This is a genomic window from Sphingomonas sp. DC5200-1 (genome assembly GCF_049897245.1).
Lineage (GTDB): Bacteria > Pseudomonadota > Alphaproteobacteria > Sphingomonadales > Sphingomonadaceae > Sphingomonas > Sphingomonas aquatilis.
Map to the genome: position 1 here is coordinate 335653 of NZ_JAFCVW010000003.1, position 113875 is coordinate 449527.

The window sequence follows — 113875 nt, forward strand, 5'->3', positions numbered from 1 at the left end:
GCTTCGCGTTCCGCCTGTCGTTCCTCAACAAGTGTGACGAGAACGAACGGCCGCTGGTGGCGGAATATTACCAGCGCGTCTTCGGCAAGGACCTGCCGGAGAGCGTGGTGGGGAAGGCTTGATCGGCCGGGTGGGCTAACCTACTTGGTCCACCCACTGGAGATACACGATGGCAGAGGCCGACCCGCAGAAGACGTTCAACGTCCACGAGGCGAAGACGCAGTTTTCGAAGCTGGTCGACCGCGCCCATGCTGGCGAGGAGATCATCGTCGCCAAGGCCGGCGTTCCTTACGCGAAATTGGTGCCGATCGAACCCGTTGCGAAGCGCAGGCGGCAACCGGGGCGGTGGAAAGACCTGAAGCTTTCGTATGACGACATCATGGCGCCGTGTTTTACGCCGGCGGAACTCGACGAGATCGAGAACGCCAGTGTCTTCCCGCCCCTCACCTGATGCGGCTGCTCCTCGATACCCACGCCCTGCTTTGGTGGTGGCTCGCCGATCCGGCTCTGCCGCCGCGTGCCGCGGCCGCAATCGAGGATGGGGATAACCTCGTCTTCGTCAGCGCCGCAACCGCTTGGGAGATTGCGACCAAGGTACGGAAAGGACAGCTGGCGGCGATGCGTGATCGGCTTGAGCGTTTCGAAGAAGACGTCGTTGCGGATGGATTTCACACCTTGCCCGTCACGATGATCCACGGGCTGAAGGGTGGGGTGCTGCATGGCGCACATAAGGATCCTTTCGATCGCATATTGGCGGCGCAAGCGTTGTTGGAGAATATGGTGCTGGTGACGTGCGATCGCGAGATGGCGGCGTTCGGATGCGAGACCCTGTGGTAATGGCCAACGAAACCCCTCTCGACCAGTTCAAGGCGGTCCTGTCCGGCACGGCGCGGGCGATTGCGGAGGAGCCGGAGGTGGAGCTCGCCTTCACAGCCGATGCGCCGTCACAATCGGGCAAACATATCAAGATTCCGATGCCCGCGCGCGCGCTGCCGGCGGAGCAGGTGGCGGAGGCGCGTGGCTTCGCCGATGGGTTCGCGCTGCGGCTGAAGCACCACGACAGCGCAATGCACCTGCGCCACGCCCCCGCCGAGGCGGTGGCGCGCGCGGTGTTCGACGCGGTCGAGGGTGCGCGCGTCGAGGCGCTGGGCAGCCGCGGCTATGCGGGCATCGCCGACAATCTGGGCCATGCGCTCGACGTGCGGCTGCGCGCCGATCCGATCACCCGCGCCCGCACGCGCGAAGAGGTGCCGCTGTCGACCGCGCTGTCGCTGATGGTGCGCGAGGCGCTGACCGGCCAGCAGGCGCCCGCCGCCGCGGCGCCCGGCCTGGCGCTGGTGCGCGACTGGATCGAGCAGCGCACCGATCTGTCCGGCCTCGCGCTCGCGCTTGATGACCAGCGCGCCTTCCAGTCCCTCGCGATGAAGATGCTCGCCGAGCTGGAGCTGATCGAGGGCGAGGTGAAACCCGAGGAAGCGGACGACGGCGGGTCGGAGGACGAGGGCACCGACGACCAGCAGCAGGACGAGGGTGAGGACAGCGAGGACGAAGACGCCGGCCAGGGCGAAGGCCAGGTCGACGCGCGCGGCGAACAGCAGCAGTCGGACAGCGACGATAGCGAGGGCGAAGAGTTCGGCGAGGACTCGATGGACGACCTCGACGGCGAGGCGGGCGAGGATGGCGACGACGGCACGCAGCCCGTCCGCCCCAACCGGCCGAGCGGCGATTACATGCCGCAGTTCGACTACAAGCCGTGGACGACGCAGTTCGACGAGGTGATCGCGGCGACCGATTTGTGCGACGCCGACGAACTGGCGCGGCTGCGCGGTTACCTCGATCAGCAACTGGCGCACCTGCAATCGGCGGTGTCGAAGCTCGCCAACCGGTTGCAGCGCCGGTTGATGGCGCAGCAGTCGCGCAGCTGGGACTTCGATCAGGACGAGGGCATGCTGGACGCCGCGCGGCTCGCCCGCGTCGTCGTCAACCCGACGCAATCGCTGAGCTACAAGATCGAGCGCGAGACCGATTTCCGCGACACGGTCGTCACGCTGCTGATCGACAATTCGGGCTCGATGCGCGGCCGCCCGATCGGCATCGCTGCGATCAGTGCGGACATCCTTGCCCGCACGCTGGAGCGCTGCGGCGTGAAGACCGAGATCTTGGGCTTCACCACCCGCGCCTGGAAGGGCGGGCAGAGCCGCGAGACGTGGCTTGCCGCCGGGCGCCCGCCGCAGCCGGGCCGCCTCAACGACATCCGCCACATCGTCTACAAGAAGGCCGACGAGCCGTGGCGGCGCGCGCGCAACAACCTCGGCCTGATGATGCGCGAGGGGCTGCTGAAGGAAAATATCGACGGCGAGGCGCTGCTGTGGGCGCACAACCGCCTGATCGCGCGGCCCGAGGATCGCCGCATCCTGATGGTCATCAGCGACGGCGCGCCGGTCGACGATTCGACGCTCTCGGTCAATTCGGGCAGCTACCTCGAACGGCACCTCCGCCAGGTGATCGGCTGGATCGAAGGCAAGAGTCCGGTCGAACTCGTCGCCATCGGCATCGGGCACGACGTCACGCGCTATTACGCACGCGCCGTCACGATCATGGATGCCGAGCAGCTGGGCGGCACGATCATCGAACAGCTCGCGGCGCTCTTCGATACGCCGTGATGGTGGCCGGGGGGACGACATTTCCACGATGGATCGAGCGCGGTGCGGCCGCCGCGCTCGTGATCCTAGCGGGGCTGACGGCGGTGCCGTCGCTGATGCTGGCTTTCGTCGGCCTGTTCGCCTTCGACGCGCCGGACGCGACGGCGCACGTCCTGCCCTATGTGATGGCCATGCTGTGTTTCTCGGCACCGCTGCTCGTCGCGACAGGCGGCATCCTCGCGCTGTCGAGCGTGGTCGTCCCGGACTGGCGGCGAACCGCATCCGGCGTCGCTTGTCTGGCGTTTCCGGTCGGTGTGCTGCTGTGGTCCGGGACGCTGTTTCGACACTAACGGTATGACGGACGGTCAGCCCGGCTGGCGCCAATGGACGGTGTGGCTGTAAACGCCGGCCGTCGGCTGGCCCTGCGCGTCCGTGGCGGGCTGGAAGTGTGCGTGGCGGGACAGGCGCTGGCAGGTGCCGGTGTCGAGGTCGGGGAAGCCGCTGCTCTGGTCGATTCGGCAGCCGGTGACGCGGCCCTGCGCGTCGACGGCGAGCGTTACGGCGACATCGCCTTGCTCGCCCATGCGCATCGCGGCGGGGGGATAGTCCATGGTGCCAAGCCACGATGCCGGGTCTTCCGCCGGCTGTGGTGGGCGGGCGTGGTGGCGGGCAAGGGCCGGTTGGGCGCAGGCGACGGCGATCAGGGCGGCAGGCACTATCCGGTTACGCATGATCGATCCTCGTCTGGCGCGGCGGATGGGGACGCACGCGTACCGCCGACGGCGCCCAAGCCGTAGCCACCCCGGCTTACGATTGGCTGACGGTTTGGAGGATGGGGACGCCATCGGCACGGTGCGATTTCGGGTGGCTCATGCTCCGGCGATTGCCCATAGTCGGCTCCAGGGGGCGGACGATCCCCGCGGGAGACGGCGGCATGCGCAAATGGCTGATCGGCGGCGGTGTGATCCTCGCCCTGGCACTCGCCGGCTTTTTCGGCATCGCGCCGGTATTGATCGACCGGTCGATGAACCGCGTCATACCCGTGCCGATCCGCGTCACACCGCAGGCCCGCGCGCTGCACCGCACGCTCGCCATTGCCGACATGCACGCCGATACCTTGCTGTGGCGCCGCGACCTGCTCGATCGCGCCTCGCGCGGTCAGGTCGATCTGCCGCGGTTGCAGGCGGGCAATGTCGCGCTTCAGGTGTTCTCGTCGGTCACCAAGACGCCCAAGCACCAGAATTACGACGCCAACGGCGCCGACACCGACAATATCGCCCTGCTGGCGATCGCGCAGATGCAGCCGCCGCGCACCTGGGGGTCGCTGCTGCAACGCTCGCTATGGCATGCGGAAAAGCTGGACCGCGCCGCTGCGGCATCGGGGGGACAGCTGCGCTTGGTGCGGACACCCGCCGACGTCGACCGCCTGCTCGCCGATCGCAAGGCGTGGACGCAATGCTATGGCGACCATTGCCTCACCGCCCCGCCGGTCGGGGCGATGCTGTCGATCGAGGGGTTGCAGGACCTCGAAGGGCGGCTCGACAATCTCGATCGCCTGTATGCGGCGGGCTTTCGCATGGCGGGGATGGCGCATTTCTTCGACAATGACGTCGCGGGATCGATGCACGGTATCGCCAAGGGCGGCCTGACGCCGTTCGGCCGACAGGTGATCGCGGCCATGGAAGCGAAGGGCATGATCGTCGACGTCGCGCATGCCAGCCACGCCGCCGTCGCCGACATCCTGCGCGTCGCCAAGCGCCCCGTCGTCTCCAGCCATGGCGGCGTGCAGGCGACCTGCCGCGTCAACCGCAACCTGACCGATGCGGAGATCAAGGGCATCGCCGCGACCGGCGGGGTCGTCGGCATCGGCTATTGGGACGCGGCGGTCTGCGCAACCGATCCCGCCGCCGTCGCCCGCGCCATCGCGCACGTCCGCGACCTCGTCGGCGTCGACCACGTCGGCCTCGGCTCCGATTTCGACGGCGCGGTGACGACCGGGTTCGACACCAGCCAGCTCGTCGGGATCACGCAGGCACTGCTCGATCGCGGCTTCACGCCGGATGATATCGCCAAGGTGATGGGTGGCAACGTGCTGCGGCTCCTGCGAAACGGTCTTGCGCCCGCTCTTGCTCCGGGGGCGCCACGGTCCTAGGGCGCGCATGACATGGAGCGGCTGGACGGCGGCTCGACGGTGCCGCCGCATCTGGCAGGGGGGATCGTCGCGCTCGGCAATTTCGATGGCTTTCACCTCGGGCACCAGGCGGTGGTCGGGCAGGCGGTCGCGCGGGCCCGGGCCGAGGGGCGGCCGGCGCTGGTCGCGACCTTCGATCCGCACCCCGTCCGCCACTTCCGCCCCGACACGCCGCCCTTTCGCCTGACCACGCTCGACCAGCGCGAACGCCTGTTCGCCGCGGCGGGGGTGGATGCGATGGTCGTCTTCGCCTTCGACGCGGCCCTCGCGGCCTTGTCCGCGGAGGCCTTTGCCGAACGGCTGGCGGCGCGGTTGCAGGTGGCGGGCGTCGTCACCGGCGAGGATTTCACCTTCGGCCAGGGTAAGCGTGGCGACGTCGCGATGCTGGCCGCGCTCGGCACGGCGCACGGCTTTACCGCGGAAACGGTCGGTGCCGTGACGCTGGACGGGGAGACGGTGTCGTCCAGCCGCATCCGCGCGTTGCTGCGCGCCGGCGATCCGCGCGGGGCCGCACGCCTGCTCACCCGCCCGTTCGCGATCGAAGGCACCGTGCAGCACGGCGACAAGCTGGGCCGGACGATCGGCTATCCCACCGCCAATCTCGACATGGGCAAATATCTCCGCCCCGCCTACGGCATCTATGCCGTCACCGCGCGATTGCCCGGCGGACGACGGGTGCAGGGCGCCGCCAATCTCGGCATCCGCCCGACCTTCGATCCGCCCAAGGAATTGCTCGAACCCTATTTCTTCGACTTTTCCGGCGACCTGTACGACCAGACCATCGAGGTCGCGCTGATCGACTATATCCGGCCCGAAGCGAAGTTCGACAGCCTCGACGCGCTCACCGCCCAGATGGAGGCGGATTGTGCCGAGGCGCGGGCGCGGCTCTCCGCTGGGGCCCGAGCATTGTGAATGACACGTTCACACCTTGCCGCTAAGCCGTAACGACCTATGAGCGACACGCCCGACACTGCCAAAGATTGGCGCGACACCGTCTTCCTGCCGAAGACCGACTTTCCGATGAAGGCGGGCCTCGCCGCGAAGGAGCCCGCGATCCTGGAGCGCTGGGCGCGGATCGGCGTGTACGATCGCCTGCGCGAACAGCGTAAGGGCCGGGATTTGTTCGTTCTTCACGACGGCCCGCCCTATGCCAACGGCGACATCCACATGGGCCACGCGATGAACAAGGTGCTGAAGGACATCATCGTCCGCAGCCAGTCGCTGATGGGCAAGGATGCCCCCTATGTGCCCGGCTGGGACTGCCACGGCCTGCCGATCGAATGGAAGGTCGAAGAGGCGTATCGCGCCAAGAAGCAGAATAAGGATGAGGTGCCGGTCGCGCAGTTCCGCGCCGAATGCCGCGCCTATGCCGATCGATGGGTGGGTGTGCAGCGCGACCAGTTCCAGCGCCTCGGCGTGATGGGCGACTGGGCCGACCCCTATCTCACGATGAATTACGACGCCGAGGCGACGATCGTCGGCGAGTTGCTGAAATTCGCCGAAAGCGGCCAGCTGTACCGCGGCGCCAAGCCCGTCATGTGGTCGCCGGTCGAAAAGACCGCGCTGGCCGAAGCCGAAGTCGAATATGAGGACATCGTCTCGACGCAGATCGACGTCGGGTTCGAGATCGACCATGCGCCCGAAGCCGACATCCTGGTCGGCGTGACCGCGGTCATCTGGACGACGACGCCGTGGACGATTCCCGTCAACCAGGCGCTCGCCTATAATCCGGCGCTCGATTACATCCTCTTCGGCTGCGGCGGCCGGCGTTTCCTCGTCGAGGAAAACCTGATGGGTGCGTTCATGAAGCGCACCGGCCTGAAGATGGAAGAATTCATCGCGCTGGTGAAGGGCGCGGTGCTGGAAGGCGCGACGGCGAAGCATCCGATGCATGGCCTCGGCGGCTTCTTCGCCAAGCCGCGGCCGTTCCTGGCGGGCGAGTTCGTCACCCGCGACGCCGGCACCGGCCTCGTCCACATGGCGCCCGATCATGGCGAGGACGACTTCCTGCTGTGCAAGGCGCATGGGATCGACCCCGTGTTCGCGGTGGATGGCGCGGGCATGTACCGGCCGGACTGGGCGTGGCTCGGCGGGCAGGGCAGCGTCATCAACAAGAAGTTCACCAGCGCCGAAGGCCCGATCTGTTCGGACCTGCGTGCGGCGGGTGCCCTGCTGTCGGCGAGCGACGATTTCGCGCACAGCTACCCGCATTCGTGGCGGTCGAAGGCGAAGGTGATCTTCCGCGCGACGCCGCAATGGTTCATCCCGATGGACCGCGCGATCCTGAACGATGGCGAAGGCCGCGCCAGCAACGGCGCGACGCTGCGCGAAACCGCGCTGGATGCGATCGAGCATACGCGCTGGGTGCCCGAACGCAGCCGCAACCGCATCCGGTCGATGGTGGAGGGGCGCCCGGACTGGGTGATCAGCCGCCAGCGCGCCTGGGGCGTGCCGATCGCGCTCTACGTCAACCGCGCGACCGGGGAGTATTTGAACGACGCTGCGGTCAACGCGCGCATCGTCGCCGCCTTCCGCGACGGCGGTGCGGATGCGTGGTTCACCGCGGACCACCAGACGCTGCTCGGCGCCGATTATGACCTCGCCGACTTCGAACCGCAGAACGACATCCTCGACGTGTGGTTCGACAGCGGCTCAACCCACGTCTTCACCGTCGAGGCGCGTTACGGCGCCGACGTGCGCGCCAACCTGTACCTCGAAGGCAGCGACCAGCATCGCGGCTGGTTCCAGTCGTCGCTGCTCGAGAGCTGCGGCACGCGCGGCCGTGCGCCCTATGACGCGGTGCTGACCCACGGCTTCGCGCTCGACGGGCAGGGGCGCAAGATGTCGAAGAGCCTCGGCAACGTCGTCGACCCGCTGAAGGTGATTGGCGAAAGCGGCGCGGACATCCTGCGCATGTGGGTCGCTTCGACCGACTATTTCGACGACGTGCGCATCGGCAAGGAAGTGCTGGGCACGGCATCCGACGGCTATCGCAAGCTGCGCAACACCTTCCGCTATTTGCTCGGCGCGCTCGACGGCTTCACCGAAGCGGAGCGCGTGCCGGTCGAGGCGATGCCGGAGCTGGAGCGCTACGTCCTCACGCTGCTCGGCCAGCTCGACATGGACCTGCGCGAGGCGGCGGAGGCGTATGAGCTCAACCGCTACCTGCGCCGCCTGACCGACTTCGCGAACGAGGACCTGTCGGCCTTCTTCTTCGATATCCGCAAGGATTCGCTCTATTGCGATGCGGCGACCGATCCCAAGCGTCGCGCCTATCGCACCGTATTGGACGTGCTGTTCCACGCGCTGGTCCGCTACGCCGCGCCGATCCTGTGCTTTACCGCAGAGGAAGTGTGGCAGGCGCGCTTCCCGAGCGAGGACGGATCGGTGCATTTCCTCGAATGGCCCGAGCTGCCCGCGCTGCCCGGTGACGAGCCGCTCGGCACCGACTGGGCCGACGTCCGCTCCCTGCGTGCGAGCGTCACCGAGGCGATCGAGCCGCTGCGCCGCGAGAAGAAGGTGAAGTCGAGCCTGGAAGCGGAAGTGACCGTGCCCGAGATGCCGCTCGACGCGGCGGCGCTCGCCGAGACGTTCATCGTCGCACGGGTGAGTGAGGGCGACGAGGTGACGGTAACGCGCACCGACTATCACAAATGCGGCCGCTGTTGGCGCCACCTGCCCGACGTCGCGGTGGATGGCGATCTGTGCGCGCGGTGCGAGAGCGTCGTCGGTCATGCGTAACCTGCCCGTCTCCGGCCTGGTCACCGCCGCGCTGCTGTTCGTCGCCGATCAGGCAACGAAGTTCGCGATCACCGACGTGCTGCAGCTCAACGATCTGACCGCCGAACGCTACGTCACGCCGTTCTTCAACCTGCGTTTCGTCGCCAACCACGGCATTTCGCTGGGGCTGCTCCACGCCGATACCAACACGATGCGCTGGGCGCTCGTCGCGATGACCGGCGCAATCGCCATTGCCGTGGCGATCTGGATGACGCGCGAGCCGGCGCGGCCCGACCGCATCGCCTTGGGCGCGATCCTGGGCGGCGCGCTGGGCAATATCGTCGACCGCGTGCGCTTCGGTTACGTCGTCGACTTCGCCGATCTGCACTTCGGCGATTGGCGGCCCTTCCTCGTCTTCAACGTCGCGGATGCCGCGATCACCCTCGGCGTGCTGGTGCTGCTTGTCCGCGCGCTCCTGATGCGCGACAAGCGCGACATTCCCTCGGAGAATCCCCATGCGTAAGTCAGTTCCGATTCTCGCCGGCCTCGCCTGCGTCGTTCTCCTCTCGGGCTGCGGCAAGCGCGGCTACGACCGTGCGCGTCCCGACGAATTCGCCGTCGCGCGCCAGGCGCCGCTGGTGATCCCGCCCGATTTCGCGCTGGTCCCGCCGCAGCCGGGCGCCGCCCGCCCGCAGGACAATCAGGCGACCGCGCAGACGCTCGACGCGCTGTTCGGCGGCAACACGGCCCGCAGCGCCGCGGAGAATGGCGTCGTCAACCAGGCCGGCGGCGACGCGGCGGATGCTGGCATCCGCTCCGAGGTTGGCGATCCGCAGACCAACGTCGTCGACAAGGGCGCGACGACGCGCGACATCGTGGCCGCCCCCGAAGGCGACGGCCAGGACGCGCGCGCGGCGGCGACCAAGAAGTAACGCTTCCCCCGAGTCCGGGACACGCTGCCCGACAGTCGATAGGATCGACGGTCGGGTAAGTCGTTTGAAGGGCGGCCGGAGTCGCCGATGCCGTACTACATCTGATCATTCCGCTATGGAGCGGGACGGCCTTAGATCGGTCCGTCATGGCAAGCCGCAGCGAAGCCATCCAGAGCCGGACCAAGACGCCCTGGATCGCCGCGCTTCGCTCGCGATGACGGCTCAGGTTCGGCTAGGTGCTGCCCCGCTGCGGAGCGGTAGCCATCAGCCATAGGCTCTTTCCCACGATCGCCTTTGGAAACGATGAACCCCGAACGTTTCCGTTAAGGTGTTCATCTTGTCTGTGGTGCCGCCGCGGAGGCAGCAGCGCTCGCCCGGTCAGGCACGCGCTCGAAACGCCGCGAGCCCCCGGTCGAGGTCGGCGATCAGATCGTCCGGGTCTTCCAGACCGATCTGCAGGCGGACCAGCGGCCCGGCATAGTCCCGTGGCGCCGCGGTGCGGATGCGCGCCGGATCCGCGGGGATGGCGAGGCTTTCGAACCCGCCCCAGCTATAGCCGATGCCGAAATGGTCGAGCGCGTCGATCAGTGCGGCCCGCGCCGCCTCGTTGCCGCCGTTGAGCACGAAGGAAAACAGCCCGCTCGATCCCTTGAAGTCGCGCACCCAATATTCGTGGCCGGGGCAGGACGGCAGGGCAGGGTGGAGCACCTGCGCAACCTCTGGCCGGGTCGATAGCCATTGCGCGATGGCCAGCGCGCTCTTCTGATGCTGGGCGAGCCGGACCGCCATGGTGCGCAGGCCGCGGCTGCCGAGCCAGGTATCGTCGGGCGACGTCACCTGCCCCAATTGATAACTGACGTCGCGCAGCGCCGCATAATGGCCGGGCGCGGCGGTTACCGACCCCAGCATCACGTCGCTATGCCCGACGACGTACTTCGTCGCGGCGAGGATAGTGAGGTCGATGCCCTTCTCGATCGCCGGGAAGAACAGCGGCGTCGCCCAGGTGTTGTCGAGCATCGTCGTCAGCCCGTGGCGCTTGGCGACGGCGACGATCGCGGGCAGGTCCTGCACCTCGAAGGTCAGGCTGCCCGGGCTTTCGAGGAAGATCGCCTTGGTGGCGGGGCCGATCAGCTGTTCGATCCCCGCGCCGATCAGCGGATCGTAGAAGCGGGTGGTGACGCCGAACCGCTTCAACAGCTGCATCGCCTGTCCCCGCGTCGGGTCATAGGCGCTGTCGACCAGCAGCAGTTCGTCGCCCGGCGACAGGACGGACAGCAACGCCGCGGCGATCGCCGCGACGCCAGAGGGGTAGAGGAACGTCGCCTCCGCCCCCGGCTCCAGGCTCGTCAGCGCATCGGCGAGGCTCCATTGCGTCGGCGTACCGCGGCGGCCGTAATAGAGGCGGTGGTGCGTGTCGCCGTGCCCGTTGGCGCGCAGATCGGCGATGTTGTCGTAGAGGATGGTCGAGGCCCGCCAGACCGGCGGATTGACGATCCCTGCGGTCCATTCGGGGCGGCGGCCCGCCTGGACGACGCGCGTGGCATCGCCCAGGCGAGCTTCCGGGGAGGTTTCGTCGTCGGAGTTACGCGTCAACGGCTTCCTTGGCTCCCATGGCCTTGGGCGTCGAGCGATCCGCTCCCCATTCCGACCAGCTGCCGTCGTACAGCGCCGAATCCTTGCCCAGCAAGTGCAGACCGAATGCCAGCGTGGATGCGGTGATGCCCGAACCGCAGGTCAGCGTAATGGGTTTGTCCAGGTCGACGCCCGCACCCTCGAACGCGGCCCGCAGCGCGTCACCCTGTTTCCAGGTGCCATCGGCGTTGAAGATGCCGGTGTACGGCAGGTTCTTTGATCCGGGGATATGGCCGGCGTGCGTCGCGGGGCGTGGATCGGGTTCCTCGCCGGTGAACCGCGCCGCCGATCGGGCGTCGAGCACCTGTTCGGCCCGGCTGTCGACGTTCGCCTTCATCTGGTCGAGGTCGCGCACGTTCTTCCTGTCGGCCCAGACGGTGAAGTGGCGGTGGCGCAGCTGTTCCTTGCCGCTCGCCGTCTCACGCCCCTCGGCCTGCCATTTGGCGAGGCCGCCGTCGAGGATCGCGACATCATGGGCGCCGAACGTGCGCAACATCCACCATGCGCGCGCTGCGGTATGCCAGGGGGAATTGTCGTAGAGGACGATGCGGCTGCCATCGCCCAGCCCCAGGCTCTGCATGCGGCTGGCGAACTTTTCGGCGGAGGGCAGCATCATCGGCAGATTGCTGTCGGTATCGCGCAGCTCGCCGAGACTCATGAATACGGCGCCGGGGATGTGCGCTGCTTCATATTCCGCTGCCGCATCGCGACCCAGCGCGGCGTCCACATAAGTGGCATCGACGATCCGCAGGTCGCTTGCGCCCATCTCTGCGGCCAGCCATTCGGTCGTCACCAACGCGTCCATCACACTCTCTCCATTCACGTTTGCACGTTCACGTTCGGGCTACGCTGGGGAGGAGTGCCCGGATGTCTCAATAACCGGATTCGCCTGCAGTGTCGAGGCTCTGTAAGAAAGTTTTAGCGTGGGCGCGTGTTTCATTACGAGATTGCGCGCTTTGCTTCTTCCATGTCGCGTACGGCATGCGCAGCCGCTGGTTGTCGCCAAGCTTGCCTTCGTGCCGCGCGAGGAAGTCCCAGTAGAGGGCGTTATACGGGCAGGCATCCTCGCCCACCCGCTTCTTCACGTCGTAGCGGCACTGCCCGCAATAATCGCTCATCCGGTCGATATACGCGCCGGACGAGATATACGGCTTCGATCCCAGCAGACCACCGTCGCCGAACTGGCTCATGCCGAGCGTGTTGGGCAGCTCGACCCACTCATAGGCGTCGATATAGACTTCCAGATACCAGCGATGCACCTCGGCCGGATCGGCGCCGATCAACAGCGCGAAATTGCCGGTCACCATCAGCCGCTGGATGTGATGCGCGTGCGCGGTCTCCAGCGTCTGCCCGATCGCTTCCTGCAGACAGTGCATGTCGGTGTCGCCGGTCCAATACCAGCCGGGCAGCTTGCGCTTATGGTTCAGGAAATTGCGGGTCACATAGTCGGGCCCCTCGCGCCAATAGATGCCGCGCATATATTCGCGCCAGCCGATGATCTGACGGATATAGCCCTCGACGGAGTTGAGCGGCGCACGGCCGGCGCGATATTCCGCTTCGGCGCGGCGGCACAGGTCGAGCGGATCGAGCAGGCCCGAATTGATGTAGGGCGACAGGATCGAGTGCCACAGATAGCGCTCGCCGGTCAGCATCGCGTCCTCGTAATCGCCGAACTGCGGCAGTGCCTTGGCCATGAAATAGGCAGCCTGTTTCTCGGCATCCTTGGCGGTGACGGCATAGGCGAAGCCGTCGAGCGTGCCGGGGTGGTCGGCAAAGCGCTCCGCCACCAGCGCCAGCACGTCCTTGGTGATCGCGTCGGGTTTGAAGACATGCGGCTGCGGAATGAACAGGTCCGCCTTGGCGGGCTTGCGATTCTCCTTGTCGAAGTTCCAGCGATCGCCGACGGGTTTCTTGCCGTCCATCAGCAGCCGGGTCTTGCGACGCATGTCGCGATAGAAGAACTCCATGGTCAGCTGCTTGCGGTCACTGGCCCAGGCGTCGAATTCGGCATGCGTGGCGACGAAGCGGTCGTCGGGGCGGATATCGACGGGGATGCCGAAGATCGTTTCCCAACTCTCCAGCATCGCCGCGACGCGCCATTCGCCGGCCTCAGTCACGACGATCCGGTCGGGCGCGTGCCGCTCCACCGCGCGCGCGATTTCGCCGGTGAAGCTGCCCGAATTGTCGGGGTCGTCGAGCTTGACGTAATCGACCGTCCATCCGGCCTTTTCGAGCGCCTTGGCATGGTGGCGCATGGCGGACAGGATATAGGCGATCTTCTGCTTGTGATGGCGGACGTAGGTCGTCTCGTCGCCGACCTCCATCATCAGCACGATCGTGTCATCCGGGTCGGCATCGCGGAGCGCGGACAGCGTGGGCGTCAACTGGTCGCCCAATACGGGAACAAGCGTTTTCATCCGGCCTCGCGTCTCCTACATGGGCCGCCATGACCCCGATGCATCTTGGCCAGACCAGCCAGCTGCCCGCTTCTCCCGAAGAAGCGGTGCTCGATTATGTTCCCAATCCGCGTCTTGGTACGACCTATCTCGTCCGGTTTGCGGTGCCCGAATTCACGTCACTGTGCCCGGTGACGGGGCAGCCCGACTTCGCGCACCTCGTCCTGGACTATGTGCCGGGCGACACGATCGTCGAATCGAAGTCACTAAAGCTGTTCCTCGGCAGCTTCCGCAACCATGCGGCCTTTCACGAGGATTGCACCGTCGGCATCGGCCAGCGGCTGTTCGACGAGATGAAGCCGCAGTGGCTGCGGATCGGCGGCTATTGGTATCCCCGTGGCGGCATTCCCATCGACGTTTTCTGGCAGTCGAGCGCGCCGCCGGCCGACCTGTGGCTGCCCGATCAGGGCGTTGCGTCCTATCGCGGGCGAGGTTGATCGAGATCAGCATCATTGCCAGGTTGCACTGCAACATGAGTGCAACCTTTCGGCCGATCGGCTGTTCATCCTTCGGCAAGGTTGCGGCTCTGCCCGTAATGTTGCGCCAGCGAAGGATGAGGTATGGTGACCACGGCAGCACAGGGTGACGCGATCCGGCATCTGGCCTTGATCGGGAACTTCCTGCCGCGCCAATGTGGTCTGGCGACGTTCACGACCGACGTGTGGCAGGCGATGCGTGATCGCTTCCCCGATGTGCAGGTCGACGTTTATGCGATGGACGATCATCCGGGCCGGTACGCCTATCCGCCGGCGGTGACGGGAACGATCCCGCAGCACGATCTGTCCGCCTATCTGTCGACGGCGCGCACGATTGAGGCAAGCGGCGCGCAGGCGATCTGGGTGCAGCACGAATATGGCATCTATGGCGGACCGGCCGGTGAGCATCTGCTCAGCCTACTCGATCGCACGACTTTGCCGGTCATCGTAACCCTGCACACGGTCCTGGAAAAGCCGAACGCCGACGAGCGTCGCGTGCTGGAAGGCCTGTTGCATCGCGCTGCCAAGATCGTGGTGATGGCCGAGCGCGGTCGCGACATCCTGCGCCGCGTCTATGGCGCAAATCCGCGTCAGATCGCGATGATCCCGCACGGCGTGCCCGACCGCGCGTTCGTCGATCCCGAGACGTTGAAGCCGCGCTTCGGCTGGCAGGGACGCGATGTCGTGCTGACCTTCGGCCTGCTCGCGCCCGGCAAGGGCATCGAGACGATCATCGAGGCACTGCCCGCGATCGCGGAGCGGCATCCCAATCTGCTCTATGCGGTGCTGGGCGCCACCCACCCCAATCTCGTTGCGCATGAAGGCGAGGCCTATCGCGATCGGCTGAAGGCGCTTGCCGATAAGCTGGGCGTCGGCGACAATGTCGCGTTCATCGACGGCTTCGTCGAGCATGACGAACTGCTCGACTATCTGCAGGCCGCCGACATCTATGCGACGCCCTATCTCAACCCCGCGCAGATCACGAGCGGGACACTGTCGTACGCGGTCGGCGTGGGCAAGGCGGTCGTTTCGACGCCCTACGTCCATGCGACGGAGATTCTGGCGGATGGCCATGGCGTGCTGGTCGACTTCCGCGACGTCGCCGCCTTCGCGCGCGAGATCGATCGCCTGCTGTCGAGCAAGCGGGACCGGACGCGTCTGGCGCAGCGCGCCTATGATCGCGGCCGCACGATGATCTGGCCCCGGCTCGCCGAATCGGCGCTGCACGAGCTGGAGGTCGCCGTCGCCTCGCGCCCGCGCCGGCTCGCCCAGTCGGCGCCGCATGGCCTGCGCGCGCTCGAGCCCAATTTCGCGGCGGTCGAGCGGATGAGCGATGCGACCGGCATGCTCCAGCATTCGATCTATTCGGTGCCCGATCGCCGCCATGGCTATTGCATCGACGATAACGCCCGCGCGCTGATGCTGATGAGCGCGATGGACGACCTCGATCCCGTCGCGCGGGACAAATGGACGACGATCTACGCCTCGTTCATCCAATACGCCTGGAATCCGGAGGCGCGGCGGTTCCGCAACTTCATGAACTTCGACCGGACGTGGTGCGAGGACGTGGGGTCGGAGGATTCGAACGGCCGCGCGATCTGGGCGCTTGGCGTTACCGCGCGGGACGGCAAGGACGCCAAGCACCGCGACTGGGCGCGGACGATGTTCGATCGCACCGCCAGCCTGGCCCTGGAACTGGGGTCGCTGCGCGCGCAATCGTTCGCGATGCTGGGTGCCGCAGCGATGCTGGAGACGTCGCCGGGGCATGAGCTCGCGCGGTCGATCCTTCAACGCTTCCCGGACGATCACCTTGCCCTGCTGGCGGCAGCACGCCGGCCGGAATGGCGCTGGTTCGAGATCGTGCTGGCCTATGACAACGCGCGGCTGCCGCAGGCGCTGGTCGTTGCCGGTCAGGCACTGGGTCGACAGGACCTGATCGATTGCGGGCTGGAGACGCTCGACTGGATCGTCGCCAAGCAGACGTCGCCGGAGGGGCGCTTTCGCGCGGTGGGCACGGAGAGCTTCCATCGCCCCTATGCCGATCCGTTGCAGTTCGATCAGCAGCCGCTGGAGGCGCAGGCGACGGTGGACGCGTGTCTGGCCGCCTGGCGGGCCACGGGCGACGCGCGCTGGGTTGCCGAGGCGGAGCGGGCGTATGGCTGGTATCTGGGCCACAACGACCTCGACCTGCCATTGGCGACGGCAGCGGACGGCGGCTGTTTCGATGGCCTGATGCCGACCGGGCTCAATCGCAATCAGGGTGCGGAGTCGATCCTGGCGCTGCAGCTGGCAAGTTGTGCGATTTCGGGGCTTTCAAAGGCGACCCAAGGCGTGGCAGGGACATCGCGCGCCGTCGCCTGATACGATCGGGTGACGACGTCATAACGACCGGTCGACGAGGGTTCTGAAGCGCGATGGATCTGTTCAATCACGGGTTGCGGCTGCATGCCGATCCGTCCCGCGTCGTCGTCCGCCCGTTCCACATCGCGTGGGGCGGGAAGGGCGGCGCACCCAACCGGACCGAACGCCTGGTCGGCGAAGTGCTTGCGATGTCGACGGAAGAAGCACGCGATCAGCTCGAGGCCGTGCTGAAGGATTTCGAGGCGCGCCACTGGCAGACCCGGCGTGTCTTCATGACGCGCTACGACGAAATCGAGGAGCTGCTTGGCCTCGACGGCACCGAGATCAGCGACGAAAAGCGCCAGCTGATCGGCGCCTATTTCTGCCACGAATACAGCTATGCCGCCGCGGCGCTGATGAACCCCAGCGCGGTGCCGCATTTCGATCAGTCGGGCATGCCCGAAGGATCGATGCGCATCCTGATGAGCTTGCGCTCGGTCGGCGAGGGGCACATTTCGTCCGTCGCGTTCCGTGAAGGCATCATCTCGAACGGCCACGAACTGGAACTGGCGCCGGAGCCGCCCTTTGCCACCGCCACCGACGTGATCGGCGGCGAGGAAGAAATGCCGGCGGGGCCGGTCACGGTCTGGCGCCATCGCGATTCGACGCTGTCGGGCACGGTAATCTTCCCGATCACACAGGCGCAGTCCAAGGGGTTGGAAGATCTGCGCATCAGCCACTTCCAGCATGACGACGGCAGCTTCGAATGGATCGGCACCTACACCGCCTATAACGGGTCGGTGATCCAGTCGGAGCTGATGCGCACGCGCGATTTCCGCAGCTTCGACCTCGTGCCGATGTCCGGTTCTGCGGCGCGGAACAAGGGCATGGGCCTGTTCCCGCGCAAGGTCGGCGATCAGTATATGATGATCGGCCGGCAGGACGGCGAGAATCTGTTCCTGCTGAAATCGGACAGCTTGGAGCATTGGGACGAGGGCGAGAAGATTCTGACCCCCGTCTTTCCGTGGGAGTTGGTGCAGATCGGCAATTGCGGTCCGCCCATCGAGCTGGACGAAGGCTGGCTGCTGCTGACCCATGGCGTCGGCGCGATGCGCAAATATTCGATCGGCGCGGCGCTGCTGGACAAGAACGATCCGTCGAAGGTGCTGGGCCGCACGCGCGAACCCATCCTCGCCGCGAAGGATCAGGATCGCGAGGGCTATGTCCCGAACGTCGTCTACAGCTGCGGCGCGATCCGCCACGGCGACACGCTGTTCCTGCCCTATGGGATCGCCGACAGTTCGGTGGGCTTTGCGTTCGTGGCGATCAAGGACCTGCTCGCCGCGATGGTGTGAGGGGGGCGAGTTTTGGCACTGTCACCGTCGTCCCGGCCCAGCTTGGATAGAGTCTCTCAGCGTGGCGGCGGTGCGCCGTCATCGCCTTAGAGCCGGATGCCAATGACCTAGAACCGTTCGTGCCGAGCTTGTCGAAGCACAAGTGCCCGCAAGTGCCGACCTCGCTTGTGGCACCCCGCCCTTCGACAGGCTCAGGGCGAACGGAGAAGGGGGATTAACGCCATGTCATCACGCTCTAGCGCGCGTCGCGGGTGTCGCGCGTGGCGGGGATCTGCGACAATTTGGTCAGCAGCAACGGAATGTCATCGGTGATGAACGTGTCGGTCGGAACGGGCATGCTACGACGCAGCGTACGGCCAACGGTGCTGAACCGATCGCGATGCTGCTGTGCTGACGATGTCACGACTGACCCCAAATGACGCATACGGCAAACCCGGCGATCGCCGGCCGGGGGGGGGGATGGCTGGGCGATCACCGGGTTCTGAGGGCATAACGGCGTGCATCGGTAAGGGTTCCCGACGCGACGAACGGTTCGTCGCTTTTTGGGATCAGGGCTGCGTTACCGATCGGCGTGTCAGGCGATAGAGGCCCGCGACCAAGGCCAGGAAGGCGATCGTGCCGCCGATCAGCGCGATCGTGTCGAACCCCGCCGGCGCGACCGCCAGTGGTGCGTCGGACCCGGTGACATAGACGATGACGGCGAAGGCGACGCCCCATAGGCTTTCGCCGACGATCATGCCGGTCGCGGTGAGCACGCCCATGCGCTTGGCGAATTCGACGTCGGGCGTGCGGTCCGCCCAGCGGTCGTACACCGCGCCGATCACCGCGCCGAGCACGACCGGCAGCGTCACCGCCATCGGCAGATAGACACCGAGGCCGACGCCGAGCGGCGGCAGGCGGAGCTTGCCGGTGCGGCCCAGCGTTTCGTCGAGGGCGATCACGCCGACGCCGATGAGGGCACCGTAACCGATCATCGCCCAATTGAGGTTGCCGCCGAGCACGCCCTTCGCCAGCGCGGAGATCAGCGCGGCCTGCGGCGCCGCCAGCGCATTGGGGCCGGCGCCCGGCGCGCCCTGGAACCCCAGCGTCGTGGCGAGCAGTTCGAGCACGGGCGGTACGACGAGGCTGCCGAAGATGACGCCGAAGATCAGCGCGACCTGCTGCTTCCAGGGCGTTGCGCCGACCAGTTGGCCGGTCTTGAGGTCCTGGAGGTTGTCGTTGGAGATGGTCGCGACGCCGAAGACGATGCCGGTGACGATCAGCGCATAGGCGACGAGCGCCTGCGTCGTGTCCGCGCCCGCGCCGCGCCCGAACAGGCTGACCAGCATCAGCGAGGCGGCGAGGACGGAGAGGATGCCGATCCCCGACACCGGGCTGTTCGACGCGCCGATCAGGCCCGCCATATAGCCGCACACCGCCGCGATCACGAGGCCAAGGACGAGTACGAACACCAAGGCGCCGGCGATCAGCACGACCGCCGATCCCGCCAGCGGCCCCCCTGCGATCACCGACCAGAGCAGGCCCGCGATCGGCACCAAAGTCGCAAGGCTGACGATTGCGACGATACCGATCGGCAGATCGCGCTCGCCCAGCGCCAGCGTCGCGCCGCTACGCTTGGCTGCGCTGGCCGCGATCGACGAGCGGATGCCCGCGATCACCGGCCCGATGATCTTGAGCAAGGTCCACATCGCCGCGACGCCGATGACGCCTGCGCCCAGGAAGCGCACGTCGGTGCGGAACACGCCGCCGACCCAAGCCTCCAGGCCGACGCCCGCCGCGGCAGGCGACAGGCCGGTGAGGATCGGCAGGGCGACCCACCAGCCGATGACGACGCCGGCAAACATCGCGAGGCCGACCGACAGGCCGACGAGATGCCCGGCACCGATCAGCGCGAACGACAGGCCGCCCGAGATCGCGGTCGCGCCGCTGCCGACGCGGAAGAACTGCGCCGCCTCTGCAACGACCAGCTTCGTCTGGGTGAGCAGCGCGAATCCGGCCGAGACGATCGCGTTGACGACGATGAGCCTTAGGCCCTTGCCGCTTTCCGCTTCGCCCGCGCGGCTGCCGGCGCCGACCATGAGCACTTCGGCAGCGGCGCGGCCTTCGGGATAGGGCAGGTCGGTATCGACCACGAGCGCGCGGCGCAGCGGCACCGAGAACATGACGCCGAGGATGCCGCCGGTCATCGTGATCCCGGCGGTGAGCAGATAGGGGAACCCCTGCCACCAGCCGATCATGACGAGGCCGGGAAGCACGAAGATGATCGCCGCCAATGTCCCCGCTGCCGACGCGACCGTCTGGACGATGTTGTTTTCGAGGATCGTCGCGCCGGGCAGATAGCGCAGGATCGCCATCGAGATGACCGCAGCGGGGATCGACGTTGCGAAGGTGAGGCCGACCTTCAGCCCGAGGTACACGTTCGCCGCGGTGAACAGCAAGGTGATGAGCCCGCCGAGCAGGATGCCGCGAACGGTGAGTTCGGCGACGGGCGTCGTGCGGTCGGACCGGGAAGAGGGGGCGGTGGCCATGGATCGGGGCGCTCGTCGGCAAAGGGAGGTGTCGCGTGGTTCTGCACCTCGCATGGCGGATCGGCAATGGCGGGTGTCCCTGCGACATAAGCTTGCGCTATCTCGACAGCGGACGCTGCTTTCCGCTAGGCGGCGGCCATGAACACGAACACACCCTTGCGCGTCGCCTTGTCCGGTCTCGGTACGGTCGGCGGCGGCGTCATCCGTCTGCTCGATGCGAACCGTGACCTCATCACCCGCCGCGCGGGCCGCGGGATCGAGGTGGTGGCGGTGTCCGCCCGCGATCGCAGCAAGGACCGTGGGATCGACCTGACCCGCTTCGACTGGGTGGACGACACGCGCGAATTGGCGTCGCACCCGCAGGCGGATGTGGTGGTGGAGCTGGTCGGCGGCTCCGACGGCCCGGCGCTGACGCTCGCCCGCTCGACGCTGGCGGCGGGCAAGGGCTTCGTCACCGCCAACAAGGCGATGCTGGCGCACCACGGCCTGGAACTGGCCAGCGCGGCGGAGGCGGCGGGCGTGCCGCTGAAGTTCGAGGCGGCGGTCGCGGGCGGCATCCCGGTCATCAAGGGCTTGCGCGAAGGGGCCGCTGCTAATGCGATCGGCCGGGTGTACGGCATCCTCAACGGCACCTGCAATTTCATCCTGTCCAAGATGGAAGCCGAGGGTCGCGATTTCGCCGAGGTGCTCGCCGAGGCGCAGGCGCTGGGCTATGCCGAGGCAGACCCGAGCTTCGATATCGACGGCGTCGACGCGGCCCACAAATTGTCGATCCTGGCGAGCATCGCCTTCGGCACGCGGCCGGCGTTCGCGGACGTGGCGGCGACGGGCGTGCGCCACGTCATCGCGGCGGATATCGCGGAGGCGGCGGCGCTGGGGTATAAGGTGCGGCTGGTCGGCGTCGCCGAATCCGGCGCGAACGGCCTGTTCCAGCGCGTCCACCCGCATCTGGTGCCGATCGACCATCCGCTTGCCCATGTCACCGGGTCGCTCAACGCGGTGGTGGCGGAAGGCAATTTCGTCGGCCGGCTGTTCTTCCAGGGCGCCGGTGCGGGCGAGGGGCCGACCGCGAGCGCGGTGGTCGCTGACCTGATCGATATTGCGCGCGGCGAGTTCGGTCCGCCCTATGCGATGCCCGCCGCCTCGCTGACCGCCGAGCCCAAGGCGGATAGCGGCGAACGCCGTGCCCGCGCCTATCTGCGCTTCACCGTCGAGGACAAGGTGGGCGTGCTCGCCGAGATCGCCGCGGCGATGCGCGATGCCGGCGTGTCGATCGAAAGCCTAATCCAGCGCGGCGTCGCCGCCGACGGCAGCGTCATCGTCGCGATCGTGACGCACGAAGGGCCGGAACGCAGCGTCGCGCATGCGCTGGAGAAACTGCGCGGATCGCAGAGCCTTGCCGGCCAGCCGCTATGGATGCCGATCCTGGGGTGACGGAGGGAGGGTTACGGCTTGACCGTCACCGTGCCCGTGGGCGGCGGGTCGTCGAGCGGGATGGCGATGCGGCCGCGTTTGTCGGGCTTCCTGGCGAAGGCGGATTTGAGCGCCTTGGCCGCGGCGATCGCCATCGGCACGATCGGCGGGCCGAAGCCCACTGTGCAACCGCCCTGGCGTGCCGCGCACGGCGTTCCCTGCAACTCCAGCGCGCGGACGCTCGACAGTTCGGGGTTGGCGCCGCGGCCGGGGGCGGGGTCGCGCTCGTCGGGCAGGGGCAGGCGATTGCCGGTGTCGCCATTGCCGCAGACGACGATCGTACCCTTGTCGTCGGGCTGGCCACATTGCTTGGCGAGGATCGAGAAGCGCTGCGGCGTGGCGGCCGGCTGTGAGGCGGTGGCCGGCTGCGTCGCGGCCGCGGCCTGCAGAGCGAAGGCGAGCAGGATCATGGCGCCAGCGGCCGGTCGGTGGTGCCGGTCAGGCCGTTGCGACTGCTCATCGTGACGCCGGCCATGCCGCCGCCGACCTTGAAGGGCGAGAGTTCTTCGACCGGATTGGTGCGGTGGAGCAGGCGGTCGCGTTCGACGATGACCGCTTCGTAGCGCGGATCGCCGGCATCGTGGACGATCAGCGGCACGCGGAAGCGGTCGGCGCGGCGGCGGCCGCAGACGGTGATGTCGGTCGTGTTGGGATCGGCGACGCAGCGTTCGCCGGCGATCACGTCGCGCGATCGCCCGATCAGCCCCTGCGCATCGTCTCCCGCCTGTACGGCCAGCAGCATCATCCAGATCATGCATCCCCCCTCATGCGGGCAGGGCCTATCGTCGCGGGTCGATCGCGTTCGGTCAATCGTCTCCGGTCAATCATCCCCGAGCAATCTTCTCCGGTCAGTCGTCGAAGTCGGTCTTGAAGATCGTGCGGCCGCGGCTGGTGCAGAATTTGTCGCCGACCACCTGACATTTCGTGCCGTCATTGGCGAAGGCGCGGTCCTTCGAATTGCGGGCGAGCGGATCGGGTTCATAGGGAACGCGATAATCCTCCTGCCGTGGCGGTGGCGTACACGCGCCGCTGATGCAACCGAGTGTCGGTTTGGAGGGCGTCAGCTTGAACCCCGCGACGGTGTCGTTGGCGGCGGACGGGATCAGCAACAGCAGCGCGAACATGGGACGGGCACTCCCGAACGGCTTTGGTGGGAACGAATGTTGGCCGAAACGGCGCGACGATCAAGCGCTAACCGGGGCGACCTGCAGGCGCCGAATTTCGATCGCAGGGCAGCGGTCCATCACGACCTGCAATCCGGCGGCCTCGGCACGGGCGGCGGCGGCCTCGTCGATCACGCCCAATTGCATCCACACCGCCTTCGCGCCGATCGCGATCGCCTGATCGACGATTGGGCCGACCGCGTCGGAGCGGCGGAAGATATCGACGATGTCGATCGGGTCGCCCAATTGGTCGAGGTCGCGGAAGACGAATTCGCCGTGCAGGTGCTCGCCGGTGATCTGTGGATTGACCGGGATGACGCGATAGCCGTGGGTCTGGAGCGTCGCCATGACGCGGTACGACGGGCGATCGGGCCGATCGGACGCACCGACCAGCGCGATGGTGCGGGCGGTTTCGAGCAGCGTCTTGATCGCGGCATCGTCGGTGAGGGGCATCGGTGCGTCTCCGGCTGGGTGGGAGCTATACCGTTGCCGGGGGCGGTGGTTCCTTGGGGGCGGGTCGGAGGTGTTGGCGTTCCGTAGCTTTCTTCCCGTCACCCCGGACTTGATCCGGGGTCCCGCTGATCGGCGCGTTTGAAGAAGAAGCGGGACCCCGGCTCAGGGCCGGGGTGACGGATGTGTGGTGGGGTGACGGGGGCGGGGGCGTCAGTGCGTGGCGAGCCACTCCGCGACGCGGGCGGCGATGGGGGCGAAGATCGTGTCGTTTGGGTCCGCGGCGGGCGGGCGGCCGGCGTCGGAGGCGGTGCGGATGTCGATTGCCAGCGGCACGCGGCCGAGAAAGGGCAGGCCGAGCCGCTGGGCGGTGGCTTCGGCGCCGCCCTGGCCGAAGGGATCGGAGATTGCGCCGCAATGCGGGCAGGCATAGCCCGCCATATTCTCGACGAGGCCGATCACCGGCACGCCGGCCTTGTCGAACAGGTCGATCGCGCGGGTGGCGTCGATCAGCGCGAGGTCCTGCGGGGTGGAGACGATCACGGCCCCGGCGGGCTTATGCTTCTGGACCATCGTCAGCTGTACGTCGCCGGTGCCGGGCGGCAGATCGAGCACGAGCGTGTCGGTCGCGCCCCAGTCCGCCTCCACCAGCTGCGTCAGCGCGCCCGCGACCATCGGCCCGCGCCAGGCGAGCGCGCGGCCGTCCTCGACCAATTGCCCCATCGACAGCATCGGCACGCCATAGGGCGTGGGGACGGGATCGAGCACCTTGTCCTTCGCGGTCGGGCGCTGGCCCTCGGCGGCCATCAGCCGCGGCTGCGACGGGCCGTAGATGTCGGCATCGACCAGCCCGACGCGGCGGCCGCTCTGCTTCAGGGCGATGGCGAGGTTGGCGGCGAGCGTCGACTTGCCGACGCCGCCCTTGCCGCTTGCGACCGCGATCAGCCGGCGCGCCACGCGCTCGGCGGTGACGACGAGGCGGACCTCGCCGGCCCAGCTGCGTTCGGCGGCGGCGCTGACCTCCGCCTCCAGCGCCGCGCGCGCGCTCGCCGACAGGCCAGTGGCGTCGAGGACGATGCCGGCGCGGTCGCCTTCGAAGCGCAAGGTGGCGCGGCTGCCGGCGGCGGCGCGGACGGCGGCGATCGTAACGTCTTGTGTCATGGGCGCGCAGATAGGGGCCCGGCTGCGGCTTGGCACTGTTTTTCCGCAAACACCCTCCTATAACAGTGGGCATGACGATCCTGCCGGGCAACACCAATCGCCCTCCCATTCTCGCCGCCGAACCGCCGAAGAGCCCGTGGGGATCGGGCGATGACGATCAGGGCGGTGGCCCGCGCAACCCCTGGGCGCTGCCGCCGGGCGGTCGCAAGCCCGCCAACAAGCCGACGGCGCTCGACGAATTCCTGAAGAAGGCGCGCGGCGGTGGCGGCGGCGGCAATGGCGGCGGCGGCGGCTTCGGCGGCCTGCCCGTGTCGCCCAATCCGCGCGCGCTGTGGCTGATCGGGGCGGGGATCATCCTGCTCGTCTGGATCCTCTACACCTCGATCCACCCGATCGCGCCGCAGGAACGCGGCGTGGTGACGTACCTCGGCCGCTATTCGGGGACGCTCGATCCCGGCATCGCGATGACGATGCCGGCGCCGATCGCGCGCGTGGTGAAGGTGGACGTGCAGAATATCCGCATCGAGAATTTCCCCGAGACCGGCTCGGAAAACCTGATGCTGACGCGCGACCAGAACATCATCGACCTCGCCTATGCGGTGCGCTGGAAGATCGCCAATCCGCAGGATTACGTGTTCCAGATCGACAAGCCGCGCGAGACGGTGCGCGCGACGGCGGAAAGCGTGATGCGCGAAGTGGTCGCCAACCAGACGCTCGACGCGGCGCTCGGGCCGGGCCGCGCGCAGATGGAGAACCAGGCGCAGGAGCGGATGCAGAAGGTGCTGGACGATTACAAGTCGGGCATCGTCGTGGTCGGCGTCGGCATCAAGCAGGCTGATCCGCCCGCGCGCGTCAACGATGCGTTCAAGGACGTGACCGCCGCGCAGCAGGATGCGCAGGGCGTGCGCAACCAGGCGCAATCCTATGCCAAGCAGGTGATCGCGCGCGCCGAGGGCGAGGCGTCGCAGTTCGACAAGGTGTACGAGCAATATAAGCTCGCCCCCGCCGTCACCCGTCGCCGCATGTATTACGAGACCATGGAGGCCGTGCTGGCCAAGTCCGACAAGACGATCGTCGAGCCGTCGAACGTCGTGCCCTATCTGCAGTCGCAGGGCGCGCGCCGCCTGCCCGACAGCGTGCCCGCGGCACCGGCGGCGGTGACGCCGACCCAGCCCGTCACCACGACGGGAGGCGGCCAGTGAAGGGGCTCTGGCGGCACCCGATCGCGCTCGGCATGGCGGCGCTGATCCTCGTCATCCTGCTCGCCGCGACGATCGTGATCGTGCCCGAGACGCAGCAGGTGGTGATCCTGCGCTTCGAGCAGCCGGTGCGCACGGTGAATGCGTGGAAGCCGAACGAACAGTTCGGGCGGACGGGCGCGGGCCCGATCCTGCGCATTCCGTTCGTCGACCGGCTGGTTTGGCTGAACAAGCGCGTGCTGGACGTCGATTACGACAACCAGCAGGTGCTCTCGTCCGACCAGCTGCGGCTCGAGGTGGATGCCTATGCGCGCTTCCGCATCATCAATCCGCTGAAGGCGGTGAACGCGACCGGCAGCACGTCGCAGACCGAAAGTGCGATCACCGACGCGCTGCGGCCGCTGCTCGGCAGCTCGATCCGCAACGAGCTCGGCAACCAGCCGTTCGCGACATTGCTCAGCCCCGAGCGCGACCAGGTGATGGACAATATCCAGGCGCGCCTGCAGCGGCTCGCCAGCCAATATGGCGTGCAGATCGTCGACGTGCGGATCAAGCATGCCGACCTGCCCGATGGCAGCCCGCTCGACCGTGCGCTCGCGCGGATGGCGACGGCGCGCCAGCAGCAGGCGATCACGATCCGCGCACAGGGGCAGAAGGACGCGCAGATCATCCGCGGCGAAGCCGATGCGCAGGCCGCGCGCATCTATGCCGAAAGCTTCACCAAGGACGCCGACTTCTACGACTTCTACCGCGCCATGCAGTCGTATCGCCACACGTTCGGGGCAGACGGCGGCCCGGCGCCCAGCGGGTCGACGAACATCATCCTGTCGCCGAACAACAGCTACTTGCGCGAGTTCGAAGGGCGTGGTCGGTAACGGGGAGGCCAGCGGGGCGTTGATTGTCGGCGCCCCGCTCCCCAGCTGAACAGTCCCAGCTTTCGGGGCCGTGAACATTCAAGCGGCGTTCAGGCGTTCGGAGCCAGTACGGCCCCGCTCCGGGACGCCATTCAAGAAGAGGATTTCCCCCTAGTGCGCTACGCCTACGCCATCACCAGTGCGCTTCTCCTCGGCGGTGCGACCGCCACGCTCGCGCTGCAGCCGAGCGTCGCCCAGCAGGCCCAGAACGAACCGGGTGCCATCCAGGCGAGCGTGCCGCGCTCGGGCGCGCCGATGAGCTTTGCCGACATGGTCGCCAAGCTCCAGCCGGCGGTCGTCAACATCTCGACCAAGCAGACGATCGTGCAGCGCCAGCAGGCGAACCCGTTCTCAGGGACTCCGTTCGGCGACCTGTTCGGCGGCATGGGCATGGGCGGGCAGGGCGCGCCGGTGAAGCGCGAGGGCGCCTCGCTCGGCTCGGGCTTCTTGATCTCGCCCGACGGCTATGTCGTGACCAACAACCACGTCATCGCGCCGGGCGCGCAGGGCGCGACGGTCAATTCGATCACCGTCACGCTGAACAACAACAAGGAATATACCGCCAAGGTCATCGGCAAGGACCAGGATTCGGACCTGGCGCTGCTCAAGATCGACGCGACCAACCTGCCCTATGTGAAGTGGGGCGACAGCAGCAAGGCGCGCGTCGGCGACTGGGTGCTGGCGATCGGCGAGCCCTTCGGCCTGGGTGGCACGGTGACCGCGGGTATCATCTCGGCGATCAACCGCGTGACCGGGCAGGGCGGTGCGTACGACCGCTTCATCCAGACCGACGCCTCGATTAACCAGGGCAATTCGGGCGGCCCGATGTTCGACCTCAACGGCAATGTGATCGGCGTCAATTCGCAGATCTTCAGCCAGTCGGGCGGCAACATCGGCATCGGCTTCGCGATCCCCGCGGCGACCGCCAAGCCGATCATCGAGACGTTCATGAAGGGCGGCAAGATCACGCGCGGCTATATCGGCGTGACGATCGGCGGCGCAGTGGACGACGATGCGGCGGCAGCGCTGGGCATTCCCAAGGGCCAGGGCGAGCTGATCGCCGGGGTCGAGCCGACGGGGCCGTCGGCGAAGGCGGGCCTGCGCTCGGGCGACGTGGTGACGCGGATCAACGGCCAGGACGTCAATCCGAACCAGACGCTGACCTACCTTGTGTCGAACCTGCAGCCGGGCACGACCGCGCGTTTCGATATCCTGCGCGGCGGCAAGCCGATGACGATCAACATCGCCGTCGCGACGCGTCCGTCGAACGAGCAGTTGCAGGCGCGCGCCAACGGCGGCGAGGATTCCGGCGGCTTCGGGCCGAACGGTGGTCAGGGTGACGACGACGGGTCCGATGACGGCACGACGCAAGGAACGACGGCTCCGCTCGGTCTGAACGTCCAGCCTCTGACGCCGGGCATCGCCCGCGCGATTGGCGTAGATCCGACGGTGCAGGGCGTCGTCATCGCGACGGTCGACGCAAGCAGCGACGCCGCCGGCAAGCTGAAGCGTGGCGATGTCATCCAGGGCATCAATGGCAACCCGGTGCGCACCGCGGCGGACGTCGCGCGGATCGTCGCGCAGGCGAAGGCGGCGGGCCGTCCGCAGGTGTTGCTGCTGGTGCAGCGTGGCCGGGGCGCGCCGGGCTTCATCCCGCTCAAGGTGAAGTGATCGCGACCGGTACGACATTACGCCGTCACCCCGGGTCGAGCCTGGGGTGACGGGAAAAAGGGTCGCTGCTCTTTCGGGGCTGCGGCCCTTTTCCTTTGGCCGCCCGCCGCGCTACGTCTGCCGCCGGGAACAAGCAGGAGCGCGAGGCATGGCGGACGGGATCTTCATCGGGGCCGGCGAAGGCGAGGGCGGCAAGCCGCAGATGCTCGACCTCAAGCGTGCCAACCGCCACGGTCTGATCGCGGGGGCGACCGGCACCGGTAAGACGGTGACCGTGCAGGGGATCATCGAAGGCTTCAGCACGATCGGCGTGCCGAGCTTCGTCGCCGACGTGAAGGGCGACCTGTCCGGCCTTGCGATGGCGGGATCGCCGACTGCCAAGACGCACGCCGCCTTCGCCGCGCGTGCCGCGGAGATCGGCGAGAGCGACTGGGCCTATGCCGACACGCCCGTGCAATTCTGGGACCTGTATGGCGAACAGGGCCATCCGATCCGTACCACCGTCAGCGAGATGGGGCCGCTGTTGCTCAGCCGGCTGCTCGACCTCAACGAGGTGCAGGAGGGCGTGATGACGATCGCCTTCCACGTCGCCGACAAGGAAGGGCTGCTGCTGCTCGACCTCGACGATTTGCAGGCGATGCTGGCGCATTGCGCGGAGCGGGCGGACGAGCTGACGACGACCTACGGCAACGTCTCGAAGCAGTCGATCGGCGCGATCCAGCGATCGCTGCTCCAGCTGCGCACGCAGGGGGGCGAGCATTTCTTCGGCGAGCCGGCGCTGGAGATGGACGATTTCCTCCGCACCGACGACAAGGGGCGGGGCATCGTCAACATACTCGCTGCCGACAAATTGATGGCGGCGCCGAAGCTCTACAGCACGTTCCTGTTGTGGCTGATGAGCGAATTGTTCGAGCATCTGCCCGAGGTGGGCGACCCCGATAAGCCCAAGCTCGTCTTCTTCTTCGACGAGGCGCATCTGCTGTTTGACGATGCGCCCAAGGCGCTGCTCGACAAGATCGAGCAGGTCGTGCGGCTGATCCGGTCGAAGGGCGTCGGCATCTATTTTATCACGCAGAATCCGATCGACGTTCCCGATACGGTGGCGGGGCAGCTGGGCAATCGCGTGCAGCATGCGTTGCGCGCCTTCACGCCGCGTGACCAGGCGGCGGTGCGCAGTGCCGCCGAGACGTTCCGCGCCAATCCCGGCGTCGATGTGGCGACCGCAATCACCGCGTTGAAGGTCGGCGAGGCCTTGGTGTCGCTGCTCCAGCCCGATGGGTCGCCGTCGCCGGTCGAACGCACGCTGATCAAGCCGCCCGCCAGCCGCGTCGGCCCGGTGACCCCGCAGGAGCGCGGCGTGATGATTCAGACCGACGCGATCGGCGACAAATACGATACGGCGGTGGATCGCGAATCGGCCGAGGAAATCCTCGCCGCCAAGACGCAGGAGGCGGCGGCGTCCGCAGCGGCGGCACGGGCTGCGGACGACGCGGAAAAGGCGGCGGCGGTGCAGGCCAAGCAGGACGCGCAGGCGGCCAAGGAAGCGGCGCGGGCCGCGGCGGCGCAGGCGAAGGCCGAGGCGCAGGCGCAGCGCGCGGCGGAGCGCGAGGCGGCCAATTCACCTTGGGCGAAGGCGGTGACCTCTGCGACGCGCGCGGCGAGTTCGTCGATCGGGCGGCAGGTGGCCAACGAGATCGGCAAGCAGGTGTTCGGCACGGGATCGCGGCGGTCGTCGTCGTCCGGTGGTCTGGTGGGAACGGTCCTGCGCAGCGTGCTGGGGAATTTGATGCGGCGGTGACGGGGGGCTCCGGTCGCCCCATCCAAGCCGTCACCCCGGACTTGGTCCGGGGTCCACCGGGCCGCGGGGGCGTGGTTTGAACCTCTGAACGTCCCCCTCGCCGCGGAGTGGACCCCGGACCGAGTCCGGGGTGACGCGGTGTTTGTGGGCGGTGGCGGCCCGTTGCGGGCTGTCGGTCTGGTGTGGGCGGTGTTGGGGGAGGTTTGCCCCGCGTCGTCACCTCGGACTTGATCCGGGGTCCCGCTACCTCCGCCGGTTGAAGAAGCGGGACCCCGGCTCAAGGCCGGGGTGACGGTGTGTTTTGGGCGAGCGGTGCTTTGCAAGCCGCCCCGCGACTTCTCCTCTTCGCGCGCCTATATCCCGGCCATGCATCTGCGCGCGCCTGCCATCGTTCTCGCCGTTCGGGCGCATGGCGAGCATGGGGCGGTGGTGCGGGCGTTGACGCGCGACGATGGCGTGCAGCCGGGCTATGTCCGGGGCGGGCGGTCACGGCAGATGCGGCCGATCCTGCAACCGGCCAATGCGATCCAGGGGGAATGGCGGGCGCGGACGGGGGAGCAATTGCCGGCGCTGACCATCGAACCGCTGCATAGTCGCGCCGCTTTGCACGGCGAGCCGCTCGCGGCGGCGGCGCTCGCCTGGGTGACGGCGCTGACCGCGGCGGCCTTGCCCGAGGCGCAGCCCTATCCGCACCTGTACGATGGCTTGGGCGCGGTGCTCGATGCGGTGGAGGCGGCGCCGTCCGCGCGCGGCTGGGCGGGCGTGCTGGTGCGGTACGAGCTGCTGCTGCTCGCCGAGCTGGGGTTCGGGCTGGATCTCGGCCGGTGCGTGGTGACGGGCGGCGACGCGGATCTGGCCTATGTCTCGCCACGCAGCGGGGGGGCGGTGTCGCGCGGTGCGGCCTATGGCTATGAGGAGAAATTGTTCGCATTGCCGGCGTTTCTGCATGCGGGCGGGGCGGCGGAGTGGGCGGATATCTTTGCCGGGCTGGCGATCACCGGCCATTTCCTCAGCCGCGATGTGCTGACCGATCGACACGCCGATCCGCTCGCGGCCCGCGCGCGGCTGGTCGCCATGCTGAAAAGGGCCGTTGCGTGAGCAAGGCCCGCGCGGCTAGGCAGCGGCCATGGCAATGATCGCTCTCCTCGCCGGTGACGGCATCGGTCCCGAAGTCGTCGCACAGGCGCGCCGCGTGCTCGACGCGCTCGATCTCGACCTCACCTATGAAGAGGCGCTGGTCGGCGGCGTCGCCTATCATCAGGCGGGCCATCCGCTGCCGGAGGCGACGCTGGACGTGGCGCGGCGCGCGGACGCGTTGCTGTTCGGTGCGGTCGGCGATCCGACGTGCGACAGCCTCGAACGCGGCCTGCGGCCCGAACAGGCGATCCTGGGCCTGCGCAAGCACCTGGGCCTGTTTTCCAACCTGCGGCCCGCGACGCTGTTCGAAGGGTTGGAGGATGCGAGCGCGCTGAAGCCGGAGGTCGCGAAGGCGATCGACCTGCTGATCGTGCGCGAGCTGAACGGCGACGTCTATTTCGGCGAGAAGGGCCGGCGCGCGGGCATGGATGGCGTGCGCGAAGGCTATGACATCATGTCGTACGACGAGACCGAAGTGCGCCGCATCGCGCATGTCGGCTTCCAGGCGGCGGCGAAGCGGCGTGGGCAATTGTGTTCGGTCGACAAGGCGAACGTCCTCGAAACCTCGCAATTGTGGCGCGACGTGGTGATCGAGGTGTCGGCCGAATACCCCGACGTGCAGCTCACCCACATGTACGTCGACAATGCCGCGATGCAGCTGGTGCGCAATCCGGGGCAGTTCGACGTGATCGTCACCGGCAATCTGTTCGGCGACATCCTGTCGGATCAGGCGTCGATGTGCGCAGGGTCGATCGGCATGCTGCCCTCGGCCAGCCTGGATGACGCGGGCAAGGGGCTGTACGAGCCGATCCACGGCTCGGCGCCCGATATCGCGGGGCAGGGCAAGGCCAATCCGTGCGCAGCGATCCTGTCGGCGGCGATGATGCTGCGCCATTCGCTCAGCGAACCCGCCGCGGCGGACCGGATCGAGGCGGCGGTGGCGCGGGCGATCCGTGACGGCGCGCGTACCGCGGACCTGGGCGGCACGATGAGCACCGCCGCGATGGGCGACGCGGTCCTCGCCGCACTGTAAGCCACGCGCATGAGCACGCTCCTCGAGATCGCGGTCGTCATCCCGACCTTCAACGAGCGCGCCAACGTGCCGACGCTGATCGCGCGGCTGGACCAGGCGCTGGCCGGTCGGCGGTGGGAAGCGATCTTCGTCGACGACGACAGCCCGGACGGCACCGCCGACGTGGCGCGCGAGCTGGCGCGGATCGATTCGCGCGTGCGGGTGATCCACCGTATCGGCCGGCGCGGCCTGTCGTCGGCGTGTATCGAGGGGATGTGCGCGACGGCGGCGCCGGTGGTCGCGGTGATCGACGGCGATTTGCAGCATGACGAAACGCTGCTGCCCAAGATGCTCGACCTGTTGCAGGCGGACGAGGCGCTCGACGTGGTGGTCGGATCGCGCTTCGTCGATGGCGGCGGCACGGGCGACTGGGATCGCGATCGCGTCGCCAAGTCGGCCTTTGCGACCAAGCTGTCGCGCCGGGTGCTGAAGGGCGACCTCAGCGATCCGATGAGCGGGTTCTTCGCGATCCGCACCGCGGTGGTACGCGAACTGGTGCCCGACCTGTCCGCGATCGGTTTCAAGATCCTGCTCGACCTGATGACGACGAGCACGCGGCCGCTCAACTTCGCCGAGCTGCCCTATACGTTCCGGGTGCGGACGGAGGGCGAATCGAAGCTCGATCACGTCGTCGCCATGGAATATCTGATCGCGCTGTACGACCGGATGTTCGGCCGGTTCGTGCCGGTGCGCTTCGCGATGTTTTCGGGCATCGGCGTGCTGGGCGTCGGCGTGCATATGAGCGTGCTCGGCGTCGCCATGCTGGCCGGCGCCGACTTCCTGTTCGCGCAGATCCTGGGCGCGGTGGCGGCGATGACCTTCAACTTCGCGCTTAACAATGCGCTGACCTATCGCGACCGGCGGTTGAAGGGATTCCGCCAGCTGCTCGACGGCTGGGTGTCGTTCTGCGTCGTCTGTTCGGTGGGGCTGGTGGCGAATGTGGGCATCGCCGCCTTCGTCCATGATTTCCGCAACGGCGGCGCGGCGGCGTCGGCGCTGATCGGCATCTTGGTGGGCGCGGTGTGGAATTACGCGCTGTCGTCGAAGTTCGTCTGGGGCCGCTATTAGATCCAGCTCTTCAGCCACATCCAGCCGTGGAACGAGTCCGCCCCCTTGAGCGGCGTCGCAGCGAGGATGGGGTAGAAGTGAACGAATAGCACCGCGGCGGCGGCGAGAAAGGCTTCGTCCCAATAGCGCAGGCGCGCGCGCCAATGGTCGAAGGCGGCGGCGATGGCGACGCACAGCCAGATGCTCGATAGATAATAATAATAGAAGAAGCCCAACGACTTGGGGATCAGCGCCCACATCGCGACGCTGGCGATCCACAGCAGCGCGACGCCGCCGGCACGAACGTTGCCGCGCACCCAGGCGTACAGGCAGGCGAGGCCGGCGATCAGCCCGCCCCACATCACCACGGGATTGCCGAGCAGCAGGATGCCGCGCTGCGCGCCGTCGACGGGTTCGTACAGATACCAGACCGGCCGCCAGTCGAACGCCCAGGTCCACCAGGCGGACTGATAGGGGTGGGGCGGTAACACCTGCGTCTGGCGCGCGTACATGTCGAGCTGGAAGGGAAGCAGCGTCGATAGCGTGAGCGGTTGCGTCCGGTAGAGGAAGGCCGGCCAGAAGGTGAGCGCGTAGGTGAGCGCAGCGACCACGCCGAGCGCGGCGAGGGCTGCGAGCGGGTGGAGGCGCGGTTGCGTGCGGTGCGCAAGCAGGAAGGCGAGGCCTGCAAAGCCGATATAGGGCAGCGCGGTCCATTTCGTGCCCAGTGCGAGGCCTAACAGTACCGCGCCCGCGATCCAGCGCCGCCAGGCCTGCCCTTGCCTCTGTGCCTGCATCGCCCAGAGCAGGGTCGCGACGCCGGTGACGACGAAGGCGGCCATATAGCCGTCAAGCATCGCGGTGCGCGCCTGCACGAAGACGGTGAAATTGAGGATGGCCAGCGTCGCACCGATGCCGGCGGTGCGGACGCGGCCGAACAGCACATACAGGATCGCGAAGACGCCGACGACCACCGCGGTCGCCGCCAGCGTCGAACCTATCCGCCAGCCGAGCGGATCGTCGCCGAACAGCGCCATGCCGGCGGCGATCAGCGTTTTGCCGAGCAGCGGGTGTTCGATGTTCACCGGTCCGCCGAGGTCGCGCAGCATGCGCGCGGCGGGGACGTAATGCACCTCGTCGAACACCAACGTGTGCGGCGTGGTGAGCCGCCAGCTGAACAGCAGTTGCGCGATCAGGCCGAGGCCGAGCGCGGCGGGCAGGGGGCGGTGGAACAGGCGCACGGGGGGCTTGTCGGGGCAAGCGGGCGGGTTGGCAAGCGGGTGCTGTCCGTGTCGACCCGTCTCCCCCGGACGTGTTCCGGGGTCCACTTCGCGGCGAGGGGGACGCTAGGACAGATCGACAGTCATTCACGCCGAGATAAGAAGAAATGAATCGAAGACGGTTCGCGCGGAGGCGCGGAGGACGCAGAGGTGTCGCGTTTGCCGCGCGAGCGGCCTGTCTATCTCGGTCGAGTTCCAGGCGCAGCGTTGCCACGCGCGTGACATCTCTGCGTGCTCCGCGCCTCCGCGCGAACAAAACTCTTTTTCTTCATGTCTGTCCGCTCGTCGGGAAATCCATCACGACGGTGAATGTCGATATGGCCTAGCGGCCCCGGTTGTCCCCTTGTGGCCCGGTGGACCCCGGACTCGTTCCGGCGTGACGGGGTGGGCGGGGCGGCCGTCTCGCGCAACCGTACCCTGCCCTTGCACCCCCCGTCCGTGTCCGGCAAAGCGGGCGGCATGAAGCGCAAGGCAGGTCAGGACCGTTCGATCACCGCCAACTGGCGCCCCGCGACGCTGGCCGTCCGTGGCGGCACGGCCCGCAGCGAATATGGCGAGACGAGCGAGGCGCTGTTCCTCACCTCTGGCTATACGTACGACAAGGCGGGTGACGCCGCGGCGCGGTTCGCGGGCGAGCAGGAGGGGATGACCTATTCCCGTCTGCAGAACCCGACGGTCGAGATGCTGGAACAGCGGATCGCGCTGCTGGAGGGTGCCGAGGCGTGCCGGACGATGGCATCGGGCATGGCGGCGATGACCGCGGTGCTGCTGTGCCAATTGCAGGCGGGCGATCATCTGGTCGGCGGGCGCGCGGCGTTCGGATCGTGCCGCTGGCTGACCGATACGTTGCTGCCCAAGTTCGGCATCCAGACCACCATCGTCGACGCGCGCGATCCGCAGCAATTCCTCGACGCGGTGCGGCCCGAGACGAAGGTGTTCTTCTTCGAAACCCCGGCCAATCCGACGATGGACGTGGTCGACATCCGCGCCGTCTGCGCGATCGCCCGCGAGCGCGGCATCACGACGGTGGTCGACAATGCCTTCGCCACGCCCGCGTTGCAGCGGCCGATGGACATGGGTGCGGACGTCACCGCCTATTCCGCGACCAAGATGATGGACGGGCAGGGCCGCGTGCTCGCCGGCGCGGTGTGCGGGACCGAGGATTTCATCACCAACACGCTGCTGCCCTTCACGCGCAACACCGGCCCGACGCTGTCGGCGTTCAACGCCTGGGTGGTGTTGAAGGGGCTGGAGACGCTGGACCTGCGCATCACGCGCCAGGCAGAGAGCGCGCTGACCGTTGGCCGCTTCCTGGAAGCCCGCGTGCCGAAGATCCTGCACCCGGGCCTGCCGAGCCATCCGCAGCACGCGCTCGCGATGAGCCAGATGCGCGCGACCGGCCCGATTTTCGCGTTCGAGGTCGCCGATCGCACCCAGGCGCACGGGCTGCTCGACGCGCTGGCGCTGATCGACATCTCCAACAACATCGGCGATTCGCGCTCGCTGATGACGCACCCGGCCTCGACCACGCACGCCGGCGTGTCGGCGGAGACGCGTGCCGAGATGGGCGTGACGGAGGGCATGCTGCGGCTGAACGTCGGCCTCGAAGACCCGCAGGACCTGATCGACGACCTCGACCAGGCGTTGCGCGCGGTCGGGCTGTAGGGCGCGCATGAAGCAGTTGTTCCCCCATGCCGCGACCACCGATGGCGTGACCGTGCGCGTCGCGGTCAGCTATCTGCCCGAACAGTCGGAGCCGCAGCGCGGGCGTTGGTTCTGGGCCTATCACATCCGGATCGAGAATGAGTCGGACCGCACGATCCAGCTGCTGACGCGCCACTGGATCATCACCGACGGCCGCGGCGCGCGCCATTCGGTGGAGGGCGAGGGCGTCGTCGGCGAACAGCCGGTGATCGCGCCGGGGGGAAGCTTCGACTACGTGTCGGGTTGCCCGCTGCAAACGCCGAGCGGCGCGATGCAGGGGAGTTACCGGCTGATCGACGAGGCCGGGCAGGCGTTCGACGCGTCGATCCCCAGGTTCGCGCTGCTGGCGCCGGCGGTCGAGACGTGAGGGGTGGAGATCATGACCCTCACCCTTCCGCGCCTTCGGCGCTCCCTCCCGCATCGGGTCGGACATGCCCCCGGCATGTCCTGCGCAGCGCGGGGCGCTGCGCACCCGATGCGCCCGTCGGGAGAGGGAAGGGGCCCGCGACGCGCAGCGGCGTGGGAAGGGTGAGGGCGGCCCGATGAAGCGCACCCACCTTCCCCTCAACGGCCTGCGCGTGCTGGATGCGGCGGCGCGGCACCTGAGCTTCACGCGCGCGGCGGACGAGCTGGCGGTGACGCCGGCTGCCGTCGGCCAGCAGATCCGTGCGCTGGAGGATACGCTGGGCGTCGTGCTGTTCCGCCGCACGACGCGCGGACTGGAGCTAACGCCGGAGGCGGAGGCGGGGCTGCCGGCGCTGCGTGACGGCTTCCTGCAGTTCGAGGAAGCGGTGCGCGCGATGCAGGCGGGGCAATCGTCCAAGTCGCTGACCATCGCCGCGCCGCGCGACCTGACCGAGAAATGGCTGATGCCGCGCCTTGCCGAGGTGGCGCAGGCGGATGCGGAGCTGCGCTTCGTGCTGCTCGCTGCCGACGACACCGGCGATTTCACCGAGGCGAACCTCGACCTGGCGATCCGCTGGGGCGAGGGGCCGGGCGAGCATGAGGGCGAGGCGCTCGAGTCGGAGGGCATGGTGACGGTGGCGGCGCCGGGCGGCGGGGATACGGCGATCGGCTGGCCGGGCGCGCCGGGCGGCGACGGTGCCGCGTTGGTGAAGGTCGCCGATGCAGGGCTGGCGATCGATGCGGCGGTGGCGGGACTGGGGCGTGCGACGGTGCCCGAACTGCTGGCGGCGCGGGCGATCGCGGCGGGGCAATTGGTGACGATCGGCGAGGCGCAACCGTCGCGTATGGGCTATTGGCTGGTCGCACCGCTGCCGCAGTGGCGGCAGGCGAAGGTGAAGGCGCTGGTCGACGCGCTGACGGCGTGACGCCGACGCTGCATAGCGCGCGGCTGACGCTCAGGCCGCGCGTGACGGACGATGCCGAGGCGTTGTTCCCGACCATGGCAGATGCCGAGGCGATGCGCTGGTGGTCCCATCCGCCATTCACGCAGGTCAGGGATTTGCGCGCCCATTTTGCCGAGGCACATCCCGACTGGCGGGCCTGGGCGGTGACGTGGCGCGATGACGATCGGGCGATCGGCTTCGTAGCGGCAGGCCAGCACCGGACTGGCGTGTCGGAGATCGGCTATCTGTTCGACCGCGCCACATGGGGACAGGGTGTCGCGCGCGAGGCAATGACCGCGCTGCTGACGCACCTGTTCGCCGAAGGGCAGCGGCGGGTGTTTGCCGATATCGACCCCGACAATACGCCGTCGATCGGCCTCGTCGAGCGGCTGGGTTTCGCATTGGAGGGGCGCCTGCGTGCCGAGTGGGAGACGCATATCGGCGTGCGCGATACGCTGATCTACGGCCTGCTCAGGGACGAGTGGCGGGCGTAGCGACCAGCGCCAGCGCGCGCGACACCAACGCGACGAAGGCGGCATCGTCGACGCCTGCGTCCGGGCGGTGCCAGTCGCCGACCACCGCATACCAGCGCCCGTCCCGTGCCTGTGCCAGCAGGTTGAGCGTGATCACCCCCGGCTCCGATCCGCCCTTGAACCCGACATAGCGGAAGCGCGCCGCTGTGGCGGGATCGATGCCTGGGTTGATGCGCATGATGGCGCGTACCACCGGCCCCGCATCGCGCAGGTGCGCGAGCAGGCGCGCCATGTCCTTCGGGCTGGCGAACCACTCGACGCTATCGTTGGCGATCGGACCCGAAGAGAACATCAGCGGGTCGATGCGTTGGGTCGCCATCGCGGAGGCCTGCGCGGCGAGGAGGGCGCGGCGGTCGGCGGCGTCGGCGCCCTTCCATGCGGCGATGCGCGTAGGATCGGCCTTGATCGCGAAGGCCTCGCGCGTCGTCAGCACCGGGCCGGTGGCGCCGAAGCGCGCGGCCATGGCGTCGACCTCATTGCGGCCCAGCACGCCGATCAACGTGTCGGCGGCGGTGTTATCACTGATCGAGATCATCAACGTCGCGAGCGTCTGGAGCGTTACCGGCGTCGCCGCAGGCCAGGCTTGCAGGATGCCGGAGGGGAGGGACGGCGCGGCGACCGGCACGACCTCGTCCCAGCGATGCTTGCCCGTCGCAACCTGCCGCGCGGTTTCGGCGAGCACCCACAATTTGAACGCGGAGCCGAGCGGGGCGGGCTGGGCGTCGCGGATCGCCAGCACGGGCGTCGGCGTCGCGCCGTCCAGTGCGTAGATGCCGAGCCGTGTCGTGCCGGGCAGCGCCGACAGGTCCCTTTCGATCGTCGCGGCGCTGTCGTCACTGCGGGCCGTGCCCGTAATGCGCAGCCCCGTGATCGCGTGGGGCGCGGCGGGATCGATCGCGATCAGCATCGTCGCGGTGCCGCGTTCGTAGCCGACCACCAGTTGCGCGGCATAGCGACCTTTCGGGGTCAGCGTCGCGATCCGCTGCGGGGCCCCCAGCGAGTCGCGCAATTGCGCGGTGAGCGCCTGCCACTGGCCCAGTGGTACGGCCTGACGAAAGGCGGGGGCGAACAATGTGTCGTATCCCGGACCGCCGTTCAGCACGGGCAGCAGCGCCTCCGCCTGCGCGCGCACTGCCGGATCGGCATCAGCCGCGACGGGGCGCGCGACGGGGGCCACGGCGGGCGGCGGCGTCTGGGCGCTCGCCGTGATGGGCGCGAGGCAGCCCAGCGCCAGCGCGGCGATCAGTTTTTGAGCTTCCAGCCTTTTCGCAAGAGCACGTAGCATGTCACCCCCAGCACGACGTCCACCGCCAATATCGCGATGCTGCCGACCATGATGGGCGAATCGGCGGTGCCGAGGAAGCCGTATCGGAAGCCCGAAATGATATAGAAGAAGGGGTTGGCATGGCTGAACGCGCGGAACGCGGGGGCCAGGCGATCGACCGAGTAGAAGGTGCCCGACAGCAGCGACAGCGGCGCGATCACGAAATTGGTGACTGCGGCGGCATGATCGAACTTCTCCGCCCAGATCGAGGTCAGCACGCCAAGGAACGACAGGAAGGCCGCGCCGAGGAAGCCGAACCACAGGATGGCGAGCGGGTGCGCCGGCGTCACATGGACGCCCGGATACAGCGCCATCGCGCACCAGCAGATAAAGCCGACGAGGAACGCGCGCGTCATCGCACCGCCGACGAGCGCCGCGAGCAGCTCCGCGGTCGATAGTGGCGGTTGCAAATAATCGACGATCGTCCCCTGGATCTTGCCGACTAGCAGCGAAAAGCTGGCATTGGCGAAGGCGGGGCCCATCATGCCCTGGCTGATGATGAGGCCGGGCGCGATGAAATCGGCGAAGGGGACAATGGTGCCGCCGACCTGGACCGGACTTTTCGCGCCGGTCGCAATGGTAAAGACGATCAGGAACAGCAGGGTCGTGATCGCCGGCGCCCACACCGTCTGGAGCTGCACCTTGAAGAACCGGCGCACCTCCTTCACATAGAGGGTCTTCAGGCCGCCCCAATTCACGTTCCGGATCACCGGCACGCCGGGTGCGGACCGGATCGCCGATTGGATTTCGCCGATTGGGGGCTGGCTGCTCATGAGCGAAGCGGGTAATCGCCTGCGCAGCCGCCCGCAACCCGGCTGTGAGAATATAGGGAAGTACGAATGTCCTGGACCGACGAGCGGATCGACACGCTCAAGACGATGTGGGAAGCGGGCCAGACCGCCAGCCAGATCGCCGAGGCGCTGGGTGGCGTCAGCCGCAACGCCGTGATCGGCAAGGCGCATCGCCTGGGGTTGCAGTCGCGCCCGTCGCCGGTGAAGCCGAACGAGCCCGTTGCGGCCCCTGCACCGGTGGCAGCCGCGCCCGAGCCCGAACCCGTCGTCGCGGCGCCGCCCGCTCCGCCGCCACCCGCGCCGAAGCCGACGCCGGCGCCCGAGCCGGTGGTCGCCGCCGCGGATGTGCGCGACGACGAAGACGAGGATGACGACGACACCGATGCCGTCGTCGCCGCGCCGCGTCGCGAGCCGCAGCCGATCCTTCGGTCGGTCGGCCCCGGCGGCTTCGTGCGCCAGTCGCCCGGCGAGCAGCAGCCCCCTGCCACGCCCGCGCCGCCGCGCCGGCTGGTGCCGGCCAAGCCTTCGCCCGAGATCGCGGGCAAGACGACGCTGCTCGACCTCAACGACCGCATCTGCAAGTGGCCGCTGGGCCATCCGGGCGAACCGGATTTCCACTTCTGCGGCGAGAAGGTGAACCCCGGTTTCCCTTATTGCGTCGAACATTGCGGCCATGCCTATCAGGCGCAGCTGCCGCGCCGTGATCGCCGCCCGCCCCCGCCGATGCCGTTCGGCGGCCCGCGCGTCCGCTGAGGCCAAGCCTCAGCGACGCGGCCAAAGGGCCGCCCGGCCGGCGCGGCCAAAAGCCGCGTCCGACGTCATGGGCTTCGCCCATGACGGGCTCGGTAGAGAAAAGGCCGCTACCCGCTCGGGGATGCGGCCTTTTTCTTTGCCTGCGCGCTTGAGCGTCGGACGAAGCTGCGTTGGATTTGCCGTCTTCCCAGCGAATTGGTATCGTTCGGGAGGTCGTGCGCCAGGAAACGCGAAAGGCCCAGCCTGCGCCGAAGTGACGGCTCTGGACAGGTGGATCAAAGGCCGGAGGGCCGGGGCGGTTCAACCCAATGCGCCCTAGTGGGGAGTACCGCGGCAAAGTCCTCCCTCGCGTCAGCGGGGGAGGGGGACCGCCCGCGCAGCGGGCGGTGGAGGGGGCGTTTCCAAGCACGCCACCCTCGCGGTGGTGAGGCTGCATGCCACCCGTTCAGCCCGCGCCGCGGCGAAGCCGCGTCGTCAGTCGTCTCCGCTGGCGCGGCACGCTGGCTGGGCATGGGCGAGTCTTGAGCCATGCGTGGCATGGCTCAGGCCGCCCTGCGCGTTAGAAGCGGAACGCTGCCGTTGCGCGCAGCGAATGCCAGCGGAACTGCGTGTCCGAGCGGCGAAAGTCCGTCGTTGTCCCGCCCAGCACGAACGGGTTCGTCGTCGGCGCGGCACCTTGCGTCACCCGCACGCGCGCATCGTCGTCGCGATACTGGTGATAGGTGTATTCCATGCCGATCGAGAAGTTCTTGCCGAGCTTCTGTTCGATACCACCGCCGCCGACGATGCCCCACTGGTTGCGCTTGCCGAACTGGCTGAAGGCATTGGCGGTGTTGGTCGTCGTGAATTCGCGATCGATCCGCGCATAGCCCGGTCCGAACGTGCCGTAGAACAGCGTCGTGCCCGGTGCGTAGCCGACGCGGCCGCGAATGCTCGCTTCCCAATCCAGCTTGCGGGTCATGACGTAATTGGCGGGCGTCGTCGAAAAGGCGCTGACGCTGTCGGTGATCTCGCTCTTGCCGAATTCGCCGACCGCACCGATCACGATATTGCCGCGCTGCGAGTCCATGCCGATCCGCCCGTAGTAGGACCAGCCGTCGCGATCGTTGGCACAGCCGCCGGGCGTGGGCGTCGCACCGCGCGCGCGGCCGTTGCAGAAGCCGGGCGAGAAGGCGTTGGCGCCCGCCGCGGTCGACACCGTATCGCCGAAGCTGCCGTTCGACCCGCGATCGAACAGGATGCGCGAGCCGACGTCGTTCGGCTGGACGTCATAGCCGCCGGCAGCACCGATATAGATGCCGCTGAATGGCGTATCGTCGGTCATCTCCTGCGCCTGCGCGGCGGTGGTGAAGGATGCCGCGGCAAGCGCGCCGGCGACCAGAATAGAACGCATATGTTTCTCCCGACAGACGTGACAGTCGGGCAAGGAACGTCCGCTCCGACGGAAAATATGCGTCAGATCAACCAAATCGCGGTAGTGTGGCTTTTGTGCATCAGCTTAGAAATATTCGAGCAACATGCGTCGCTCGCGCAATACTGGCATCGCCTGCGATGTTCCCTTATGGTTCCGCCTGATGGCCCAGGATTTGTTCGCTTCGTCCGCTACCCCCGCCAACAGCTATGACGCTTCGTCGATCGAGGTGCTCGAGGGGCTGGAGCCGGTTCGCCGCCGCCCCGGCATGTATGTCGGCGGTACGGACGAACGTGCGTTGCACCACCTCGCCGCCGAAGTGCTCGACAATGCGATGGACGAGGCGGTCGCGGGCCATGCGACGCGGATCGAGGTGACGCTGGAGCCCGGCAATCGGCTGACGATCGTCGACAATGGTCGCGGCATTCCCGTCGACCCGCATCCCAAGTTTCCCGACAAGAGCGCGCTGGAGGTGATCCTGTCGACGCTGCATTCGGGCGGCAAGTTCGCCGGCAAGGCCTATGCGACCAGCGGCGGCCTGCACGGTGTCGGCGTCTCGGTGGTCAACGCGCTGTCGAGCGACACGGTGGTCGAGGTGGCGCGTGACCGCCAGCTGTACCGCCAGCGCTTCAGCCGCGGGCAGACGCTGGGGCCGCTGGAACATGTCGGTGCAGCGCCCAATCGCCGCGGCACCTCGGTCGCGTTCACGCCGGATGTCGAGATTTTCGGGCCCGAGCTCGGCTTCAAGCCCAAGCGGCTGCACCAGCTCGTCCGCTCCAAGGCGTATCTGTTCGCGGGCGTCGAAATCCGCTGGCATTGCGCGCCCGAACTGGTCGAGGGCAGCGATACGCCGGCCGAGGCGGTGTTCCAATTCCCGGGCGGTCTCGCCGATCATCTGCGCGAACAGATCGGCGGTCGCGAATGCGCGACGGCCGATTTCTTTGCGGGGCGGCAGGACTTTCCAGGCGAGGCGGGGCGCGTCGAATGGGCGGTCGCCTGGCCGCTGTGGAGCGACGGCAGCTACAGCTGGTATTGCAACACGATCCCGACGCCCGACGGCGGCACGCACGAACAGGGCCTGCGCCAGGCGCTGGTCCGGGGTTTGCGCGCATTCGGCGAGCTGGTGAACCAGAAGAAGGCCAAGGATATCACCGCCGACGACGTGATGGTCGGCAGCGAGCTGATGCTCAGCGTCTTCATCCGCGATCCGCAATTCCAGAGCCAGACGAAGGATCGGCTGACGTCGCCGGAGGCGGCCGGCCTCGTCGAAAAGGCGGTGCGCGACCATTTCGACCATTGGCTCGGCCACAATATGGAGCGGGGCAAGGCGCTGCTCGGCTATGTCCTCGACCGGATGGACGAGCGCCTGCGCCGCAAGGCGGAGCGCGAGGTCAAGCGCAAGACCGCGACCAGCGCACGCAAATTGCGCCTGCCCGGCAAACTGACCGACTGCGCCGCCGACTCGCCGGAAGGCACCGAGCTGTTCATCGTCGAAGGCGACTCGGCCGGCGGCTCGGCCAAACAGGCGCGTGATCGCAAGACGCAGGCGATCCTGCCGATCCGCGGCAAGATCCTGAACGTTGCCAGCGCGACGAGTGCGAAGATCGTCGCGAACCAGGAAATCGCCGATCTGATCCAGGCGCTTGGCTGCGGCACGCGCAAGGACTGCGACGCCAGCCAGCTGCGCTACGAACGCATCGTCATCATGACCGACGCCGACGTCGACGGGGCGCATATCGCGACGCTGTTGATGACGTTCTTCTTTCAGGAAATGCCGGATCTTGTGCGACGTGGGCATTTGTATCTCGCGCAGCCGCCGCTCTATCGCCTGACCGTCGGCGCCAAGTCTTTGTATGCCCGGGATGACGCCCATCGCGCCGAGCTGGAGCGCACCGCGTTCAGGGGCAAGAAGGTCGATGTCGCGCGCTTCAAAGGTCTCGGCGAAATGAACCCCGGCCAGCTGCGCGAAACGACGATGGACCCCAACACGCGCAGCCTGATCCGCGTGACGCTGCCGCAGGAGTATGAAGAACGCGCAGGGGTGAAGGACTTGGTCGACCGGTTGATGGGCAACAACCCGGCACACCGCTTTGCGTTCATTCAGGAAAATGCGGCGCGGATGGACGAAGAGGCGATCGATGCGTGAAATATCTTTGCTGGACGACACCTAACGGCAAGGATAGCGTTGTCTTCGGTACGAGATAGGGAGACACGCCATGATTGCAGTCGCTGTCCTTCTTCAGATTGCACAGATGCCATCCGTTCCGACGCCCGCGCCGGATCCCGACATTATCGTCAGTGGTAAGACGACTGCGGAGGCCAAGCGTATTCTCGAGGCGTGCATTGCGGACCGCTGTACGCCAGACAAGGAGATCAAGGCGTCATTGGTCTATGCAACGCGACAGATGTTGGACGGCGATTACCCTGCAGCACGGCAGACGTTGCTCACGGCGCGTCATCGCAACGCGGCATTCGACAAGACCTATCCCATGCAAGTGTCCGATCTTCATCGCGCGCTGAATCGCTTGTCGACGCTCGATGGTTGGCGCGACTCTGCGCGTCTTTCAGCCGTGGATGCCACTGACGCACTGCGTGCAGGCCTCCCCTCGGGTGACCCCACCATTCTAAGCCAGCGCCTGTTCAGCGCCAGCCAGCTCGCCCGCGAGGGTCGGATCATCGGAGCGACGCAAATCTACAACGATGTGGCCGACAAGGCCCGTCAGCGTGGGCAATATGCGGTTGAGGCTCAGGCGCTGTTCGACGGCGCGGTTCTCTATGCGACCCTTGCCAGCCTTGACCCGGTGTATCGCAATTCCGCGCAGGAATGGGCTGATCGTATTACGCACCGGACTGAGCCCGAATTCGTCGAGATGCGCAGCGGATTGTCGCTGCTCCGTACCAAACTGGCCGCGCTGGCGGCGAAGCCTCAAGATCGGGCTGCCATCTATTCGGCTGCCCAACCGGCCGACGGCAACGCTGCGATCCTGCTCGACGAGCCGAAACTTCAAGTACTTCCAGACGACCAGCAACTCGCGGGTGGAATGGCGCGTGAAGGCGTGCCCGAGTGGGCCGACGTGGGTTTCTGGGTGCGGCCAGACGGGTCAGTTGCCGATCTTGCCGTCGTTCGTCAGTCGCAAGCCCGGCCGGGTTCGTGGCTCGGCGAAAAGTTGAAGGCCGTTAGCGGCCGGCGATACGCGCCGTTGCAAGGCTCCGTCGGGACGCGGGGCCTTTATCGTGTCGAGCGCTATTCGTTGGTTCATGTGGTGCAGTCGACGATCGGTACGCACATGCCGGTGCGCGCGCGGATAGGAGAAATTGATACGATGGACATGACGCCTTTGTATCGATCGTGATCCTGCGAAGGCCGCTGGCGTGGTTGACCCGCCGGGCTGGCTCCTCGTATGACTGACAAGGGCGGCCACCACAGGCCGCCCTTTCTCGTTGAAGAGAAGAGGAGACCTTCCGTGACCATTACGCCGCTCATGCCCGTTTACCCACGGTGCGGGGTGCGTCCGGTTCGAGGGGAGGGGTGCTATCTGATCTCCGAAAATGGCGATCGCTATCTGGATATGGCGGCGGGGATCGCGGTCAATGCGCTGGGGCATGGCCACCCGCATCTGGTGAAGGCGATCGCCGAGCAGGCGGCGACGCTGATGCATGTCAGCAACCTTTACGGCAGCCCCCAGGGCGAGGCGCTGGCGGAGCGGATCGTCGCGCACAGCTTTGCCGATACGGTGTTCTTCACCAATTCGGGCACCGAGGCCGTCGAGTGCGCGATCAAGACCGCGCGGCGCTATCACTTTGCCAACGGCAATCCGCAGCGGCACACGATCATCACCTTCAACAACGCCTTCCACGGGCGGACGATGGGGGCGATTTCGGCGACCAATCAGCCCAAGATGCGTGATGGCTTCGAGCCGCTGCTGCCGGGCTTCGCCTATGCGCCGTTCAACGACCTGGAGGCGGCGCTCGCGCTGGTCGACGAGAACACCGCCGGCTTCATGGTCGAAACGATTCAGGGCGAGGGCGGCGTGTCGGTGAGCACGCCCGAATTCATCCAGGGCCTGCGCAAGGCGTGCGACGAACACGGCCTGCTGCTGATCCTGGACGAGGTACAGTGCGGCTATGGCCGTACCGGTAAGATGTGGGCCTATGAGCATTACGGCATCGAGCCCGATATCATGTCGGTCGCCAAGGGTATCGGCGGCGGCTTCCCGCTCGGCGCGTGCCTCGCCACCGAAGAGGCGGCGAAGGGCATGGTGATCGGCACGCACGGGTCGACCTATGGCGGCAATCCGCTCGCCATGGCGGCGGGGCAGGCGGTGCTCGACGTGATGCTGGAGGACGGTTTCCTCGAAAACGTCACGGTGATGGGCGAGCGGCTACGCGGCGCGCTGGAGCAGATGATCCCCAATTACGATCATGTGTTCGAGGGTGTGCGGGGCAAGGGGCTGATGCTCGGCCTGAAGCTGAAAGCTGGGGTGGAGCCGCGCGAGTTCGTCGCGCATGCCCGCGACAATCACAACCTGCTGCTGGTTGCGGCGGGCGAGAATGTCGTGCGCATGCTGCCGCCGCTGGTGATCGAGGATGCGCATGTCGCCGAGTGCATCGACAAGCTGAGCGCGGCGGCGCGCGTGTTCGCACCGGCGAGCGACGATTGATGATTCCTCCCCCGTCAGGGGGAGGTGGCACCGCGCATGCGGTGACGGAGGGGGAGGACGGCGGGGGCTGCGTCTGGGGAAGCGCCCCCTCCACCACGGCCTGACGGCCGCGGTCCCCCTCCCCCGCTGCGCGAGGGAGGACTTTTCACATGCGTCATTTCCTGAATCTCACCGATGCCGGCGCCGATGGCGTCGCCGCGATGCTCGACGATGCGATGAGCCGCAAGGCGGCGCGGGCCGGCTGGCCGAAGGGGCGCGTCGATGCCGACGCACCGCTCGCCGGTCATGTGCTGGCGATGATCTTCGAAAAGAATTCGACGCGTACCCGGGTCAGCTTCGACATGGCGATCCGCCAGCTGGGGGGCACGTCGATCGTAATGGATGCCGGCAGCATGCAGCTCGGCCGCGGTGAGAGCATCGCGGATACGGCGCGCGTGCTGTCGGGCTATGTCGACGCGATCATGATCCGCACCGACGATCATGCCAAGGTCGAGGATATGGCGCGCCATGCCAGCGTGCCGGTGATCAACGGCCTGACCGACGCGTCGCACCCGTGCCAGATCATGGCCGACCTGCAGACGATCCTGGAGGACGGCAAGGCGCTGCCCGGGTTGAAGGTGGCGTGGCTGGGCGATGGCAACAACGTGCTTGCCTCGATCATGGAGGCGGCGGGGCTGATGCAGTTCGACGTCGTCGCGGCCTGTCCGCAGGGCTATCAGCCCAGCGAAGCGGACGTCGCGCTGGGCAAGGGCCGCGCACGCGTCGTCGGCACGGCGGCCGAGGCGGTCGAGGGCGCGGACGTGATCGTCACCGATACCTGGATCTCGATGGGCCAGGCGCATGCCGACACGAAGCTCGCCGCGATGATGCCGTTCCAGGTCGACGAGGCGCTGATGGCGCGCGCCAAGCCCGACGCGCGCTTCCTCCACTGCCTGCCCGCGCACCGCGGCGAGGAAGTGGTCGATGCGGTGATCGACGGGCCGCAGTCGCTGATCTGGCGCGAGGCGGAAAACCGGCTGCACGCGCAAAAGGCGGTGCTGCGCTGGGTGTTCGGGCAGATCGGCTGAGGTCTCCGGGGGCGGTTCCGCCGCGCGCCGTGCCGCCCCGCACCTCGACAAAACGGCTCCCGAGGCGCACGATGTGCCTCAAGTAACGGAGCCTATTCATGTCCCTAGACGAGACGTTTGCCACCGACTGGGCCGCTGCGGGCGAAGCGGGGCTGGACGATACGATCGCATTGCGCCGCGCGATCCATGCCGAGCCGGAGGTCGGGCTGCACTGCCCGCTGACCACCGCGAAGATCAAGGCGGCGCTCGTCGGTCTGCCGCTGGAGATCCACGACAGCACGTCCACCACCGGATTCATCGCGATCCTGAAGGGGCAGGCGGGCGATAATGGCCGCACCGTGCTGCTGCGCGGCGATATGGACGCGCTGCCGATGCAGGAGGAGACGGGGCTGCCGTTCGCCAGCACCATCCCCGGCCGCATGCACGCCTGCGGGCACGATTCGCACACCGCGATGCTGGTCGGCGCGGCCAAGGCGCTGTGTGCGCGCCGCGAGAGCCTGCCGGGCACGATCGTCTTCATGTTCCAGCCGGGCGAGGAGGGCTATCACGGCGCCCGCTTCATGATCGACGACGGGCTGCTCGCCATCGCCAAGCCCGATGCGGCGTTCGCGCTGCACATCACGCCCAATGCACCCGCAGGCGTCGTCGTGACGCGCGGCGGGCCGATCATGGCGTCCGCGGACACGATCCACGCGACGATCCGTGGTGCCGGCGGCCATGCCGCGATGCCGCACGACTGCATCGATCCGATCCCCGTCGCCTGCGAGATCGTCACCGCGCTCCAGACCTTCATTGCGCGACGTATACCCGTCACCGACCCGGCCGTGCTGTCGGTGACGAAGATCGAGGCCGGGTCGGCGCACAATATCGTGCCGGGCGAGGTGACGATGCTCGGTACGCTGCGCACGCTGTCGGAGGGCACGCGGGCAACGATGCAGGCGGCGTTCCAGCGGATTGCCGAGCATATCGCCGCCGCGCATGGCGCGACCGCGGAGACGCGGATCGAGGCGGGCTATCCGGTGACGGTCAACGACCCGCGCGGTGCAGCGCTGATCGAGGGCGTCGCGGGCACGCTCGGCCAGCCGTTCGCGACGATGCCGCAGCCGATGATGGGCGCGGAGGACTTTTCGTACGTGCTGCGCGAGACGCCCGGCGCCTTCGCCTTCATCGGCGTCGCGCCGGTGGGCAGCGATCCTGCGACCAATCCGCCGCTGCACAATACGCGGATGACGATCGAAGAATCGGTGATGGCGAAGGGCGTGGCGATGCACTGCGCGATCGCGACTCGGTTCCTGGAGAATGGGTTCGATTGAGCGGGGGGCAGGCAGGCCCTTAGCCTTAACCCGTCACCCCGGGCTCGACCCGGGGTCCCGCTTCTTTCCGGCCGTGGCGAAAAGCGGGACCCCGGGTCGAGCCCGGGGTGACGAGGTGGGTGTGGCCCCCCCTTATGCGATCACTTCTTGATCAGGCCGATCTCGACCAGCCGCTCGTGCAGGTAATCGTGCGCAGTGATCGGCGTGGGGTAGCGGTTCGGCCGGTCTGCGGTGATCGTCTGCGGTAGCGTCTCGATCAGGAAATCGGGCGCGGGGTGCAGGAAGAAGGGCATCGAATAGCGCGAATGGCCACGGCGTTCGACCGGCGGGTTGACGACGCGGTGCGTGGTCGAGGGCAGGACGTGGTTGGTCAGGCGCTGCAGCATGTCGCCGACGTTGACGACCATCGCGCCTTCAGGCGGCTTGATCGCCAGCCAGTCGCCGGTGTTCTTGTCGAGCAGTTCGAGGCCCGCTTCCTCGGCGCCGAGCAGCAGGGTGATGAGGTTGATGTCCTCATGTGCGCCGGCGCGCACGCCCTCCGCATCGGCGGGGATGGGGGGATAGTGGAGCAGGCGCAGCACGCTGTTGCCGTCCTTCACCGCCGGATCGAACCAGTCGGGGGCAAGGCCCAGATGGCGTGCGATCGCGGAGAGCAGCTTGTCGCCGGCGCGGTCGAAGGCGGTGAAGAGTTCGAGGAACGTGTCCTTGAACCCCTCGGGCCGCGCCGGCCAGATGTTGGGCGCCATGCTGTCGGCGTAGCGATGCCCCGCCGGCAGGTCGCGACCGATGTGCCAGAATTCCTTGAGGTCGACGTGCTTGGCGTCCTTGGCGATCTCCGTCTTGAACGGGGTATAGCCGCGCGCGCCGCCACCGCCCGCGACGAAATAGTCGCGCTTTTCCGCCTCGGGCAGCGCGAACAACGCCTCGGTTTCGGACCAGGCACGGTCGATCAGGTCCTGCGGGATGCCGTGGTCGGCGACGATCGCGAAGCCGAATCGTTCGAACGATTCGCCGAACGCCTTGGCGAAGCCGTCGGGGTCGCGCGCCTGGTCGGCGAGGTTGAGCGTCGGAACCTGTGCGTCCAGCGCGGTTGGGGTGTCGAGCATAAGGGCCATCCGTTTGATCAGGCGAGCGATATAGGACGCCGCGCCGACCGCGTCACGCCCGCATGTCATGCGCCTGTCATGGTGCGTGACATGCGGGGATCGACGGCGATCGCACGGTCATGATGAACGGCCGCGTAACCTCATATCATCGGCTCGGCGCGCGCGTCAGCCGGTTGATCGCGGGAGCCATGCCCTATGGGTTGTGGATGCGCATCGATTGCAGGCAGAGACTGCGCGTCTGGGGCGCGGTGGGGCTGCGAATCACGACGATTGGATTACGGCCGGACCCGGTCCCCCGGGTTGCGGCGCATCGCACTGGGGTCTGATGAACAGCTTCGTTTCCATGAGCGCTCGACTCGGTAACCGCATCCGTTCGCTGTTCGTCGCACGCGACGTCCTGTTTCACGATGGCAACGCACTGCGCCGCGTCAGCCTGACCGGCCGTCGTCAGGCGACGCTCGCCGCCGCGGCGACGCTGACTTTGGGGTTTTCGGGCTATGGCGCGGCGCAGGCTGCGCAGCTGGTCGTCGCCCCCGCGCATGATACGCGCGTTGCGGGCATGGAGCACCGGCTCGACGCGATGCAGGCCCGCGTGTCGCACATCCGTGACGTCGCCCGCCTGCATGCCGAGCGGATCGAGCAGCGCCAGGCGCTGATCACCGCGGCGCTGACCGGCAAGGGCGACGAGGCCGAACTGGCGCTCGCGACGCTCGCGATCGATCCCACCGCCGATCGCCTCGCCGCCGATGTCGTCAAGCCGCTGGTGAAGGTGGAAGGGCGCCAGGCCCAGCTCGCCGACGCCGCGCAGAAGGTGGTGGACCAGCGCCTCGCCAAGGCGAATGCGACGCTCAAGACGCTCGGTGTCGCCAGCCGCGTGAATGCCAAGGCGATGGGCGGCCCGATGCTGGAGGCCAATGGCGCGGAAGCGCAGGCGGACCTGAAGGCCGATGCGCAGTTCCGCACGCTGTTCCAGAGCTGGAAGAAGCTCGACACGCTGCAGCAAGGGGCGATCGCCATTCCGTCGGTGCAGCCGGTGCAGCACCTGCAGTTCACCAGCAACTTCGGCATCCGCTCCGACCCGTTCCGCGGCACCGCGGCGATGCATGCGGGCGTCGACATCCCCGGTCCGGTCGGCACGCCGATCTATGCCACCGCCGACGGCATCGTCGATCACGCCGGCCGCCAGGGCGGTTACGGCAATCTGATCGAGATCAACCACGGCAAGGGCATTGCGACCCGCTACGGCCACCTGTCGAAGATCCTCGTCGCCGATGGCGCGCGCGTGACGCGCGGCCAGCTGATCGCGCTGATGGGGTCGACCGGCCGTTCGACCGGCCCGCACCTGCATTATGAAGTCCGTATCGACGGCCATGCGGTGAACCCGGTGCCGTTCCTGACCACCGCCGATTACCTGCTCGCCGCGCAGGACCGTGCGGTCCATGCGATCCCGGTGTCGACCGACGGTCCTGCCGCGCAGGATTGATCCACCCGAGTTCGTCATCCCGGCGAACGCCGGGATCCATGGACGCACGGCGGCGGGCGGCTCGTGCGCCACGTCAACCATCAAAACCATGGATCCCGGCGTTCGCCGGGATGACGAGACGGGGCGGGGGCAGCGGCGGTCGCCTACCAGCCCCCCCCATCCATCATGTCGTCCCTCGAACGGATGATGACGCAGGGGTGAAGGGCTAACCGGTTGCCCCACTCGCCCGCCGCGCCTATCTCGGCGGCATGACCCAGCCCGACATCGCCCTCACCCCCGCTGCCGCCGCGCGCGTCGCGGCGATTGCGGGCAAGCAGAACAAGCCTGCCATCCTGCGCCTGTCGGTCGATGGCGGCGGCTGTTCGGGATTTCAGTACAAGTTCGGCTTCGCCGACGCGCCCGAGGGGGACGACACGATCGCGGAGACGGATGGCGTCCGCCTGGTCGTCGACAGCATCAGCCTGGACCTCGTGCGCGGCTGTCAGGTCGATTACGTCGAATCGCTGGGCGGTGCGGCGTTCCGCGTCGACAACCCCAATGCGGCGTCGGGTTGCGGCTGCGGCTCCAGCTTCGCGGTCTGACGGCGGTGAAGCTCGTCACCTATAACGTCAACGGCATCAAGGCGCGGTTGCCGCGGCTGATCGAGTATCTGACCGAACAGCAGCCCGACGTCGTCTGCTTGCAAGAGTTGAAGACCACCGACGATACCTTCCCGATCGCCGATATCGAGGCGGCGGGCTATGGCGCGGTGTGGCACGGGCAGAAGGGGTTCAATGGCGTCGCCGTGCTCGCCAAGGGGCAGACCCCGATCGAAACGCAGCGCGGCCTCGACGGCGAACCGGAAGACGAGCACAGCCGTTACCTGGAATGCGCCGTCGATGGCCTGATCGTCGCGTCGATCTATCTGCCCAACGGCAATCCGCAGCCGGGACCCAAGTTCGACTATAAATTGCGCTGGATGGACCGGCTCGCCAGCCGCGCGCGCGGGCTGCTGGAGGCCGAGGTGCCGACGGTATTGATGGGCGATTACAACGTGATCCCCAATGACGACGACACCTTCTCGGTCCGTGCGATGGCGAACGACGCGCTGATGCAGCCCGAAAGCCGCGCCGCCTACCGCCGATTGCTGGCGCAGGGGTGGACCGATGCGTTGCGCACGCGCCAGCCCAAGGGCGGGGTGTGGACCTTCTGGGACTATCAGGCCGGGGCCTGGCAGCGCGACGCGGGGTTTCGAATCGATCACCTGCTGCTGAGCCCGCAGGCGGCGGACCGGTTGCAGGACGCTGGCGTCGACAAGGACTATCGCGGCCGCGAAAAGGCGAGCGATCACGCACCTACCTGGGTGCGACTGTCGTGAAGCGCAGCGCGGCGGCGCTGCTCGCGCTCGCCGTCGCGACGCCGGCCGCTGCACAGGACCGCGAATTCTGTCCGGAGCGACCGGGCCTCGAAACGCAGGCCTGTATCGTCGATCGCGGGCGCGTGACCATCGAATCGAGCCTGATCGACTGGACACGCGATCGGCAGAGCGACAGCGTGACCGATACGATCCTGGTCGGCGACACGCTGGTCCGCGTCGGCGTGACCGATCGGCTGGAGGTGCGCGCAGGCTGGCAGCCGTTCGGCCATGAGCGGACGCGCGATGCCGCGACCGGCGAGATCGACCGGGCGAATCGCGTCGGTGACGCGGTGATCGGGCTGAAGGCGTCGCTGCTGCATCCCGACGGCAAGGGCCTGTCGATCGCGATCCTGCCGTCTGTGACGCTGCCGGTCGGACGTCAGCCGATCGGCGCCGGCCGCGCGCAGCCGAGCCTGCTGCTGCCGCTGTCGTACGACGTGTCCGACACGGTCGAGATCGCCGTCACGCCGGCGATCCGGGCATTGGCGAACGAGGACGCGGGCGGCCAGCACGTGCGCTATGGCGCCGCGGCGGGCGTGACGGTGAAGCTCAGCGAGGCGGTGTCGGTCGGCGCGGATGCGTCGCTCGCGCGCGATCAGGACCCGCGCGATCACACGACGCGCGCACGCGCCGCGATGACGCTGGCGTGGCAGCCGAAGGACGATTGGCAGCTCGACACGTCGGCGATCGCCGGGCTCAATCGCGACACGCCGGACGTGCAGCTGATCGCGGGCGTGGCGCGGCGATTCTGAAATTGATTGACGCCCTGCAATCGTAGCTTCGCTGCGTCGCCCCGGACGTGATCCGGGTTCCCGCTATCGTCGATCGCACAAGAAGCGGGATCCCGGCTCAAGGCCGGGATGACGGGGGAAGCGACCTACCCACGCCCCGACCAAGCGCCTATACCCCGGTCCGATAACGACAAAGGGGAAGACATGAGCCTGTTCCGCCGCAAGACGATCCAGCCACAGCCGCCGGGCCAACAGCTCGCGCGCACGCTGGGCTGGCCGCATCTGGTGGCGCTGGGCGTCGGCGCGATCGTCGGCACCGGCATCCTGACGCTGATCGGCGTCGGCGCGGATCGGGCGGGGCCGGCGGTGATCCTGTCGTTCGTCGTCGCCGGCGCGATCTGCGCCTGCGCGGCGCTCTGCTATGCGGAGATGGCGACGATGATCCCCGCGTCGGGGTCGGCCTATACGTATAGCTATGCGGTGCTGGGCGAGGTGATCGCCTGGGTCGTCGGCTGGAGCCTGATCCTCGAATATTCGCTGGTGGTCTCGACCGTCGCGGTCGGCTGGTCGGGCTATGCGGTGGGGTTCCTGAAAGGGCTCGGCATCGTCGTGCCCAATGCGCTCGCCAATGGGCCGGGCCTCGGCGGCGTCGTCAACCTGCCGGCGGTGGGGATCATTGCGGTGGTCGCCGGGCTGCTGATGCTCGGCACGCGGGAAAGCGCGCGGATCAACACCGCGCTGGTCGTGCTGAAGATCGTGACGCTGGCGCTGTTCGTCGCGGTGGCGCTGCCGCACTTCGACGTGGCCAACCTGCACCCGTTCGCCCCATTCGGCTACGGCAGCCCGGAGCATGCCAACGGCGTGAAATATGGCGTGATGGGCGCCGCGGCGATCATCTTCTTCGCCTTCTACGGCTTCGACGCCATTTCGACCGCGGCAGAGGAGGCGAAGAACCCCGAGCGCGATCTGGCGATCGGCATCGTCGGATCGATGATCGCCTGCACCGCCATCTATATGATCGTCGCCGCCGTGGCGGTGGGGGCACTCAGCTACACGCGCTTCGGCTCCAGCCCGGAACCGCTGGCGCTGATCCTGCGGGAGATCGATCAGGCCGGTATCGCGACGATCGTCGCGGCGGCGGCGGCGGTCGCGCTGCCGACGGTGTTGCTCGCCTTCCTGTACGGGCAGAGCCGCATCTTCCTGGTCATGGCGCGCGACGGCTTCCTGCCGCAGAGCCTGGCAAAGGTATCGAAGCGCGGAACGCCCGCGCGCATCACTGCGATGACCGCGGTGTTCGTCGCCGCGATCGCCGGCCTAGCGCCGCTCGACGTCATCGCCAGCCTCGCCAATGCGGGTACGCTGTGCGCCTTCGTTGCGGTCGCCGCCTGCGTTCTGGTGCTCCGCCGCCGCGACCCCGCCGCGCGCCGGCCGTTTCGCACGCCGCTCGCCTGGATCGTCGCGCCGCTCGCGATCCTCGGCTGCTGCTATCTGTTCACCAGCCTGCAGGTGGTGACGCAGATCGCCTTCCTCGGCTGGAACGCCTTCGGCCTGCTCGTCTACTTCCTCTATGCGCGCGGTCGGGCGCAGATCGCGTGAGCGGCTGGCATATCGGCATCATCGGCGGGTCGGGACTGTACGACGTCGCCGGGATCGAGGATGGCCGCTGGGTCGAGGTGGCGACGCCTTGGGGGCCGCCCTCCGATGCGATCTTCACCGGGCGCGTCGGCGCGGCGCGCGTGTCGTTCCTGCCGCGCCATGGCCGCGGGCATCGGATCAGCCCCGACGCCCTCAACGCCCGCGCCAATATCGATGCGCTGAAGCGGCTGGGCGTCACCGACGTGCTGGCGGTGTCGTCGGTCGGCTCGCTGGTGGAGGAGCGGCCGCCGGGCAGCTTTACGATCGTCGACCAGTTCATCGACCGGACGAAGGGGCGCGTGTCGAGCTTCTTCGGCACCGGGTGCGTCGCGCATGTCTCGATGGCCGATCCGGTCTGTCCGCGACTGTCGGCGCTGGTCGCGGACGCGGCGGGGGCGGGCGTGGATCGCGGCGGCACCTATCTGGCAATGGAGGGGCCGCAATTTTCGACGCGGGCGGAAAGCCTGCTCTACCGGCAATGGGGCTGCCATGTGATCGGCATGACCGCGATGCCCGAGGCCAAGCTCGCCCGCGAGGCGGAGCTGCCCTATGCGCTGGTCGGCATGGTGACGGATTACGATTGCTGGCGCGAGGACGAGGCGGCGGTCGATGTGACGCAGGTGCTGGCGCAGCTGTCGGCCAATGCGGCGAAGGCGCGCAGCATGGTGCTGGCGTTGCTGCGCGGGCTGCCGGCCGAGCGGGCGGCGTCGCCGATCGATACATGTCTGGATGCGGCGATCATCACCGCGAAGAGCGCGCGCGATCCGGCGCTGGTCGCGAAGCTGGACGCGGTGGCGGGGCGGGCGCTCGCCTAACCCACCGCGTCACCCCGGACTTGGTCCGGGGTCCACTCTGCGGCGAGGGGGCGGGCTGGAGCCTCTTGCCGCCCCCCTTGCGGCCCAGTGGACCCCGGACCGAGTCCGGGGTGACGCAGTGGGTGGGGCGATTCACTCGCACAACAAAAAAGGGGAGGGGCCTTGCGGCGCCTCCCCTTTCCTATTCCGGGAAACGATCCCCCTTACGCGGCCAGCTTGCGCAGCACGTACTGGAGGATGCCGCCGTTGAGGAAATATTCCAGCTCGTTGACGGTATCGATGCGGCAACGCGTCTCGAACGTCTCGGTGCTGCCGTCGGCGCGCTTCAGCGTCACTTCGACGGTCTGACGCGGGCGCAGGTCGGCGACGCCGGTGATGGTGAACGTCTCGGTGCCGTCCAGCTTCAGCGTCTGGCGGGTGACGCCGTCGGCGAACTGGAGGGGGAGGACGCCCATGCCGACCAGGTTCGAACGGTGGATACGCTCGAAGCTTTCGGTGATGACCGCGCGGACGCCGAGCAGGTTGGTGCCCTTCGCCGCCCAGTCGCGCGACGAGCCGGTGCCATATTCCTTGCCCGCGACGACGACGAGCGGCGTGCCGTCCGCTTTGTGACGCATCGCGGCGTCGTAGATCGGCATCACTTCGCCGTCATACTGGGTCATGCCGCCTTCGACGCCCGGCACCATTTCGTTCTTGATGCGGATGTTGGCAAAGGTGCCGCGGACCATGACATGGTCGTTGCCGCGGCGCGCGCCGTAGCTGTTGAAGTCCTTGCGCGCGACCTGACGCTCGGTCAGCCACTGGCCGGCCGGGCTGTCCGCCTTGATCGAACCCGCCGGGCTGATGTGGTCGGTGGTGATCGAATCGCCCAGGATCGCGAGCGGCTTCGCCTCGATGATGTCGTGAACCGGCTTCGGGGTCATTTCCATGCCCTCGAAATACGGCGGGTTGGCGACATAGGTCGACGCCGCCGGCCAGGCGTAGGTGGCCGAGCCGGTCACGTCGATCTCACGCCACTTGGCGTCACCGGCATAGACGTTGCCATAGCGGCTGCGGAACATCTCGTCGTCGATGTTCGCCGCCATCGTGTCGGCGACTTCCTGGTTGGTCGGCCACACGTCCTTCAGGAACACGTCCTGGCCGTCCTTGCCCTTGCCGAGCGGGGTTTCGACCATGTCCTCGGTCACGGTGCCCTTCAGCGCGTAAGCGACGACGAGCGGCGGCGAGGCGAGGAAGTTGGCACGCACGTCGGGCGAAACGCGGCCTTCGAAGTTGCGGTTGCCCGACAGGACCGAGGCGGCGACGAGGTCGTTCTCGTTGATCGCGGTCGAGATCGGACCCGGCAGCGGACCCGAGTTGCCGATGCAGGTGGTGCAGCCGTAACCGACGAGGTTGAAGCCGATCGCATCAAGGTCCGCGGTGAGGCCGGCCTTGTTGAGGTAGTCGGTGACGACCTGCGAACCGGGGGCGAGCGACGTCTTGACCCAGGGCTTGGGCTTCAGGCCCAGCGCATTCGCCTTGCGGGCGACGAGGCCGGCAGCGACCAGCACCGACGGGTTCGAGGTGTTGGTGCAGCTGGTGATCGCCGCGATCACGACGTCGCCGTCGCCGATGTCATGGCCGCGCTCGGCGACGTCGACCCGCTTCGGGCTGGTCTTGCTGTACAGCTTGGTCAGGTCGCCGTTGAACACGTCGTCGACATTGCCGAGGCTGACGCGGTCCTGCGGGCGCTTCGGGCCGGCGAGGCTGGCGGTGACGGTGCCCATGTCCAGCTCCAGCGTGTCGGTGAACACGGGGTCGGCGGCATCGTCGTGGCGCCAGAAGCCGTTCGCCTTGGCATAGGCTTCGGTCAGCGCGATCGTTTCTTCGGGGCGCGCGGTGAGGCGCATGTATTCGATCGTCTTGTCGTCGATCGGGAAGAAACCACACGTTGCGCCATATTCTGGCGCCATGTTGGCGATCGTCGCGCGGTCGGCGAGCGTCATCGACGACAGGCCCGGGCCGTAGAACTCCACGAAGCGGCCGACGACGCCCTTGGCGCGCAGCATCTGCGTGACGGTGAGCACGAGGTCGGTGGCGGTGATGCCTTCCTTCAGCGCGCCGGTCAGCTTGAAGCCGACGACTTCGGGGATCAGCATCGACACCGGCTGGCCGAGCATCGCCGCTTCCGCTTCGATGCCGCCGACGCCCCAGCCGAGCACGCCCAGGCCGTTGACCATCGTGGTGTGGCTGTCGGTGCCGACGAGCGTGTCCGGGTAGGCGATCGCCGCCGAACCGCTGGCATGATCGCCCATTTCGGTCGATGACCAGATCGCCTGGCTGACATATTCCAGGTTCACCTGGTGGCAGATGCCGGTGCCCGGCGGCACGACCTGGAAGTTGTCGAGCGCTTTGGAGCCCCACTTCAGGAATTCGTAGCGCTCGCCGTTGCGCTGGTATTCGAGGTCGACGTTATCCTCGAACGCCTGCGGCGTGCCGAATTCGTCGACCATGACCGAATGGTCGATGACGAGGTGGACGGGGACCTGCGGGTTGATCTTGGCTGCGTCGCCGCCGAGCTTGGTGATTGCATCGCGCATCGCGGCGAGGTCGACCACGCACGGCACGCCGGTGAAGTCCTGCATCAGCACGCGCGCGGGGCGATACTGGATCTCGCGGTCCGAGCGGCGCTCGTTCTGCCAGTCGACGATCGCCTTCACGTCCTCTTCGGTGACGGTCTTGCCGTCTTCGAAGCGGAGCATGTTCTCGAGCAGCACCTTCATCGAGAAGGGCAGGCGGCTGATGTCGCCGTACTTTTCCGCCGCCTTCGCAAGGCTGTAGTAATCGTAGGTCTTGCCCGCGACGTCGAGCGTCGTGCGGGTTTTCAGGCTGTCCTGGCCGATGGCGGTCATTATGGTCCCTTCAATTTGGCTCGAGGGCGCTCGGGGAGGCGGCGGGAAAGCCGCGCGGGCGCGCGATGAGCGCTGCGAAAGCGTATGTCGCCGCGGCCTTAGCAAGGGGTTTACGGTTGGGGAAGCGCCTATGCTGCGCGTGCGTTCGCTTGGCGGCTCAGGTCGCGGGTGCGGGGAGGATCGCCTGTCCCGTCGCCAGCGTCTTGCCGCGGGTGATGATGACGCGGTCGCCGACCTTCGCCTGCGCGAACAGCAATTTGGCGAAGGCGACGGGAACGCCGATGCAGCCATGCGTCGCATAGCCCCATTCGACCTTCGAACCGTGGATCGCGACGCCATCGCCGGTCAGGCGCAGCGTGTACGGCATCGGCGCATTGTCATAGGTGCGCGAGACGTGCGTCGCGTCCTTCATCAGGATCGGAAAGGTGCCGAGCGGCGTCGGCTTTTCGTCGGCGCCGTACAGGATGGCGGCGGCGCCGATCTCATAGCCGTCGCGGAAGACGGAGAGTGTCTGCGCGGCGAGATCGACCGTTATGATCAGCGGACCATCTGGCACGCCCTTGGTATCCCAGGCGTAATCGCCGAACTTGATCGGGCCGATATCGAGGATGCGCTTGACCTGCATGTTCTCCGGCGCGGGCGTGGGCGTGGAGAGGGCGGCCGGCGTCGGCTTGGCGGTGGCTGCGGCGGGCGTGGTGACATGGGTCGCGGCCTGGGGCGAGGGGAGGACAGCGTGGCGCTCGGTGGGTGCCTTGGGCGGTGTCGGCCCCGCGACCGATGCGGTGCCATGCGGCGCCACTGCGGCAATCGCAGCGATTGCGATGACGGCGCCGGCAAGGATCAGTCTGGCCGCAATGGCCTGGCGACGGGCAACCACGATGCGTGTTCCGGAAACGGTGTACGGAACGGCGAGGATGGGCGCGTTTCGCGGGCAATGCGAGTCGGCAAATCGCGGTGTGCCGTGGCGGTACGGAGCGGGGGCCCGTCAACCTTCCGGTAATCCCCGCGCGAACGGAAGCAGGAACCCAGAAACAGGAACATTGTCCGGCCCTATCCGGTTGAGTGGAAAGACCAAAAGGAGCGATGCCGTGTCCCATATCCCCAATTCCGCGATGAAGCATGCCGGCCCCGTCCATCACGACCCCGCGCCGGAGGCCCGGTCTGGCAAGCCGAATCAGGCGGGAAACAGCCAGGGGCTCGGCCTGCCGGCATGGCTGGCGATCGGCGGCACGCTCGTCGTCGGGGCGGCCGCAGCGCTCGCCGTGCCGTTGCTGCGCGGCCGCGCGACCCCGGTCCCCAAGCGGCGCGGCAAGCGCGCGACGGTACGCAAGGCGGCATCGGGCGCTAAACATCGCAAGGCGGCCGTAAAATAGACCCAGATTGGCGGAAGCGCTGGTGATGCGCGCCAGCCGTGCTAGACCCGCCCTGGGCATGGGACGACGATGAAGGCGCGCGACGACACCGGGCGGAACGGATCGAACGGTATCGCCGCGTCGCTGCGCGATGGCGGTGCCGTCCGCACGCGTGCCACGGCGAGCCCAGCGCCCGATCCGGCCGCGGCATTCGATCGCCTGTCGCGTCGCCATCGCGAATGCCTGCGCGGGGTACGCGCGCTCAAGGGTTCCAAGGAGATCGCCGAGGAGCTCGGCATCGAAAAATCGACCGTCGACAGCTATCTGACCGAGGCCGTGAAGCTGCTTGGCGCACGTAATCGGCGCGATGCGGCGCTGCGCTGGGCGGCGTATGAAGATCAGGCTGCTGAGCCAAGCGTCGAATTTGCAACGATTATTTCCGAAGCTGGGGACCCCGATAAAATCGGGGGTCATTCTGCGCGGCTATCCCCGCTCGCTGCCGATCCGCCACTGCCGGTGGTGCCGGACGAGACCATCGTCATGGCAGCGGACAGCGGCGGCGCCCGGCCTTTCAGGTCATCGGCGTTCCCGATCCGGCTGCCCTTCCGGCGGAAAGGACAACGAGGCAACGACCTGACGGTCGGGGATCGGTTGATCTGGATACAGGCCATCGCATTCGGCACCATCGTCGGTTTCGGCATGTTGATGAGCGGCCTCCAGGCACTGACCCATTTGATCGAGGCGCTGACCCGCAACCTTTCCTGATCGTCAGCGAAAGCGCCCCGCACGGGGTGGAAAGGGTCGCCATCATGTCGTCAATCATCGCATCGCGCACCGCTCCGGTCGCTGCGTCGTCTGTGGATACCAAGGCCGCGGCCGATGCCGTCGCACAGCTGCTCTGGAAGCTCGAGACGCAGCTCGACGAGGCTTTCTCGACCGGCGGCGAACTGCTCGCGGCGCTGCCCCGCGCCCGCCACGCCGCCAACCTGCCGGCGATCGCCGGGCAGCAGGCGTTCGAAGTGCTGGGCCAGGCGATCATGGCGATCGGCGCCGCCCGCGGCCACACCGTCGCGGGCCATCGCGTCATCGAAAAGATCGGTAAGCAGATCGGGTATGAAACGAGCTTCGGCGACGAACGTCCGAAGCCCGAATTCGCCCCGACAGGTGCCGACGTCAGTCATCTGCGCGTCGCTGCCTGAGGTGTCATGGCTTGACCGTCGAACTGCTCCTTTGACAGGTCAGGCCATGACACACATCCTCGTCTTCAACCTGGTCCTGCTGGCGACATGCGGTTACGCGCTGTTCGCCGGCGGCGCACCCGAACGATGGACGGCGATCCTGTTCGTCACAGGGGCTCTGGCCACGTTCGCGGTGCCGGATTTCTATCCGTCGGGCCCCTATCATCAGGTCGAGCCGATCCTGCTCGCGATCGACGTCGCGATCCTGCTCGGCCTGCTGGGGGTGGCGCTGCGCGCGGACCGCTATTGGCCGCTGTACGTCAGCGCGCTCCATCTGATCACGCTGGCGATCCATGGCGTGAAGGCCATTCAGCCGTCGCTGGTGCCGTGGATGTACGCGGGCGCGAGCGGCAAGATCGCCTATCCCATGCTGCTGATGCTGGCGATCGGCGCGCTGCGCCACCGCCAGCGCAAGGCCCAGTTCGGGAGCGACCGCGACTGGTCGCCCCTGCGCCAACCGGACATCCCTTCATCATGACTGCCGACATACGGTTGCTGCGCTGGCCCGAACGCGATCGCGAAGAATACGAACGGCTGGTGTCGGCGCTGGAGCGCGTGCGGGCGTCCGCCGCGCGCAGCCGGGGCGAGATCGTCGCCCCCGTGCCCGCCGGCCCCGAAGAGCCGAGCGATGCCGATCGCGCGCGCACGCTGCTGGCCCAGCGCCGTCAGCGCGACGCCATGGCGGGCGACCTGATCGAGCTGTTCGGCGAGCCGGGGTGGGATATCCTGCTGACGCTGTTCGTCGCCTATGAAGAGGCGCGGCCGGTGACGGGCGAGTCGCTCCGCCTCCTGCTGTCGCTACGCCCGGCGGTGCTGGCCCGCTGGCTGGACCTGCTGTCCCGACGCGCGCTGATCCGCGGTGCCGTGCATAAGACGGGCCCACTCGATCCGGCGAGTCCACTGGCGTTGACCGACGACGGGCTGGCGCTGGTGCTGCGCTGCATCGGCGGCGCGTGATGGCAAGGGCGCTGCGGGCCGGCGCGTCAGTGCGTCGGGCCGACCAGCCGCTCCGCCTCCTCGCGCATCATCTCGACGCCCTGGCAGACGTGGAGTCCCGCGACCGTCATGTCGAGATCGTCGGCCAGCCGCATCAGCTCTTCGCCGAGCGCCACCGCGCGGTGCAGCAGCTCGCCGCGGATGCGGCGTTGCTTCTGGTCCTCAGGCGTCATCATCGCCTTGATCTCTAACCACCCCCCGCGTCCGCGCAAGCGGGTAGCGGAGCAAAAAACCGGGGCAGCACGTTTGTCCCATACCATCCAGACGTCATGACAGGAGAGGCGCAATGGCGGACGACACCCATCCCACCGACGATGCCGCGAAGACCGGCGGTAACCCGATGCACGACGCCGCGCAGCGTGCGAGCGACACGATGCGCGGCGCGAGCGAGGCGATGCGCGGCGCCTTCACCGACCATGTGATGGATCCCGCCCGCCGCGCCGGCGAGGCGATGCGCGCATCCGGCCAGAAGGTGGCAGACGGCAGCGCGGCGCTAGGCCTCAAGATCATCGAGCAGGCCGAACGCAATTCGCACGATGCGTTCGAGGCGATGCGCGAGGCGGCACAGGCCCGCGACGTTACCGACGTGCTGCGCATCCAGGGCAATTACCTGCGCCGGCAGGGCGAACGCTCGATGGAGCAGGCGCGCGAGATCGGCGAGATGATCCTGCGCTTCGGCCGCGACGCGGTGACGCCGCCCAAATCGGGCGACTGACGCGCGCGAGGGGCGGGTGGCGAGGGGCCGCCCGTTCCTCAGCCGAACGGCGTCGCGCGTGCCAGCATCAGCAGGTCGTGCGCGACGCCGTCGCTCGCCCGGACGTGACCGGCAAGCCGCGCCTCCTGCGTGAAGCCCAGCCGCTCGAACAGTGCCACCGATGCTGCGGCATCGGGCGTCATCGTCGCGGTCAGCTTGGCGAGACCATGCGCGTGCGCGATGGCGAGCAACGCCTGCAACAGGTCGCTGCCCAGACCCTGGCCACGCCGGTCGGGGGCCACGAGCAGCCGGATTTCGCCGACATGCCCGCTCCATCCCAAGGGATCGCGGATCAGCGCCGCGGTGGCGACGATGCGGCCGTCGTCCTCGGCGACGAGGCTGTCGATCCAGCCTTCGCCGACCGCCTGCTGCCAGGCCTCGATCACCCGCGGATGGCGCAGGTCGCGGCCGGAAAACAGCAGGTCATGTTCGGGCAGCGTCGCGGTGAAGGCGAGGACGGCGTCGTCGTCGGTCGGCCGGAACCGGCGGATGGTGTGGCTCATGATCGCTCCTGGCCCGTCTGCTACCGTACGTGTGGGGCCGGTACATCGGCAGTCGCCCGGCCGGCGTCAACCCGCGGCAAAGCTCAGTCCCGGCGCGGCGCGCCACTGGGGGAGACGGGTTGCGGACCGTCGGGCGTCACCTCCAGCGACGAATCGCCGCCCAGCACCCGGTAGAGCGTCGCGCGATTGTTCGCCGCGGTCAGCTGCGTGCCGATCAGCGCGCGCTGCGCCGAATAATAGCTGCGCTGCGCGTCGAGGCTGGACAGGAAGGTATCGAGCCCCCCCTGATAGCGCGCATTGACCAGCCGCAGCGTATCGGCGGCGGCATCGCGGAAATTCGCCTGCGCGCGCAACTGGTCGGCGATCGTCCCCTGACGGGCGAGTGCGTCGGCGACCTCCTGGAACGCGGTCTGGATCGTCTTTTCATACGTCGCGAGCGCGGCGTCGCGCTGTGCCTCGGTATAGCGGACGTTGGCGCGGCCGGCGCCGGCCTGGAAGATCGGATAGCTGACCGACGGCGCCACCGAATAGTTGAACGCCCCGCCGGTGAAGAGCGTCGAGAGCGCGTTGCTGGCGAAGCCGACCAGCCCGGTCAGCGAGATGCGCGGGAACAGCGCCGCGCGCGCCGCGCCGATCTGCGCATTGGAGCTTTGCAGCGTATATTCCGCCTGCACGACGTCGGGCCGGCGCAGCAGGATGCCGCTGTCGAGCCCCGCGGGCAGGCTGGCGATCGTCGGCGCGGCGACGTCGATCGACTCGGGCAGCAGCGCGGGATCGATCGGCGCCCCCACCAGCAGTTGCAGCGCGTTGACGTCCTGCGCGACCAGCGTCTTCTGCTCGGCAAGGTCGGCGTTCGCGGTTTCGAGGATCTGCTCCGCCTGCCGCAGGTCGGTTCGGGCGCTTATCCCGCCCTCCAGCCGCGCGCGGGTGAGGCGTACGCTGACCGCGGCGCTCTTCGCGGTATCCTCCGCGACCTTCAGCAGGCTGCGGTCGGCGGCGTAGGTCAGCCAGCCGCTTGCGACCTCGCCCACCAGCGTCAGCCGCGTCGCGCGGGCGCCGGCTTCGGTGGCGAAATAGCGGTCGAGCGCGGCGCGCGACAGCGAGCGCAGGCGGCCGAACAGGTCGATCTCGAACGCCGTCGTACCGATCTGCGCGGAGAAGGCGCTGTTGCCGCCGCCAGTGTTGAGGACCGCGCCCGTCCCCGTGCCGTTGCCCGTATCGACGCCCGTGCCGGTGCCCGTTCCGCCCATACCAGTACCGCCGGTGCCCGTTCCACCCGTTCCCGTGCCGCCGGTGCCCGTCCCGGTGTTGCCGGTGTTCGCGATGCCGCGCGTGCCATTGCCGCCATCCGAATAGGTGTAGCGGCCGGTGGCGTTGATTGCGGGGAACAGATTGGCACGTTGGATGCCATATTGCGCGCGCGCCGCGGCGATATTGGCGGCGGCGACGCGCAGGTCGCGGTTGTTGGCGAGCGCCTGGTCGATCAGCCGTTGCAGCCGCGCGTCCTTGAACACGTCGCGATAGGTGATCGCCGGCAGCCGTGCCTCGCTCTGGCGAAGGTAGGCGTCGCCCACCGGCCACGACGCCGGCACCGGCGTGTCGGGGCGGACGTATTTCGGCTCCATCGAGCAGCCGGCCAGCATCGTGGCGCCGAGCGCGATGGCGAGGATCGAACGGGTCATCGCGCAGGCTCCGGATCGGCGGCAGGCGGCATCGGCGGGGCAGGGGGCGTGTCGTCGTGATGGCTCTGGTGCCCGGTCGGCTTGCCCCTGAGCTTGGCAAGACCATCGCGCACGCCGCGGCGCACGAGGACGAAGAACAGCGGGATGTAGAAGATCGCCAGGAAGGTCGCCGACAGCATGCCGCCGATCACCGCCGTGCCGATCGCGATGCGGCTGTTCGCGCCCGCACCGGTCGAAATCGCCAGCGGCAACACGCCGAAGATGAAGGCGAAGCTGGTCATCAGGATCGGCCGCAGACGGATCTTGGCGGCCTCCAGTGCCGCGTCGATGACGCGCGCGCCCTTGCGTTCGGCCTGTTCGGCGAATTCGATCATCAGGATGGCGTTCTTCGCGGCGAGGCCCATCGTCGTCAGCAGGCCGATCTGCAGATAGACGTCGTTGGTGAGGCCGCGCAGCGTCACGAAGGCGATCGCGCCGATCAGCCCCAGCGGGATGATCATCAGCACCGCGAACGGGATCGACCAGCTTTCGTACAGCGCCGCCAGACACAGGAAGACGACCAGGATCGACAGGCCGTACAGCAACGGCGCCTGACCCGACGACAGTCGTTCCTGATAGCTGAGGCCCGACCAGGCGATCGACGTGCCGGGGATCTGTGCCGCAAGCTCGCTGATCCGCGCCATGGCATCGCCCGAGCTGACACCCGGCGCGCCCGACCCCGAGAATTCGAACGAGGATATGCCATTGAAGCGCGACAGCGTGGTGGGGGCGGTCGACCAGCCGGTGGTTGCGAAGGACGAGAAGGGCACCATCTGGCCGTTCGATCCGCGCACGAACCATTGTTTCAGATCGTCCGGCGCGGCGCGATAGGGCGCGTCGCCCTGCACATAGACGCGCTTCACACGACCGCGGTCGATGAAATCGTTGACATACTGGCCACCCCAGGCGGTGGTCAGCGTGTTGTTCGCCGCGCTCTGCGTCAGGCCCAAGGCCGCCAGCTTCTGCTGGTCCATGTCGATACGCAGCGTCGCGATGTCGGGCAGTTCGGTCAGGCGCACCGATGCGAGCTTCGGATCGGCATTGGCCATCGCCAGCAATTTGTCGCGCGCGGCGCCGAACTGTTCCTGCGTCAGGCCGCCGGTGTTCTGCAGCTCCATCGTGAAGCCGTCCGACGAGCCGAGGCCGCGGATCGCCGGCGGCACCAGCGCGAAGACCTGCGCGTCGCGAAGCCCGCGGAACGCGCCGGATGCGCGCTGCGTGATCGCATCGGCGGTATTCTCCTTGCCGCTCCGGTCCTTCCAGTCGACAAAATTGAGGAAGCCCTGTCCGGTATTCTGGCCGCTGACGCCGCCGCCACCGCCGCCCGCGACGGTGAACAGGACGGACGTGTTCTTTGGCTCATACTGCGCGAAATAGTTTTCGACCTGCCGCTGCACCTGCTGCGTCCGGGCGATCGTCGCACCGGGGGGCAGGCGGAACTGTACGATCGCCGCGCCCTGATCCTCGGTCGGCAGGAAGCCGGTGGGCAGGCGCAGGAACAGTATCGCGAGCAGCGCGACGACGCCGACGTAGATCAGCAGGAACAGCCACTTGCGATCCACCACCGTCTGCACGGCACCGGTGTAGCGCGTCACCGTCTTTTCGAACGTGCGGTTGAACCAATTGCCCGCGGCCTCGCCCCATTCGGCAACCTTGCCGAGATGCTTCTTGATGCCCTTGCTCTCCCGCTCCTCCTGCGACTTCTGCTTCAGCAGCGAGGCGGTGAGCGCGGGGCTGAGGATCAGCGCGACCAGCACCGACAGCACCATCGCCGACACGATGGTGAGCGAGAACTGGCGATAGATGACGCCGGTCGATCCGCCGAAGAACGCCATCGGCAGGAACACCGCCGACAGCACGAGCGCGATGGCGATCAGCGCGACGCTGATCTCGTTCATCGACTCGATCGTCGCCTGACGCGGCGTCATCTCCGGGTCTTCTTCCATCAACCGCTCGACGTTCTCGACAACGACGATCGCGTCGTCGACGAGCAGGCCGATGGCGAGGACGAGACCGAACAGCGTCATCGTGTTGATCGAGAAGCCGGCGAAGTGGAAGATTGCGAAGGTGCCGAGCAGCACCACCGGCACCGCGATGGCGGGCACCAGCGTCGCGCGCCAGCTTTGCAGGAACACGAACATCACGATGACGACCAGCACGATCGCCTCGAGCAGCGTCTTCACCACTTCATCGATCGACAGCTTGATGAACGCGGTCGTGTCGTTGGCGTAGGCGACCTTCAGGCCCGGCGGGAAGCTTTTGGCGACGCGCGCGACCTCGGCCTTCACCAGCTCGGCGGTCTTCAATGCGTCGGCGCCCGGTGCCAGCAGCACCGCGATGCCCGCGCCGGGGTGCCGGTTGATGCGGCTGAAGGCGGCATAGCTTTCCGCGCCCAGCTCGATCCGGGCGACGTCGGACAGGCGCACGGTCGCGCCCGAGGGAAGCGTCTTGACGATGATCTGGCGGAACTGCTCGGGCGTTTGCAGGCGCGACTGTGCGGTGACGGTCGCGTTCAGCATTTGCTCCGGACTGGACGGCACGCCGCCCACCTCGCCCGCCGCGACTTCGGTATTCTGGTTCTGGATCGCGGTGGTGATGTCCGACGGGATCAGCTGGTAGCTGGCGAGGCGTGCCGGGTTCAGCCAGATGCGCATCGCATATTGCGATCCGAACACGTTGACGTCGCCCACACCCTGCACGCGGCCCAGCGGGTCTTGCAGGTTGGAAACGAGATAGTCGCTGACGTCCTGGTTCGTCTTCTGATCGGTTTCGTCATAGACGCCGACGATCAGCAGGTTGTCCGGGTTCGACTTGCGGACGACGAGGCCCTGCTGCTGCACCTGTTGCGGCAGGCGCGCGACGCCCTGCTGCACCTGGTTTTGCACCTGCACCTGCGCGATGTCGGGATCGGTGCCCTTTTCGAACGTCGCGGTGATCGACACCGAGCCGCGGCTGGACGACGAGGAGCTGAAATACAGCAGGCCGTCGATGCCGGTCAGCTGCTGTTCGATGACCTGCGTCACCGAATTCTGCAGCGTCTGTGCGTTCGCGCCGGGGAAGGTCGCGCGGATCGACACCTGCGGCGGCGCCACGTCGGGATATTGCGCGATCGGCAGGCTCAGGATCGCGCCGACGCCCGCCAGCATCACGATGATGGCGAGCACCCAGGCGAAGATCGGGCGGTCGATGAAGATGCGGGAGATCATGCGATCGTGCAGCCCGAAAATTTATTGTGAAGCCGTTCGCCCTGAGCCTGTCGAAGGGCGGGGCAACCCAGGGGAGCGCTCGCATGTGGCAATCCGCCCTTCGACAGGCTCAGGGCGAGCGGGGACGGGGCGGGCATCCGGCTCAACCCGCCTTGCCCTGACCGGAACCCTGCTTGCCGTCGCCTTTGCCCTCACCCTGTTTCGGCGGCGCGACCACCTGCGCACTGTTCGCCGGCACTGCCTTCACCTGCGCGCCGGGGCGCAAATTGTTGAGGCCCTGCGTGATGACCTTGTCGCCGGGGTTCAGCCCCTGGGTCACCACCCAATACTGCCCCTGCGTGCGGGCGGCGGTGACGCGGCGGCTGACGACCTTGTTGTTCGCGCCGAGGATCATCACGCTCGCATTGCCCTTGGCATCGCGCGACAGAGCGGGTTCGGGCACCAGGAAGGCGCGCTCGTTGATCGCCTGCGCGAAGCGCGCCCGCACGAACATGCCCGGCAGCAGCAGTCCCTGCGAATTGGGGAAGCGCGCGCGCATCGTGACGGTGCCGGTTTCCTGATTGACCAGCGCCTCGGCGAATTCGACCGTGCCGGTATAGCCGTAATCGCTGCCGTCCTCGAGCAGCAGCTTCACCTCGGCCCGGGTCGGCGCGACGCCGCCCTGCATCAGTTTGCGGCGCAGCGACAGCAGGTCCGCGGCGGATTGCTGGATATCGACGAAGATCGGGTCGAGCCGCTGGATCTGCGCCAGGGGATCGGTCTGGCTCGCCGAAACGAGCGCACCGACGGTGAACAGCGACCGGCCGATCCGGCCGCTGATCGGCGCGGGCACGGTCGTGAATTGCAGATTCACGCGCGCGGTATCCAGCGCCGCCCGCGTCTGCGCGACGGAGGCTGTCGCCTGCCGGGCGGAGGCGATGGCGTTGGTATATTCCTGCTTCGACACCGCCTCGATCGCGGCGAGCGGCTTGTAGCGATCCGCCTGGATCGTCAGCGCTTCCTGATTGGCCCGCGCGCTGGCGAGGTTCGCCTGCGCCTGGTTGACGGCGGCGCGATACAGGCGCGGATCGATTTCGTAGAGCGGCTGGCCACGACGGACCAGCGAGCCTTCGGTAAAGAAGCGGCGGCGGATGACGCCGTTCACCTGCGGACGGACGTCGGAGCTTTCATAGGCGCTGGTCCGGCCCGGCAGTTCGGTGACCATCGCGGCACTGGTCGGCTGCATCACGACATAACCGACCGTGGTCGGCCCGCGATTCGCGCCGCGGCCGCCGGCCTTTTCCTTGTCATGCGTACCACCGCCACAGGCGGTCAGGGTGAGGGCGAGGGCGACAGTGGCTGCCCCGGCAAAGTGCCGTCGGCGACGAATCGATGCTGTGGTCAAGTATGTCACCCGCTAATCTCGGCTCGCGCAGCCGCGACCTGCGCGTCAATGCGCGGCGCGGCGGTTGGTTGCTCGTCGCGATGCAAAGACGGCGATCGACGGGGAAATGCAAGTCAAGTTGACCGTTATTAATGTCGCAAATTGTCGCAGTGCGGAAAAGGAGTGCCATGACGGAGACATGCGACAAGGTGCGGCTGGACGCCGACAAGGCGGCTGCCGCGGCGGCGGCGGTGGACGAGGTGCGCGACGGCATGCTCGTTGGCCTGGGCACCGGATCTACCGCGACCCACGCCATCCACCGGCTCGCCGAACGCATCGCGCAGGGCGGGCTGACGATCCGGGCCGTGGCGACGTCGCGCGCCAGCGATACGCTTGGCCGCAGCCTCGGCATCGCGATGCTCGACTTTGCGGACGTGCCACGCGTCGACCTGACGATCGACGGTGCCGACGCGATCGATGACCGATTGTATGCGGTAAAGGGCGCGGGCGGGGCGATGCTGCGCGAGAAGGTGGTGGCCGCCGCGTCGGACCGGATGGTGGTGATCGCTGACGGATCGAAGCATCGCCCGCGCATCGGCGGGGTGCCGGTGCCGGTCGAAATTCTGCCCTTCGCCCGTGCGTCGGTGCTGGCCGCTTTGGGGGACGGCGCAACGCTGCGCCTGCGCGAGGGCGACCCCTATGTCACCGACAACGGCAATTGGATCGCGGACTGCCGCCTCGACCTTGCCGATCCTCTTGCCACCGCAGCGTGGCTCGATGCCTTGCCCGGCGCGCTTGGCCACGGGCTGTTCCTGCGCGAGGTGGATGGCGCCTATATCGCGCGGGGCGGCGTCGTTTCGCGACTGGAACGGGACGCGCCCTCCCGTTAAAGGCTGCCCTCGACCGCAACGGATCGGGCGTGCAGGCGTTCGATGCAGCGTAAGAGCAAGGGCCCTATTCCATGACCGATACGACGACTGCGCTCCACGAGGACGGATCGCTGGAACGCCTGACGATCGACACGATCCGCACGCTGTCGATGGACGCGGTGCAAAAAGCCAATTCCGGCCACCCCGGCACGCCGATGGCGCTGGCGCCGGTCGGCTATACGCTCTGGTCACAATTCCTGCGCTACGATCCGTCGAAGCCCGACTGGCCCAACCGCGACCGCTTCGTGCTGTCCGTCGGCCATGCGTCGATGCTGCTGTACAGCCTGATCCACCTCGCCGGCATCGAAGAGATCGACGCGGACGGTAACAAGACCGGCCGTCCCGCGCTTAGCCTCGACGATCTGAAGGGCTTCCGCCAGCTCGCCTCGCGCACACCGGGCCACCCCGAATATCGCCACACCACGGGCGTCGAGACGACGACCGGCCCGCTGGGCGCGGGGTGCTCCAATTCCGTCGGCATGGCGATCGCGGAGCGGTGGCTCGCGGCACGCTACAACCAGGGCGGCTTCACGCTGTTCGACCATGACGTCTACACGCTGTGCGGCGACGGCGACATGATGGAAGGCGTCGCGGCCGAGGCGGCGAGCCTTGCCGGCCACCTCAAGCTCAGCAACCTGTGCTGGATCTACGACAGCAACCACATCTCGATCGAGGGCGGCACCGATCTCGCGTTCGACGAAGACGTCGGCAAGCGGTTCGAGGCCTATGGCTGGAACGTCATCCACATCGACGATGCCAACGACACCAAGGCTTTCGCCGCTGCGATCGAGACGTTCAAGGCGACGAACGACAAGCCCACCTTCATCGTCGTCCATTCGGTCATCGGCTGGGGCAGCCCCAAGGCGGGCAGCGAGAAGGCGCACGGCGAGCCGCTCGGCGAGGATAACATCCGCGCGACGAAGAAGGCCTATGGCTGGCCCGAGGACAAGAGCTTCTACATCCCCGATGGCGTCGCCGAACACTTCCATGATGCGATCGCCGACCGCGGCACGAAGCTGCGCGAGGAATGGGACGCGAATTTCGCCAAGTATCGCGAGGCGCAGCCCGATCTCGCCGCCGAGCTCGACCTGATGCTCAAGGATACGCTGCCTGAGGGCTGGGACGCCGACGTTCCCGAATTCCCGGCCGACGAAAAGGGGCTCGCGACCCGCGATTCGGGTGGCAAGGTGCTCAATGCGCTCGCCGCGAAGGTGCCGTGGCTGATCGGCGGCTCCGCCGATCTCGCGCCGTCGACCAAGACCGACATCAAGGGCAAGGCCTCGTTTGAAGCGTCGAACTATGGCGGCCAGAACTTCCACTTCGGCGTGCGCGAACATGGCATGGGCGGTGTGGTCAACGGCATGGCGCTGTCGCACCTGCGCAGCTACGGTTCGACCTTCCTCGTCTTCGCCGATTACATGCGCGCGCCGATCCGCCTGTCGGCGATCATGGAACTGGCCGCGGTCTGGGTGTTCACCCACGATTCGATCGGCGTCGGCGAGGACGGCCCGACGCACCAGCCAATCGAGCATCTCGCCACGCTGCGCGCGATCCCCGGCCTCGACACGATCCGCCCCGGTGACGCCAACGAGGTCGGTTATGCGTGGCGCGCCGCGCTGGAGGACGCCAGCCGCCCGACCGCACTGATCTTCTCGCGGCAGGCGATGCCGACGCTCGATCGGTCGAAATACGCCTCGGCCGAGGGCGTGATGAAGGGCGGCTATGTCCTCGCCGATTGCGACGGCACGCCCGACGTGATCCTGATCGCCACGGGCAGCGAGTTGCACCTCGTCGTCGAGGCGCACGAAAAGTTGACCGCCGATGGCGTGAAGAGCCGCGTCGTCTCGCTGCCGAGCTGGTATCGCTACGAACTTCAGTCGGACGACTATAAGGAAAGCGTGCTGCCCAAGGGCGTCACCGCGCGCCTCGCGGTCGAGCAGGCGGGCGAGATCGGCTGGCATCGCTTCGTCGGTCTGGAAGGCCGCACGATCACCATGTCGACGTTCGGTGCCTCCGCCCCCATATCCAAGCTGCAGGATAAATACGGCTTCACCGTCGACAATGTCGTCAAGGTGGCGCGCGAGATGCTGGAGACCAAGTGATGAGCAAGCTGAGCGACCTTTCCGCCGCGGGCACCGCGGTGTGGCTCGACTTCGTCGATCGCAAGTTCCTCGAAGCCAAGGGCCTCGAAAAGCTGGTGAACGAGGACGGCCTGACCGGCGTCACCTCCAACCCGTCGATCTTCGAAAAGGCGATGGGCCATGGCGACGCCTATGATGCGACGCTCGCTGCCTTCGACAAGGCGAACCCCGGCGCGGCGACGATCGACCGTTACGAGCATCTCGCGATCCAGGACATCAAGGCTGCGGCCGAGACATTGCAGCCGGTCTACGACCGCCTCGACGGCAAGGACGGCTATGTCAGCCTGGAAGTGTCGCCGTACATCGCCGATGACACCGATGCGACGATCGCCGAGGCCGAAAAGCTGTGGAACGCAGTCGGCCACAAGAACCTGATGATCAAGATCCCCGGCACGGTCGCGGGCGCGCCGGCGATCAGCGCGACGATCGCCAAGGGCATCAACGTCAACGTGACTCTGCTGTTCGCGCTCGACGCCTACATCCGCGTGGCCGAAGCCTATGCCACCGGTCTCGAGGAGCGCGTCCGCCAGGGCCAGCCGATCGACCATATCGCCAGTGTCGCCAGCTTCTTCGTCAGCCGTATCGATACGGTCATCGACAAGGAAATCGACCGTCGCGTCGCCGAGGGCGATCCCGAAGCAGAGACGCTGAAGGGCCTGCGCGGCAAGGTCGCCATCGCCAACGCCAAGATGGCCTATCAATGGTTCCTCGACTTCGAACAGTCGGACCGCTGGCAGGCGCTCGCCGCCAAGGGCGCGCAGCCGCAGCGGCTGCTGTGGGCGTCGACCGGCGTGAAGGATAAGGCGTATCCGGACACGCTCTACGTCGACACGCTGATCGGCCGCGATACGGTGAACACCATGCCGCCCGCGACGATGGATGCCTTCCGCGAACGCGGCACCGTCGCCGAGACGCTGACACAGGACGTCGACGGCGCGCGCAAGGTGCTCGCCGATGCAGAACGTCTGGGGCTGAACCTGACGGGCGTCACCGACACGCTGGTGCTGGAAGGCGTCGCGTCCTTCGCCAAGGCGTTCGACGACCTGCTGGGTTCGATCGCCGCGAAGCAGCCGGCGGAGGCGTAACGATCGGGGGCGGCAATCAACCTCCGCCCCACATCCTCCGTCACCCCGGACTCGTTCCGGGGTCCACCGGGCCGCGGGGGAACGGCAGGAGGCTCGTGCCGCCCCCCTCGCCGCCGAGTGGACCCCGGACCAAGTCCGGGGTGACGCTGTATTGAGGCGGCTGAAAAGCTTTCCTCACGACCCGGTGGGCCGCGCCCTGCACCAAATCGAACCGGCCCCGCAACAACTCGGCCTGCTCCGGGTTCTACCCTTCGACATCCAACCATCCGTAAGGCAGCAGATATGAAGATCGGACTGATCGGCCTCGGCCGTATGGGCGGCAACATCGCGCGACGGCTGATGAAGGCGGGCCATCAGGTCGTCGTCTACGACCGCAGCGCAGAGGCGGTGGAGAAGCTCGCAGGCGAGGGTGCGATCGGCGCCAGTTCACTCGACGACGTCCGCGGCAAGCTCGATACGCCCGCCATCTGGTGGGTCATGCTCCCCGCCGGCGGCCCGACCGAGGATACGATCGCCGCGATCGGCGAGGGCGCGAACGCCGGCGACGTCGTCATCGATGGCGGCAACACCTTCTACAAGGACGACATCCGCCGCGCGAAGGGGCTGGCGGACAAGGGCGTCCATTATGTCGACGTCGGCACCTCGGGCGGTGTCTGGGGACTCGAGCGCGGCTATTGCATGATGATCGGCGGCGACGATGACACCGTCACGATGCTCGATCCAATTTTCGACGCGCTCGCCCCCGGCCTCGGCACGATCGAGCGTACGCCGGGCCGCATCGCGGGTCAGGCCGATCCGCGCGCCGAAAAGGGCTATATCCATGCCGGGCCCGCAGGCGCCGGGCACTTCGTCAAGATGGTCCACAACGGCATCGAATATGGCCTGATGCAGGCCTATGCCGAGGGCTTCGACATCCTGAAGTCGAAGAACAGCGACAAGCTGCCCGAGGACGAGCGCTTCGACCTCAACATGACCGACATCGCCGAGGTCTGGCGCCGCGGCAGCGTCATCTCGTCGTGGCTGCTCGACCTGACGGCCATCGCGCTGGCCAAGGACGGCGAGCTGAACGGCTTCTCCGGCAGCGTCGCCGATTCGGGCGAGGGCCAGTGGACGATCGACGCCGCGATGGAGGAAAAGGTGCCCGCCAACGTGCTCACCGCCTCGCTTTTCGCGCGATACCGCAGCCGCATTGAACATACCTATGGCGACAAAGTCCTCTCCGCGATGCGCTTTGGCTTCGGCGGGCACGTCGAGATGCCGCAGTGAGCGATGGCGTAAAGCCCATCGCCCTCGTCGTGTCCGACATCGACGGCACGCTGGTCGACAAGCAGAAGAAACTAACCGCCGCGACCACCGCGGCGGTCTCGCGCTTGGAAGCGGCGGGGGTCGGATTCACCGTCATCAGCGCGCGGCCGATCTCCGGCATCCTGCCGATCGTCGAGACGCTGGGGCTCGACGGGCCGATGGCGGCGTTCAACGGCGGCATCCTGTTCAAGCGCGATGGCACGATCACCGAGCATCACGTCATCGACGAGGGCGTCGCAAAGGGCGTGATGGCCATCGCGGCGGACAGCCCGGTCGACCTGTGGGTCTTTGCCGACGACCGCTGGTACGCCTCGACCGACCAGGGTGAGCATGTGGAACACGAGCGGCTGGCGTCGAACCAGGACCCGATCGTCACCGACGATTTCGGCGATCTGCTGGCCCGCGCCGACAAGATCACCTTCGTCAGCGACGACGCGCCGATGCTCAGCGATCTCGCGGACCGCTGCAAGGCGGCCCATGGCGAGGATGCGACGATCGTGCAGAGCCAGGTCTATTACCTCGACGTGACCGCGCTGGCGGCCAACAAGGGCGACGGCCTGATCGCGCTGGCCGCCGCGTTCGATCAGCCGCTGGATGCGATCGCCGCACTTGGCGACCAGTTCAACGACGTGCCGATGCTGGAGCGCGCCGGCCTGTCGATCGCGATGGGCAACGCCCCCGATCCGGTGAAGGCGCGTGCCGATCACGTCACCACCGCCAACGACGCCGATGGCGTCGCTCATGCCATCGACACCATCATCCTTCCCCGTACCGGAGCTACCGAATGAAACAGCTGATTGCCTTCGACCTTGACGGAACGCTGGCCGAGAGCAAGCAGCCCTTGCAGGAACCGATGGGTGAAGCGCTCGCCGACCTGCTCGGCGTGGCGCATGTCGCGGTCATTTCGGGCGGCGACTGGCCGCAGTTCCAGAAGCAGGTGGCGAGCCGCCTGCCGGCGCGCGCCGACCTGTCCAAGCTGTGGCTGATGCCGACGACGGGCACCAAATTGTACGTCCACCGCGATGGCGCATGGCAGACGGTCTATGCCGAGCTGTTTGACGATGCGACCAAGGCGAAAATCCTGAAGGCGTTCGACGAGTCGCTGGAGGCGACGGGATTCGTCCCCGAAAAGACCTGGGGCGAGCGCATCGAGGATCGGGGCAGCCAGATCACCTTCTCCGCACTCGGCCAGGAAGCGCCCGTCGATGAGAAAGAGCATTGGGACCCCAAGTTCGAGAAGCGCAAGGTCATCCAGGCCGACCTGAAGCAGCGCCTGCCGGGCCTGTCGATCAACATGGGCGGCGCGACCTCGATCGACATCACGCAGGAAGGCGTCGACAAGGCGTACGGCCTGAAGAAGCTGCGCGACGAGAGCGGCATTCCGCTCGATGCGATGATGTTCATCGGCGACGCGATCTTCCCCGGCGGCAACGATTATCCGGCGAAGGAACTGGGGCTCGACACGGTGCGCGTCCGCGATCCTGACGAAACGATCTCGGTCGTGACCACGATCGTCGCCTGCCAGAAGTAACTTAACCGCGGGGTGCGGCGAGCCCGGTCAGTCCGGGCGCCGCACCCGTTCGGTCAGGACGATCTCGCCCTCGACCTCAATCTCTTCGTCATCCGACAGGTCGGATGTATCGGGCATCTCGAACTCGGCGCTCCAGTCGTAGATTTTCGCGAGGCCGCCATCGATCCAGACGCGCACCGCGCCGCTGGTGATCTCTCCCCCCATCGCACCGACGAAATCCGCGACGAGGTTTTCCGCCGCGGACTCGTGATCGGTCGCGCCGGGGATGCTGGCCGGCGTCATCGGCTCATCCATCTCGATCAGCTGTGCCCAGAAGCGTTTGGCCATCGTCGTCGTCCTTGCGTTGCCGCGACCGGCGGAGCGTCGCGTTGCGGTGGCGTCGGCGGTAGCGAAGCCGGGGCGCGTAGGACAGGGCCTTTGGGTTTTGCGAGCGTCGTCAGCGGGATGGCCGGGTTGGCATCCAAATAGAACGAGAGAGGGGCGCCGGATCTGATCCGGCGCCCCTCTCTTTTGTCTCGAGCGGCGGCGTGGCGGAGCCACGCCGTCAGTCCTCATGTACCATGAGGCTGGCCGACAGCGCCTGTGCTTGCGCACCGGCACGGTCAGAGCCGTGCCTCAGGCGCTGTAGTACATGTCGTATTCGACCGGGCTGGGGGTCATTTCCCAGCGCGCGACTTCGCCGCGCTTGATCTCGATATAGGCTTCGATCTGGTCCTTCGAGAACACGTCGCCCTTCAGCAGGAAGTCGTGGTCGGCGGCCAGGCTGTCGAGCGCCTCGCGGAGCGAACCGCAGACGGTCGGGACCTGGGCGAGCTCTGCCGGCGGCAGGTCGTACAGGTTCTTGTCCATCGCCTCGCCCGGATGGATCTTGTTCTGGATGCCGTCCATGCCCGCCATCATCAGCGCCGCATAGGCGAGATAGGGGTTGGCCATCGCATCCGGGAAGCGGACTTCGACGCGCTTCGCCTTGGGGCCGGTGCCGTACGGAATGCGGCACGAGGCCGAGCGGTTGCGTGCCGAATAGGCGAGCAGCACAGGCGCTTCGTAACCCGGCACCAGACGCTTGTAGCTGTTGGTGGTCGGATTGGTGAAGGCGTTGACCGCCTTGGCGTGCTTGATGATGCCGCCGATGAAGTACAGGCACATCTCGCTGAGGCCGGCATAGCCTTCGCCCGCGAACAGCGGGGTCTTGCCGCTCCAGATCGAGAAGTGGGTGTGCATGCCCGAGCCGTTATCTTCCTTGATCGGCTTGGGCATGAAGGTGGCCGACTTGCCATAGGCATGCGCGACCTGATGCACGACATACTTGTAGATCTGCATGCGGTCGGCGGTCTGCGTCAGCGTGCCGAAGGTCAGGCCCAGCTCGTGCTGCGCGGCGGCGACCTCGTGGTGATGCTTGTCGCAGGGCAGGCCCATTTCGAGCATGGTCGAGACCATCTCGCCACGGATGTCGACCGCCGAGTCGACCGGCGCGACGGGGAAATAGCCGCCCTTGGCGCGCGGACGATGGCCGAGGTTGCCGCCTTCATATTCGCGGCCGGTGTTGGTCGGCAGCTCGATATCGTCGATCTTGAAGTACGACTCGGCGTAGTTCGTGTCGAACTGCACGTTGTCGAACATGAAGAATTCGGCTTCCGGGCCGACGTATACGGTGTCGCCGACGCCGGTGGTCTTCAGATACGCCTCGGCGCGCTTCGCGGTGGAGCGCGGATCGCGGGCGTAGAGTTCGCCGGTCGAGGGTTCGACGACGTCGCAGAACACGATCAGCATCGGGGTGGCCGAGAACGGATCGGTGTAGATCGCGTCGAGATCGGGCTTCAGCACCATGTCCGACTCGTTGATCGCCTTCCAGCCCTCGATCGAGGAGCCGTCGAACATCAGGCCGTCGGTGAATTCATCTTCGCCCATGACGCTCGCGACCATGGTGAGGTGCTGCCACTTGCCCTTGGGGTCGGTGAAGCGCAGATCGATCCACTCGATCTCCTCGTCCTTGATCTTGTTCAGGATGTCGTTGGCGGTCGCCATGGAAAGCCCTTTGCTCTGGTAATGACCCGGCCGGGACCGGAAGGATGTTGCGCCGCGGGCGTGCCAATCACACAGATTGTTGCGCCGCGTCAAATGACGAAGATGTCAGACGGTGACTAGATCGCAGCCTCGTCGCGTTCGCCGGTGCGGATGCGCAGCGCGGTTTCGACCGGGATGACGAAGATCTTGCCATCGCCGATCCGGCCCGTCTGCGCGGCGGCGGCGATCGCCTCCACCACGCGTTCGGCGAGCGCGTCGTCGACGACGACCTCCAGCTTCACCTTGGGCAGGAAGTCGACGACATATTCGGCACCGCGATAGAGTTCGGTATGGCCCTTCTGCCGCCCGAAGCCCTTGGCTTCGGTGACGGTGATGCCGGACACGCCGATCTCGTGCAGTGCTTCCTTCACCTCATCCAGCTTGAACGGCTTGATGATGGCTTCGACCTTCTTCACCGGACCACGCCCCTTGACTGAAACCCTCGCCCCGAGCGCGGGTGTTGCACCAAACGTGCCAGTCCCGCGCCCGAGGGGCAACCGGGATTCGGCCGATTTTGCTGCCTGCAAAACGGGCATTTCGTGCCCCGTTGCCCGAGTCGCGGGCAGCGATGCGACGCGCGGAAGTGGACGAAGTGGACGGTACGTAACGTCCGAAAACGCCCCCGGCCCGGTGCCGATGGGCAACGGGTGGCGCGAGGCGGCAGGAACGGCATGGCGGCGAGTGTAGCAGAGCGGGAGCGTGTAGGACAGCGGGGCGACGGGTGGGAGCCGAAAAGCAATGTCGTCATTCCCGCGCAGGCGGGAATCCAGACTGGCTGGCCGTGCTGCTCGAGCCGAAACGTCAGAGGTTATGGATTCCCGCCTTCGCGGGAATGACGGAGAAGGGGCGGTGGGGCGGTGGGGCGGTCTCGCCTTAGAGGATCTCGCGCACCTTCTCGGCCGGGCGGGCCAGGACGACGCCCTTGTCGGTTTCGACGATCGGGCGCTGGATGATGATCGGATTGATCGTCATCGCTTCGAGGATCGTCGCATCGTCGGCATCGGCCAGCGCCTTGGCGTCGGGTTCGGTCATCCGCAGCCCCTCGCGCGGGGTGAGGCCCGCGGCGGCATAGAGGCGCGAAAGCTCCGCGACGGTCGGCGGGTGCTTGAGATATTCGATGACGGTGACGTCGGCGCCGGCGTCTTCGAGGAGGGCGAGGGTGCTGCGCGAGGTGCCGCAGCGCGGGTTGTGATAGATGGTGGCGTGCATGACGGGCGGTATATCGCGGTTCGGCAGGATGCGGGAGGGCGTGCGAGGCCGGGCGGGGCGGGCCGTCCGAACGGCAAAAGGGCGGCGCATGTACGATGCGCCGCCCCCTGCACCGGGCCGAGTGAGGCGATCAGCCCTTGGTACGCGCGGCCTTCATGGCGTTGCGTACGGCGGTGAGGAAATGGTTGCCGGGCTGCGCCTTGCACTGCTGCACGACGATCGGCACGACATTCTCGACGCCGTCGAGCGTCACGGTCGGGTGCGCTTTGCCCTTCGGACCGTAATTGGCGGCATAGACGACCGCCTGCGGGCGGAAGCTTTCGTCGAGCAGACCGAAGTCGCCGCAGGTCACGGTTTCGAGGTGCTTGCCCTGCTTGAGCAGGTCGACGTGGCGGACTTCGCCGTTGCGGCTGGGAATGGTCGCCTTTTCCTGCACCTGCAGCGGCGCTGCAACGGCAGTCGAGGAAACGGCGAGAAGCGCACAGGCGGCGATCGTGCCAAACATCCGGGTCATTGTTCCAGTCTCCCTTCCTTAGAGGCGCTGGTAAAATACCCATATGTCCATATCGGTTTCATTATAACGGCAAATTCATGATGCCGTTACTTGGGTGTCAGCAACGACTGTTATCGTTATGCCGGTGTATTCAGGAATTGTTGTTGCGCGGCAGGGATTTGTGCGGTGTGGGCACGTGATCCGTCGTCCTGGCGAAGGCAGGAACCTCTCGCGGCGCGTGTTGCGCGCGCTTGCCGGGAGATCCCAGCCTTCGCTGGGAGGACGTTATGGGCGGGGGACGATCGGGGCTGCCGTATCAGGAGGAGGCCGTCCCAGGGACGGCCGCCATCATCCCTGCTTCGCGAGCCACTCTTCCAGCCACTTGATCGTATAGTCGCCGCGCTGGAATTCGGGATCGTCGAGCAGCGCCTGATGCAGCGGGATCGTCGTCGTCGGACCGTCGATGACGAATTCCTCCAGCGCGCGGCGCAGGCGGCGCAGCGCCCCTTCGCGGGTGGTGCCGTAGACGATCAGCTTGGCGATCATGCTGTCGTAATAGGGCGGCACCTTATAGCCGGCGTAGAGGCCGCTATCGACGCGCACGTGCATGCCGCCCGGCGCGTGGAACTGCTTCACCAGACCCGGCGAGGGGGCGAAGGTGCGCGGGTCCTCGGCATTGATGCGGCATTCGATCGCATGGCCGCGGAACTGCACGTCCTCCTGACGCAGCGTCAGCGGATGGCCTTCGGCCACGCGGATCTGTTCGCGGACGAGGTCGAGACCGGTGATCATCTCCGTCACCGGATGTTCCACCTGCAGACGGGTGTTCATCTCGATGAAGTAGAATTCGCCGTCTTCCCACAGGAATTCGATCGTGCCGGCGCCGCGATAGCCCATGTCGGCCATCGCCTTCGCGCAGACGCCGCCGATGCGTTCGCGATCGGCCTGGCTGAGCACGGGGGAGGGCGCTTCCTCCAGCACCTTCTGGTGACGGCGTTGCAGCGAGCAGTCGCGTTCCCCTAAGTGGATCGCATTGCCGTTGCCGTCGCCGAAGACCTGGATCTCGATATGGCGCGGGTTGCCGAGATACTTTTCGAGATACACCGTAGCATCGCCGAACGCGGCCTTCGCCTCGCTGCCGGCTTGCTGCATCAGCGTTTCGAGTTCGTCCTCGGAATGGCACACCTTCATGCCGCGGCCGCCGCCACCCGACGCCGCCTTGATGATGACGGGATAGCCCGCTTTCGCCGCGATCGCCTTCGCCTCGGCGACGTCGCTGATCGCGCCGTCCGATCCGGGGACGAGCGGCAGGCCGAGCGCGCCGGCGGTGCGCTTCGCCTCGATCTTGTCGCCCATCGTGCGGATATGCTCGGGCTTCGGCCCGACGAAGATCAGGTTATGCAGCTCGACGATCTCGGCGAACCGCGCGTTTTCGCTCAGGAAACCATAGCCCGGGTGGATCGCGTCGGCGCCGCTGATCTCGGCCGCCGAAATGATGTTCGGGATGTTGAGGTAGCTGTCGACCGCGGCGGGCGGCCCGATGCAGATCGCCTCGTCGGCGAGGCGGACGTGCATTGCGTCGGCATCAGCGGTGGAATGGACCGCGACGGTGCGGATGCCCATTTCGCGGCAGGCGCGGTGGATGCGCAGCGCGATTTCGCCACGGTTGGCGATCAGCAGCTTCTTGATCTGACGGGGAGCAGCGGTCACGCGTGGTTACTCGACGACCACGAGCGGCTGGTCGAATTCGACCGGCTGGCCGTTTTCGATCAGAATCTGGCGGACGGTGCCGGCGGTGGCGGCGACGATCGGGTTCATGACCTTCATCGCCTCGACGATCAGCAGCGTGTCGCCGGCCGAGACGCTCTGGCCGACGCTGACGAAGGGCTTCGCGCCCGGCTCGGCGGCGAGATAGGCGGTGCCGACCATCGGCGACTTCACCGCATTGGCCGACACGGCTGGTGCCATCGCACCGGCTTCGACCGGCGCTGCGGCCGCGGGGGCGGCAGGCGCTGCGGCGACGGGCGCGGGGGCGTAATGGACGGGCGCGGCCTGGGGGGCGGCCTTGCGCGCGACGCGGATCTTGCGGTCGCCCTCTTCCACCTCGATCTCGGTCAGATGGGTGGCGTCGAGCAGTTCGGCGAGCTGGCGCACGAGGTTCACGTCAACCTGCATGGCGCCGTTGGGGGTCTGGACGGTCATGGGAAGGCCTCCTGTCAGAAGCGCGCCGCGGCTTCAAGCGCGAGCATGTAGGAGAGGGCGCCAAAGCCGGCGATCGTGCCTTTTGCGGCACGCCCGACGAAGCTGACGTGGCGGAAGTCCTCGCGGGTGTGCGGGTTGGAGAGGTGGACCTCGATCACCGGCGTGCGGATACCCTTGATCGCGTCGTGGACGGCGACAGACGTGTGCGTGAAGGCGCCGGCGTTGAGGATCACCGCCTTCGCGCCGCGCGCCTGCGCTTCGTGCAGCCAGTCGACGAGGTGCCCTTCGTGGTTGGACTGGCGCATGTCGATGTCGAGGTCGAGTTCGCGGGCGCGATCTTCGAGCTGGCCGGCGATGTCGTCGAGCGTGTCGTGGCCGTAGATCTCCGGCTCGCGCGTGCCGAGCAGGTTCAGGTTCGGGCCGTTGAGGACGTAGATCGTGTCGGTCATGGGCGGGGGTGTATCGTCGTTTCGCGGGCGGCGCAAAGCAGAGGGTTTTCACGCGAAGACGCGAAGACGCGAAGAAGGGGTTCACGCGGAGACGCGGCGACGCGGAGGGGGTTCGCCCGCGGCAGCGGGCTCTCTCTTATCAACAGCTGGGATATAGGCCGCTTCGCGGTGGAGCGGGGCGATCGTCCGATGCGCAACCCCTCCGCGTCTCCGCGCCTCTGCGCGAACCCCTTCTTCTTTCTCCTCGCGGCTTAGCGGCTTCGCGTGAATCAAACCAGCAACGGTGGACACGCGGCGTGACGCGCCTAGATGGGGCACGCATAAGGAGTTTGACGCGTCATGGCCCATAGCGACGGCACCGTATCGATCACCGTGAACGGCGAGCATAAGCGCGTCGCTGCCGGTCTCAGCCTCGCCGATCTGGCGAACGAGCTGGGGCTGGTGCCCGAGAAGGTCGCGGTGGAGCGGAACCTGGAGGTCGTGCCGCGCTCGACGTTGAAGGACGTGTGCGTCGAGGATGGCGACGATATCGAGATCGTGCATTTCGTCGGTGGTGGCGACCATCAGGCGCCGATCGTCGACGACTCGTGGAGCGTCGCGGGCAAGACGTTCCGGTCGCGGCTGATCGTCGGGACGGGCAAGTATAAGGACTTCGCGCAGAATGCCGCGGCGCTCGAAGCGAGCGGGGCGGAGATCGTCACGGTCGCGGTGCGGCGGGTGAACGTCAGCGATCGCAACGCGCCGATGCTGACCGACTTCATTGATCCCAAGAAGGTCACCTACCTGCCCAACACCGCGGGCTGTTTCGACGCGGAGAGCGCGATCCGCACGCTGCGGCTGGCGCGCGAGGCGGGCGGTTGGGAGCTCGTGAAGCTGGAAGTGCTGGGCGAGGCGAAGACGCTCTACCCCGACATGCACGAAACGCTGCGCGCGACGGAAGTGCTGGCGAACGAAGGCTTCAAGCCGATGGTCTATTGCGTCGACGATCCGATCGCGGCGAAGCGGCTGGAGAATGCCGGTGCGGTCGCGATCATGCCGCTCGGCGCGCCGATCGGGTCCGGGCTTGGCATTCAGAACCGGGTGACGATCCGGCTGATCGTCGAGGGCGCGGGCGTGCCGGTGCTGGTCGATGCGGGCGTGGGCACCGCGTCGGACGCGGCGGTGGCGATGGAACTGGGCTGCGACGGCGTGCTGATGAACACCGCGATCGCCGAGGCCAAGGACCCGATCCTGATGGCGGGCGCGATGCGGCGCGCGGTCGAGGCGGGGCGGATGGCCTATCGTGCCGGACGCATGGGGCAGCGGCGCTATGCCGACCCGTCCAGTCCGCTCGCCGGTTTGATCTGATATCGTATTGGTTCCGCACCAGACGCTAAAGTTTTTGTCACGGAACCGGTCCGACTTCGGCCCGTTGTTCTTGCGATAGATCAAGCGGCCCGGCTGGCGGGTCGCAGTCAATCGCAGGAGACGATCGATGGGCGAATTCACCGATAAGGTCGCAGCGGCCGGCAACAAGATCGCCGGCAACGTCAAGGAAGCCGTCGGCAAGGCGACCGACAATGACCGTCTGGTGGCCGAAGGCGAAGCGCAGCAGGCCAAGGGCACCGGTCAGGACGTCAAGGGCAGCGTCAAGGGCGCGCTCGGCGACAAGATCTGATTCACAGGATCAGTTTGTGTAACCGACAGGGTCGTCTCGCATCGCGGGGCGGCCCTTTCGCTTGGACAACAACAGGGGACGACACATGAAGAAGACGATTCTGGCCGGCGCGACGCTGGTGGCGATGGCGCTCTCGCTGAGCGCGTGCGGCGGCAAGGGCGACGACAAGCTCGGCTCCGAGGTCGAAAAGTCCTACGACAACCGCGCCGATGCGATGGAGCAGGCCGCGGACAATCTGAAGGACCAGGCCAAGGAAATCCGCAAGAGCGGCGAACAGCAGGCCGATGCGATCGACGACGCCGACGTGAATGCGCAGGCGATGACCGAAGAGCAGAAGGCGGCGCTGAAGAACGGGTCCGAGAAGCTGCGCTGAGGGTGAGGGGGCGGGTTGGTTTGGGACCGGTGTGTTCGACCGGTCTATTGCCAGGCCGTTCCTCTCCCTCTTTTTCGTCATTCCTGCGGAGGCGGGAATCCAGAACCGCTACCGTTGCGGCAGGCGCCGTGAGGCTTGCCAGTCTGGATTCCCGCCTTCGCGGGAATGACGGTGGTTTGAGTGCGGCTGGGATCAGGTGTGGGGCGCTTGTGGCGTCCGTTGTGCTGGTTACGATCGTTGCGTGACACACCTTCTACTCGTGCGCGGCGCGGTGGATGCCGGAACTAGTCCGGCATGACGGGGGTGTTTGGGGCGGGTGTCTCGTGACCTACCTGCCGAGTGCTGAGTGTGCCGGCATGGCGGCGCGGGGTCTTCGGTCTGCGATCGCGCTGTTTGCAGCGCATGCTTCATAACCGACGTCGTCCCGGCGGAGGCTGGGACCTTTTGCGGCTCTTGTCGCGTCCTGCCACCGGGAGATTCCAGCCGTCGTTGGGATGACGTTCGGGCAGGCGGCGCGGTGTGTGGTTCGGCCGTCCGCTCACATAAAAACGCCCCCTTCCGTGTGGAAGAGGGCGTTTTTTGTTGGCCGCTGTGGGCGTGGGCGATCAGGCGCCGAAGGTGCGCTGCCACCAGCCGCGGCGGGGTTGTTCGCCGGTGTCGGTGGCGGTGTCGGTCGCCGGGGTTTCCGCGTCCTCGGGCTCGGCCGGGGTGGCGGGTTCCGGCGCGGTCACCGTGTCCGCAGGGGCGGCATCGGTCGTGGCGGCTTTGCGCGTGCGGCGACGCTTGGGCTTTTCCTCCGCGGCGGGCGCCTCGGCGGCCGGAGCCTCTTCGGCGGCGGGTGCCGGGGTGGCCTTCTTCCGGGTGCGCTTGGGCTTGGGCGCCGGTTCGGCGTCGGCGGCCGGGGCTGCGACCGGCGCTTCGGCCGCGGCGGGCTCCGCTTCGGCCGCGGCGGGGGCCTCGACCGGCGCCGCGTCGGCGACCTTGCGCGCGCGCGGGCGGCGGCGGGTGCGCGGCGCCTCGACGGGCTCGGCGTCCTCGACCTTCGCCGGGGCCGGCGCGTCGAGACCGGTCGTCACCGGGCCGGCATCGCCCGCCTCGACGATCGGTTCGTTGGCCGCCGGCGCGTCGCCATCGGCGCTGTCGACCGCGGCGTCCGTGCCCTCGGCCGGCGTGCCTTCGGCATGGCGGCGACCGCCACGGCGCCCGCGACGTCCGCGACGGCGACGGCCTTCGCCCTGCGGCTGCTCGCCATAGGCCTCGACGGTCTCCGCCTCGTCACCCGCGACCGGCTCGACGTCGGTGTCGGCATCCTCCGCGTCGGTCGCGTCGACCGGTGCTTCGGCGGTATCGTCCGACGCGGTGTCGCCAGCCTCGTCCTCGCGGTTGCGACCGCGGCGACCGCGACGGCGGCGGCGGCGGCCACGACCTTCGCCCTCACCACGTTCCTCGCGCTCGCGCTCACGCCGGGGCTCTTCCTCAACGGCCTCGACGATCTCGTCTTCCTCTTCCTCGTCCTCGATATCGTCGGGGACGTCGTCATAGTCTTCCTCGACCAGCGCCTCGATCTTGGGCGGGTGCGCGGGCGGCGGGCCGCTGGCCTCGACCGACATGCGCGCGCCTTCCTCTTCGCGATCGGGGACGATCTCGACGATCACGCCATAGCGATCCTCGATCTCGGCGATGTCCGCGCGCTTCTTGTTGAGGACGTAGATCGTCGCTTCCTGGCTGGCGCGCAGGGTGAGCACCGAACCGCGGCCGCGGGCCGCTTCGTCCTCGATCAGACGCAGCGCGCTGAGGCCCGCCGACGAGGCGGTGCGGACGAGGCCAGTGCCTTCGCAATGCGGGCAGGGGCGCGTCGAGGCTTCGAGCACGCCGGTGCGCAGGCGCTGGCGGCTCATTTCCATGAGGCCGAACGACGAGATGCGGCCGACCTGGATGCGGGCGCGATCGTCCTTCAGCGCTTCCTTCATCGCCTTCTCGACCTTCCGGACATTGGAATTGTTGTCCATGTCGATGAAGTCGATGACGACGAGGCCGGCCATGTCGCGCAGGCGCAGCTGGCGGGCGATTTCCTTGGCGGCTTCGAGGTTGGTCGCCGTCGCGGTCTGTTCGATATTATGTTCGCGCGTCGACCGGCCGGAGTTGATGTCGATCGAGACGAGCGCCTCGGTCGGGTTGATGACCAGATAGCCGCCCGATTTCAGCTGCACGACCGGATGATACATGGCGGCGAGCTGATCTTCGACATGCGCGCGCTGGAACAGCGGCACGGCGTCGGCATATTGCTTCACGCGGCGGGCGTGGCTGGGCATCAGAAGCCGCATGAACTCCTTGGCGTGGCGATAACCCTCTTCGCCCTCGACGATCACCTCGTCGATGTCCTTGTTGTAGATGTCGCGGATCGCGCGCTTGATGAGGTCGCTGTCACCGTAGATCAGCGCCGGCGCCGACGAGCCGAGCGTCGCTTCGCGGATGCCATCCCACAGACGCGCGAGATAATCGAAGTCGCGCTTGATCTCGACCTTGGTGCGCTGCAGGCCGGCGGTGCGGACGATGCAGCCCATCGAGCTGGGCAGCTGCATGTCGGCCATGATCGACTTCAGGCGCTTGCGATCGGCGGCGTTGCTGATCTTGCGGCTGATCCCGCCGCCATGCGACGTGTTGGGCATCAGCACGCAATAGCGGCCGGCGAGCGACAGATAGGTCGTCAGCGCCGCGCCCTTGTTGCCGCGCTCTTCCTTGACGACCTGCACCAGCAGCACCTGACGGCGGCGGATGACGTCCTGGATCTTGTAGCGGCGGCGCAGATTCATGCGGCGCTGGCGCAGCGCCTCGACCTGATCGTCGTTGCCATTGCGCGGCTTCTTCGCGGGGGCGCCTTCGCCGCCCTCGGCGTCGTCGTGATCGGCATCGTCGTCGTCATGATGATCGGCGTCGTCGTAATCGTCGTGGTCGCGATCGTCGTGCGCATCATCGTCATGATCGTCGTCGTCATGCTCGGCGCGCAGCGCGGCTTCTTCCGCGGCATGCTCCGCCTCTTCCCGCAGCAGCGCGTCGCGGTCTTCCTTGGGGATCTGATAGTAATCGGGGTGGATTTCGCTGAAGGCGAGGAAGCCGTGGCGATTGCCGCCGTAATCGACGAACGCCGCCTGCAGCGACGGCTCGACGCGCGTCACCTTGGCGAGATAGATGTTGCCCTTGAGCTGCTTGCGTTCGGCGGATTCGAAATCGAACTCTTCGATCCGGTTATTCTTGACGACGGCGACGCGGGTTTCTTCCCGGTGGCGTGCGTCGATCAGCATACGCGTGGTCATTGAATAGTCTCCGCGCGCGTGGCGCTCCGGCGGCGGGTCCGTGACGGACCGGGCGGCAGGGCGCGCATGCGCGTTGATAGGTGGCGCCGGGCGGACCGGCGCGGGTTTGTGGCAAAGATGCGTCTGCTCGCCCGGCACATCGGGGGGCACGGCCCTCCCGCACGCCCGACACGCCGCCGGCCGGGGCCGGGCGGTGTCGAACGGTGGAAAAGTGCGTCATGCGAGCGTCAACCTGGTTAAGACCGCGCCAGGACGGCGCGAGAACCGGCGCATCGCCGATCTGTATTCACGGGCGACGCACGGGTGCAGTCCGTTGGTAGCATCGGCCTGCGCGAACCGCAACTGGCAGGAACTTGCCGTATCGGCCGGCAAAATCGTGCCGAATTCCGGATTAACCTTGCCGGGCAACCCCCTGTTGGGACCCTGTGCGTCACAACGGCCCCGTGGCGATCGCGTTCAGAATCGCCCGAGGGGTTGTGTATGGCTTTTCGCTGGACCCGCGTACGCCTGTCGCGGCAAGGACGCCGTGTGCTGACGCTGTTCGCCCTGATTGCGGGATGGTTCACGAGCGCGCCCGCCTGGGCGGCGACGATGATCCGTAGCGTCGCGGTGCAGGACGGGCGGATCGTCATCCGCTTCGACGGCCCGGTCGCGGATGCGAGCGGCGAGATCCTGTCGGCCAGCCGCCAGATCGCCGTCGACATCGCCGATGCCGTGCCCGGCGCGCGGGCGCGCGGCGGCGGTCCGGTGAGCGGCGTCACCCAGCTGCGGCAAGGTGCGGGCACGCGGCTGCTGTTCGACCTCGCGCGGCCGGCGATCATCGGCGATGCCTCATTCGAGCAGGACGGGCGCAGCCTGGTGCTGTCGATCGAGCCGGCTAGCGCGGCCCGCTTCGCGGCGGCGGGGGCGGCGGGGCCGCTGAGTTTCCTGTCGTTCGACATCGGCGGCTGGGCGGCGCGACCCAAGTACAAAGTGTCGGTGCCGGTGCCGCCCCCGGCGCGCGGCCTGCCGCTGCCCAAAGTGCGCGGCGACGACAGCCGGCCGCTGGTGGTGATCGATGCGGGGCATGGCGGCGTCGATCCGGGTGCGATCAACCCGGTGACCGGGCTGCGCGAAAAGGATGTGACGCTGCGCATCGCCAAGACGATTCGCGACCAGTTGCTCGCCACCGGGCGGGTGCGCGTGGCGCTGACCCGTGACGACGACCGCTTTCTGGTGCTGCGCGAACGCTATGGCATCGCGCGGCGGCTGAAGGCCAATCTGTTCATCTCGATCCATTGCGACAGCGTGGGCAGCGGGGAGGCGAGCGGCGCGTCGGTCTACACCTTGTCCGAAGTCGCGTCCGACAAGGAAGCGGCGCGGCTGGCGGCGCGCGAGAACAAGGCCGACGTGATCTCCGGCGTGAACCTGGGCGATGCGGGGGCGGACGTGACGTCGATCCTGATCGACCTGGCGCAGCGCGAGACGATGAATACGTCCGCGAACTTCGCGCGGCTGCTGGGACGCGAGGCCAAGCCGCTGATCCCGACCAAGCCAGTGTTTCATCGCATGGCGTCGCTGATGGTGCTGAAGGCGCCCGACATGCCGTCGATCCTGTTCGAGACGGGCTATATCTCCAACCCGCGCGATGCGGCGTTCCTCGACAGCAGCGAAGGGCGCGAGAAGATCGCGGAAAGCGTGACCAAGGCGGTCGAGGTGCATTTCGCGCGGCAGATGGCGAGCCGGTAGGGCTTTCCCGACGGTCCGTCATTCCCGCGAAGGCGGGAATCCATAACCGCTACCGTCGATGATGGAGCCGCTACGGTAGCGCGTCTGGATCCCCGCCTGCGCGGGGATGACGGGGCGGGTGTGGCGGCGTTCACCGCCGTTCGAAATCGCCGATCAGATCGCGCCCGAGAAGGTGTCGCATGCCGCCGGATCGCCGGTTTCAATGCCGCGGCGCAGCCAGGTCTGGCGCTGGGCGGAGGTGCCGTGGGTGAAGCTGTCAGGAACGACGCGGCCCTGGCTTTCCTTTTGCAGCGTGTCGTCGCCGATCGCGCCGGCGGCGGTCAGGCCCTCTTCCAGATCGCCCGGCTCCATGCGGCTGCGGTTCTGTGCCGCCCAGACGCCGGCGTAGCAATCGGCCTGCAACTCGAGGCGGACCGAGGCGGCATTGCCCTCCCGTTCCGAACTGCTGCGCTGGATCTGCTGCACCTTGTCCGACGTGCCGAGCAGGTTCTGGATATGGTGGCCGAATTCGTGGGCGATCACGTAATCCTGTGCGAAGTCACCCTTGGCGCCGAAGCGATTGGCCAGTTCGTTGAAGAAGCTGGTGTCGAGGTAGATGCGCTGGTCGGTCGGGCAATAAAACGGGCCCATCGCCGATTGCGCGGCGCCGCAGCCCGACCGTCCGTTCTGGTTGAAGAAGGAGAGGCCCGGGGCGCGGAAGCGCTCGCCGCTTTGCGCGAAGATCTTTTCCCAGGTATTTTCCGCCGAGCTGAACGCGTTGCAGGCGGCGCGCTTGTCGGGGTCGGATGAGCAGACCGCAGTCGCGCCGCGGCCTTCGGACGGGGCGCTGTGGGTCACCTGCGTGCCGCTGCCGCCTCCGCCGCCCACGAGACTACCGAGATTGCCAAGCCCGCCGAACACCGCGAACAACAGCAATACGACGACGATGCCGCCGCAGCCGAAGCGGCTGCCGATCAGTGGCAACAGGCCGAACAGCAGTCCGCCGCCACCGCCTCCGCCGAAGCCACCACCGCCGGTGTTACCCTGGTCCTCGACGTCAATATTGGGATCGAAATCGTCGAGGCGCATGGCAGGCTCCGTTTAGCGTGTGTAACGAATGCCCGAACCCGTCCCCCGGTTGCAACCGGCTGCGCTTGGCGCCACGACAGGCGTGTTATCAGGAGAGTAGCATGATCCTTCAGGGCAAGACCGCGGTCATCACCGGCTCCACCTCCGGCATCGGCCTCGCCTATGCGAAGGCGCTGGCGGCGGAGGGCGCGAGCCTCGTCATCAACGGATTTGGCGATGCCGATGCCATCGAGGCGATCCGCGCCGAGCTGGCGGCGACCAGCGGCGCGGCTGCGCTGTACGACGCGGCGGACATGACCAAGCCCGACCAGATCGCGGCGCTGATCGACCGCGCCGTCACCGAGACGGGGCGGATCGACATTGCGATCAACAATGCCGGCATCCAGCACGTGTCGCCGATCGAGGACTTTCCCGACGACAAGATGGAAGCGATCGTCCGCATCAACCTGCTGTCGGCCTGGTATGTCGCCAAGGCTGCGGTGCCGCATATGAAGCGGCAGGGTTGGGGGCGGATCATTACCACCGCGTCCGCGCACAGCCTGGTCGCGAGCCCCAACAAATCGGCCTATGTGATGGCCAAGCACGGCATCGCGGGCCTGACCAAGACGCTGGCGCTGGAGACCGCGACGCACGGCATCACGGTCAATTGCATTTCGCCGGGCTATGTCTGGACGCCGCTGGTCGAGGCGCAAATCCCCGACACGATGAAGGCGCGCGGGCTGACGCGCGAGCAGGTGATGAACGACGTGCTGCTCGCCGCGCAGCCGACCAAGGAATTCGTGACGCCCGAACAGGTCGCGGCGCTCGCGCTGTTCCTGTGCCGCGACGAGGCGAAGGCGATCACCGGCGCCAACCTGTCGGTCGACGGCGGCTGGACGGCCGCATGAGGGGCGTGTGGCTGGGCACGGCGACGGCGCTGGTCGCAACGGTGCTGGCAGGCGCGGCGCTGGCGCATGTGCGCGACCCCGATACGGCCGCGGTCGACTGGCGCGCGGTGGCGACGGTGGAGGACCGGCAGCGCCTGCGCGAATGGCGCGACGCCTGGGTGAAGGCGCTGGCCGAGGCGCGTGCCGATCCGGCGGGCGCAGCGGTGCTGTCGGCGGACCCGGCGCTGTTCAATCCCGACCAGGTGATCCGCGGTGAGATGCTGAAGCCCGGGGCCTATCGCTGCCGCACCTATCGGCTGGGCGGTAACGGCGCCGAGCGGCTTGCCGGCACCGCGCCGCCGCCGCGCGCGCTGCTGAGCGGCGCCTGGACGGCGTGCCGGGTCGAAGGGGAGGGGCCCAAGCGCCAGTTCGCCACCGACGGCGTGCAGCGGGCGAGCGGCGTGCTGTTCGACAGCACCGATTCGCGGACGATCTTCCTCGGCACGCTGGCGCTCGGCGACGAGGCGCGGCCGATGCCATACGGCCGCGATCTGCGGCGCGACATGGCGGGCTTCGTCGAGCGGATCGGCGAAGCGCGCTGGCGGCTGGTGCTGCCGTTCCCGGGGTTTCAATCGACGCTGGATGTGATGGAGATCGTGCCGGCGTAGCGGGCTTTCCTCCCCACGTCGTCACCCCGGACTGGTTCCGGGGTCCACCGGCCGCGGGGGCGAGGCTGGAGCCTCTTGCCGGCCCCCGCGCTGACCCCCCGCCGTCACCCCGGACTTGGTCCGGGGTCCACCGGGCCGCACGGGCACGGCTGGAGCATCTTGCCATTCCCCTCGCCGCAGAGTGGACCCCGGAACGAGTCCGGGGTGACGGGGAGGGTGGGGGTTATGGTGCGCCTGTTGCCACCGGCATCGCCGCTGTCGCAGCAGCCGCTGGCGCCGCCATCACTGCCGGTGCCACCACGGGCGTCGTCGTGAGCGGCGGCAGCGTCGCGAGATAGGCCTTGCCGTGCATCTTCACCAACGTGACCCGCCCGGCATTCGCCTCGGCGATCGATTGAAGGTAGGACCGCGGCTTCTTCATCAGTTTCGGGCGGTCGAGGTCGGTCAGGCCGGCGATGCGGGCGGCTTCCTTGACGAAGTGGACGCAGTTGCGCTGGTTGAGATTGTAATGCGCGTCGCCGGTCTTTTCGTCCCACGCCGCGACCAGCCCGAGCACGGCGTTATATTGCGCGTCGGTGAGGACGACCGAGAACTGCGCGTCGCTGCCGGCGATGTAGAACGGCTTCGAAATGTCGAGCCGTCCGGCCACGGTGCCCATTAGCAATTTGGGCGACACCGATTTGGCGGTGAAGCCGTAATTGGCATCGACCGGCGCGCCGCCGGCATCCGGCACGCCGCGCAACGTAAAGAAGGCGTGCGGGAAGCTGTTGCCGAGCTCATGGCTCCAGAAGGTGATCGTCACCGCCGCCCACGCGGGCGCCGCGCCGAACAGCGAGGACAGCAGCAGCGCGGTGGCGAGCAGCGGGCGGAGGAGGGAGCGAACCATGCGCGGATGATACAGGCGGCGGCGGGGCTTGAGCAACGGGGATCACACTGAGGCGGCGTGGTATTTTCGCGCCCCCTAAGCCTGGACGGGATGCGCGAGCGTCGCGGCATTCTCGCGCTTTTCGGGGCGGATATAGATCGAGCTGAGCCGCGGGACCGCGGCGCGCAATTCGTCCTCCAGCTCCTCGATCAGCGTCTCGGCCGCGCCCATTGTAAGGGCATCGTCGAAATCGACGCTGGCGGCGACGAAGATCGCATCGGGCGCAGTGTGGATGGTGCGGACGTGGTTGACGGCCGTGACGGCGGGATGGCGCGCGATGATGTCGCGCACCGTCTCCACCACCTGCGGGTCGGCGCGCTCGCCGATCAGCAGGCCCTTGGCTTCGCGGGCGAGCAGTACGGCAACGAGGCCGAGGATCAAGCCGATCAGGATCGACGCGACGCCGTCGATACGCGGATCGACGAAATAATGGCTCGCCCAGACGCCGACCCCGGCGATGACGAGGCCGGCGAGCGCGGCCGAATCCTCGAACAGCACGATGAAGCCCGCCGGATCCTTGCTCTGGCGGATCGCGCGCCACCAGCCGGCCTTGCCCTTCGCCTTCGAAAATTCGCGCATCGCGATGAACCAAGACGCGCCCTCCATCGCCATCGCAATGCCGAGCACGATGTAGTTGACCAGTGGGTCGAGCAACGGTTCGGGCGTGATGATGTGGCGATAGCCCTCATACACCGACACGCCTGCGCCGACCGCGAAGATCAGGATCGCGACGACGAACGCCCAGAAATACAGCTCGCGCCCGTAGCCGAAGGGGTGGACGGCATCGGGCGCGCGCTTGGCGCGGTGCTGGCCATAGAGCAGCAGCACCTGGTTGCCGCTGTCGACGCAGCTGTGGACGCCCTCGGTCAGCATCGACGACGAGCCGGTGATGCCCGCGGCGACGAACTTGGCGACGCCGATCCCGAGATTGGCGGCAAGCGCCCCGTACAGCACGATATTCTCGCGGATCCGCGCGGTCAGCCCGTCTGCCATTGTCGCTCCCTGTTGCGCCGACGATGCGGCGTGGTGACGAGACGCATGAGCCGATGGATCGGCTCCCGCGGCTCTGTTATAACGAGCGTATGAACAAGCTTTCCAGCCTTAAGGCCGCGACGGAAATTCGCGTGATCAAGATCGGCAATTCGCAGGGCGTGATCCTGCCCAAGGATGTGCTGGCCCAACTGGGTGTCGCACAGGGCGACACGGTCGATGTGATCGCCAAGGACGGCGGCGTATTCCTGCGCAAACAGGATATCGGGTTCGCCGACCAGATGGCAGCGGCGCGGGAGGTGATGCGCAAGCGCCGCGACGCGCTGCGCGAACTGGCCAAATGAGTGACTGGGTCTGGATTGACATCGAGGTCGCGCTCGTCGCGCATGAGGAGCAGTTGGCGGAGCATGGGGGAGCCGCGGGCATCCGTGACCAATCGATGCTCGAAAGTGCGCTGGCGCGTCCGCACAACCTGATCGCATACGGGGAACCGGACGTCGCCGATCTGACGGCGAGCTATGCCTTCGGGATCGCGCGAAACCATCCGTTCGTCGACGGCAACAAGCGTACCGCGCTGGTGGTCAGCGAAACGTTTCTGATGCTCAACGGCTATACGCTGACCGCAACCGATGCGGAGGTGGTGGTTGCTTTTCTTGCATTGGCGGCGGGGGAATTGAGCGTGGATGAACTCGCGGACTGGTTTCGCGGCCATATCGCCTGATCCCTGAACGGGAATGGCCGCCGGCATACGAGATGCCGGCGGCCACCTTTCCTCCCCAGGAAACTTTCGAGAATTCCGTTAGCTAGGTGGGGGCGGGTGCGGCGAGAGGGGCGGGATGCGCAGCGGGGTCATGGTGTCCACCACATGGACAAGCAGGCGCGTCATGCTGTAACAAAATGACAAGCGCACGGAGTTGCCATCCCGTAGCGCAGATGTGGCGTGGGGGAGTGGGGCGTGGCCGAGCGTAAATTGTTTGCAGGGCATGCGGTGCGGCGGCTCCGGCGGCAGGCGGCGCTGACGCAGGCGGCGATGGCCGAGGTGCTGGGCATTTCGCCGAGCTATCTCAATCTCGTCGAACGCAACCAGCGGCCGCTGTCGGCGGCGCTGCTGGTGCGGCTGGCCGAATCATATGACTTCGATCCGCGCGCGCTGACCGCCGGTGAGCCGGGCGGGGGCGAGGCGGCGATGCGGCGGCGGCTGGCCGATCCGCTGTTCGCCGACCTGGAGATCGATCGCAACGAGATCGCCGAATGGCTCGCCGGAGCGCCGGGCGGGGCGGAGGCGTTTGCGCGGGCGTACGATCGGCTGGGCGCCGGGCCTGCGCGGGACGGCGATGCCGCCGACCCCGTCGCGGAGGTGCGGCGCGAGATCGAGCGGTGGCGCGGGCATTTCGCGGACCTCGACAGTCTGGCCGAAGCGCTGGCGGACGAATTGCGGCTGGGGGCGGGTGACCTGTACGGCGCGATCGCCGAGCGGTTGCGCGTCAAGCACCAGCTGACGATCCGCATCCTGCCCGTCGACGTGATGCCCGATCTGCTGCGCCGACTCGACCTGCATGCCCGGCAGTTGCAGCTGAGCGAAGTGCTCGATTCGGCGTCGCGGACCTTTGCCGCGGCGTATCAGCTGGCGCAGATCGAGGCGCGGGCCGAGATCGATGCGCTCGCCAAGGGGGCGGGCTTTGCCGACCGTTCGGCGGAGCGATTGTTCCGGCGGCATCTCGCCAGCTATTTCGCGGCGGCGGTGATGATGCCCTATGCCCGGTTCCTGCGGGCTTGCGAGAGCACGGGGTACGACCTGGAGCTGTTGCAGCGGCGATTCGGGGCGGGGTTCGAGCAGGTGGCGCACCGGCTGACGACGCTGCACCGCGTCGGGGCGCGGGGCCTGCCGTTCTTCCTCATTCGCATCGATCGCGCCGGGCAGTGTTCGAAGCGCTTTTCCGGGGCGAGCGGGTCGCCGCTCGCTGAGGCGGAGGGGCGCTGCCCGCTGTGGCGGTTGCATCAGGCGTTTGATCGGCCGGGCAGCCTTGCGGTGCAGCTGGTGGAGCTCGAGGACCGGGCGCGGTGGCTGACGATTGCGCGAACGGTGACGCCGCAGCGGCGGCGCTATGGCGGCGTGCTGGCCGAATTCGCCGTCGGCATCGGCGTGGCGGCGGAGCTGGGCGGGGCGCTGGCGGTGGCACGGGGCATCGACCTGAAGGGCGATGCGACGCCGATCGGCCTGGGGTGTCGGGCGTGCCAGCGGACCGATTGTCCGCAGCGGTCGGCGCCGCCGGCGGGGCGGGCGCTGCTGATCAACGAGCGGGATCGGGGCGTGTCGGGGTTCACCTTCACCGGCGACTGACTGAAAACAATCATACAAATTGACAGTCGCCAACGCTGATGACGTGACGTTTGCACGCGATTTGCGGCGCATTTCCCTCTGAATGCCGTGTCAATGTCCGTACACATCCTCGCATCCAGACAGCGAGGGATATGCGACATGACCTACCAGCAGCAGATCGGCACCGCCCGCCAGACGATCGGCGGCCACGCCACCTGGGGCGGGATCGATGCCGAATCGGTCGCGCGTATGCGGTTGCAGAACCGCTTCCAGACCGGCCTCGATATTGCGCGATATACCGCTGCAATCATGCGGCGGGACATGGCGGCGTACGATGCCGACCCGGCGGCCTTCACCCAGTCGCTCGGCTGCTGGCATGGGTTCATCGGGCAGCAGAAGATCATCAGCATCAAGAAGCATTTCGGCACCACCGACCGGCGTTACCTGTACCTGTCGGGCTGGATGGTCGCGGCGCTGCGCAGCGAGTTCGGCCCGTTGCCCGACCAGTCGATGCACGAGAAGACCAGCGTGCCCGCGCTGATCGAGGAGCTGTACACCTTCCTGCGCCAGGCGGATGCGCGCGAGCTGAGCCTGCTGTTCCGCGAGCTCGACAAGGCGCGCGAGAGCGGCAACGAGGTGGAGGCGCAGCGGCTGACCCAGGCGATCGACAATCACCAGACGCATGTCGTGCCGATCATCGCCGATATCGACGCAGGCTTCGGCAATGCCGAGGCGACCTACCTGCTCGCCAAGAAGATGATCGAGGCGGGCGCCTGCGCGCTGCAGATCGAGAACCAGGTCAGCGACGAGAAGCAGTGCGGCCACCAGGACGGCAAGGTCACCGTGCCGCACGAGGACTTCCTGGCGAAGGTGCGCGCCTGCCGCTACGCCTTCCTGGAGCTAGGCGTCGACGATGGCATCATCGTGACGCGCACCGACTCGCTGGGCGCGGGCCTGACCAAGCAGATCGCGTTCAGCAAGGAGCCGGGCGACATCGGCGACCAGTATAACGCCTTCCTCGACTGCGACGAGATCGACGTGACCCAGGTCGGCAACGGCGACGTCGTCATCACGCGCGAGGGCAAGCTGCTGCGGCCCAAGCGCCTGCCGTCGAACCTGTTCCAGTTCCGCGAAGGTACGGGGGCGGATCGCTGCGTGCTCGACTGCATCACGTCGCTGCAGAACGGCGCCGACCTGCTGTGGATCGAGACGGAGAAGCCGCACATCGAACAGATCGCGTCGATGGTCGACCGCATCCGCGAGGTCGTGCCGAACGCCAAGCTGGTCTATAACAACAGCCCCAGCTTCAACTGGACGCTCAATTTCCGGCAGCAGGTGTTCGACGCCTGGGCGGAGGCGGGCAAGGACGTGTCGGCGTACGACCGCGCGCGGCTGATGAGCGTCGATTACGACGGCACGCCGCTGGCAGAGGAGGCCGACGAGCGCATCCGCACCTTCCAGAAGGATGCGGCGGCGCGGGCCGGCATCTTCCACCACCTGATCACGCTGCCGACCTATCACACCGCGGCGCTGAGCACCGACAACCTCGCCAAGGCCTATTTCGGCGACGAGGGCATGCTCGGCTACGTCAAGGGCGTGCAGCGCCGTGAAATCCGCGAAGGCATCGCCTGCGTGAAGCACCAGAACATGTCGGGCAGCGACATCGGCGACGACCATAAGGAGTATTTCGCCGGCGAGGCCGCGCTGAAGGCGGGCGGGGTCCACAACACGATGAACCAGTTCGCGGCGTAACCCCCGCGGCCCCCGTGCCCGACGGTGCGGGGGCCGTTTTGCCCCGCGGAAGTGGACGAAGTGGACGGTACGTAACGTCCCGAAAGCCTTCCCCGGCGATCGTGCCGGATGGCGCCTCGATCACCGCTCGACCGGGCTATCCGGCGGGCGGTTTTGTGTATGCGATCCCCGCGGGTGGGGAGAGAAAGAGCGGCGCGCCGAGTCGGTGCGGGGCTGAGTGTTTCACATTTGTTCCGTGCGGGAAAGGGCAAACCTTCGCGTGCTCGCCGTCCGGGGCATGCGCCGTTTCGGATCGGTCGCCGGCTGTTGATATTTGGGAACGTCGGGAATTATCAAGATGGCTGATGCTGCGCTTTCACCAGGAATGTGGCGAATAGCTCGTTTGGTCTTTCTGGACAGCAGCGGTCTAGCCATGATCTAGTTACGGTGACATGTCGTGCAGGGATGCAGAACCACGCGCGATAATGCAGGTCGCGCTAGGCGTGTCGTATTCGCCAGCCGGGCAGGCCGGAATGCGGGGTTAAACCGCCGCGTACTCTTCTCTGATTGCCCTCTCACAAATCTCCGCCATTTTCAGGCCGTAGCCGAATCGGTGCAGGTTACGAATCGACATTGGAGGGGCTGCGCATAAGCTGCCAGTATCTTCAGGGGAGGTACTGTGGCTGAGTTTCAGATTGCGTTGCCGCTTGTTCAATATCAGCTTGAGGCTGAGGTCATCCATCAGAGGGTGAAGGACGGCTACGTCAACGCGACTGCGATGTGCAAGGCAGGCGGCAAGCTGTTCAACGATTACAGCCGCCTCCGCACAACGCCCCTGTTCCTCGAGGCGTTAGCGGGGTCTACGGGAATTCCCGTAGACCTACTTGTCGTCACAGTCATGACCGGCGCGAATGAGCTAAGGGGTACGTGGGTGCATCCGCAGGTCGCAATCCATCTAGCTCAGTGGATATCGCCGCAGTTTGCCGTGAAAGTGACCCAATGGATTTTCGATTGGATGACCGGGAAGGTTCCTGGCGGCAATCTCCCGTACCATCTCCGCCGCTACATGGCTAATATGACTAACGTCCCCAATGGACATTTCTCAATGCTGAATGAGATGACGGTTGCACTCATCGCGCCGCTTGAGCATCTTGGCTATGTTCTACCCGACAACATGGTTCCTGATATATCAGAAGGGCGCATGTTTTCGGGCTGGTTGCGGGAGAATGGCCATGATCCTGACAGTATGCCAACCTATATACATGTGTACGAAGATGGTCGTGCCATAAACGCAAGGGCATATCCTAACCATTTACTCGCAGACTTTAGGCGTCACTTCGTTGAGGTTTGGATGGCGAAGCGTGCAATCCCTTACTTTGGAGATCGAGACAGAAAGGCAGTGCCTCATATCGAGAGGTTGCTAGCCCTTCCAAACTATTCGGACGTTGCCGGTTTCATTGGAGCTAGATGATGGGAAAAGCCCGGTCGATTGCGATAGATACGAAAGCATTCTCTAAGGTAGGCGATGCCCGAATATTCTTTAGCGAAATGCTTCAACGTTATTCTATGGGGGATCGGGTCAATGACGAGGATGCAGCGCATTTAACAGCGTTGCTACGTCGCCATGACGAAGAAGCTGATAAGGTTGGAAAGGGTATCGCCCATATCTCGGTTGGCCCCGCCCCCGATTATGCCAATCAACGATGCTTTTGGATCACCCGTATTGATGGTAGCCGTATCGACTTCTCCTATCAGCATTGCCTTGAAAAGAAGTCTTACGATTAGGGCTAAAGCGCATGTCTGGTTCGAGTCCCTGCTAAGGACTTAAAATCGGCCAATCCTCTGCCCCGGCTTGTACTAAGAGCTGATACAACCGTCCCGACGCAATTTCGGAAGACTCAGATTTCCGCCATTTTTGGTGCCAATCTTAAAATCCTCTTCTGGGTACATACGGTAGGTCGGACGCCGTGATGCTCGCGCCTGTGCTGGCGCGTCAGCTTGTTACCTAAGGATGGCTACGCCCCCGCGTCAGTCAGCCGCTCCAGCTGCTCCTTGCTCAGCTCCAGTTCCATCGCCGGTAGCAGGTCTTCGAGCTGCTTGACGCTGGTCGCGCTGGCGATCGGGGCCGTTACGCCCTCTTGCGCCATCAGCCACGCCAGCGCGATCTGGGCGAGGGTGGCGCCGGTTTCCTCCGCCACGCCGTCCATCGCCGCGAGGACGGCGGCGCCTTTGCCTTCGAGCAGTTCGCCCATGCGGCCGCCGCGGACGCTTTGGCTGAGGTCGTCCTTCGTTCGATACTTGCCGGTGAGGAAGCCGGAGGCGAGGCCGTAATAGGGGAGGACGCCGATGTTTTCGATGACGCAGTAATCCTGCAACTCGCCTTCGAATTTGTGGCGGCTGACGAGGTTATATTCGGGCTGGAGCACGTGGTAGCGGGGCAGGTCGCTCGCCTTGGCGAGGTCGACCGCGGATTTGAGGCGCGCGGCGTGGAAGTTGGAAGCGCCGAGGACGCGGACCTTGCCGGCGTCGATGAGCGTGCCGAAGGCTTCGAGCACCGCCTCCTGCGGGACTGTGTCGTCGTCCTGGTGCGCGTAATACAGGTCGATGCGGTCGGTGCCGAGGCGCTTGAGCGAGGCTTCGGCGGCGGCGACGATGCGGGCGGGGGCGAGCTTTTCGCCGCCTTCGCCGGGCATCATGCCGACCTTGGTCGCGATCAGCACGTCGTCGCGCTTGCCGCTGTGGCGCAGCCAGTCGCCGATCATGCTTTCCGATTCGCCGCCTTTGTGGCCGTCGACCCAGGCCGAATAGACGTCGGCGGTGTCGATCATCGTGCCGCCGCCCGCGACAAAGGCGTCGAGGACAGCGAAGCTGGCGTCGCGGTCGGCGGTCCAGCCGAAGACGTTGCCGCCGAGCACCAGTGGCGCGATGCGGAGGTCGGTGGAGCCGAGGCGGCGCAGCTGGGTCATGAGGCGTCCATTTGGTTGGCGGCGGGCGGGTTGGCGGCGGGCTGGGTGTCGTTCGCGGCGTCGTCGCTGACCGCGTCGAGATCGATGCTGTTGGCGTCGAGCATCGCGGCGGCGTCGTTCAGTTGCGCGGCTTCGTCGGGCGTCACCGCGCGGGGATCGTCGCTGCCGCCCGAACAGGCGGCGAGCGATGCGGAGAGCAACAGGGGGATGAGCGCCGTGGCGATCCGGTTCGACATGTGGCGGTCAATTCCCCCAGTGTGTGTTGGATGCGGTTGATATTCATTCCTCCCCCGCCAGGGGGAGGTGGCGCCGCGGAGCGGTGACGGAGGGGGCGGTAAGCCAACATCTGTTGGTGGTTCCTCCCCCTCCATCATGCCTTCGGCATGCCACCTCCCCCTGGCGGGGGAGGACTATCACGCCGGTCGACTCGTCTTAGTCCTTCAGCGCGCGGCCGGCGCGTTCCAGCGTGTTGCCGGTGGCGTCGGCGGCGCGATCGGCGGCGTTGCTGATCGACCGGCCGGCGCGGTCGAGCCCGCGGTCGATGTTTTCGCCGGCGCGATCGGCGCGTGCGTCGGCACGGTCGGCGGCGCGATCGATCGCGTTGCCCGCATTGTCGAGGTGGCGTTCGGCCGAGCCGAAGGCTTCGTCGGTGGCGGCGTCGACATCGCTGACCGCGTTGCGCGTGGTCGCGGCGGCATCGGCGGCGATCGCGTTGCCGGCTTCGGCGGTCTGGTCCTGCGCATTCTGGCTGCAGGCGGCGACGCCAAGGGCGAGCGGGGCGGCGAGGATCAGCAGGCGCTTCATGAATTGGGTCTCCCAGGTAAAACGTCTAACCCGCCGCAAACGCCTTTGCGACCGTTTCGGTCCGCGTTGACCGCATATAAAGATATCTTTATATGTTGATGCGATCATGGCCCATGCACTCGATATCTTCCGTGCCCTTGCCGACGCGACGCGGCTGCGCATCTTCTCGCTGCTGCGCACGATGGAGCTGTCGGTGGGCGAGCTGGCGCAGGTGCTGGGGCAGAGCCAGCCGCGGGTCAGCCGGCACGTGAAGATCCTGTGCGATGCGGGCCTTGCCGAACGGCGCAAGGAGGGCAGCTGGGTGTTCGTGGCGCTGGGCGAGGCAGCGGCGACGCAGCCGGTCGCGGGCGCGATCGACGCCTGGACGCAATATGAGCCCGATCATTGGGCGGTGGCGGATGCCGCGCGCCTGGCCGCGGTGCGCGCCGATCGCGCGTCGAGCGCGGCGGCGTGGTTCGAGGGGCATGCGGGCGAATGGGATGCGATCCGATCGCTCCACGTCGCGGAGAGCGAGGTCGAGGCGGCGATGGCGGCGGTGCTGGGCACCGGGCCGCTCGGCAGCCTGATCGACATCGGCACGGGCACGGGGCGGATGCTGGAGCTGTTCGGCGACCAGGCGGACAGCGCGCTCGGCATCGACCGATCGTCGGAGATGCTGCGGCTGGCGCGGGCGAAGCTGCACGACCGGCCCAACACCGAATTGCGCCAGGCGGACCTGTATGCGCTGCCGATGGCGGATGGCGCGGCGGATGTCGCGATCCTGCACCACGTGCTCCATTTCGCGCAGCAGCCGGGCGCGGCGATCGCCGAGGCGGCGCGCGTGCTGGGGCCGGGCGGGCGGTTGCTGATCGTCGATTTCGCGCCGCACGACCGCGAGGAGCTGCGCACGCGCAACGCGCACACGCGGCTGGGCTTTGCGGACGAACAGATCGCGGGCTGGTTCGGCAATGCGGGGCTTGCCCTCGCCCGGACGGAGACGCTGGGCGGCGGCGAATTGACGGTGACTTTATGGCTGGGGCGCAAGTCCGGCGCCAGCTTGCGTGAGGTGCCTTTGCAGAAGGTTGGAGCGGCATGACGATTTCGGTGAACCAGCTGGAAGAGGCGCAGATCGCGCTGAAGGCACCGCTGTATGCGGACGTGGGCGGCCATCTGGACGTGTCGTTCGAATTCTTCCCGCCCAAGACGGAGAAGATGGACGAGCAATTGTGGGAAGCGGTGCGCACGCTGGAGCCGCTCGGGCCCAGCTTCGTCTCCGTCACCTATGGCGCGGGTGGGTCGACGCGGGAGCGCACGCACGCCACCGTTGCGCGCATCCAGCGCGAGACGAGTCTGGCGGCGGCGGCACATTTGACCTGCGTCGAGGCGACCAGGGCGGAGATCGATCAGGTCGCCGAGGATTATTGGGCGGCGGGCGTGCGCCACATCGTCGCGCTGCGCGGCGATCCGCCCGCGGCGGGCGCGAAATTCGAAAGCCATCCGGGCGGGTATGAGAATGCCGCCGCGCTGGTCGCGGGGCTGAAGCGGCTGCATCCGTTCGAGATTTCGGTCGCGGCCTATCCTGAATGCCATCCGGATTCGGTGAGCGTCGCGGCGGATCTGGACAATCTGAAGGCCAAGATCGATGCGGGCGCGACGCGCGCGATCACGCAATTCTTCCACGAGCCGGAAACCTTCTTCCGTTATCGCGACAAGGTGGCCGCCGCCGGGATCACCGCGGAGATCGTGCCGGGGATCATGCCGGTCACCAACTTCGCCAGCGTCGTGCGCATGAGCAAGATGTGCGGCACCGAGGTGCCGGCGTGGCTGGCACGGCTGTTCGACGGGCTGGAGGATCATCCCGCCGCGCGGCAGCTGGTGGCGGCGACGCTGGCGGCGGAGCTGAGCCGCAAATTGTACGCGGGCGGCTGCAAGTCGCTGCACTTCTACACGCTCAACAAGGCGGAGCTGTCGTTCGCGATCTGCCACCTGCTGGGCGTGCGGGCGAAGCCGATGCAGGACGCGGCGGCGGCGTGAATGAAAGTCCTCCCCCGTCAGGGGGAGGGGAACCGTTCGGCGCCAGCCGAATGGTGGAGGGGGCGGTAAGCGGTGGACTGGATGACGGGTCTCCCGCTTACCGCCCCCTCCGTCACCGCTTCGCGGCGCCACCTCCCCCTGGCGGGGGAGGACTTGTTTTAGGACGGACTTTGATGACCATACGCGACACCTTCCTGGGCGAAGCCGCCAAGCGCATCCTGATCACCGACGGGGCGTTCGGCACCGAAATCCAGAACTGGAAGCTTTCGGAGGCCGATTATGCCGGCACTTTGGGGCTGTCCCACGACCAGAAGGGCAACAACGACATCCTGGCGCTGACCAAGCCCGAGGTGCCGGAGGCGATCCATCGCGCCTATTTCGAGGCTGGGGCGGATATCGCGGAGACCAACACCTTCTCGGCGAACCGGATCAGCCAGGCGGATTACGGCGCCGAGCATCTGGTGCGCGAGATCAACGTCGAGAGCGCGAAGCTCGCGCGCCGCATCGCGGACGAATTCCAGGCGAAGGATGGCCGCCCGCGCTTCGTTGCGGGCGCGATCGGGCCGACCAACAAGACGCTGTCGCTGAGCCCGGACGTCAACGATCCCGGCTATCGCGAGATCGACTTCGACTATCTGAAGGACGTGTATCGCGAGCAGATCGACGCGCTGGTCGAGGGCGGCGCGGACTTTATCCTGATCGAGACGGTGTTCGACACGCTGAACGCCAAGGCGGGGATCATGGCGACGCTGGACGCCGCCGAGGCGTTGGGCCGCGACCTGCCGCTGATGCTGTCGATGACGCTGACCGATTTGTCGGGGCGCAACCTGTCGGGCCATACGGTCGAGGCGTTCTGGCATGCGGTGCGGCATGCCAAGCCGGTGACGATCGGGCTCAACTGTTCGTTCGGTGCGGAGCAGCTGCGGCCGCACGTGAAGACGCTGAGCGAGACGTGCGACACGCTGATCATGGTCTATCCCAATGCGGGCCTTCCGAACGAGCTCGGCGCGTATGACGAGGCGCCGTCGACGACCGCGGGGCTGGTCGGCGAATGGGCGAGCGCGGGTCAGGTGAACGTGCTGGGCGGCTGCTGCGGATCGACGCCGGCGCATATCAAGGCGATCGCGGACATGGCGCGCGGCGTTGCGCCGCGGACGGTTCCCAAGCCGCCGGTGCGGACGCGGCTGGCGGGCCTGGAGCCGTTTACGATGGCGGCGTGATCCCAATCCTCCCCGCCTGCGGGGAGGGGGACCATGCCCAGCATGGTGGAGGGGGTTCTCCACACACGATATCGCCGGTGGAGAGCCCCCTCCACCCCTCGGCTTCGCCGAGCGGTCCCCCTCCCCGCGAGCGGGGAGGATTGGAAGAAAAGACGATGACCAATTCCTCTGCCCAGTTCGTCAATATCGGCGAGCGCACCAACGTCACCGGATCGGCGGCGTTCAAGAAGATGATCATGGCGGGCGACTATACGCGCGCGGTCGAGGTCGCGCGCCAGCAGGTCGAGAATGGCGCACAGGTGGTCGACGTCAACATGGACGAAGGCCTGCTCGACGCCGAGCATGCCATGACGACCTTCCTGAAGCTGATCGCCGCCGAGCCCGATATCGCGCGCGTGCCGATCATGATCGACAGCTCCAAATGGAGCGTGATCGAGGCGGGGCTGAAGTGCGTCAGCGGCAAGCCGATCGTCAATTCGATCAGCATGAAGGAGGGCGAGGAGTCGTTCCTTCACTACGCCAAGCGCTGCATGGCCTATGGCGCCGCGGTGGTCGTGATGGCGTTCGACGAGGTGGGCCAGGCGGACACCAAGGACCGCAAGGTCGAGATTTGCGCGCGCGCCTATGACCTGTTGATGGGTATAGGCTTCCCGCCCGAAGACATCATCTTCGATCCCAACATCTTCGCGGTGGCGACGGGGATCGAGGAGCATAACAATTACGGCGTCGACTTCATCGAGGCGTGCAAAGAGATCAAGGCGCGCTGCCCGCACGTCCATATCTCGGGTGGCCTCTCCAACCTGTCGTTCAGCTTCCGCGGCAACGAGCCGGTGCGCCGCGCGATGCATTCGGTGTTCCTGTACCACGCGATCCCCGCGGGCATGGACATGGGCATCGTCAATGCAGGGCAGCTCGACGTGTACGACACGATCGATCCCGAATTGCGCACCGCATGCGAGGACGTCATCCTCAACCGCGATCCCGAGGCGGGCGACCGGCTGGTCGCGCTCGCCGAGCGGTTCCGCGGCACCGATGCGGTGGCCGAGAAGGCGGCGGCGGAATGGCGCAGCCTGCCGGTCGTCAAGCGCCTGGAATATGCGCTGGTGAAGGGCATCGACGCGCATGTCGTCGACGATACCGAGGAATGCCGGCAAGCGTTCGCGCGCCCGATCGAGGTGATCGAGGGCCCGCTGATGGACGGGATGAATGTCGTCGGCGACCTGTTCGGATCGGGCAAGATGTTCCTGCCGCAGGTGGTGAAGTCGGCGCGTGTGATGAAGAAGGCGGTCGCGCACCTGCTGCCCTTCATCGAGGCGGCGAAGGAGCCCGGCGCCAAGGGCAAGGGCAAGATCGTGCTCGCGACCGTGAAGGGCGACGTGCACGATATCGGCAAGAACATCGTCGGCGTCGTGCTCCAGTGCAACGGCTTCGAGGTGGTCGACCTAGGCGTGATGGTGCCGTGGTCGAAGATCCTCGAGGCGGCGAACGAGAATGACGCCGATATGATCGGCCTCAGCGGCCTCATCACGCCGAGCCTCGACGAAATGGTGACGGTGGCCGAAGAGATGAAGCGCGCCGGCATGTCGATGCCGCTGCTGATCGGCGGTGCGACGACGTCGAAAGTGCATACCGCGCTGCGCATCTCGCCCGCCTATGACGGGCCGATCGTCCATGTGCTCGACGCCAGCCGCGCGGTCGGCGTCGCGACGACCCTGGTCAGCGACACGCAGCGCGATGCCTATGTCGCAGGCGTCGCCGAAGATTACGAGAAGGTGCGGATCGCGCGCGCCAATAAGGGGCAGAACGACCTATTGCCGCTCGCCGAGGCGCGGGCGCGGGGCTTGACGGTCGACATGGCGTTGAAGGCGCCGGCGGCGGCGCAGCCGGGCGTGCATGTGTTCGACGACTGGGACCTCGCCGACCTGCGGGCGTATATCGACTGGACGCCGTTCTTCCGCGCGTGGGAGCTTGCCGGCAACTTCCCGGCGATCCTGACCGACGAGGTGGTCGGCGAGAGCGCGAGCAGCCTGTATGCCGATGCGCAGGCGATGCTCGACCGGATCGTCGCGGAGAAGTGGCTGACCGCGCGCGGCGTTGCCGGGCTGTGGGCGTGCCATCGCCATGACGACGACGTGTGGGTCTATACCCAGCATCGCGAGGCGCATCGCAGCCCCGATGGCGCGAGCATTCCCGAAGGCTTCCAGATCCCGAACCTCGACCGCACGCAGGAAGCGAGCGTGCGGCTGCCGTTCCTGCGCCAGCAGATCGCCAAGCGCGAAGGCCGCGCCAACATGTGCCTCGCCGATTTCATCGATCCGGCGGGTGACTGGATGGGCGGCTTCGCGGTCGGCATCCACGGCATCGAGCCGCATCTGGCGCGGTTCAAGGCGGATAACGACGATTACAACGACATCCTGCTCAAAGCGCTGGCGGATCGTCTGGCCGAGGCGTTCGCGGAGCGGCTGCACGCGCATGTCCGCACTGACCTGTGGGGCTATGCGCCGGGCGAGCAACTGACCAACGAGGCGCTGGTGCGCGAACAATATCGGGGTATCCGGCCGGCACCGGGCTATCCGGCGTGCCCCGAACATTCGCTGAAGGTGACGCTGTTCGAGATGCTCGACGCGCAGGGCAATGCGGGGCTGGAGCTGACCGACAGCTTCGCGATGCTGCCGACCGCAGCGGTCAGCGGCTTCTACTTCGGCCATGCGCAGGCGGAATATTTCGGCGTGGCGCGGATCGGCGAGGATCAGGTGGCGGATTACGCGACGCGGCGCGGCGTGTCGGTGGAGCAGGCGACGCGCTGGCTGCGACCGAATTTGGATTGAGGCGGGCTCGGCGCTGCGTGCTGAGTACGGTGCTTTCAGTCCTCCCCCGCCAGGGGGAGGTGGCATGCCGTAGGCATGACGGAGGGGGAGGTCGGGGTAGCGCTTCGTTACCGGGGACATTCCTGTCCGCCCCCTCCGTCACCGCCTGTCGGCGGCGCCACCGCATCGGGTCGATCATGCCCCCGGCATGATCTTGAACGGCCGGGGGCCGTTCATCCCGATGCGCCCTGGCGGGGGAGGACTGAATGCACCGCTTCTATGGCTACCGGATTGTTAACCACTTCCCGATAGGCAGCGGCGAGGAAGGGCGTGCCGCAGGGCGTGCCCGTATACGCCAAGGGACGTTGCCATATGTGTCTCCAGCTTCCACCCGTGCCGGGCAGTGTCGCGCTGCCGGGCTTCGCCTCGGTCGCCGCGGAGCGCGATGCGTGGCGGGTGCGGACGCGCCAGCGCCAGCAGGCGCTGAGCCCGGTGCTGACCGCAGTGCCGCGCATCCGCGGGCCGGTGTCGGCGGAGACGTTCCTCGACCTGTTCTACGCGCCGGGCATTCCGGTGGTGATCGAAGGGCTGGCGGCGAAATGGCCGGCGGTGCGTCAGTGGACGACCAAGAAGCTGGCGCGCAAGGTCGGCTCGGCGGAGATCACCTATCAGGGCGGCCGCAACAGCGCGCCCGATTTCGAGATCGCCAAGACGCGCCACACGCGGACCATGCCGTTCGACGCCTATATCGACATGGTGACGAGCGCCGACACCGGCAACGACGCCTATATCACCGCCTATAACAACGTCGCCAATACGGTGGCGCTACAGCCGCTGATGGGCGACTTCGGGCCGGTGCCGTTCCTGGACGAGCGGATCGGCAGCATCTGGATCGGCCCGAAGGGCACGTTCACGCCGCTGCACCACGACCTCAACAACAATCTGCTGGTGCAGCTGATGGGCACCAAGCGCCTGTTCCTGCTGCCGCCCGAAGAGACGTCGAAGCTCGCCAACAATGACTTCGTATTCAGCGACGTCCACGACATCATGAGCGACGACAAGGTGGCGCAATATCCCGAGGTGCTCTCGGCGCGCTGCTATCATGTCGATATCCATCCCGGCGATGCGCTGTTCATGCCGGTCGGCTGGTGGCACCAGGTCGAGGCGCTGTCGTTCAGCGCGATGCTGACCTATCACAATTTCATCTGGCCCAACGACGCGTTCCAGGATTTTCCGCCGAACCGGTGAGGGCTCGGGCCGATCGACCTTGCGCGGTTGTACAGTCCACCCCCGCCAGGGGGAGGTGGCGCCGCCAAAGGCGGTGACGGAGGGGGCGGACAGGAACGTCCCTAGTAACGAAGCGCTACCCTTACCTCCCCCTCCGTCATGCCTGCGGCATGCCACCTCCCCCTGGCGGGGGAGGAATTGGCCTTAAAACCCGCGTTTTGCGAGGCCGGGGTTGCGGCGGAGTTGCGGGGCGACGACGGGGATGGTCAGCATCGTGCTGGCGACCGCCATCAGCAGCAGCGCGGTGAAGGTTTCGCTGGTGATGATCTTCTTGTCCAACAGGATGTTGACGAAGATGATCATGATCAGCGCCTTGGTCTGGAGCAGCCAGCCGATCGCGCTGGCATCGCCCTTGGGCCATTTGAGGATGCGGCCCGCCAGGTGAATGCCGGCGAGCTTGCCGCCCACCGACGCGGCGAGCAGCAGCGCGGCGACCGCGAACACCGATGCGCCGCCCATGCCCCATTGCGTCTTGAGGCCCGTCGACAGGAAATAGACGGGCATCACCGCGAGCAGGATCGTGCCGCGGAACCGGTCCATCCGCGCCTCGCCGAACCAATGCGCGTCGAGCACCGCGCCCGCCAGAAACGCGCCGACCATGAAGTGGAGGCCCGCCCAGTCGGCGGCGAAGGCGCAGAGCGCGAGCCAGATCAGGCCGACGTACCAGCGATCGTTTTCCGGCAGCGCGCGTAGCAGCTTGCGGACCACCCAGGTCGCGACGGCGAAGCCCACCAAGAAGCCCGCCTGCCGCCCGACGCGCTCCCAGTCGAGCAGGATCAGCGCGAGCACGCCCCAGATCGCGATATCGTCGAGGCTGGCGTAGCGCAGCACGCGTTGACCCAGCGGCGCGCGCAGGATGGCGAGCTTTTCCATCAGCAGCACGAGGATGGGGAGCGCGGTGACGGCGCAGGCCATGCCGATGCCGAGCACCACCTGCCAGTTCGCGCCGCTCGGCCCGCGCCAGCCAGGATAGCGCAGGATGACGAGCGCGGCGAGGCTGCCCGCGATCAGCGGCACGCCCAAAGCAAGACCCGCCGTGACGCCCGTTTCGCGCCGCCGCCGCCACGCCTCACCGACGTCCAGCTCCAGCCCCGCCACCCAGACGAACAGCATCACCGACCACCAGGCAATGCCGTTCAGCGCCCCCATCGTCGCGGGCGCGAAGACGAAGGCGTAATAGTCGGGGAAGATCGCGCCGAGGATGCCCGGCCCCAGCAGGATACCGCCGATGATCTGCACGACGACCAGCGGCGCCCAATAATCGGTTCGCCCCAGCCGCCACACGGCATAGGGCAGGGTGAAGATGATCAGGATGGCGAGGAGGAATACTTCGGTCGCCGACATCGCATGCATGATTGTACAATATCCCCGGTGCGGCGTGTCCCCCCGACGCGCTGCGGCATGGGTGTTGCCTCCTGCCATCCGGGTCCGCAATGCTTTTTCTGACCCGCGCTGGGACACGTAATGTGTCCGCTAACCCCATGAAACATTGGGGCGATCCGTTAACTGCAATTGAGGCTGGCGTGGCGCGCGGGTGGGCGGCAGGATTGCGGCATGACCCGTACTCTGATCGCGCTCGCCCTCGTCGCCAGCCCCGCCTTTGCCCAGCAGCAGGCGCCGTTCACCGTCGTCGAGACGGGGCAGGGCTTCACCGACCTGCAGGAGGCGGTGTCGTCGATCCGCATGGGGACGGGAACGATCCGCATCGCGCCCGGCGTCTACCGGCAATGCGCGGTGCAGCAGGGCGGGCGCATCACCTTCCGCGCCGCGCAGCCAGGCACTGCGATCTTCGAAAAGAGCGCGTGCGAGGACAAGGCCGGGCTGGTGCTGCGCGGACAGGGATCGACGGTCGATGGCCTCGTGTTCCGCGGCTATCGCGTGCCGGACGGCAATGGCGCAGGGATCCGCACCGAAATGGGCGACCTGACGGTTACCAACTCCATGTTCCTCGACAGCCAGGAAGGCATCTTGGGCGGCGAGCCGACCGGGCAGCGCATCCGGATCGACCATGCGACCTTTTCCGGCCTCGGCCAGTGTGACGAGACGCCGGATTGCGCGCACAGCATCTACCTCGCCAATCGCGGGCAGGTGACGATCACCAATTCGCGCTTCGAGCGCGGTCGCGGCGGCCATTACGTCAAGCTGCGCGTGCCCAATGTGACGATCAGCGACAACAGCTTCGACGACACGGCGGGGCAGAAGACCAATTACATGATCGACTTGCCCGAAGGCGCGCGGGGGCTGATCACGCGCAACACCTTCGTGCAGGGCAAGGCCAAGGAGAATCACAGCGGCCTGATCGTCGTCGCAGCGGAGGCGAAGACCTATCCGTCCGCGGGGCTGCGCATCGAGGGCAATGACGCGCGGCTGGCGCCGGGCGCGCCGACGAATCCCGCGTTCGTCGCGGACCTGAGCCACGAGCGGCTGTCGGTGGGGGCCAACCGGCTGGGGCCGGGGATTCGGATGTTCGAGACGCGGTGAGGGGGGAAGCCCCTACCGTTCGCCCTGAGCTTGTCGAAGGGCGGGTATCCCCGCGCACCGTCGCCCGTGTGGAAAGGTGCCCTTCGACAGGCTCAGGGCGAACGGCGGGTGGGCGCTATTTCAGCTGCTTGGGGTCCACCACGACGTAGCGGATGCGCGTGCGGTTCCAGGTGTAGGTGATGTGGACCAGGCCGTCGCGGGTCTGAATGACCGCGGGATAGGCGTAGCCGTCGGGCATCGGCTTCGATTCCAGCGTCAGCGCCTTGTGCCAGTCGATCCCATCGGCGGACAGGCCGATGTTGAGCGGCCAGCGCGGGCCGTCGCCGGGGGTGTCCGGGCGGTGCGCGGCGTGATTGTAGACGATCAGCTGGCGCCCATCCTGCAACGTCACGGCGTCGGTGCCGGCATTGGGATTGGGCAGGTCGATTGCGGCGAGCGGCGACCAGCTCTTGCCGTCGTCTTTCGACCAGCTCATCGCCAGCGCGCCCTGCCGGGTCCGGGCGATCAGTTCGAGGCGGC

107 protein-coding genes (2 of these 107 running past the window's edge) are annotated in these 113875 nt (G+C 67.2%); 67 read left to right on the plus strand and 40 right to left on the minus strand.

All coding sequences use genetic code 11. The features are described from left to right. The 5 genes in view from cobS to ACP7A3_RS07800 are tightly spaced (at most 47 nt apart) and all read left to right on the plus strand, a layout consistent with a single transcriptional unit that may run on beyond the window. On the plus strand, positions 1–122 hold the 3' end of the coding sequence (cobS, locus tag ACP7A3_RS07780) for a cobaltochelatase subunit CobS (protein ID WP_017977566.1). It extends 883 nt beyond the left edge of the window; 122 of the gene's 1005 nt are visible here — the last part of the coding sequence; its start codon lies off the left edge, out of view; its stop codon occupies positions 120–122. A gap of 47 nt (positions 123–169) precedes the next feature. Next, positions 170–451, plus strand: coding sequence for a type II toxin-antitoxin system Phd/YefM family antitoxin (locus ACP7A3_RS07785; protein WP_426256210.1), 282 nt, complete (start codon positions 170–172; stop codon positions 449–451). After that, on the plus strand, positions 451–837 hold the full coding sequence (locus ACP7A3_RS07790) for a type II toxin-antitoxin system VapC family toxin (RefSeq protein ID WP_241890820.1): 387 nt from the start codon (positions 451–453) through the stop codon (positions 835–837). The genes ACP7A3_RS07785 and ACP7A3_RS07790 overlap by 1 nt, the downstream gene beginning before the upstream one ends. Next, positions 837–2663: a cobaltochelatase subunit CobT gene (gene cobT, locus ACP7A3_RS07795; protein WP_426256209.1), complete on the plus strand. Its 1827-nt coding sequence runs from the start codon at positions 837–839 to the stop codon at positions 2661–2663. Before ACP7A3_RS07790 ends, cobT begins: the two co-directional genes overlap by 1 nt. Beyond that, the gene (locus ACP7A3_RS07800; RefSeq protein ID WP_426256208.1) at positions 2660–2992 is read left to right on the plus strand and encodes a hypothetical protein; all 333 of its coding nucleotides are present in this window, start codon (positions 2660–2662) and stop codon (positions 2990–2992) included. Before cobT ends, ACP7A3_RS07800 begins: the two co-directional genes overlap by 4 nt. 15 nt (positions 2993–3007) lie before the next feature. Here the strand turns inward: ACP7A3_RS07800 and ACP7A3_RS07805 are convergent, their stop codons facing one another. Further along, a complete protein-coding gene (locus ACP7A3_RS07805; protein WP_426256207.1) occupies positions 3008–3373 on the minus strand; it encodes an energy transducer TonB in 366 nt (121 codons plus the stop codon). A 203-nt stretch (positions 3374–3576) separates the two neighbouring features. Here ACP7A3_RS07805 and ACP7A3_RS07810 point away from each other — a divergent pair, with 203 nt between their 5' ends. Genes ACP7A3_RS07810 through ACP7A3_RS07830 form a run of 5 tightly spaced genes read left to right on the plus strand, consistent with a single transcriptional unit; the run spans position 3577 to position 9485 of the window. Further along, entirely contained in the window at positions 3577–4794 is a 1218-nt protein-coding gene (locus ACP7A3_RS07810) for a dipeptidase (protein ID WP_426256206.1), read from the plus strand. 12 nt (positions 4795–4806) lie between these two features. Beyond that, positions 4807–5745, plus strand: a complete 939-nt coding sequence (locus ACP7A3_RS07815) for a bifunctional riboflavin kinase/FAD synthetase (RefSeq protein ID WP_426256205.1) — start codon at positions 4807–4809, stop codon at positions 5743–5745. Between the two features lie 39 nt (positions 5746–5784). Further along, complete coding sequence (ileS, locus tag ACP7A3_RS07820; RefSeq protein WP_426256204.1) at positions 5785–8574, plus strand: isoleucine--tRNA ligase; 2790 nt, start codon at positions 5785–5787, stop codon at positions 8572–8574. Further along, positions 8567–9076 carry a signal peptidase II gene (lspA, locus tag ACP7A3_RS07825; RefSeq protein ID WP_426256203.1) on the plus strand — a complete coding sequence of 170 codons (510 nt, stop codon included), beginning with the start codon at positions 8567–8569 and terminating at the stop codon, positions 9074–9076. Before ileS ends, lspA begins: the two co-directional genes overlap by 8 nt. After that, positions 9069–9485 carry a DUF3035 domain-containing protein gene (locus tag ACP7A3_RS07830; RefSeq protein ID WP_017977575.1) on the plus strand — a complete coding sequence of 139 codons (417 nt, stop codon included), beginning with the start codon at positions 9069–9071 and terminating at the stop codon, positions 9483–9485. The genes lspA and ACP7A3_RS07830 overlap by 8 nt, the downstream gene beginning before the upstream one ends. A 378-nt stretch (positions 9486–9863) precedes the next feature. Here ACP7A3_RS07830 and metC read toward each other — a convergent pair whose 3' ends face one another. The 3 genes from metC to ACP7A3_RS07845 form a co-directional block, all read right to left on the minus strand. Beyond that, positions 9864–11078 (minus strand): cystathionine beta-lyase, encoded by a 1215-nt coding sequence (gene metC, locus ACP7A3_RS07835; protein WP_426256202.1) that lies wholly within the window; start codon positions 11076–11078, stop codon positions 9864–9866. After that, the gene (gene sseA / locus ACP7A3_RS07840; protein ID WP_426256201.1) at positions 11068–11922 is read right to left on the minus strand and encodes a 3-mercaptopyruvate sulfurtransferase; all 855 of its coding nucleotides are present in this window, start codon (positions 11920–11922) and stop codon (positions 11068–11070) included. The genes metC and sseA overlap by 11 nt, the downstream gene beginning before the upstream one ends. A gap of 67 nt (positions 11923–11989) precedes the next feature. After that, positions 11990–13534, minus strand: a complete 1545-nt coding sequence (locus ACP7A3_RS07845; RefSeq protein WP_426256200.1) for a cryptochrome/photolyase family protein — start codon at positions 13532–13534, stop codon at positions 11990–11992. Between the two features lie 29 nt (positions 13535–13563). On the opposite strand from ACP7A3_RS07845, the gene queF reads away from it, so the two are divergent. The 3 genes from queF to ACP7A3_RS07860 all read left to right on the plus strand — a co-directional run bounded on the left by queF (position 13564) and on the right by ACP7A3_RS07860 (position 17744). Beyond that, positions 13564–14010, plus strand: coding sequence for a preQ(1) synthase (gene queF, locus ACP7A3_RS07850; RefSeq protein ID WP_017977579.1), 447 nt, complete (start codon positions 13564–13566; stop codon positions 14008–14010). A gap of 123 nt (positions 14011–14133) precedes the next feature. Next, positions 14134–16410, plus strand: a complete 2277-nt coding sequence (locus tag ACP7A3_RS07855; protein WP_426256199.1) for a glycosyltransferase — start codon at positions 14134–14136, stop codon at positions 16408–16410. A 53-nt stretch (positions 16411–16463) separates the two neighbouring features. After that, positions 16464–17744 carry a glycoside hydrolase family 130 protein gene (locus ACP7A3_RS07860; RefSeq protein WP_043059863.1) on the plus strand — a complete coding sequence of 427 codons (1281 nt, stop codon included), beginning with the start codon at positions 16464–16466 and terminating at the stop codon, positions 17742–17744. A 235-nt stretch (positions 17745–17979) separates the two neighbouring features. On the opposite strand, the gene ACP7A3_RS07865 is transcribed toward ACP7A3_RS07860, so the two are convergent. Together ACP7A3_RS07865 and ACP7A3_RS07870 are read right to left on the minus strand one after the other, a co-directional pair. Continuing rightward, on the minus strand, positions 17980–18147 hold the full coding sequence (locus ACP7A3_RS07865; protein ID WP_426256198.1) for a hypothetical protein: 168 nt from the start codon (positions 18145–18147) through the stop codon (positions 17980–17982). A gap of 145 nt (positions 18148–18292) precedes the next feature. After that, positions 18293–20272, minus strand: a complete 1980-nt coding sequence (locus ACP7A3_RS07870) for an OPT family oligopeptide transporter (RefSeq protein ID WP_426256197.1) — start codon at positions 20270–20272, stop codon at positions 18293–18295. A gap of 138 nt (positions 20273–20410) precedes the next feature. On the opposite strand from ACP7A3_RS07870, the gene ACP7A3_RS07875 reads away from it, so the two are divergent. After that, entirely contained in the window at positions 20411–21706 is a 1296-nt protein-coding gene (locus ACP7A3_RS07875) for a homoserine dehydrogenase (RefSeq protein WP_426256196.1), read from the plus strand. Between the two features lie 11 nt (positions 21707–21717). On the opposite strand, the gene ACP7A3_RS07880 is transcribed toward ACP7A3_RS07875, so the two are convergent. The 5 genes from ACP7A3_RS07880 to ACP7A3_RS07900 all read right to left on the minus strand — a co-directional run bounded on the left by ACP7A3_RS07880 (position 21718) and on the right by ACP7A3_RS07900 (position 24519). Then, on the minus strand, positions 21718–22155 hold the full coding sequence (locus ACP7A3_RS07880) for a hypothetical protein (protein ID WP_426256195.1): 438 nt from the start codon (positions 22153–22155) through the stop codon (positions 21718–21720). Beyond that, complete coding sequence (locus tag ACP7A3_RS07885) at positions 22152–22499, minus strand: hypothetical protein (protein ID WP_426256194.1); 348 nt, start codon at positions 22497–22499, stop codon at positions 22152–22154. Before ACP7A3_RS07885 ends, ACP7A3_RS07880 begins: the two co-directional genes overlap by 4 nt. A gap of 94 nt (positions 22500–22593) precedes the next feature. Continuing rightward, positions 22594–22869 carry a hypothetical protein gene (locus tag ACP7A3_RS07890; protein ID WP_017977587.1) on the minus strand — a complete coding sequence of 92 codons (276 nt, stop codon included), beginning with the start codon at positions 22867–22869 and terminating at the stop codon, positions 22594–22596. Between the two features lie 60 nt (positions 22870–22929). After that, on the minus strand, positions 22930–23361 hold the full coding sequence (locus tag ACP7A3_RS07895) for a CoA-binding protein (RefSeq protein ID WP_426256193.1): 432 nt from the start codon (positions 23359–23361) through the stop codon (positions 22930–22932). 210 nt (positions 23362–23571) lie between these two features. Beyond that, positions 23572–24519 (minus strand): Mrp/NBP35 family ATP-binding protein, encoded by a 948-nt coding sequence (locus tag ACP7A3_RS07900; RefSeq protein WP_426256192.1) that lies wholly within the window; start codon positions 24517–24519, stop codon positions 23572–23574. A 71-nt stretch (positions 24520–24590) separates the two neighbouring features. Here ACP7A3_RS07900 and hflK point away from each other — a divergent pair, with 71 nt between their 5' ends. From hflK to ACP7A3_RS07935, 7 genes are all read left to right on the plus strand, one after another. Further along, complete coding sequence (gene hflK / locus ACP7A3_RS07905; protein WP_017977590.1) at positions 24591–25721, plus strand: FtsH protease activity modulator HflK; 1131 nt, start codon at positions 24591–24593, stop codon at positions 25719–25721. Between the two features lie 32 nt (positions 25722–25753). Continuing rightward, positions 25754–26593: a protease modulator HflC gene (gene hflC, locus ACP7A3_RS07910; RefSeq protein ID WP_017977591.1), complete on the plus strand. Its 840-nt coding sequence runs from the start codon at positions 25754–25756 to the stop codon at positions 26591–26593. Between the two features lie 153 nt (positions 26594–26746). Next, positions 26747–28303: a Do family serine endopeptidase gene (locus ACP7A3_RS07915; protein ID WP_017977592.1), complete on the plus strand. Its 1557-nt coding sequence runs from the start codon at positions 26747–26749 to the stop codon at positions 28301–28303. A gap of 148 nt (positions 28304–28451) precedes the next feature. Beyond that, complete coding sequence (locus ACP7A3_RS07920; RefSeq protein WP_426256191.1) at positions 28452–30101, plus strand: helicase HerA-like domain-containing protein; 1650 nt, start codon at positions 28452–28454, stop codon at positions 30099–30101. A gap of 366 nt (positions 30102–30467) precedes the next feature. Next, positions 30468–31199 (plus strand): DNA repair protein RecO, encoded by a 732-nt coding sequence (gene recO / locus ACP7A3_RS07925; RefSeq protein ID WP_426256190.1) that lies wholly within the window; start codon positions 30468–30470, stop codon positions 31197–31199. 34 nt (positions 31200–31233) lie between these two features. Beyond that, the gene (gene leuB, locus ACP7A3_RS07930) at positions 31234–32271 is read left to right on the plus strand and encodes a 3-isopropylmalate dehydrogenase (RefSeq protein ID WP_426256295.1); all 1038 of its coding nucleotides are present in this window, start codon (positions 31234–31236) and stop codon (positions 32269–32271) included. 9 nt (positions 32272–32280) lie between these two features. Next, positions 32281–33378, plus strand: a complete 1098-nt coding sequence (locus ACP7A3_RS07935; protein ID WP_017977596.1) for a glycosyltransferase family 2 protein — start codon at positions 32281–32283, stop codon at positions 33376–33378. Here the strand turns inward: ACP7A3_RS07935 and ACP7A3_RS07940 are convergent. Then, positions 33375–34595: a phospholipid carrier-dependent glycosyltransferase gene (locus ACP7A3_RS07940; protein ID WP_426256189.1), complete on the minus strand. Its 1221-nt coding sequence runs from the start codon at positions 34593–34595 to the stop codon at positions 33375–33377. The genes ACP7A3_RS07935 and ACP7A3_RS07940 overlap by 4 nt on opposite strands. 498 nt (positions 34596–35093) lie before the next feature. Between ACP7A3_RS07940 and ACP7A3_RS07945 the strand changes: the two genes are divergently transcribed. The 4 genes from ACP7A3_RS07945 (at position 35094) to ACP7A3_RS07960 (ending at position 38181) form a co-directional block, all read left to right on the plus strand. Further along, the gene (locus ACP7A3_RS07945) at positions 35094–36299 is read left to right on the plus strand and encodes a trans-sulfuration enzyme family protein (protein WP_043059852.1); all 1206 of its coding nucleotides are present in this window, start codon (positions 35094–35096) and stop codon (positions 36297–36299) included. A gap of 7 nt (positions 36300–36306) precedes the next feature. Further along, on the plus strand, positions 36307–36705 hold the full coding sequence (gene apaG / locus ACP7A3_RS07950) for a Co2+/Mg2+ efflux protein ApaG (RefSeq protein ID WP_043059851.1): 399 nt from the start codon (positions 36307–36309) through the stop codon (positions 36703–36705). Between the two features lie 175 nt (positions 36706–36880). Continuing rightward, positions 36881–37669: a LysR family transcriptional regulator gene (locus ACP7A3_RS07955; RefSeq protein ID WP_426256188.1), complete on the plus strand. Its 789-nt coding sequence runs from the start codon at positions 36881–36883 to the stop codon at positions 37667–37669. Continuing rightward, entirely contained in the window at positions 37666–38181 is a 516-nt protein-coding gene (locus ACP7A3_RS07960) for a GNAT family N-acetyltransferase (RefSeq protein ID WP_426256187.1), read from the plus strand. Before ACP7A3_RS07955 ends, ACP7A3_RS07960 begins: the two co-directional genes overlap by 4 nt. On the opposite strand, the gene ACP7A3_RS07965 is transcribed toward ACP7A3_RS07960, so the two are convergent. Beyond that, positions 38159–39505, minus strand: coding sequence for a serine hydrolase (locus tag ACP7A3_RS07965; RefSeq protein WP_426256186.1), 1347 nt, complete (start codon positions 39503–39505; stop codon positions 38159–38161). The two genes, ACP7A3_RS07960 and ACP7A3_RS07965, sit on opposite strands and share 23 nt — an antisense overlap. Further along, positions 39463–40317, minus strand: coding sequence for an ABC transporter permease (locus ACP7A3_RS07970; RefSeq protein WP_017977603.1), 855 nt, complete (start codon positions 40315–40317; stop codon positions 39463–39465). Before ACP7A3_RS07970 ends, ACP7A3_RS07965 begins: the two co-directional genes overlap by 43 nt. A gap of 66 nt (positions 40318–40383) precedes the next feature. Here ACP7A3_RS07970 and ACP7A3_RS07975 point away from each other — a divergent pair, with 66 nt between their 5' ends. After that, positions 40384–41088 (plus strand): GcrA family cell cycle regulator, encoded by a 705-nt coding sequence (locus ACP7A3_RS07975; protein ID WP_331360608.1) that lies wholly within the window; start codon positions 40384–40386, stop codon positions 41086–41088. Between the two features lie 559 nt (positions 41089–41647). Here ACP7A3_RS07975 and ACP7A3_RS07980 read toward each other — a convergent pair. Beyond that, positions 41648–42481 (minus strand): outer membrane protein, encoded by an 834-nt coding sequence (locus ACP7A3_RS07980; protein ID WP_063687629.1) that lies wholly within the window; start codon positions 42479–42481, stop codon positions 41648–41650. A 181-nt stretch (positions 42482–42662) separates the two neighbouring features. Between ACP7A3_RS07980 and parE the strand changes: the two genes are divergently transcribed. From parE to ACP7A3_RS08005, 5 genes are all read left to right on the plus strand, one after another. Continuing rightward, on the plus strand, positions 42663–44645 hold the full coding sequence (parE, locus tag ACP7A3_RS07985) for a DNA topoisomerase IV subunit B (protein WP_294313446.1): 1983 nt from the start codon (positions 42663–42665) through the stop codon (positions 44643–44645). 70 nt (positions 44646–44715) lie between these two features. Next, positions 44716–45852 carry a hypothetical protein gene (locus tag ACP7A3_RS07990; protein WP_426256185.1) on the plus strand — a complete coding sequence of 379 codons (1137 nt, stop codon included), beginning with the start codon at positions 44716–44718 and terminating at the stop codon, positions 45850–45852. Positions 45853–45963: 111 nt separating this feature from the next. Further along, positions 45964–47160 (plus strand): aspartate aminotransferase family protein, encoded by a 1197-nt coding sequence (locus ACP7A3_RS07995; protein WP_426256184.1) that lies wholly within the window; start codon positions 45964–45966, stop codon positions 47158–47160. A gap of 149 nt (positions 47161–47309) precedes the next feature. Next, on the plus strand, positions 47310–48227 hold the full coding sequence (gene argF / locus ACP7A3_RS08000) for an ornithine carbamoyltransferase (RefSeq protein ID WP_147035744.1): 918 nt from the start codon (positions 47310–47312) through the stop codon (positions 48225–48227). Between the two features lie 98 nt (positions 48228–48325). Then, positions 48326–49540, plus strand: a complete 1215-nt coding sequence (locus ACP7A3_RS08005) for a M20 metallopeptidase family protein (RefSeq protein WP_426256183.1) — start codon at positions 48326–48328, stop codon at positions 49538–49540. 140 nt (positions 49541–49680) lie between these two features. Here ACP7A3_RS08005 and ACP7A3_RS08010 read toward each other — a convergent pair whose 3' ends face one another. Further along, positions 49681–50646, minus strand: coding sequence for an isopenicillin N synthase family dioxygenase (locus ACP7A3_RS08010; RefSeq protein WP_426256182.1), 966 nt, complete (start codon positions 50644–50646; stop codon positions 49681–49683). A gap of 343 nt (positions 50647–50989) precedes the next feature. On the opposite strand from ACP7A3_RS08010, the gene ACP7A3_RS08015 reads away from it, so the two are divergent. The 6 genes from ACP7A3_RS08015 (at position 50990) to mtnP (ending at position 56706) form a co-directional block, all read left to right on the plus strand. Further along, positions 50990–52129 carry a M23 family metallopeptidase gene (locus ACP7A3_RS08015; RefSeq protein WP_426256181.1) on the plus strand — a complete coding sequence of 380 codons (1140 nt, stop codon included), beginning with the start codon at positions 50990–50992 and terminating at the stop codon, positions 52127–52129. 248 nt (positions 52130–52377) lie between these two features. Continuing rightward, positions 52378–52710 (plus strand): iron-sulfur cluster insertion protein ErpA, encoded by a 333-nt coding sequence (gene erpA, locus ACP7A3_RS08020; protein ID WP_017977613.1) that lies wholly within the window; start codon positions 52378–52380, stop codon positions 52708–52710. Between the two features lie 5 nt (positions 52711–52715). After that, entirely contained in the window at positions 52716–53486 is a 771-nt protein-coding gene (gene xth / locus ACP7A3_RS08025) for an exodeoxyribonuclease III (protein ID WP_426256294.1), read from the plus strand. Next, complete coding sequence (locus ACP7A3_RS08030) at positions 53483–54277, plus strand: transporter (protein ID WP_426256180.1); 795 nt, start codon at positions 53483–53485, stop codon at positions 54275–54277. Before xth ends, ACP7A3_RS08030 begins: the two co-directional genes overlap by 4 nt. A gap of 183 nt (positions 54278–54460) precedes the next feature. Beyond that, positions 54461–55852 (plus strand): amino acid permease, encoded by a 1392-nt coding sequence (locus ACP7A3_RS08035; RefSeq protein ID WP_426256179.1) that lies wholly within the window; start codon positions 54461–54463, stop codon positions 55850–55852. Next, positions 55849–56706 carry an S-methyl-5'-thioadenosine phosphorylase gene (gene mtnP, locus ACP7A3_RS08040; RefSeq protein WP_426256178.1) on the plus strand — a complete coding sequence of 286 codons (858 nt, stop codon included), beginning with the start codon at positions 55849–55851 and terminating at the stop codon, positions 56704–56706. Before ACP7A3_RS08035 ends, mtnP begins: the two co-directional genes overlap by 4 nt. Positions 56707–56909: 203 nt before the next feature. Here mtnP and acnA read toward each other — a convergent pair whose 3' ends face one another. Continuing rightward, positions 56910–59597 carry an aconitate hydratase AcnA gene (gene acnA, locus ACP7A3_RS08045; protein WP_017977618.1) on the minus strand — a complete coding sequence of 896 codons (2688 nt, stop codon included), beginning with the start codon at positions 59595–59597 and terminating at the stop codon, positions 56910–56912. 157 nt (positions 59598–59754) lie between these two features. Further along, on the minus strand, positions 59755–60474 hold the full coding sequence (locus tag ACP7A3_RS08050; RefSeq protein WP_426256177.1) for a L,D-transpeptidase family protein: 720 nt from the start codon (positions 60472–60474) through the stop codon (positions 59755–59757). Positions 60475–60685: 211 nt separating this feature from the next. On the opposite strand from ACP7A3_RS08050, the gene ACP7A3_RS08055 reads away from it, so the two are divergent. The 5 genes from ACP7A3_RS08055 to ACP7A3_RS08075 all read left to right on the plus strand — a co-directional run bounded on the left by ACP7A3_RS08055 (position 60686) and on the right by ACP7A3_RS08075 (position 63144). Continuing rightward, the gene (locus ACP7A3_RS08055) at positions 60686–60970 is read left to right on the plus strand and encodes a hypothetical protein (protein ID WP_426256176.1); all 285 of its coding nucleotides are present in this window, start codon (positions 60686–60688) and stop codon (positions 60968–60970) included. A 69-nt stretch (positions 60971–61039) separates the two neighbouring features. Beyond that, positions 61040–61714, plus strand: a complete 675-nt coding sequence (locus ACP7A3_RS08060; protein ID WP_426256175.1) for a helix-turn-helix domain-containing protein — start codon at positions 61040–61042, stop codon at positions 61712–61714. 44 nt (positions 61715–61758) lie between these two features. Next, positions 61759–62148 carry a hypothetical protein gene (locus ACP7A3_RS08065; protein WP_018250514.1) on the plus strand — a complete coding sequence of 130 codons (390 nt, stop codon included), beginning with the start codon at positions 61759–61761 and terminating at the stop codon, positions 62146–62148. A 46-nt stretch (positions 62149–62194) separates the two neighbouring features. After that, positions 62195–62665 carry a hypothetical protein gene (locus ACP7A3_RS08070; protein WP_017977624.1) on the plus strand — a complete coding sequence of 157 codons (471 nt, stop codon included), beginning with the start codon at positions 62195–62197 and terminating at the stop codon, positions 62663–62665. Further along, positions 62662–63144, plus strand: a complete 483-nt coding sequence (locus tag ACP7A3_RS08075; protein WP_426256174.1) for a hypothetical protein — start codon at positions 62662–62664, stop codon at positions 63142–63144. The genes ACP7A3_RS08070 and ACP7A3_RS08075 overlap by 4 nt, the downstream gene beginning before the upstream one ends. Before the next feature lie 26 nt (positions 63145–63170). On the opposite strand, the gene ACP7A3_RS08080 is transcribed toward ACP7A3_RS08075, so the two are convergent. Beyond that, positions 63171–63359 (minus strand): hypothetical protein, encoded by a 189-nt coding sequence (locus ACP7A3_RS08080; RefSeq protein WP_017977626.1) that lies wholly within the window; start codon positions 63357–63359, stop codon positions 63171–63173. 110 nt (positions 63360–63469) lie between these two features. Here ACP7A3_RS08080 and ACP7A3_RS08085 point away from each other — a divergent pair, with 110 nt between their 5' ends. Continuing rightward, complete coding sequence (locus ACP7A3_RS08085) at positions 63470–63898, plus strand: phasin family protein (RefSeq protein ID WP_017977627.1); 429 nt, start codon at positions 63470–63472, stop codon at positions 63896–63898. Between the two features lie 38 nt (positions 63899–63936). Here ACP7A3_RS08085 and ACP7A3_RS08090 read toward each other — a convergent pair whose 3' ends face one another. From ACP7A3_RS08090 to ACP7A3_RS08105, 4 genes are all read right to left on the minus strand, one after another. Then, positions 63937–64440, minus strand: a complete 504-nt coding sequence (locus ACP7A3_RS08090; protein WP_017977628.1) for a GNAT family N-acetyltransferase — start codon at positions 64438–64440, stop codon at positions 63937–63939. Positions 64441–64523: 83 nt separating this feature from the next. Then, positions 64524–66122, minus strand: a complete 1599-nt coding sequence (locus ACP7A3_RS08095) for an efflux transporter outer membrane subunit (protein ID WP_426256173.1) — start codon at positions 66120–66122, stop codon at positions 64524–64526. Next, on the minus strand, positions 66119–69367 hold the full coding sequence (locus ACP7A3_RS08100) for an efflux RND transporter permease subunit (RefSeq protein WP_426256172.1): 3249 nt from the start codon (positions 69365–69367) through the stop codon (positions 66119–66121). Before ACP7A3_RS08100 ends, ACP7A3_RS08095 begins: the two co-directional genes overlap by 4 nt. 142 nt (positions 69368–69509) lie before the next feature. Beyond that, the gene (locus tag ACP7A3_RS08105; protein WP_426256171.1) at positions 69510–70751 is read right to left on the minus strand and encodes an efflux RND transporter periplasmic adaptor subunit; all 1242 of its coding nucleotides are present in this window, start codon (positions 70749–70751) and stop codon (positions 69510–69512) included. Between the two features lie 167 nt (positions 70752–70918). Here ACP7A3_RS08105 and rpiA point away from each other — a divergent pair, with 167 nt between their 5' ends. From rpiA to ACP7A3_RS08135, 6 genes are all read left to right on the plus strand, one after another. Then, on the plus strand, positions 70919–71620 hold the full coding sequence (rpiA, locus tag ACP7A3_RS08110; protein WP_426256170.1) for a ribose-5-phosphate isomerase RpiA: 702 nt from the start codon (positions 70919–70921) through the stop codon (positions 71618–71620). A 71-nt stretch (positions 71621–71691) separates the two neighbouring features. After that, positions 71692–73761, plus strand: coding sequence for a transketolase (tkt, locus tag ACP7A3_RS08115; RefSeq protein ID WP_426256169.1), 2070 nt, complete (start codon positions 71692–71694; stop codon positions 73759–73761). After that, on the plus strand, positions 73761–74885 hold the full coding sequence (gene tal, locus ACP7A3_RS08120; protein ID WP_426256168.1) for a transaldolase: 1125 nt from the start codon (positions 73761–73763) through the stop codon (positions 74883–74885). Before tkt ends, tal begins: the two co-directional genes overlap by 1 nt. Positions 74886–75149: 264 nt before the next feature. Beyond that, positions 75150–76151, plus strand: coding sequence for a phosphogluconate dehydrogenase (NAD(+)-dependent, decarboxylating) (gene gnd, locus ACP7A3_RS08125; protein WP_294313476.1), 1002 nt, complete (start codon positions 75150–75152; stop codon positions 76149–76151). After that, positions 76148–76978 (plus strand): Cof-type HAD-IIB family hydrolase, encoded by an 831-nt coding sequence (locus ACP7A3_RS08130; protein WP_426256167.1) that lies wholly within the window; start codon positions 76148–76150, stop codon positions 76976–76978. The genes gnd and ACP7A3_RS08130 overlap by 4 nt, the downstream gene beginning before the upstream one ends. Next, entirely contained in the window at positions 76975–77721 is a 747-nt protein-coding gene (locus tag ACP7A3_RS08135) for an HAD-IIB family hydrolase (RefSeq protein ID WP_426256166.1), read from the plus strand. Before ACP7A3_RS08130 ends, ACP7A3_RS08135 begins: the two co-directional genes overlap by 4 nt. Before the next feature lie 27 nt (positions 77722–77748). On the opposite strand, the gene ACP7A3_RS08140 is transcribed toward ACP7A3_RS08135, so the two are convergent. The 8 genes from ACP7A3_RS08140 to aroQ all read right to left on the minus strand — a co-directional run bounded on the left by ACP7A3_RS08140 (position 77749) and on the right by aroQ (position 84138). Next, positions 77749–78048: a hypothetical protein gene (locus ACP7A3_RS08140; RefSeq protein WP_017977638.1), complete on the minus strand. Its 300-nt coding sequence runs from the start codon at positions 78046–78048 to the stop codon at positions 77749–77751. A gap of 288 nt (positions 78049–78336) precedes the next feature. Next, on the minus strand, positions 78337–79746 hold the full coding sequence (gene glnA / locus ACP7A3_RS08145) for a type I glutamate--ammonia ligase (RefSeq protein ID WP_426256165.1): 1410 nt from the start codon (positions 79744–79746) through the stop codon (positions 78337–78339). A gap of 116 nt (positions 79747–79862) precedes the next feature. Then, positions 79863–80201 carry a P-II family nitrogen regulator gene (locus ACP7A3_RS08150; RefSeq protein WP_017977640.1) on the minus strand — a complete coding sequence of 113 codons (339 nt, stop codon included), beginning with the start codon at positions 80199–80201 and terminating at the stop codon, positions 79863–79865. Positions 80202–80658: 457 nt separating this feature from the next. Further along, positions 80659–80994 carry an arsenate reductase family protein gene (locus tag ACP7A3_RS08155; protein ID WP_426256164.1) on the minus strand — a complete coding sequence of 112 codons (336 nt, stop codon included), beginning with the start codon at positions 80992–80994 and terminating at the stop codon, positions 80659–80661. Between the two features lie 130 nt (positions 80995–81124). Beyond that, the gene (locus tag ACP7A3_RS08160; RefSeq protein WP_426256163.1) at positions 81125–81508 is read right to left on the minus strand and encodes an HdeA/HdeB family chaperone; all 384 of its coding nucleotides are present in this window, start codon (positions 81506–81508) and stop codon (positions 81125–81127) included. A 327-nt stretch (positions 81509–81835) separates the two neighbouring features. Next, positions 81836–83197 carry an acetyl-CoA carboxylase biotin carboxylase subunit gene (gene accC / locus ACP7A3_RS08165; RefSeq protein ID WP_017977643.1) on the minus strand — a complete coding sequence of 454 codons (1362 nt, stop codon included), beginning with the start codon at positions 83195–83197 and terminating at the stop codon, positions 81836–81838. Positions 83198–83203: 6 nt separating this feature from the next. Further along, positions 83204–83689, minus strand: coding sequence for an acetyl-CoA carboxylase biotin carboxyl carrier protein (gene accB, locus ACP7A3_RS08170; protein ID WP_426256162.1), 486 nt, complete (start codon positions 83687–83689; stop codon positions 83204–83206). A 14-nt stretch (positions 83690–83703) separates the two neighbouring features. After that, positions 83704–84138, minus strand: a complete 435-nt coding sequence (gene aroQ / locus ACP7A3_RS08175; RefSeq protein ID WP_063687677.1) for a type II 3-dehydroquinate dehydratase — start codon at positions 84136–84138, stop codon at positions 83704–83706. Positions 84139–84477: 339 nt separating this feature from the next. Here aroQ and thiS point away from each other — a divergent pair, with 339 nt between their 5' ends. The 3 genes from thiS (at position 84478) to ACP7A3_RS08190 (ending at position 86168) form a co-directional block, all read left to right on the plus strand. Beyond that, positions 84478–85485: a sulfur carrier protein ThiS gene (gene thiS / locus ACP7A3_RS08180; protein ID WP_277287041.1), complete on the plus strand. Its 1008-nt coding sequence runs from the start codon at positions 84478–84480 to the stop codon at positions 85483–85485. A 127-nt stretch (positions 85486–85612) separates the two neighbouring features. Further along, positions 85613–85795, plus strand: a complete 183-nt coding sequence (locus ACP7A3_RS08185; protein ID WP_017977647.1) for a CsbD family protein — start codon at positions 85613–85615, stop codon at positions 85793–85795. 85 nt (positions 85796–85880) lie between these two features. After that, on the plus strand, positions 85881–86168 hold the full coding sequence (locus ACP7A3_RS08190) for a hypothetical protein (RefSeq protein WP_017977648.1): 288 nt from the start codon (positions 85881–85883) through the stop codon (positions 86166–86168). Between the two features lie 605 nt (positions 86169–86773). Here the strand turns inward: ACP7A3_RS08190 and ACP7A3_RS08195 are convergent. Next, positions 86774–89470: an Rne/Rng family ribonuclease gene (locus ACP7A3_RS08195; protein WP_426256293.1), complete on the minus strand. Its 2697-nt coding sequence runs from the start codon at positions 89468–89470 to the stop codon at positions 86774–86776. Positions 89471–89962: 492 nt separating this feature from the next. Between ACP7A3_RS08195 and ACP7A3_RS08200 the strand changes: the two genes are divergently transcribed. Next, the gene (locus ACP7A3_RS08200; RefSeq protein ID WP_426256161.1) at positions 89963–91210 is read left to right on the plus strand and encodes an N-acetylmuramoyl-L-alanine amidase family protein; all 1248 of its coding nucleotides are present in this window, start codon (positions 89963–89965) and stop codon (positions 91208–91210) included. 153 nt (positions 91211–91363) lie between these two features. Here the strand turns inward: ACP7A3_RS08200 and ypfJ are convergent, their stop codons facing one another. Then, positions 91364–92278: a KPN_02809 family neutral zinc metallopeptidase gene (ypfJ, locus tag ACP7A3_RS08205; RefSeq protein WP_426256160.1), complete on the minus strand. Its 915-nt coding sequence runs from the start codon at positions 92276–92278 to the stop codon at positions 91364–91366. A 101-nt stretch (positions 92279–92379) separates the two neighbouring features. Between ypfJ and ACP7A3_RS08210 the strand changes: the two genes are divergently transcribed. Both ACP7A3_RS08210 and ACP7A3_RS08215 read left to right on the plus strand, forming a co-directional pair. After that, a complete protein-coding gene (locus ACP7A3_RS08210; protein WP_426256159.1) occupies positions 92380–93165 on the plus strand; it encodes a 3-hydroxybutyrate dehydrogenase in 786 nt (261 codons plus the stop codon). Then, positions 93162–93812, plus strand: a complete 651-nt coding sequence (locus ACP7A3_RS08215; protein ID WP_426256158.1) for a DUF4893 domain-containing protein — start codon at positions 93162–93164, stop codon at positions 93810–93812. Before ACP7A3_RS08210 ends, ACP7A3_RS08215 begins: the two co-directional genes overlap by 4 nt. 223 nt (positions 93813–94035) lie before the next feature. On the opposite strand, the gene ACP7A3_RS08220 is transcribed toward ACP7A3_RS08215, so the two are convergent. Both ACP7A3_RS08220 and ACP7A3_RS08225 read right to left on the minus strand, forming a co-directional pair. Then, positions 94036–94698: a hypothetical protein gene (locus ACP7A3_RS08220; RefSeq protein ID WP_426256157.1), complete on the minus strand. Its 663-nt coding sequence runs from the start codon at positions 94696–94698 to the stop codon at positions 94036–94038. A gap of 75 nt (positions 94699–94773) precedes the next feature. Beyond that, the gene (locus ACP7A3_RS08225) at positions 94774–95730 is read right to left on the minus strand and encodes a cation diffusion facilitator family transporter (protein WP_294215743.1); all 957 of its coding nucleotides are present in this window, start codon (positions 95728–95730) and stop codon (positions 94774–94776) included. Between the two features lie 23 nt (positions 95731–95753). Between ACP7A3_RS08225 and ACP7A3_RS08230 the strand changes: the two genes are divergently transcribed. From ACP7A3_RS08230 to ACP7A3_RS08255, 6 genes are all read left to right on the plus strand, one after another. Continuing rightward, positions 95754–96071 carry an AbrB/MazE/SpoVT family DNA-binding domain-containing protein gene (locus ACP7A3_RS08230; RefSeq protein ID WP_426256156.1) on the plus strand — a complete coding sequence of 106 codons (318 nt, stop codon included), beginning with the start codon at positions 95754–95756 and terminating at the stop codon, positions 96069–96071. Beyond that, a complete protein-coding gene (locus ACP7A3_RS08235) occupies positions 96068–96448 on the plus strand; it encodes a type II toxin-antitoxin system death-on-curing family toxin (protein ID WP_426256155.1) in 381 nt (126 codons plus the stop codon). Before ACP7A3_RS08230 ends, ACP7A3_RS08235 begins: the two co-directional genes overlap by 4 nt. 234 nt (positions 96449–96682) lie before the next feature. After that, entirely contained in the window at positions 96683–98068 is a 1386-nt protein-coding gene (locus ACP7A3_RS08240) for a helix-turn-helix domain-containing protein (RefSeq protein ID WP_017977657.1), read from the plus strand. Between the two features lie 138 nt (positions 98069–98206). After that, positions 98207–99799, plus strand: a complete 1593-nt coding sequence (locus tag ACP7A3_RS08245; RefSeq protein WP_426256154.1) for an isocitrate lyase — start codon at positions 98207–98209, stop codon at positions 99797–99799. Between the two features lie 658 nt (positions 99800–100457). Beyond that, positions 100458–101249, plus strand: a complete 792-nt coding sequence (locus tag ACP7A3_RS08250; protein ID WP_426256153.1) for a KilA-N domain-containing protein — start codon at positions 100458–100460, stop codon at positions 101247–101249. Next, complete coding sequence (locus ACP7A3_RS08255; protein WP_426268130.1) at positions 101249–101563, plus strand: DCL family protein; 315 nt, start codon at positions 101249–101251, stop codon at positions 101561–101563. The genes ACP7A3_RS08250 and ACP7A3_RS08255 overlap by 1 nt, the downstream gene beginning before the upstream one ends. A gap of 230 nt (positions 101564–101793) precedes the next feature. Here ACP7A3_RS08255 and ACP7A3_RS08260 read toward each other — a convergent pair whose 3' ends face one another. The 3 genes from ACP7A3_RS08260 to ACP7A3_RS08270 all read right to left on the minus strand — a co-directional run bounded on the left by ACP7A3_RS08260 (position 101794) and on the right by ACP7A3_RS08270 (position 103548). Next, on the minus strand, positions 101794–102744 hold the full coding sequence (locus ACP7A3_RS08260) for an aldo/keto reductase (protein ID WP_426256151.1): 951 nt from the start codon (positions 102742–102744) through the stop codon (positions 101794–101796). Next, positions 102741–102980 (minus strand): hypothetical protein, encoded by a 240-nt coding sequence (locus ACP7A3_RS08265; RefSeq protein WP_294314830.1) that lies wholly within the window; start codon positions 102978–102980, stop codon positions 102741–102743. Before ACP7A3_RS08265 ends, ACP7A3_RS08260 begins: the two co-directional genes overlap by 4 nt. A gap of 196 nt (positions 102981–103176) precedes the next feature. After that, positions 103177–103548: a hypothetical protein gene (locus tag ACP7A3_RS08270; protein ID WP_017977663.1), complete on the minus strand. Its 372-nt coding sequence runs from the start codon at positions 103546–103548 to the stop codon at positions 103177–103179. 106 nt (positions 103549–103654) lie between these two features. Here ACP7A3_RS08270 and ACP7A3_RS08275 point away from each other — a divergent pair, with 106 nt between their 5' ends. The 5 genes from ACP7A3_RS08275 to ACP7A3_RS08295 all read left to right on the plus strand — a co-directional run bounded on the left by ACP7A3_RS08275 (position 103655) and on the right by ACP7A3_RS08295 (position 110836). Next, the gene (locus ACP7A3_RS08275) at positions 103655–104623 is read left to right on the plus strand and encodes an ArsR/SmtB family transcription factor (protein ID WP_043060629.1); all 969 of its coding nucleotides are present in this window, start codon (positions 103655–103657) and stop codon (positions 104621–104623) included. Next, a complete protein-coding gene (metF, locus tag ACP7A3_RS08280) occupies positions 104620–105561 on the plus strand; it encodes a methylenetetrahydrofolate reductase [NAD(P)H] (protein WP_017977665.1) in 942 nt (313 codons plus the stop codon). The genes ACP7A3_RS08275 and metF overlap by 4 nt, the downstream gene beginning before the upstream one ends. A 173-nt stretch (positions 105562–105734) precedes the next feature. Beyond that, positions 105735–106781, plus strand: coding sequence for a homocysteine S-methyltransferase family protein (locus ACP7A3_RS08285; protein WP_147036919.1), 1047 nt, complete (start codon positions 105735–105737; stop codon positions 106779–106781). Between the two features lie 77 nt (positions 106782–106858). Beyond that, a complete protein-coding gene (gene metH / locus ACP7A3_RS08290) occupies positions 106859–109609 on the plus strand; it encodes a methionine synthase (RefSeq protein WP_147036920.1) in 2751 nt (916 codons plus the stop codon). 351 nt (positions 109610–109960) lie between these two features. Beyond that, positions 109961–110836, plus strand: a complete 876-nt coding sequence (locus ACP7A3_RS08295) for a cupin-like domain-containing protein (protein ID WP_426256149.1) — start codon at positions 109961–109963, stop codon at positions 110834–110836. Between the two features lie 183 nt (positions 110837–111019). Here the strand turns inward: ACP7A3_RS08295 and ACP7A3_RS08300 are convergent, their stop codons facing one another. Continuing rightward, a complete protein-coding gene (locus ACP7A3_RS08300; protein ID WP_426256148.1) occupies positions 111020–112228 on the minus strand; it encodes a cation:proton antiporter in 1209 nt (402 codons plus the stop codon). Between the two features lie 201 nt (positions 112229–112429). On the opposite strand from ACP7A3_RS08300, the gene ACP7A3_RS08305 reads away from it, so the two are divergent. Further along, positions 112430–113356, plus strand: a complete 927-nt coding sequence (locus ACP7A3_RS08305) for a right-handed parallel beta-helix repeat-containing protein (RefSeq protein ID WP_426256147.1) — start codon at positions 112430–112432, stop codon at positions 113354–113356. Between the two features lie 115 nt (positions 113357–113471). Here ACP7A3_RS08305 and ACP7A3_RS08310 read toward each other — a convergent pair whose 3' ends face one another. After that, positions 113472–113875, minus strand: partial view of a sialidase family protein gene (locus tag ACP7A3_RS08310; RefSeq protein WP_426256146.1) — the final stretch only. 658 nt of this gene lie beyond the right edge of the window; the window shows 404 of its 1062 coding nt (coding positions 659–1062); its start codon lies beyond the right edge, outside the window; the stop codon is at positions 113472–113474.

Coding starts and splice junctions, on each gene's coding strand:
- leuB (WP_426256295.1), top strand. CDS start 31,234: ATGATCGCTCTCCTCGCCGGTGACGGCATCGGTCCCGAAGTCGTCGCA.
- metF (WP_017977665.1), top strand. CDS start 104,620: ATGACGATTTCGGTGAACCAGCTGGAAGAGGCGCAGATCGCGCTGAAG.
- ACP7A3_RS08035 (WP_426256179.1), top strand. CDS start 54,461: ATGAGCCTGTTCCGCCGCAAGACGATCCAGCCACAGCCGCCGGGCCAA.
- ACP7A3_RS07815 (WP_426256205.1), top strand. CDS start 4,807: ATGGAGCGGCTGGACGGCGGCTCGACGGTGCCGCCGCATCTGGCAGGG.
- ACP7A3_RS08295 (WP_426256149.1), top strand. CDS start 109,961: ATGTGTCTCCAGCTTCCACCCGTGCCGGGCAGTGTCGCGCTGCCGGGC.
- ACP7A3_RS08260 (WP_426256151.1), bottom strand. CDS start 102,744: ATGACCCAGCTGCGCCGCCTCGGCTCCACCGACCTCCGCATCGCGCCA.
- queF (WP_017977579.1), top strand. CDS start 13,564: ATGACCCCGATGCATCTTGGCCAGACCAGCCAGCTGCCCGCTTCTCCC.
- ACP7A3_RS07990 (WP_426256185.1), top strand. CDS start 44,716: ATGATTGCAGTCGCTGTCCTTCTTCAGATTGCACAGATGCCATCCGTT.
- ACP7A3_RS08195 (WP_426256293.1), bottom strand. CDS start 89,470: ATGCTGATCGACGCACGCCACCGGGAAGAAACCCGCGTCGCCGTCGTC.
- ACP7A3_RS08235 (WP_426256155.1), top strand. CDS start 96,068: ATGAGTGACTGGGTCTGGATTGACATCGAGGTCGCGCTCGTCGCGCAT.
- cobT (WP_426256209.1), top strand. CDS start 837: ATGGCCAACGAAACCCCTCTCGACCAGTTCAAGGCGGTCCTGTCCGGC.
- ACP7A3_RS07980 (WP_063687629.1), bottom strand. CDS start 42,481: ATGCGTTCTATTCTGGTCGCCGGCGCGCTTGCCGCGGCATCCTTCACC.
- hflC (WP_017977591.1), top strand. CDS start 25,754: ATGGCGGCGCTGATCCTCGTCATCCTGCTCGCCGCGACGATCGTGATC.
- apaG (WP_043059851.1), top strand. CDS start 36,307: ATGAAGCAGTTGTTCCCCCATGCCGCGACCACCGATGGCGTGACCGTG.
- ACP7A3_RS07890 (WP_017977587.1), bottom strand. CDS start 22,869: ATGTTCGCGCTGCTGTTGCTGATCCCGTCCGCCGCCAACGACACCGTC.
- ACP7A3_RS08100 (WP_426256172.1), bottom strand. CDS start 69,367: ATGATCTCCCGCATCTTCATCGACCGCCCGATCTTCGCCTGGGTGCTC.
- ACP7A3_RS08285 (WP_147036919.1), top strand. CDS start 105,735: ATGACCATACGCGACACCTTCCTGGGCGAAGCCGCCAAGCGCATCCTG.
- ACP7A3_RS07875 (WP_426256196.1), top strand. CDS start 20,411: ATGAACACGAACACACCCTTGCGCGTCGCCTTGTCCGGTCTCGGTACG.
- ACP7A3_RS08200 (WP_426256161.1), top strand. CDS start 89,963: ATGGCTTTTCGCTGGACCCGCGTACGCCTGTCGCGGCAAGGACGCCGT.
- argF (WP_147035744.1), top strand. CDS start 47,310: ATGCGTCATTTCCTGAATCTCACCGATGCCGGCGCCGATGGCGTCGCC.
- tal (WP_426256168.1), top strand. CDS start 73,761: ATGAGCAAGCTGAGCGACCTTTCCGCCGCGGGCACCGCGGTGTGGCTC.
- ACP7A3_RS08220 (WP_426256157.1), bottom strand. CDS start 94,698: ATGGTTCGCTCCCTCCTCCGCCCGCTGCTCGCCACCGCGCTGCTGCTG.
- ACP7A3_RS07810 (WP_426256206.1), top strand. CDS start 3,577: ATGCGCAAATGGCTGATCGGCGGCGGTGTGATCCTCGCCCTGGCACTC.
- ACP7A3_RS08085 (WP_017977627.1), top strand. CDS start 63,470: ATGGCGGACGACACCCATCCCACCGACGATGCCGCGAAGACCGGCGGT.
- ACP7A3_RS08140 (WP_017977638.1), bottom strand. CDS start 78,048: ATGGCCAAACGCTTCTGGGCACAGCTGATCGAGATGGATGAGCCGATG.
- ACP7A3_RS08270 (WP_017977663.1), bottom strand. CDS start 103,548: ATGAAGCGCCTGCTGATCCTCGCCGCCCCGCTCGCCCTTGGCGTCGCC.
- ACP7A3_RS08005 (WP_426256183.1), top strand. CDS start 48,326: ATGTCCCTAGACGAGACGTTTGCCACCGACTGGGCCGCTGCGGGCGAA.
- ACP7A3_RS07805 (WP_426256207.1), bottom strand. CDS start 3,373: ATGCGTAACCGGATAGTGCCTGCCGCCCTGATCGCCGTCGCCTGCGCC.
- aroQ (WP_063687677.1), bottom strand. CDS start 84,138: ATGACCGACACGATCTACGTCCTCAACGGCCCGAACCTGAACCTGCTC.
- ACP7A3_RS07785 (WP_426256210.1), top strand. CDS start 170: ATGGCAGAGGCCGACCCGCAGAAGACGTTCAACGTCCACGAGGCGAAG.
- sseA (WP_426256201.1), bottom strand. CDS start 11,922: ATGGACGCGTTGGTGACGACCGAATGGCTGGCCGCAGAGATGGGCGCA.
- ACP7A3_RS08015 (WP_426256181.1), top strand. CDS start 50,990: ATGAGCGCTCGACTCGGTAACCGCATCCGTTCGCTGTTCGTCGCACGC.
- rpiA (WP_426256170.1), top strand. CDS start 70,919: ATGACGGAGACATGCGACAAGGTGCGGCTGGACGCCGACAAGGCGGCT.
- ACP7A3_RS08070 (WP_017977624.1), top strand. CDS start 62,195: ATGACACACATCCTCGTCTTCAACCTGGTCCTGCTGGCGACATGCGGT.
- ACP7A3_RS08245 (WP_426256154.1), top strand. CDS start 98,207: ATGACCTACCAGCAGCAGATCGGCACCGCCCGCCAGACGATCGGCGGC.
- ACP7A3_RS08300 (WP_426256148.1), bottom strand. CDS start 112,228: ATGCATGCGATGTCGGCGACCGAAGTATTCCTCCTCGCCATCCTGATC.
- ACP7A3_RS07895 (WP_426256193.1), bottom strand. CDS start 23,361: ATGCCCCTCACCGACGATGCCGCGATCAAGACGCTGCTCGAAACCGCC.
- ACP7A3_RS08185 (WP_017977647.1), top strand. CDS start 85,613: ATGGGCGAATTCACCGATAAGGTCGCAGCGGCCGGCAACAAGATCGCC.
- ACP7A3_RS08230 (WP_426256156.1), top strand. CDS start 95,754: ATGCGGCGTGGTGACGAGACGCATGAGCCGATGGATCGGCTCCCGCGG.
- ACP7A3_RS07945 (WP_043059852.1), top strand. CDS start 35,094: ATGAAGCGCAAGGCAGGTCAGGACCGTTCGATCACCGCCAACTGGCGC.
- ACP7A3_RS08210 (WP_426256159.1), top strand. CDS start 92,380: ATGATCCTTCAGGGCAAGACCGCGGTCATCACCGGCTCCACCTCCGGC.
- ACP7A3_RS07870 (WP_426256197.1), bottom strand. CDS start 20,272: ATGGCCACCGCCCCCTCTTCCCGGTCCGACCGCACGACGCCCGTCGCC.
- ACP7A3_RS08065 (WP_018250514.1), top strand. CDS start 61,759: ATGTCGTCAATCATCGCATCGCGCACCGCTCCGGTCGCTGCGTCGTCT.
- ACP7A3_RS07860 (WP_043059863.1), top strand. CDS start 16,464: ATGGATCTGTTCAATCACGGGTTGCGGCTGCATGCCGATCCGTCCCGC.
- ACP7A3_RS08160 (WP_426256163.1), bottom strand. CDS start 81,508: ATGACCCGGATGTTTGGCACGATCGCCGCCTGTGCGCTTCTCGCCGTT.
- ACP7A3_RS08255 (WP_426268130.1), top strand. CDS start 101,249: ATGGGAAAAGCCCGGTCGATTGCGATAGATACGAAAGCATTCTCTAAG.
- ACP7A3_RS07920 (WP_426256191.1), top strand. CDS start 28,452: ATGGCGGACGGGATCTTCATCGGGGCCGGCGAAGGCGAGGGCGGCAAG.
- ACP7A3_RS07885 (WP_426256194.1), bottom strand. CDS start 22,499: ATGATCTGGATGATGCTGCTGGCCGTACAGGCGGGAGACGATGCGCAG.
- ACP7A3_RS07900 (WP_426256192.1), bottom strand. CDS start 24,519: ATGACACAAGACGTTACGATCGCCGCCGTCCGCGCCGCCGCCGGCAGC.
- hflK (WP_017977590.1), top strand. CDS start 24,591: ATGACGATCCTGCCGGGCAACACCAATCGCCCTCCCATTCTCGCCGCC.
- ACP7A3_RS07975 (WP_331360608.1), top strand. CDS start 40,384: ATGTCCTGGACCGACGAGCGGATCGACACGCTCAAGACGATGTGGGAA.
- ACP7A3_RS07830 (WP_017977575.1), top strand. CDS start 9,069: ATGCGTAAGTCAGTTCCGATTCTCGCCGGCCTCGCCTGCGTCGTTCTC.
- ACP7A3_RS08190 (WP_017977648.1), top strand. CDS start 85,881: ATGAAGAAGACGATTCTGGCCGGCGCGACGCTGGTGGCGATGGCGCTC.
- ileS (WP_426256204.1), top strand. CDS start 5,785: ATGAGCGACACGCCCGACACTGCCAAAGATTGGCGCGACACCGTCTTC.
- parE (WP_294313446.1), top strand. CDS start 42,663: ATGGCCCAGGATTTGTTCGCTTCGTCCGCTACCCCCGCCAACAGCTAT.
- accB (WP_426256162.1), bottom strand. CDS start 83,689: ATGACCGTCCAGACCCCCAACGGCGCCATGCAGGTTGACGTGAACCTC.
- ACP7A3_RS07935 (WP_017977596.1), top strand. CDS start 32,281: ATGAGCACGCTCCTCGAGATCGCGGTCGTCATCCCGACCTTCAACGAG.
- ACP7A3_RS08090 (WP_017977628.1), bottom strand. CDS start 64,440: ATGAGCCACACCATCCGCCGGTTCCGGCCGACCGACGACGACGCCGTC.
- ACP7A3_RS07970 (WP_017977603.1), bottom strand. CDS start 40,317: ATGAGCAGCCAGCCCCCAATCGGCGAAATCCAATCGGCGATCCGGTCC.
- recO (WP_426256190.1), top strand. CDS start 30,468: ATGCATCTGCGCGCGCCTGCCATCGTTCTCGCCGTTCGGGCGCATGGC.
- ACP7A3_RS07955 (WP_426256188.1), top strand. CDS start 36,881: ATGAAGCGCACCCACCTTCCCCTCAACGGCCTGCGCGTGCTGGATGCG.
- ypfJ (WP_426256160.1), bottom strand. CDS start 92,278: ATGCGCCTCGACGATTTCGATCCCAATATTGACGTCGAGGACCAGGGT.
- tkt (WP_426256169.1), top strand. CDS start 71,692: ATGACCGATACGACGACTGCGCTCCACGAGGACGGATCGCTGGAACGC.
- ACP7A3_RS08225 (WP_294215743.1), bottom strand. CDS start 95,730: ATGGCAGACGGGCTGACCGCGCGGATCCGCGAGAATATCGTGCTGTAC.
- ACP7A3_RS08010 (WP_426256182.1), bottom strand. CDS start 50,646: ATGCTCGACACCCCAACCGCGCTGGACGCACAGGTTCCGACGCTCAAC.
- ACP7A3_RS07965 (WP_426256186.1), bottom strand. CDS start 39,505: ATGCTACGTGCTCTTGCGAAAAGGCTGGAAGCTCAAAAACTGATCGCC.
- ACP7A3_RS07880 (WP_426256195.1), bottom strand. CDS start 22,155: ATGATCCTGCTCGCCTTCGCTCTGCAGGCCGCGGCCGCGACGCAGCCG.
- ACP7A3_RS08080 (WP_017977626.1), bottom strand. CDS start 63,359: ATGATGACGCCTGAGGACCAGAAGCAACGCCGCATCCGCGGCGAGCTG.
- acnA (WP_017977618.1), bottom strand. CDS start 59,597: ATGACCGCCATCGGCCAGGACAGCCTGAAAACCCGCACGACGCTCGAC.
- ACP7A3_RS08135 (WP_426256166.1), top strand. CDS start 76,975: ATGAAACAGCTGATTGCCTTCGACCTTGACGGAACGCTGGCCGAGAGC.
- ACP7A3_RS08060 (WP_426256175.1), top strand. CDS start 61,040: ATGAAGGCGCGCGACGACACCGGGCGGAACGGATCGAACGGTATCGCC.
- ACP7A3_RS07855 (WP_426256199.1), top strand. CDS start 14,134: ATGGTGACCACGGCAGCACAGGGTGACGCGATCCGGCATCTGGCCTTG.
- erpA (WP_017977613.1), top strand. CDS start 52,378: ATGACCCAGCCCGACATCGCCCTCACCCCCGCTGCCGCCGCGCGCGTC.
- lspA (WP_426256203.1), top strand. CDS start 8,567: ATGCGTAACCTGCCCGTCTCCGGCCTGGTCACCGCCGCGCTGCTGTTC.
- ACP7A3_RS08265 (WP_294314830.1), bottom strand. CDS start 102,980: ATGTCGAACCGGATCGCCACGGCGCTCATCCCCCTGTTGCTCTCCGCA.
- glnA (WP_426256165.1), bottom strand. CDS start 79,746: ATGGCGACCGCCAACGACATCCTGAACAAGATCAAGGACGAGGAGATC.
- ACP7A3_RS07845 (WP_426256200.1), bottom strand. CDS start 13,534: ATGAAAACGCTTGTTCCCGTATTGGGCGACCAGTTGACGCCCACGCTG.
- ACP7A3_RS08155 (WP_426256164.1), bottom strand. CDS start 80,994: ATGCACGCCACCATCTATCACAACCCGCGCTGCGGCACCTCGCGCAGC.
- ACP7A3_RS08275 (WP_043060629.1), top strand. CDS start 103,655: ATGGCCCATGCACTCGATATCTTCCGTGCCCTTGCCGACGCGACGCGG.
- ACP7A3_RS08095 (WP_426256173.1), bottom strand. CDS start 66,122: ATGACCCGTTCGATCCTCGCCATCGCGCTCGGCGCCACGATGCTGGCC.
- ACP7A3_RS08215 (WP_426256158.1), top strand. CDS start 93,162: ATGAGGGGCGTGTGGCTGGGCACGGCGACGGCGCTGGTCGCAACGGTG.
- thiS (WP_277287041.1), top strand. CDS start 84,478: ATGGCCCATAGCGACGGCACCGTATCGATCACCGTGAACGGCGAGCAT.
- ACP7A3_RS08075 (WP_426256174.1), top strand. CDS start 62,662: ATGACTGCCGACATACGGTTGCTGCGCTGGCCCGAACGCGATCGCGAA.
- ACP7A3_RS08305 (WP_426256147.1), top strand. CDS start 112,430: ATGACCCGTACTCTGATCGCGCTCGCCCTCGTCGCCAGCCCCGCCTTT.
- ACP7A3_RS07790 (WP_241890820.1), top strand. CDS start 451: ATGCGGCTGCTCCTCGATACCCACGCCCTGCTTTGGTGGTGGCTCGCC.